This is a genomic window from Bradyrhizobium sp. SZCCHNS1022, assembly GCF_032484835.1.
In the GTDB taxonomy this organism is placed as follows: Bacteria; Pseudomonadota; Alphaproteobacteria; order Rhizobiales; family Xanthobacteraceae; genus Bradyrhizobium.
Map to the genome: position 1 here is coordinate 632,567 of NZ_JAUETT010000001.1, position 115,343 is coordinate 747,909.

Annotated in this window: 100 protein-coding genes, 3 tRNA genes, 1 pseudogene and 1 riboswitch (2 of these 105 running past the window's edge); of the genes and pseudogenes, 53 read left to right on the forward strand and 51 right to left on the reverse strand. The window is 64.9% G+C overall.

The window, feature by feature from the left end; genetic code table 11:
• The 11 genes from rimI to trmB all read left to right on the forward strand — a co-directional run.
• Nucleotides 1-225 carry the end of a ribosomal protein S18-alanine N-acetyltransferase gene (rimI, locus tag QX071_RS02795; RefSeq protein ID WP_315702380.1) on the forward strand. Its footprint begins 258 nt before the window's first position, so 225 of the gene's 483 nt are visible here — the last part of the coding sequence; the start codon falls outside the window, past its left edge; its stop codon occupies nt 223-225.
• Nucleotides 226-269: 44 nt separating this feature from the next.
• Nucleotides 270-725 carry a Fur family transcriptional regulator gene (locus tag QX071_RS02800; RefSeq protein WP_315702379.1) on the forward strand — a complete coding sequence of 152 codons (456 nt, stop codon included), beginning with the start codon at nt 270-272 and terminating at the stop codon, nt 723-725.
• Nucleotides 725-1,441 carry an HAD family hydrolase gene (locus QX071_RS02805; protein WP_315703150.1) on the forward strand — a complete coding sequence of 239 codons (717 nt, stop codon included), beginning with the start codon at nt 725-727 and terminating at the stop codon, nt 1,439-1,441. Before QX071_RS02800 ends, QX071_RS02805 begins: the two co-directional genes overlap by 1 nt.
• 81 nt (nt 1,442-1,522) lie before the next feature.
• Nucleotides 1,523-2,926 (forward strand): tRNA (N6-isopentenyl adenosine(37)-C2)-methylthiotransferase MiaB, encoded by a 1,404-nt coding sequence (miaB, locus tag QX071_RS02810; protein WP_315702378.1) that lies wholly within the window; start codon nt 1,523-1,525, stop codon nt 2,924-2,926.
• Nucleotides 2,927-2,930: 4 nt separating this feature from the next.
• Complete coding sequence (locus QX071_RS02815) at nt 2,931-3,968, forward strand: PhoH family protein (protein ID WP_315702377.1); 1,038 nt, start codon at nt 2,931-2,933, stop codon at nt 3,966-3,968.
• A 68-nt stretch (nt 3,969-4,036) separates the two neighbouring features.
• Nucleotides 4,037-4,546 carry an rRNA maturation RNase YbeY gene (gene ybeY, locus QX071_RS02820; RefSeq protein WP_315702376.1) on the forward strand — a complete coding sequence of 170 codons (510 nt, stop codon included), beginning with the start codon at nt 4,037-4,039 and terminating at the stop codon, nt 4,544-4,546.
• Nucleotides 4,547-4,548: 2 nt separating this feature from the next.
• Nucleotides 4,549-5,706, forward strand: coding sequence for a hemolysin family protein (locus QX071_RS02825; RefSeq protein ID WP_315702375.1), 1,158 nt, complete (start codon nt 4,549-4,551; stop codon nt 5,704-5,706).
• A gap of 2 nt (nt 5,707-5,708) precedes the next feature.
• A complete protein-coding gene (gene lnt, locus QX071_RS02830) occupies nt 5,709-7,319 on the forward strand; it encodes an apolipoprotein N-acyltransferase (protein WP_315703149.1) in 1,611 nt (536 codons plus the stop codon).
• 233 nt (nt 7,320-7,552) lie between these two features.
• Nucleotides 7,553-7,969 (forward strand): helix-turn-helix transcriptional regulator, encoded by a 417-nt coding sequence (locus QX071_RS02835; RefSeq protein ID WP_315702374.1) that lies wholly within the window; start codon nt 7,553-7,555, stop codon nt 7,967-7,969.
• Between the two features lie 264 nt (nt 7,970-8,233).
• A complete protein-coding gene (locus QX071_RS02840) occupies nt 8,234-9,364 on the forward strand; it encodes a M20 family metallopeptidase (protein ID WP_315702373.1) in 1,131 nt (376 codons plus the stop codon).
• 14 nt (nt 9,365-9,378) lie between these two features.
• Nucleotides 9,379-10,092, forward strand: coding sequence for a tRNA (guanosine(46)-N7)-methyltransferase TrmB (gene trmB, locus QX071_RS02845; protein WP_315702372.1), 714 nt, complete (start codon nt 9,379-9,381; stop codon nt 10,090-10,092).
• A 74-nt stretch (nt 10,093-10,166) separates the two neighbouring features.
• Here trmB and QX071_RS02850 read toward each other — a convergent pair.
• Nucleotides 10,167-11,257 (reverse strand): annotated as a pseudogene (locus QX071_RS02850) (DUF2336 domain-containing protein).
• A 414-nt stretch (nt 11,258-11,671) separates the two neighbouring features.
• On the opposite strand from QX071_RS02850, the gene rimP reads away from it, so the two are divergent.
• The 11 genes from rimP (at nt 11,672) to QX071_RS02905 (ending at nt 24,544) form a co-directional block, all read left to right on the forward strand.
• Entirely contained in the window at nt 11,672-12,433 is a 762-nt protein-coding gene (gene rimP, locus QX071_RS02855) for a ribosome maturation factor RimP (RefSeq protein ID WP_315702371.1), read from the forward strand.
• Between the two features lie 13 nt (nt 12,434-12,446).
• Nucleotides 12,447-14,060 carry a transcription termination factor NusA gene (gene nusA / locus QX071_RS02860; RefSeq protein ID WP_315702370.1) on the forward strand — a complete coding sequence of 538 codons (1,614 nt, stop codon included), beginning with the start codon at nt 12,447-12,449 and terminating at the stop codon, nt 14,058-14,060.
• A 67-nt stretch (nt 14,061-14,127) separates the two neighbouring features.
• Entirely contained in the window at nt 14,128-14,829 is a 702-nt protein-coding gene (locus QX071_RS02865) for an RNA-binding protein (RefSeq protein WP_315702369.1), read from the forward strand.
• A 65-nt stretch (nt 14,830-14,894) separates the two neighbouring features.
• Complete coding sequence (gene infB / locus QX071_RS02870) at nt 14,895-17,657, forward strand: translation initiation factor IF-2 (RefSeq protein WP_315702368.1); 2,763 nt, start codon at nt 14,895-14,897, stop codon at nt 17,655-17,657.
• Between the two features lie 209 nt (nt 17,658-17,866).
• Entirely contained in the window at nt 17,867-18,283 is a 417-nt protein-coding gene (rbfA, locus tag QX071_RS02875; RefSeq protein ID WP_315702367.1) for a 30S ribosome-binding factor RbfA, read from the forward strand.
• Nucleotides 18,283-19,380 carry a tRNA pseudouridine(55) synthase TruB gene (truB, locus tag QX071_RS02880; RefSeq protein ID WP_315702366.1) on the forward strand — a complete coding sequence of 366 codons (1,098 nt, stop codon included), beginning with the start codon at nt 18,283-18,285 and terminating at the stop codon, nt 19,378-19,380. The genes rbfA and truB overlap by 1 nt, the downstream gene beginning before the upstream one ends.
• A gap of 2 nt (nt 19,381-19,382) precedes the next feature.
• Complete coding sequence (gene rpsO, locus QX071_RS02885; RefSeq protein WP_315702365.1) at nt 19,383-19,652, forward strand: 30S ribosomal protein S15; 270 nt, start codon at nt 19,383-19,385, stop codon at nt 19,650-19,652.
• A gap of 354 nt (nt 19,653-20,006) precedes the next feature.
• Nucleotides 20,007-22,169: a polyribonucleotide nucleotidyltransferase gene (pnp, locus tag QX071_RS02890; RefSeq protein ID WP_315702364.1), complete on the forward strand. Its 2,163-nt coding sequence runs from the start codon at nt 20,007-20,009 to the stop codon at nt 22,167-22,169.
• A 255-nt stretch (nt 22,170-22,424) separates the two neighbouring features.
• A complete protein-coding gene (locus QX071_RS02895) occupies nt 22,425-22,886 on the forward strand; it encodes a GNAT family N-acetyltransferase (protein ID WP_315702363.1) in 462 nt (153 codons plus the stop codon).
• A gap of 121 nt (nt 22,887-23,007) precedes the next feature.
• A complete protein-coding gene (locus QX071_RS02900; RefSeq protein WP_315702362.1) occupies nt 23,008-23,859 on the forward strand; it encodes a hypothetical protein in 852 nt (283 codons plus the stop codon).
• 85 nt (nt 23,860-23,944) lie between these two features.
• Nucleotides 23,945-24,544, forward strand: a complete 600-nt coding sequence (locus QX071_RS02905; protein ID WP_315728102.1) for a glutathione S-transferase family protein — start codon at nt 23,945-23,947, stop codon at nt 24,542-24,544.
• A gap of 2 nt (nt 24,545-24,546) precedes the next feature.
• On the opposite strand, the gene fabI is transcribed toward QX071_RS02905, so the two are convergent.
• From fabI to fabA, 3 genes are all read right to left on the reverse strand, one after another.
• The gene (gene fabI, locus QX071_RS02910) at nt 24,547-25,344 is read right to left on the reverse strand and encodes an enoyl-ACP reductase FabI (RefSeq protein WP_315702360.1); all 798 of its coding nucleotides are present in this window, start codon (nt 25,342-25,344) and stop codon (nt 24,547-24,549) included.
• 176 nt (nt 25,345-25,520) lie between these two features.
• Nucleotides 25,521-26,744 (reverse strand): beta-ketoacyl-ACP synthase I, encoded by a 1,224-nt coding sequence (fabB, locus tag QX071_RS02915; RefSeq protein WP_315702359.1) that lies wholly within the window; start codon nt 26,742-26,744, stop codon nt 25,521-25,523.
• 73 nt (nt 26,745-26,817) lie between these two features.
• Complete coding sequence (gene fabA, locus QX071_RS02920; RefSeq protein ID WP_315703148.1) at nt 26,818-27,339, reverse strand: 3-hydroxyacyl-[acyl-carrier-protein] dehydratase FabA; 522 nt, start codon at nt 27,337-27,339, stop codon at nt 26,818-26,820.
• A gap of 432 nt (nt 27,340-27,771) precedes the next feature.
• Here fabA and irrA point away from each other — a divergent pair, with 432 nt between their 5' ends.
• Entirely contained in the window at nt 27,772-28,245 is a 474-nt protein-coding gene (gene irrA, locus QX071_RS02925) for an iron response transcriptional regulator IrrA (RefSeq protein WP_409977480.1), read from the forward strand.
• A gap of 126 nt (nt 28,246-28,371) precedes the next feature.
• On the opposite strand, the gene QX071_RS02930 is transcribed toward irrA, so the two are convergent.
• On the reverse strand, nt 28,372-28,899 hold the full coding sequence (locus tag QX071_RS02930) for an SH3 domain-containing protein (protein WP_315702358.1): 528 nt from the start codon (nt 28,897-28,899) through the stop codon (nt 28,372-28,374).
• Between the two features lie 336 nt (nt 28,900-29,235).
• Between QX071_RS02930 and QX071_RS02935 the strand changes: the two genes are divergently transcribed.
• Nucleotides 29,236-30,237 carry a D-glycerate dehydrogenase gene (locus QX071_RS02935; RefSeq protein ID WP_315702357.1) on the forward strand — a complete coding sequence of 334 codons (1,002 nt, stop codon included), beginning with the start codon at nt 29,236-29,238 and terminating at the stop codon, nt 30,235-30,237.
• A 183-nt stretch (nt 30,238-30,420) separates the two neighbouring features.
• Nucleotides 30,421-31,422: an aldo/keto reductase gene (locus QX071_RS02940; RefSeq protein WP_315702356.1), complete on the forward strand. Its 1,002-nt coding sequence runs from the start codon at nt 30,421-30,423 to the stop codon at nt 31,420-31,422.
• A gap of 37 nt (nt 31,423-31,459) precedes the next feature.
• Here QX071_RS02940 and QX071_RS02945 read toward each other — a convergent pair whose 3' ends face one another.
• Complete coding sequence (locus QX071_RS02945) at nt 31,460-32,260, reverse strand: molybdopterin-synthase adenylyltransferase MoeB (RefSeq protein ID WP_315702355.1); 801 nt, start codon at nt 32,258-32,260, stop codon at nt 31,460-31,462.
• A 127-nt stretch (nt 32,261-32,387) separates the two neighbouring features.
• Between QX071_RS02945 and QX071_RS02950 the strand changes: the two genes are divergently transcribed.
• Both QX071_RS02950 and QX071_RS02955 read left to right on the forward strand, forming a co-directional pair.
• Nucleotides 32,388-33,767, forward strand: coding sequence for a serine protease (locus QX071_RS02950; protein ID WP_315702354.1), 1,380 nt, complete (start codon nt 32,388-32,390; stop codon nt 33,765-33,767).
• Between the two features lie 505 nt (nt 33,768-34,272).
• The gene (locus QX071_RS02955; RefSeq protein ID WP_315702353.1) at nt 34,273-35,058 is read left to right on the forward strand and encodes a ParA family protein; all 786 of its coding nucleotides are present in this window, start codon (nt 34,273-34,275) and stop codon (nt 35,056-35,058) included.
• Between the two features lie 77 nt (nt 35,059-35,135).
• On the opposite strand, the gene mutM is transcribed toward QX071_RS02955, so the two are convergent.
• Nucleotides 35,136-36,041, reverse strand: a complete 906-nt coding sequence (gene mutM, locus QX071_RS02960) for a bifunctional DNA-formamidopyrimidine glycosylase/DNA-(apurinic or apyrimidinic site) lyase (RefSeq protein ID WP_315702352.1) — start codon at nt 36,039-36,041, stop codon at nt 35,136-35,138.
• 91 nt (nt 36,042-36,132) lie between these two features.
• Between mutM and ubiE the strand changes: the two genes are divergently transcribed.
• From ubiE to tsaE, 6 genes are all read left to right on the forward strand, one after another.
• Complete coding sequence (gene ubiE, locus QX071_RS02965; protein WP_315702351.1) at nt 36,133-36,894, forward strand: bifunctional demethylmenaquinone methyltransferase/2-methoxy-6-polyprenyl-1,4-benzoquinol methylase UbiE; 762 nt, start codon at nt 36,133-36,135, stop codon at nt 36,892-36,894.
• Nucleotides 36,891-38,468 carry a 2-polyprenylphenol 6-hydroxylase gene (ubiB, locus tag QX071_RS02970; protein ID WP_315702350.1) on the forward strand — a complete coding sequence of 526 codons (1,578 nt, stop codon included), beginning with the start codon at nt 36,891-36,893 and terminating at the stop codon, nt 38,466-38,468. The genes ubiE and ubiB overlap by 4 nt, the downstream gene beginning before the upstream one ends.
• 86 nt (nt 38,469-38,554) lie before the next feature.
• On the forward strand, nt 38,555-39,973 hold the full coding sequence (gene coaBC / locus QX071_RS02975; RefSeq protein ID WP_315702349.1) for a bifunctional phosphopantothenoylcysteine decarboxylase/phosphopantothenate--cysteine ligase CoaBC: 1,419 nt from the start codon (nt 38,555-38,557) through the stop codon (nt 39,971-39,973).
• Nucleotides 39,970-40,428: a dUTP diphosphatase gene (gene dut / locus QX071_RS02980; RefSeq protein ID WP_315702348.1), complete on the forward strand. Its 459-nt coding sequence runs from the start codon at nt 39,970-39,972 to the stop codon at nt 40,426-40,428. The genes coaBC and dut overlap by 4 nt, the downstream gene beginning before the upstream one ends.
• 192 nt (nt 40,429-40,620) lie before the next feature.
• Nucleotides 40,621-43,128, forward strand: coding sequence for a sensor histidine kinase (locus tag QX071_RS02985; RefSeq protein WP_315702347.1), 2,508 nt, complete (start codon nt 40,621-40,623; stop codon nt 43,126-43,128).
• On the forward strand, nt 43,125-44,651 hold the full coding sequence (tsaE, locus tag QX071_RS02990) for a tRNA (adenosine(37)-N6)-threonylcarbamoyltransferase complex ATPase subunit type 1 TsaE (RefSeq protein WP_315702346.1): 1,527 nt from the start codon (nt 43,125-43,127) through the stop codon (nt 44,649-44,651). The genes QX071_RS02985 and tsaE overlap by 4 nt, the downstream gene beginning before the upstream one ends.
• Here the strand turns inward: tsaE and folD are convergent.
• Genes folD through QX071_RS03005 form a run of 3 tightly spaced genes read right to left on the reverse strand, consistent with a single transcriptional unit; the run spans nt 44,648 to nt 46,196 of the window.
• Nucleotides 44,648-45,532 carry a bifunctional methylenetetrahydrofolate dehydrogenase/methenyltetrahydrofolate cyclohydrolase FolD gene (gene folD / locus QX071_RS02995; RefSeq protein WP_315702345.1) on the reverse strand — a complete coding sequence of 295 codons (885 nt, stop codon included), beginning with the start codon at nt 45,530-45,532 and terminating at the stop codon, nt 44,648-44,650. The two genes, tsaE and folD, sit on opposite strands and share 4 nt — an antisense overlap.
• A gap of 16 nt (nt 45,533-45,548) precedes the next feature.
• On the reverse strand, nt 45,549-45,881 hold the full coding sequence (locus tag QX071_RS03000; RefSeq protein WP_315702344.1) for a DUF167 domain-containing protein: 333 nt from the start codon (nt 45,879-45,881) through the stop codon (nt 45,549-45,551).
• 24 nt (nt 45,882-45,905) lie between these two features.
• Complete coding sequence (locus QX071_RS03005) at nt 45,906-46,196, reverse strand: YggT family protein (RefSeq protein WP_315702343.1); 291 nt, start codon at nt 46,194-46,196, stop codon at nt 45,906-45,908.
• A 236-nt stretch (nt 46,197-46,432) separates the two neighbouring features.
• Between QX071_RS03005 and QX071_RS03010 the strand changes: the two genes are divergently transcribed.
• Nucleotides 46,433-46,508, forward strand: a tRNA-Ala gene (locus QX071_RS03010).
• 142 nt (nt 46,509-46,650) lie between these two features.
• Here QX071_RS03010 and QX071_RS03015 read toward each other — a convergent pair.
• The 8 genes from QX071_RS03015 to QX071_RS03050 form a co-directional block, all read right to left on the reverse strand.
• Nucleotides 46,651-47,460, reverse strand: coding sequence for a glutamine amidotransferase (locus QX071_RS03015; RefSeq protein ID WP_315702342.1), 810 nt, complete (start codon nt 47,458-47,460; stop codon nt 46,651-46,653).
• Nucleotides 47,461-47,541: 81 nt separating this feature from the next.
• A complete protein-coding gene (locus QX071_RS03020) occupies nt 47,542-48,321 on the reverse strand; it encodes an SDR family oxidoreductase (RefSeq protein ID WP_315702341.1) in 780 nt (259 codons plus the stop codon).
• A gap of 210 nt (nt 48,322-48,531) precedes the next feature.
• Nucleotides 48,532-49,005, reverse strand: coding sequence for a TerB family tellurite resistance protein (locus QX071_RS03025; RefSeq protein WP_315702340.1), 474 nt, complete (start codon nt 49,003-49,005; stop codon nt 48,532-48,534).
• Nucleotides 49,006-49,177: 172 nt separating this feature from the next.
• Nucleotides 49,178-50,587, reverse strand: coding sequence for an adenylate/guanylate cyclase domain-containing protein (locus QX071_RS03030; RefSeq protein WP_315702339.1), 1,410 nt, complete (start codon nt 50,585-50,587; stop codon nt 49,178-49,180).
• A gap of 138 nt (nt 50,588-50,725) precedes the next feature.
• On the reverse strand, nt 50,726-52,108 hold the full coding sequence (locus tag QX071_RS03035) for a cytochrome P450 (RefSeq protein WP_315702338.1): 1,383 nt from the start codon (nt 52,106-52,108) through the stop codon (nt 50,726-50,728).
• Between the two features lie 115 nt (nt 52,109-52,223).
• Complete coding sequence (locus tag QX071_RS03040; protein ID WP_315702337.1) at nt 52,224-53,591, reverse strand: hydrolase; 1,368 nt, start codon at nt 53,589-53,591, stop codon at nt 52,224-52,226.
• A gap of 250 nt (nt 53,592-53,841) precedes the next feature.
• Nucleotides 53,842-54,054 carry a hypothetical protein gene (locus tag QX071_RS03045; protein ID WP_315702336.1) on the reverse strand — a complete coding sequence of 71 codons (213 nt, stop codon included), beginning with the start codon at nt 54,052-54,054 and terminating at the stop codon, nt 53,842-53,844.
• Nucleotides 54,055-54,166: 112 nt separating this feature from the next.
• Nucleotides 54,167-54,454, reverse strand: a complete 288-nt coding sequence (locus QX071_RS03050) for a hypothetical protein (protein WP_315702335.1) — start codon at nt 54,452-54,454, stop codon at nt 54,167-54,169.
• 260 nt (nt 54,455-54,714) lie between these two features.
• Here QX071_RS03050 and QX071_RS03055 point away from each other — a divergent pair, with 260 nt between their 5' ends.
• The gene (locus tag QX071_RS03055; protein ID WP_315702334.1) at nt 54,715-55,746 is read left to right on the forward strand and encodes a polysaccharide deacetylase family protein; all 1,032 of its coding nucleotides are present in this window, start codon (nt 54,715-54,717) and stop codon (nt 55,744-55,746) included.
• 197 nt (nt 55,747-55,943) lie between these two features.
• Nucleotides 55,944-56,528, forward strand: a complete 585-nt coding sequence (locus tag QX071_RS03060; RefSeq protein WP_315702333.1) for a hypothetical protein — start codon at nt 55,944-55,946, stop codon at nt 56,526-56,528.
• Between the two features lie 16 nt (nt 56,529-56,544).
• Here the strand turns inward: QX071_RS03060 and QX071_RS03065 are convergent, their stop codons facing one another.
• The 5 genes from QX071_RS03065 to QX071_RS03085 all read right to left on the reverse strand — a co-directional run bounded on the left by QX071_RS03065 (nt 56,545) and on the right by QX071_RS03085 (nt 62,364).
• The gene (locus tag QX071_RS03065; RefSeq protein ID WP_315702332.1) at nt 56,545-57,942 is read right to left on the reverse strand and encodes a GSCFA domain-containing protein; all 1,398 of its coding nucleotides are present in this window, start codon (nt 57,940-57,942) and stop codon (nt 56,545-56,547) included.
• A 225-nt stretch (nt 57,943-58,167) separates the two neighbouring features.
• Nucleotides 58,168-58,243 (reverse strand) — tRNA-Thr (locus QX071_RS03070).
• A gap of 154 nt (nt 58,244-58,397) precedes the next feature.
• Entirely contained in the window at nt 58,398-60,302 is a 1,905-nt protein-coding gene (locus QX071_RS03075; protein WP_315702331.1) for a heme biosynthesis protein HemY, read from the reverse strand.
• 5 nt (nt 60,303-60,307) lie between these two features.
• Nucleotides 60,308-61,579 (reverse strand): hypothetical protein, encoded by a 1,272-nt coding sequence (locus QX071_RS03080; RefSeq protein ID WP_315702330.1) that lies wholly within the window; start codon nt 61,577-61,579, stop codon nt 60,308-60,310.
• Between the two features lie 47 nt (nt 61,580-61,626).
• Nucleotides 61,627-62,364, reverse strand: coding sequence for a uroporphyrinogen-III synthase (locus QX071_RS03085; RefSeq protein ID WP_315702329.1), 738 nt, complete (start codon nt 62,362-62,364; stop codon nt 61,627-61,629).
• A gap of 166 nt (nt 62,365-62,530) precedes the next feature.
• Between QX071_RS03085 and tsaD the strand changes: the two genes are divergently transcribed.
• The 4 genes from tsaD to QX071_RS03105 all read left to right on the forward strand — a co-directional run bounded on the left by tsaD (nt 62,531) and on the right by QX071_RS03105 (nt 65,820).
• On the forward strand, nt 62,531-63,598 hold the full coding sequence (gene tsaD, locus QX071_RS03090; RefSeq protein ID WP_315703146.1) for a tRNA (adenosine(37)-N6)-threonylcarbamoyltransferase complex transferase subunit TsaD: 1,068 nt from the start codon (nt 62,531-62,533) through the stop codon (nt 63,596-63,598).
• Nucleotides 63,599-64,039: 441 nt separating this feature from the next.
• Nucleotides 64,040-65,020, forward strand: a complete 981-nt coding sequence (locus QX071_RS03095; RefSeq protein WP_315702328.1) for an NAD(P)H-dependent glycerol-3-phosphate dehydrogenase — start codon at nt 64,040-64,042, stop codon at nt 65,018-65,020.
• Nucleotides 65,021-65,022: 2 nt separating this feature from the next.
• Nucleotides 65,023-65,436, forward strand: coding sequence for an EVE domain-containing protein (locus tag QX071_RS03100; RefSeq protein ID WP_315702327.1), 414 nt, complete (start codon nt 65,023-65,025; stop codon nt 65,434-65,436).
• A gap of 168 nt (nt 65,437-65,604) precedes the next feature.
• On the forward strand, nt 65,605-65,820 hold the full coding sequence (locus QX071_RS03105; protein ID WP_315702326.1) for a dodecin family protein: 216 nt from the start codon (nt 65,605-65,607) through the stop codon (nt 65,818-65,820).
• Nucleotides 65,821-66,009: 189 nt separating this feature from the next.
• On the opposite strand, the gene QX071_RS03110 is transcribed toward QX071_RS03105, so the two are convergent.
• The 6 genes from QX071_RS03110 to QX071_RS03135 all read right to left on the reverse strand — a co-directional run bounded on the left by QX071_RS03110 (nt 66,010) and on the right by QX071_RS03135 (nt 72,723).
• On the reverse strand, nt 66,010-66,384 hold the full coding sequence (locus QX071_RS03110) for a DUF2059 domain-containing protein (RefSeq protein ID WP_315703145.1): 375 nt from the start codon (nt 66,382-66,384) through the stop codon (nt 66,010-66,012).
• A gap of 897 nt (nt 66,385-67,281) precedes the next feature.
• On the reverse strand, nt 67,282-68,382 hold the full coding sequence (locus tag QX071_RS03115; protein WP_315701243.1) for an IS4 family transposase: 1,101 nt from the start codon (nt 68,380-68,382) through the stop codon (nt 67,282-67,284).
• Nucleotides 68,383-68,803: 421 nt separating this feature from the next.
• Entirely contained in the window at nt 68,804-70,306 is a 1,503-nt protein-coding gene (locus QX071_RS03120; RefSeq protein ID WP_315702325.1) for an ammonium transporter, read from the reverse strand.
• A 39-nt stretch (nt 70,307-70,345) separates the two neighbouring features.
• Nucleotides 70,346-70,684 carry a P-II family nitrogen regulator gene (locus tag QX071_RS03125; protein ID WP_315702324.1) on the reverse strand — a complete coding sequence of 113 codons (339 nt, stop codon included), beginning with the start codon at nt 70,682-70,684 and terminating at the stop codon, nt 70,346-70,348.
• A 323-nt stretch (nt 70,685-71,007) separates the two neighbouring features.
• Nucleotides 71,008-72,312 carry an ammonium transporter gene (locus tag QX071_RS03130; RefSeq protein ID WP_315702323.1) on the reverse strand — a complete coding sequence of 435 codons (1,305 nt, stop codon included), beginning with the start codon at nt 72,310-72,312 and terminating at the stop codon, nt 71,008-71,010.
• 72 nt (nt 72,313-72,384) lie between these two features.
• Nucleotides 72,385-72,723: a P-II family nitrogen regulator gene (locus QX071_RS03135; protein ID WP_315702322.1), complete on the reverse strand. Its 339-nt coding sequence runs from the start codon at nt 72,721-72,723 to the stop codon at nt 72,385-72,387.
• 217 nt (nt 72,724-72,940) lie between these two features.
• Between QX071_RS03135 and QX071_RS03140 the strand changes: the two genes are divergently transcribed.
• Entirely contained in the window at nt 72,941-73,819 is an 879-nt protein-coding gene (locus QX071_RS03140; protein ID WP_315702321.1) for a DUF4339 domain-containing protein, read from the forward strand.
• On the opposite strand, the gene tesB is transcribed toward QX071_RS03140, so the two are convergent.
• A complete protein-coding gene (gene tesB, locus QX071_RS03145) occupies nt 73,816-74,685 on the reverse strand; it encodes an acyl-CoA thioesterase II (protein ID WP_315702320.1) in 870 nt (289 codons plus the stop codon). The two genes, QX071_RS03140 and tesB, sit on opposite strands and share 4 nt — an antisense overlap.
• A gap of 119 nt (nt 74,686-74,804) precedes the next feature.
• On the opposite strand from tesB, the gene QX071_RS03150 reads away from it, so the two are divergent.
• Nucleotides 74,805-76,022, forward strand: coding sequence for a ubiquinone biosynthesis hydroxylase (locus QX071_RS03150; RefSeq protein ID WP_315702319.1), 1,218 nt, complete (start codon nt 74,805-74,807; stop codon nt 76,020-76,022).
• 3 nt (nt 76,023-76,025) lie between these two features.
• Here QX071_RS03150 and QX071_RS03155 read toward each other — a convergent pair whose 3' ends face one another.
• Nucleotides 76,026-76,958: an alpha/beta hydrolase gene (locus QX071_RS03155; protein ID WP_315702318.1), complete on the reverse strand. Its 933-nt coding sequence runs from the start codon at nt 76,956-76,958 to the stop codon at nt 76,026-76,028.
• A gap of 2 nt (nt 76,959-76,960) precedes the next feature.
• Complete coding sequence (locus QX071_RS03160) at nt 76,961-77,155, reverse strand: Trm112 family protein (protein WP_315702317.1); 195 nt, start codon at nt 77,153-77,155, stop codon at nt 76,961-76,963.
• Nucleotides 77,156-77,389: 234 nt separating this feature from the next.
• Between QX071_RS03160 and QX071_RS03165 the strand changes: the two genes are divergently transcribed.
• Complete coding sequence (locus tag QX071_RS03165; RefSeq protein WP_315702316.1) at nt 77,390-77,734, forward strand: cupredoxin domain-containing protein; 345 nt, start codon at nt 77,390-77,392, stop codon at nt 77,732-77,734.
• Between the two features lie 9 nt (nt 77,735-77,743).
• The gene (locus QX071_RS03170; RefSeq protein ID WP_315702315.1) at nt 77,744-78,574 is read left to right on the forward strand and encodes an FTR1 family protein; all 831 of its coding nucleotides are present in this window, start codon (nt 77,744-77,746) and stop codon (nt 78,572-78,574) included.
• Here QX071_RS03170 and QX071_RS03175 read toward each other — a convergent pair whose 3' ends face one another.
• Both QX071_RS03175 and QX071_RS03180 read right to left on the reverse strand, forming a co-directional pair.
• Entirely contained in the window at nt 78,575-79,249 is a 675-nt protein-coding gene (locus QX071_RS03175; RefSeq protein ID WP_315702314.1) for an LON peptidase substrate-binding domain-containing protein, read from the reverse strand.
• A gap of 31 nt (nt 79,250-79,280) precedes the next feature.
• Nucleotides 79,281-80,198 carry a co-chaperone YbbN gene (locus QX071_RS03180; RefSeq protein WP_315702313.1) on the reverse strand — a complete coding sequence of 306 codons (918 nt, stop codon included), beginning with the start codon at nt 80,196-80,198 and terminating at the stop codon, nt 79,281-79,283.
• Nucleotides 80,199-80,478: 280 nt separating this feature from the next.
• On the opposite strand from QX071_RS03180, the gene QX071_RS03185 reads away from it, so the two are divergent.
• Nucleotides 80,479-80,553 (forward strand) — tRNA-Gly (locus QX071_RS03185).
• 328 nt (nt 80,554-80,881) lie between these two features.
• Here QX071_RS03185 and pncB read toward each other — a convergent pair.
• The 5 genes from pncB to QX071_RS03210 form a co-directional block, all read right to left on the reverse strand.
• Nucleotides 80,882-82,186 (reverse strand): nicotinate phosphoribosyltransferase, encoded by a 1,305-nt coding sequence (pncB, locus tag QX071_RS03190; RefSeq protein ID WP_315702312.1) that lies wholly within the window; start codon nt 82,184-82,186, stop codon nt 80,882-80,884.
• Between the two features lie 62 nt (nt 82,187-82,248).
• Complete coding sequence (locus QX071_RS03195; protein WP_315702311.1) at nt 82,249-83,592, reverse strand: amidase; 1,344 nt, start codon at nt 83,590-83,592, stop codon at nt 82,249-82,251.
• A 71-nt stretch (nt 83,593-83,663) separates the two neighbouring features.
• Complete coding sequence (locus tag QX071_RS03200; RefSeq protein ID WP_315702310.1) at nt 83,664-84,632, reverse strand: ABC transporter substrate-binding protein; 969 nt, start codon at nt 84,630-84,632, stop codon at nt 83,664-83,666.
• Nucleotides 84,633-84,661: 29 nt separating this feature from the next.
• Nucleotides 84,662-85,513 carry an ABC transporter permease gene (locus tag QX071_RS03205; protein WP_315702309.1) on the reverse strand — a complete coding sequence of 284 codons (852 nt, stop codon included), beginning with the start codon at nt 85,511-85,513 and terminating at the stop codon, nt 84,662-84,664.
• Nucleotides 85,510-86,292, reverse strand: a complete 783-nt coding sequence (locus QX071_RS03210; RefSeq protein WP_315702308.1) for an ABC transporter ATP-binding protein — start codon at nt 86,290-86,292, stop codon at nt 85,510-85,512. Before QX071_RS03210 ends, QX071_RS03205 begins: the two co-directional genes overlap by 4 nt.
• Nucleotides 86,293-86,709: 417 nt before the next feature.
• Between QX071_RS03210 and QX071_RS03215 the strand changes: the two genes are divergently transcribed.
• The gene (locus tag QX071_RS03215) at nt 86,710-87,984 is read left to right on the forward strand and encodes a PQQ-dependent sugar dehydrogenase (protein ID WP_315702307.1); all 1,275 of its coding nucleotides are present in this window, start codon (nt 86,710-86,712) and stop codon (nt 87,982-87,984) included.
• A gap of 181 nt (nt 87,985-88,165) precedes the next feature.
• Nucleotides 88,166-88,753, forward strand: coding sequence for a c-type cytochrome (locus tag QX071_RS03220; RefSeq protein ID WP_315702306.1), 588 nt, complete (start codon nt 88,166-88,168; stop codon nt 88,751-88,753).
• 58 nt (nt 88,754-88,811) lie between these two features.
• On the opposite strand, the gene panE is transcribed toward QX071_RS03220, so the two are convergent.
• The 5 genes from panE to QX071_RS03245 all read right to left on the reverse strand — a co-directional run bounded on the left by panE (nt 88,812) and on the right by QX071_RS03245 (nt 93,418).
• The gene (gene panE, locus QX071_RS03225; RefSeq protein ID WP_315702305.1) at nt 88,812-89,732 is read right to left on the reverse strand and encodes a 2-dehydropantoate 2-reductase; all 921 of its coding nucleotides are present in this window, start codon (nt 89,730-89,732) and stop codon (nt 88,812-88,814) included.
• A 111-nt stretch (nt 89,733-89,843) separates the two neighbouring features.
• Nucleotides 89,844-90,581, reverse strand: a complete 738-nt coding sequence (locus tag QX071_RS03230) for an SDR family oxidoreductase (RefSeq protein WP_315702304.1) — start codon at nt 90,579-90,581, stop codon at nt 89,844-89,846.
• A gap of 130 nt (nt 90,582-90,711) precedes the next feature.
• Nucleotides 90,712-91,320 (reverse strand): 2-hydroxychromene-2-carboxylate isomerase, encoded by a 609-nt coding sequence (locus QX071_RS03235; protein ID WP_315702303.1) that lies wholly within the window; start codon nt 91,318-91,320, stop codon nt 90,712-90,714.
• Nucleotides 91,321-91,425: 105 nt separating this feature from the next.
• Complete coding sequence (locus QX071_RS03240; RefSeq protein WP_315702302.1) at nt 91,426-92,790, reverse strand: MATE family efflux transporter; 1,365 nt, start codon at nt 92,788-92,790, stop codon at nt 91,426-91,428.
• A 52-nt stretch (nt 92,791-92,842) separates the two neighbouring features.
• Nucleotides 92,843-93,418, reverse strand: coding sequence for a DUF2239 family protein (locus QX071_RS03245; RefSeq protein ID WP_315703144.1), 576 nt, complete (start codon nt 93,416-93,418; stop codon nt 92,843-92,845).
• A gap of 172 nt (nt 93,419-93,590) precedes the next feature.
• On the opposite strand from QX071_RS03245, the gene QX071_RS03250 reads away from it, so the two are divergent.
• Nucleotides 93,591-94,256, forward strand: coding sequence for a glutathione S-transferase (locus tag QX071_RS03250; protein WP_315702301.1), 666 nt, complete (start codon nt 93,591-93,593; stop codon nt 94,254-94,256).
• Nucleotides 94,257-94,292: 36 nt separating this feature from the next.
• Here the strand turns inward: QX071_RS03250 and ggt are convergent, their stop codons facing one another.
• Nucleotides 94,293-96,050 carry a gamma-glutamyltransferase gene (gene ggt / locus QX071_RS03255; protein WP_315702300.1) on the reverse strand — a complete coding sequence of 586 codons (1,758 nt, stop codon included), beginning with the start codon at nt 96,048-96,050 and terminating at the stop codon, nt 94,293-94,295.
• 101 nt (nt 96,051-96,151) lie between these two features.
• On the opposite strand from ggt, the gene QX071_RS03260 reads away from it, so the two are divergent.
• Nucleotides 96,152-97,561 carry an MFS transporter gene (locus QX071_RS03260; RefSeq protein ID WP_315702299.1) on the forward strand — a complete coding sequence of 470 codons (1,410 nt, stop codon included), beginning with the start codon at nt 96,152-96,154 and terminating at the stop codon, nt 97,559-97,561.
• Nucleotides 97,562-97,680: 119 nt separating this feature from the next.
• Here the strand turns inward: QX071_RS03260 and purH are convergent, their stop codons facing one another.
• The 3 genes from purH to QX071_RS03275 all read right to left on the reverse strand — a co-directional run bounded on the left by purH (nt 97,681) and on the right by QX071_RS03275 (nt 102,739).
• On the reverse strand, nt 97,681-99,273 hold the full coding sequence (gene purH / locus QX071_RS03265; RefSeq protein WP_315702298.1) for a bifunctional phosphoribosylaminoimidazolecarboxamide formyltransferase/IMP cyclohydrolase: 1,593 nt from the start codon (nt 99,271-99,273) through the stop codon (nt 97,681-97,683).
• A 23-nt stretch (nt 99,274-99,296) separates the two neighbouring features.
• Nucleotides 99,297-99,377: riboswitch (ZMP/ZTP riboswitch) on the reverse strand.
• A gap of 53 nt (nt 99,378-99,430) precedes the next feature.
• Entirely contained in the window at nt 99,431-101,125 is a 1,695-nt protein-coding gene (locus tag QX071_RS03270) for a heparinase II/III family protein (protein WP_315702297.1), read from the reverse strand.
• A 264-nt stretch (nt 101,126-101,389) separates the two neighbouring features.
• Nucleotides 101,390-102,739 carry an RsmB/NOP family class I SAM-dependent RNA methyltransferase gene (locus QX071_RS03275; RefSeq protein ID WP_315702296.1) on the reverse strand — a complete coding sequence of 450 codons (1,350 nt, stop codon included), beginning with the start codon at nt 102,737-102,739 and terminating at the stop codon, nt 101,390-101,392.
• A 197-nt stretch (nt 102,740-102,936) separates the two neighbouring features.
• Here QX071_RS03275 and QX071_RS03280 point away from each other — a divergent pair, with 197 nt between their 5' ends.
• Nucleotides 102,937-103,155, forward strand: coding sequence for a DUF1674 domain-containing protein (locus tag QX071_RS03280; protein ID WP_315702295.1), 219 nt, complete (start codon nt 102,937-102,939; stop codon nt 103,153-103,155).
• Between the two features lie 29 nt (nt 103,156-103,184).
• Here the strand turns inward: QX071_RS03280 and QX071_RS03285 are convergent, their stop codons facing one another.
• On the reverse strand, nt 103,185-103,697 hold the full coding sequence (locus QX071_RS03285) for a L,D-transpeptidase (RefSeq protein ID WP_315702294.1): 513 nt from the start codon (nt 103,695-103,697) through the stop codon (nt 103,185-103,187).
• Nucleotides 103,698-103,942: 245 nt separating this feature from the next.
• Nucleotides 103,943-105,895 carry an acetate--CoA ligase gene (gene acs, locus QX071_RS03290; protein WP_315702293.1) on the reverse strand — a complete coding sequence of 651 codons (1,953 nt, stop codon included), beginning with the start codon at nt 105,893-105,895 and terminating at the stop codon, nt 103,943-103,945.
• 371 nt (nt 105,896-106,266) lie between these two features.
• Here acs and QX071_RS03295 point away from each other — a divergent pair, with 371 nt between their 5' ends.
• The gene (locus QX071_RS03295; RefSeq protein WP_315702292.1) at nt 106,267-107,445 is read left to right on the forward strand and encodes a DNA topoisomerase IB; all 1,179 of its coding nucleotides are present in this window, start codon (nt 106,267-106,269) and stop codon (nt 107,443-107,445) included.
• A gap of 955 nt (nt 107,446-108,400) precedes the next feature.
• On the opposite strand, the gene bamA is transcribed toward QX071_RS03295, so the two are convergent.
• Nucleotides 108,401-110,917 carry an outer membrane protein assembly factor BamA gene (gene bamA, locus QX071_RS03300; protein ID WP_315702291.1) on the reverse strand — a complete coding sequence of 839 codons (2,517 nt, stop codon included), beginning with the start codon at nt 110,915-110,917 and terminating at the stop codon, nt 108,401-108,403.
• A gap of 898 nt (nt 110,918-111,815) precedes the next feature.
• Between bamA and QX071_RS03305 the strand changes: the two genes are divergently transcribed.
• Nucleotides 111,816-113,030, forward strand: a complete 1,215-nt coding sequence (locus tag QX071_RS03305) for an aminotransferase class I/II-fold pyridoxal phosphate-dependent enzyme (protein WP_315702290.1) — start codon at nt 111,816-111,818, stop codon at nt 113,028-113,030.
• Between the two features lie 13 nt (nt 113,031-113,043).
• On the forward strand, nt 113,044-115,343 hold the 5' portion of the coding sequence (locus QX071_RS03310; RefSeq protein WP_315702289.1) for a DNA translocase FtsK. The gene runs 169 nt beyond the window's last position; the window shows 2,300 of its 2,469 coding nt (coding positions 1-2,300); its start codon is at nt 113,044-113,046; the stop codon falls past the right edge of the window.

Sequence of the window (115,343 nt, forward strand, 5' to 3'; positions counted from 1 at the left end):
CAGCGCGGCCGCGGATTTTCTCGTCATCTGCTGTTGACGCATCTGGGTCATTTAGCGGGCCGCGGCGTACGGACGGTGTTCCTCGAAGTCGAAGAGAACAACCAGCCAGCGCGACGTCTCTACGAACGGGCCGGATTTGCGACCGTGGGGCGGCGCGAACGCTATTATCTGCAGCCCGGCGGGGAACAACTGAATGCACTTCTGATGCGCCGGGACTTGTCGTAGTATGAGCTTGGTGGCAGAAAGCGGACCCCTTAAGGCGAGAGACCATGACGTCCTTGAAAACCGTTACACCCGTGCTGCAATCCTCCGATATCGAGGCGCGCTGCGCCGCGACCGGTATGCGCATGACGGAGCAGCGCCGCGTCATCGCGCGCGTGCTGGCCGAAGCAGCTGACCATCCCGATGTCGAGGAACTATACCGGCGCTGCGTCGCAGTGGACGACAAGATCTCGATCTCGACCGTCTATCGTACCGTCAAGCTGTTCGAAGATGCCGGTATCATCGAGCGGCACGATTTCCGCGAAGGCCGCGCTCGCTATGAGCAGATGCGCGACAGCCACCACGATCACCTGATCAATCTGCGCGACGGCAAGGTGATAGAGTTCACCTCCGAAGAAATCGAGAAGCTGCAGGCGGAGATCGCGCGCAAGCTCGGCTACAAGCTGGTCGACCACCGGCTCGAGCTGTATTGCGTTCCGCTCGAAGAGGAAACGAGCAACTGATCCGGCCATCTTCCGTCGCACCTGTCGATCTCGTCATTTTTGATTGCGACGGCGTCTTGGTCGACAGCGAGGTGATCTCCTGTCAGGCCCACGCCGACGTACTCAGCCAATGCGGCTATCCGATCACGGCCGATCAGGTGTTCGATCGCTTCCTGGGCCGCTCCGCCAAGCAGGCGCGCCTGGAAATCGAGGCCGAATTGGGGCGCAGCCTGCCGGACAACTTCAACGTGCTGCTGCAGGAGCGGCTGTTCGGCGCGTTCGAGGCCGACCTTCGGGCCATCGAAGGGATCGCGCACGCGCTCGATGCGCTCGATGTGCCGGCCTGCGTCGCTTCCTCCGGTTCGCACCAGCGCATGCGGGTCAGCCTGGGCGCCACGCGCCTCTATGACCGCTTTGCACCGCATATCTTCTCCTCCTCGCAGGTCCAGAACGGCAAGCCCGCTCCCGACCTGTTCCTGTTCGCGGCCGCACAAATGCGGGCCGCCCCTGGCCGCTGCCTCGTCGTCGAAGACAGCGTAGCGGGCGTGACCGGCGCGGTGGCCGCCGGGATGACCGTGTTCGGGTTCTACGGCGGCAGCCATTGCCGGCCCGACCATGGCGCGACCCTGCAGGCGGCGGGCGCGCACTTGACCTTTGACGATATGGCGAAATTGCCGGCCTTGCTCGGCCAATTGGGCGCCAAAAACGCCCCGATCGCTGGATTTTCAGCCGGTTAGACTATATCTGAGGCCGCATCGGGTTTGGCGCCGGATAGGTGCCGTATTCACCGCGAATCAGGATCCAACCAAGCGGGATTTATGACGCCGCCGCGCAAGCTGCATATCAAGTCCTATGGCTGCCAGATGAACGTCTACGATGCCCAGCGCATGGTGGATACGCTTCAGCCTGAGGGCTTTGTCGAGACCGCAAGCGCTGAGGACGCCGATCTGGTGATCCTCAACACCTGCCACATCCGCGAGAAGGCGTCCGAGAAGGTCTATTCGGAACTCGGCCGGCTGCGGCTCGCCAAGGACGAGGCGGCGCGGGGCGGCCGCACCATGCGGATCGCGGTAGCCGGATGCGTGGCCCAGGCCGAAGGCGAGGAGATCGTTGCGCGTGCGCCGGTCGTCGACATCGTGGTCGGCCCACAGAGCTACCACCACCTGCCCGATCTCCTGAAGCGTGCCGGCGGCGGGGAACGCGCCATCGCCACTGAATTTCCCGCCGACGACAAGTTCGGCTACCTCGCCAAGCCCAAGCCCGAGACCATCCGCGCGCGCGGCGTCTCGGCTTTCGTGACGGTGCAGGAGGGCTGCGACAAGTTCTGCACCTTCTGTGTGGTGCCCTATACGCGCGGCAGCGAAATGTCGCGCCCGGTCGGCAGGATCGTCGACGAGATCAGAGACCTCACCGAGAACGGGGTGCGCGAGATCACCCTGATCGGGCAGAACGTGAATGCCTATCATGGCGAGGGCCCTGACGGGCGGAGTTGGACGCTCGGCCGGCTGTTGTACCGGCTTGCCGAGATTCCGGGGCTCGCACGGATCCGCTATTCCACGAGCCACCCGAACGACGTCGACGACAGCCTGATTGCCGCGCATCGCGACCTGCCGGCTTTGATGCCCTTCATCCATCTGCCGGTGCAATCCGGCTCGGACCGGATCTTGGCGGCGATGAGCCGCAAACACCGGGCGATCGATTATCACAAAGTCATCGACCGGTTCCGGGCGGCGCGCCAAGATATTGCATTTTCATCGGATTTCATCGTCGGTTTCCCGGGCGAGACCGAGGAAGATTTTCGCGCCACTCTCGCGCTTGTCGCACAAATCGGCTACGCTGCGGCGTATTCCTTCAAATATTCGCCGCGACCGGGCACGCCGGCGGCGGAGATTCGGGAGACGGTGTCTTTAAGCGAGATGGACGCGCGATTGGAGCGACTCCAGGCCTTGATCGACAGCCAGCAATCGGCCTTCAACAAGGCCGCGATCGGTACGGTTGTCGATGTGCTGTTTGAGCGGCCAGCGCGCAATCCCGGACAGATCGTCGGCCGCACCGCCTATCTGCAGCCCGCACACGTGATGGCCTCACCTGACATCATTGGGCAGGTACTGCCGATCAGAATCGACAGCCTGGAGCGCTACAGCCTGCTCGGTGAGCTCACAAGCCCGGCCGCGCCGCAGAACACGCAGGCTGCGGCATCCCCCGTCATCATCGGAGCCTGACCCCTTGCCCAAGAGCGCATCGGATTCCTCCTCGCTCGCTCCAAGCCGCAAGTTCGATCGCAACATGTCCATTCCACCCGAGGCACAGGTCGTCATCGATTTTGACGACAATCGCGCAGCTTCCGCGCTGGTCGGCCCCTACGGCCAGAATCTCGCTCTGATCGAGCGGAGGCTGGGAGTCGTGGTGGATTCCCGCGGCAACCACATCACCATCGGCGGCTCGCGTGATGGCTGCGATGCGGCACGGCGCGTGCTGGAATCGCTCTACGCCCAGGCGGTGCAGGGTCATGATCTCGGACAGGGCGATGTCGATGGTGCGATCCGCGCCGTGGTCGCGCAAGGCTCGCTGTTCGAGTTCGACGCCAAGGGCGCGAAGTCCGGCTTCGAGAGCATCAATTTGCGCAAGCGGCCGGTACGGGCGCGCACCGCCGCGCAGGATTCCTACATCCGCGCCTTGAAGCGCCATGAGCTCGTGTTCGGCGTTGGACCTGCCGGCACCGGCAAGACCTGGCTCGCGGTTGCGCATGCCGCACAGCTGTTCGAGCGCAAGGAGGTCGATCGCATCATCCTGTCGCGCCCGGCGGTGGAAGCCGGCGAACGGCTCGGCTTCCTGCCCGGTGATCTGCGCGAGAAGGTCGATCCCTACCTGCGGCCGATCTATGACGCGCTCTACGACCTGATGGATGCGCGGATCGTCGAGCGGGCGCTCCAAGCCGGCGAGATCGAGATCGCCCCGCTCGCCTTCATGCGCGGGCGCACGCTGACCAATGCCGCCATCATTCTGGACGAGGCGCAGAACACCACGTCCATGCAGATGAAGATGTTCCTAACCCGGCTCGGCGAGAACAGCCGGATGATCATCACCGGCGATCCGTCGCAGGTCGACCTGCCGAACGGGCAGACATCGGGCCTTGCGGAAGCCGCGCGGCTGCTGGACGGCGTCGACGGCATTGCACAGGTGAAATTCACCGGCGAAGACGTCATTCGCCATGAGCTGGTGGCGCGCATCGTCGCCGCCTATGAGGGCGCCAAGGAGCGCTGACGCGGGAGCAAGGATGCCAAGCGCACGTCATCAAATCAGCGTCCGCTTCGCACAGACCCAAAGCCGAGATGCCACAAAGTATTCTTCCAACGACCGAGGTCATCGTCGCCGCCGATTGCTGGCAAGAGCAGCCAGAGGCCGAAGCCGTCATCCAGCGCGCGATCGTCGCCGCGGCTGAGACGGTCGACGCCGATGTCGGCGAAGCTGAGATTGCGGTGATGCTGACCGACGACGCCGGCATTCGCACCTTGAACAGCAATTGGCGCGGCATCGACAAGCCCACCAATGTGCTCTCTTTCCCCGCGCTGCAGCCGACGGGTCCGCGCGACGAGGACGATGCGCCGCGCATGCTCGGCGACATCGCGATCGCCTATGAGACGATGCGGCGCGAGGCGGACGAGGAGCAAAAGCCATTCGATCATCACTTGAGTCATCTCACAGTGCACGGCTTCCTGCATCTGATCGGCTACGACCACGAAACCGATGAAGAAGCCCAGGAGATGGAAACGCTCGAGCGGGAGATCCTGGCGCAGCTGGGGATTCCCGATCCCTACGCGGATCGGGAGCGGATGAATTGACGATGACGGATTCAGAGCCAATTCACGACAATCCGCGCAATACGCGCAATTTGCCGGCCGTGGTGCCGCAGGGCGAAGCCGGACGTTCGCCGAGCGACAACTGGCTGTTGCGCGCGATCCGCAGTCTGTTCGGCTGGAAGGCCGGAAATTCGGTGCGCGACGACCTTCAGGTCGTGCTCGACGCATCCACGCCGGACGATATCGGCTTCTCCGCCGTCGAGCGCACCCTGCTGCGCAACATCCTCGATCTCCATGAGCGCCGCATCGCCGACGTGATGGTGCACCGGGCCGACATCGTGGCGGTCAAGCGCGACATCCCGCTTGGCGAACTGATGAGCCTGTTCGAGAGCGCCGCGCACTCACGTCTCGTCGTCTACAACGACACGCTCGACGACCCCGAAGGCATGGTCCACATTCGCGACCTGCTCGCGTTCATGACGGCGCAGGCGCGCGTGCCCGAGGCGGTCAAGGCCAAGCGCAAGAAGCCGCTGCCGGCCGGCCTTGACCTGCGACTGGTCGATCTCGCGATGCCGCTGGCGGACGCCAACATCATCCGCAAGCTGCTCTATGTGCCGCCTTCGATGCGGGCGATCGACCTGCTTGCGCAGATGCAGGCTTCGCGCATTCACCTCGCGCTCGTCGTCGATGAATATGGCGGCACCGATGGCCTGGTCTCGATCGAGGACATCGTCGAACAGATCGTCGGCGAGATCGACGACGAGCATGATAGCGATCAGCCGCCGGCCATCGTCCGCCAGCCGGACAACTCCTTCATTGCCGACGCGCGCGCCAGCCTCGACGACGTCCGCTCCGTGATCGGGGAGGACTTTGTCACCGGAGAGGCCGGCGAGGGAGTCGAGACACTCGGCGGCTATCTCGTGAACCATGTCGGCCGGCTGCCGGTCCGTGGCGAATTGATTTCCGGACCGGGCAATTTCGAGGTCGAGGTGCTGGATGCCGATCCGCGGCGCGTCAAGCGCCTGCGCATTGCTCCGCGCAAGGACCGGCCCGCACCGCGCAGCCAGCGCGAGAGCCGGCGGCGCGAAGCGGCGCCGGACGCAGACCTTCCTGCTGAACCTGCGCAACCGCCGGATGCGGGGCAGGTACCGAACAACGACAGCAGCAGCCCGCAAGCCGGCGACGGAGCAGGCTCGCAGTGACGATGCTTTCAACGTTGCGCGGGCTTGCGCTTGGAATCATTCTGTCCTGGGGTTGGAAGCGCGCAGGCATCGCGCTCGCGGCCGGCGCGCTCTCGGCGCTCGCGATGGCGCCGTTCAATGCCTGGCCGGTGCTGTTCGTCACCTTCCCGGTGATGGTCTGGCTGACCGACGGCGCGGGCGCTGGGCGGTTCAAGGGCGTTCCGGCGGCGGCGCTGACCGGCTTCTGGTTCGGTCTCGGCTATTTCGTGCCGGGCCTTTACTGGATCGGCTACGCCTTCTTGGTCGACGCCCAGACCTTCGCCTGGCTGATGCCCTTCGCCGTGCTCGGGCTTCCCGCTTATCTCGCGCTGTTCCCGGCGCTGGGCTTTGCCGCGGCGCGGCTGGTCTGGACGCGGGGCCCCACCCGCATCCTCGCGCTCGCGGTCGGCCTGACCGCGAGCGAATGGCTGCGCGGCCACGCGCTGACCGGCTTCCCCTGGAATGCATTCGGCTACGCGTTGGCCGAGCCGCTGGCCTTGGCCCAGTCGGCCGCACTGATCGGGCTCTGGGGCATGACGCTTGTTGCGGTCGCGATCTTTGCGAGCCCCGCAGTGCTGATCGATCGCACCGCACGTAAGCGTGTCCCCTGGCATATCCCCCTCGCCGCCCTCGCCGTTCTGGCCGCCATGGGGATCTTCGGCGCCGTCCGCCTATCCCTGCACCCCACGACCTTTGCGAGCAACGTCAAGCTCCGGATCATGCAGCCGAACCTGCAGCAGGACGTCAAATTCAACTATTCGGCCAAAGCGGAGGTGATGCGCAAATACCTGGCCCTGTCGGATCGCGCGTCCGGACCTCTCGCCACGGGCGTCCGCGACACCAATATCCTGATATGGCCGGAATCAGCCTTTCCGTTCTTCCTGACCCGCGAGGCAGATGCGATGGCGCAGATCGCCGATCTGTTGCCGCCGGGCACCGCGCTGATAACCGGTTCCGTACGTGCACCAGACATGCCACCAAATGCACGAATAACGCGCGCCTATAATTCGATCTACGTGATCGACCATGAGGGCAGCGTTGTATCGCTCTACGACAAACTGCATCTGGTGCCATTCGGCGAGTATCTGCCGCTCCAGAACTTGCTGGAACGGCTGGGTCTCGAACAATTAACCAAGGTGCAGGGCGGCTTCATTCCGGGGACCGTGCGGCGCAACCTCGATGTGCCGCATGCCCCGCGCGCGCTGCCGCTGATCTGCTATGAAGCGATCTTTCCCAATGAAATAGCTAGCGAATCGAATGATCGCGCCGGCTGGATGGTCAATCTGACGAATGACGGCTGGTTCGGAATTTCGACCGGCCCCTATCAGCATCTGCAGCAGGCAAGGTGGCGCGCCATCGAGCAAGGCTTGCCGCTGGTTCGCGCGGCCAATACGGGAATTTCCGCCGTCATCGATCCATTAGGACGCGTGATCGCGCGATTAGATCTCGGGATCGAAGGCATTCTCGATTCCGCACTGCCCGCGCCCATTCCGCCAACACCTTACGCGCGCAGCGGCGATCTCGCCTTCGTGATCCTGTTCGCCCTGTCCCTCATGGTCGTGATCCGCCGAAGCGTTGCACAAAAGCTTCCATGAACGCAGCTATCGGTGTTTCTCGTCACGTCCGTAAGAATTTTTTTTGACAAGCAAAACTCCAAGTGTTGACAGATTGCCGCTGCAATTCGCATTCTCGCGCGGCAGTACGATCCCGTTCAATTCGCTGCTCACCCCGCATCGTGATTAGGACTCTGAGCAGAGTTTGACGGTATTTGCGCCTGAGGCATACTGCGGTCGCCTCATTCCCCGGGCCTCATTCAAGGAGTTGAGAGATGTCGACGAAAGCGCCCAACCCTGTTGACAAACATGTCGGCAGCCGGGTGCGGATGCGCCGTATCATGTTGGGCATGAGCCAGGAAAAGCTCGGTGAGGCTCTCGGCCTCACGTTCCAGCAGATACAGAAATACGAAAAGGGCACGAACCGGGTTGGTGCGAGCCGGATTCAGCAGATTTCCGAGGTCCTGCAGATCCCGGTGTCGTTCTTATTCGAAGGAGTTCCAACTGGCGGGACTAACGGAGAAGCCTTTGGCGAAGGTGCTTCGCCGGCCTACGTGTCCGACTTTCTTGCGACTTCCGAAGGCCTGGCCCTGACCCGCGCATTTACGCGGATCAACGATTCCAAGCTTCGCCGCAGCATTGTCGACCTCGTCGAGCAGATTGCCGACCGCGAAGCGCCCGAAGAGCGCTAGGTGTGATCAGTTAGCCCGGCTCCATATCGCCGGGCGACCCGCCCGAAGAGGCCAATAGACAAACTGCATGGAAATGATTAGAGCGCGATGGCTCCCACCGGGACATGCTATCGCGCTCTATTTGTTTTCGCGGGCATGCCTTGGCCGGCGATCCGGCGCCCGCGGCGGTTGTTGCGCCGGAATGCTGAGCTCTGCAGCCGATCTTGCGAAAGCGCACTTGAGGCGAGCGGGGCAGCACTTGATGAAGGTGACGAACCAATAACCATGACTGCGATTAGCCATCCCTTCGATAGCAGCATCATCCTCGCCGGCATCCGACGCTGGGTCGAGATCGAAACGCCGACCGATGCACCTGAACAAGTCAACCGTTTGGCCACGCTGGTTGCCGAGGGCTATCGCGACCTCCCCGTCGAGATCGAGCGGGTCGCCGGCCGGGATGGCTGCGGCGACCATCTGCTGGCGCGCTCGTCATGGGGCCAGGATGCACCGGGCATCCTGGTGCTCAGCCATCTCGACACCGTTCATCCGCTTGGCTTCATCGAACGGCTGCCCTTCAAGGTGGAGGGGGACTGCGCCTATGGTCCCGGCATTTATGACATGAAGGGCGGGGCCTATCTCGCCTACTATGCGTTTCGTCAGCTTTGCCTGAGCGGCGAACGCGCGCCGCTGGGCATTACGCAATTGTTTGTTTCCGACGAGGAAATCGGCAGCCCGACCTCACGGGCGCTGATCGAGGCGGAAGGTCGTAAGGCGAAATATGTACTGGTGACGGAACCCGCCCGCGACGGCGGCAAGATCGTGACCGGGCGCAAGGGCGTGGCCCGTTTCGACATCTCGATCACCGGCGTGCCGGCCCATGCCGGCACCCGACCCGAGGACGGCCGCAGCGCGATCCGCGAGCTCGCCAATGTGATCCACGCATTGGAGGCGCTGAACGATCCCAAGCGGGGAGTCACGGTCAATGTCGGCGTCGTCCGTGGCGGCACCCGGCCGAACGTGATCCCGGAGATTGCCTATGCCGAGGTGGATGCCCGTCTCCCGACGCTGACCGACGCCGACGAAATCCTGGCCAAGATCCTGAACTTGAAGTCGCGCACCGAGGGCGTAACGGTCGAGGTGAAAGGCGAACTGAATCGTCCTCCTTACGAAAAGAGCAATGCCGGCGCGGCCCTGTTCGAGCACGCGCGGACGCTGGCGGACGAGATCGGTTTCGACCTCGTCGGCACCTCCACCGGCGGCGGCTCCGACGGCAATTTCACGGCGCCGTTCACGGCAACGCTCGACGGCCTCGGCGTCGACGGCAAGGGCGCACATACGCACTACGAACAGATGTATATCTCTTCGATCGAGCCGCGGACGCGGCTGTTGCACCGCCTGTATCAGACGCTGCGATGAAGGATGCCGTCCACATGCCGGACGCTGAGGGCCAAGGTGACGACGCGACATCGCATCGGCAAGGCTCGTTCTTCGGGCGCCGCAAAGGCCATCGGCTGCGGGCGCATCAGGCCGACCTGATCGAGCACCTGCTGCCGCATCTGGCACTCGATCTCGCACATCCGGCCGCCTCCGTCCTCGACCTGTTTGATCCTCCGGCCAAGGAGCTCAGGCTCGAGATCGGCTTTGGCGGCGGTGAGCATCTGGTTGCCGAGGCGCTCAGCTATCCGGAGACCGGTTTCATCGGCTGCGAGCCCTATGTCAACGGCATGGCCAAGATCCTGGCGCAGATCGAGGCTCATCATGTCCGCAACATCCGCTTGTTGGCCGGCGATGCCGCCGAGTTGCTGGCGTGGCTGCCGGCCGGATCGCTCGCCCGGATCGACCTGATCCATCCGGATCCCTGGCCGAAACGGCGACACTGGAAACGGCGGTTCGTGCAGGATGCGACGATCGCGGCAATGGCGCGAGCGCTCCGGCCGGGCGGCGAATTCCGCTTCGTCAGCGACATCGACGATTACTGCGCCTGGACGCTGTGGCATCTGTTGCGCGCGCCGCAGTTCGAGTGGACGGCCGAGCGCGCCGACGACTGGCGCCAGCCCTGGCCCGGCTACACCATGACCCGCTACGGTCAGAAGGCCACGCGTGAGGGCCGCGTCGCCAACTATCTGCGCTTCCGCAGAAAGTAACAGCGGCGCGGAGACGGCGGCGCGGCGGGAAGTCCCCGTCGCGATGGTTGCCAGCTCGTTACTGGGCGGTCCAGCTAATGCCTGGTCTTCCAGAACGTCACGACGCGCTCGGCCGTGGATGGCACGAGCCGTGCGTAGTTCACGCGAGCGGCTTCGATATCGGCCTGCGCAGGAATCCGCTTCGGTCCAAGCCGCAGCGTCATCAACGCGTGTACGGTTGCCCATTCCAGCCCGATGGTGCGACCGATGATCAGAAGTGGATCGTGACGGTCGCCCGACATCAGCCGGTCGAGGATCACGATCTTCAAACCCGACATCGCTGCCAGCGCGGCGACGGTCTCCTCATATTGATAGCTTCGCGCAAAGCTGAGCAGCGCGCTTTCGTTGAGGCCGCCGGACTCATAGAGCGCCAGAACGGTGCGCTGAGCCGGGACGAAATTCCGGGAGCTCGGGACCGATCCTGTCGTGCCATTGAGGTCCGCAACTGCCTCCTGGATCTTGGCCTGGCGCTCCGGCTTGACGACGTCAAACAGCCGTCGCCTGACCACTTCGAGAGACCCAGCAACGAGCGTCTTGAAACGAGCGTCTTGAGATGCGCGTCCGACAGATCGTGACGTTTGCCCACGGTCAGCGTCAGCACGCCGTCGAAGCTCGCCCGGCTGACCAGCTCGGAATAGCCGAATTCTGAAAACCGTGCGCCGCCATTGCCCGCGGCGCGGCGGACGACGTCGCGGTCACCGCGACAGACCAGGATATCCGTGACATCGGCCGAGAGCGTCGGCCGTTCCGACATTGCCAGGAGATGGTCCTGCCCCTGGTCGCGCGCGATCTCGATCAGGCAGGTTTCGTCGAGCACCGGGGAACGCCGCAAGAGCGGCCCCGCCACCATGATCTCGTCCTCGCGCGCGAGCTGGCGGACAAGAATCCGCGGCGCCCGGTCGAGCCGTGACAGCCGCTCGGCGAGATCGATCCGCGCAATCACATCCGTGTGCGGAACCAGCGCGATCAAAAGCCCGTCAAACAGGTTGATGTGTTCGGGACGAAGCTTGGCGGCATCTTCGAAGAACAAGTCCGCGATGCGGCGGGCAGCCTCGGATCGGCGCCCGCGATCACCCCGCCTGATGATCTGATCGACCCCGGGGATCAGCGAAATGGCGATGGTCATAGCAAGGACTCGATACGCAACACAATGGAGACCTACGGGAAGGGGGTCTCCGCCAGATGACCCGAAAATTCCGTGGAGTTTAACGGGTCTTGGTGAATCAACGGTTAGGTGCTCAGCCACCTCGTCGCGGGAGATGGCGTTCCGAATCGAGGCCAAAATCTCTCGGACCTGGCTTCCCGGCCCTTGCCGGATCGCACCAGAACCGCTATATCTACTGCAACTTACAGTTTCTCATATACGATCGCGTAGTGAGAGTGGGCCCTCCGGGACCCGCTCTTTTTTATTACCTGAACTCGCCGGCGGCCGAATCCGCAGCCGGGCTCGGGGAACGCGATCGGACGAGTTCCAAAAGCCCAAAGAGCCGGGACTGCAACTCACCGCATTGACAAGACCCCATCTGATCGACGCCTGACAATGACCGAGCCCACGTTAGACCCTGTCGACACCGACCTCTTGACCGAGCCTCGTCTCGTTGTCGAGCCGGGCGTGGCCGCGCGGGTGGCCGCGGTCGCGGCGCCGGTGCTGCAGGGCATGGGATATCGGCTGGTACGCATCCGGATTTCCGGCGAGGCCGGCTGCACGGTGCAGGTCATGGCGGAACGCCCGGACGGCACGATGCAGATCGAGGACTGTGAAGCAGTGTCGCGGGCACTGTCGCCGGTGCTCGACATCGCCGACCCAATCGAACGCGCCTATCGGCTGGAGATTTCCTCGCCCGGCATCGACCGACCGCTGGTGCGCCGCTCCGATTTCGTCCGTTACACCGGCCATCTGGTCAAGATCGAGATGGCTGTCGCGCATCAGAACCGCAAGCGGTTCCGCGGCATCCTGGCCGGCGTCGAGGGCGAGGCCGTGCGGGTGACCCGGGACGACGTGCCGAAGGATCAGGAGCCGGATGTGCTGCTGCCGATGGGCGACATCGGCGACGCCAAGCTGGTGCTGACCGACGAATTGATCGCGGAGTCGATGCGTCGCGGCAAGGCTGCCGAACGGGAGCTGAAGCGCGACCTCGGTCTCGCCCCACCCCTCGCGCCGCATGCCAAGCCGGCCGGCAAGGCCAAGGGTCCGAGCCAGCGTACAGACAAGAAACCGGCAAAGAAGCCTTTGCCGCAAAATACCAAGCAACATCGCCTCGCCGCGCAACGCGCGCGCAGGGGCGAGATCGATCCTGATTAGAGGAGACTGAGCCATGGCCGTCAGCGCCAACAGGTTGGAACTGCTGCAGATCGCCGACGCAGTCGCGCGCGAAAAGTCGATCGACCGTGGCATCGTGATCGCGGCGATGGAAGACGCGATCGCAAAGGCGGCCCGCGCCCGTTACGGCAGCGAGACCGACGTGCATGCCGAGATCGACCCCAAGCGCGGCGAACTGCGCCTGTCGCGCCACATGCTGGTGGTCGACAAGGTCGAGAACGCTTCGAACCAGATTTCTCTGGAGGATGCGCGGCGCGCCAATCCGGGCGCGCAGATCGGCGACACCATCGCCGACACGCTGCCGCCGCTGGAATATGGCCGCATCGCCGCGCAATCGGCCAAGCAGGTGATCGTGCAGAAGGTGCGCGAGGCCGAGCGCGACCGGCAGTATCAGGAATTCAAGGACCGCATCGGCGACATCGTCAACGGCGTCGTCAAGCGCGTCGAATATGGCAGCGTGATCCTCGACCTCGGTCGTGGCGAAGCCATCATCCGCCGCGACGAAATGCTGCCGCGCGAGGTCTTCCGCAACGGCGACCGCGTCCGCGCCTATGTCTTCGACGTCCGCCGCGAGACCCGCGGCCCGCAGATCTTCCTGTCGCGGACCCATCCGCAGTTCATGGCGAAGCTGTTCGCGCAGGAGGTGCCGGAGATCTATGACGGCATCGTCGAAATCAAGGCGGTGGCCCGCGATCCGGGCTCGCGCGCCAAGATCGGCGTGGTGTCCCGCGATTCCTCGGTCGATCCGGTCGGCGCCTGCGTCGGCATGCGCGGCTCGCGCGTGCAGGCCGTGGTGAACGAGCTGCAGGGCGAGAAGATCGACATCATCCCGTGGTCGCCGGACATCGCGACCTTCGTGGTCAACGCGCTGGCCCCTGCCGAGGTCAGCAAGGTCGTGATCGATGAAGACCGGGAGCGTATCGAGGTCGTGGTTCCCGACACCAACAACCAGCTGTCGCTGGCGATCGGCCGCCGCGGCCAGAACGTCCGCTTGGCCTCGCAGCTGACCGGCTGGGACATCGACATCCTGACCGAGCAGGAAGAATCGGAGCGCCGTCAGGCCGATTTCGAGAACTCCACCCGCGTCTTCATGGAATCGCTGAATGTCGACGAGGTGGTCGGCCAGCTGCTGGCGTCCGAGGGCTTCACCTCGGTCGAGGAATTGGCACTGGTCGATCTGAAGGATCTGGCCGGCATCGAGGGCTTCGATGAGGAAACCGCGACCGAGCTGCAGACCCGGGCGCGCGAGTTCCTGGAGCAGCAGGAGGCTGAGCTCGAGGCCAAGCGCAAGGAGCTCGGCGTCGAGGACGCCTTGAAGACCGTTCCCGGCGTCACCTCCAAGATGCTGGTCAAGTTCGGCGAGAACGACATCAAGACGGTCGAGGATCTCGCCGGCTGCGCCACCGACGACCTGGTCGGCTGGACCGAGCGCAAGGACGGCGGCGAGCAGACCAAATATCCCGGCATCCTCGATGGCATCGATATTTCCCGCGACGACGCCGAGGAGATGGTCATGCAGGCCCGCGTCAAGGCCGGCTGGATCAGCGAGGCCGATCTGGCCAAGAAGCCCGAGGAGCAAGAGGCCTCCGAAGACCAGCCAGCAGCCTGACCCGATGGACGCGCTGATGACACCCGCCATGAACTCGCGCAGCTGAGATGAGGAGCCGCCCGACCGCATGCTCGCCCTGGCTGACCCCGAGCTCGACAATGGACCGCGGACCGACAAGTCCGCGACCATGCGGACCTGCGCGGTCAGTCGCGAGGTGCGGCCGATCAGCGAGCTGATCCGTTTCGTCGTCGCGCCCTCTGGCGAGGTCATACCTGATATCAAGCGCAAGCTCCCCGGCCGCGGGCTATGGATTTCAGCCTCGCGACAGACCGTTGCGGAAGCGGTGCGCCGTCACCATTTCAGCCGGGGCTTCAAGCGGGATGTTCGGGTCAACCCGGCCCTTGCCGAGGAGACCGACGCCTTGCTGGCGCGCAGCGCCATCGACGCGCTCGGGATCGCGGCCAAGGCGGGGCAGGTCGTTTCCGGTTTTGCCAAGGTCGAGGCGGCACTCTCACAGCGGCAAGCGCGGACAGGCCTTGCCGCGCTGATCCATGCCAGCGACGGTGCACCGGACGGAATCCGCAAGCTCGACGCGCTCGCGCGGCCAAATGCCGGGGATCCAGGGCAAGCCCCGACATTTCCAATCATCAGCTGCCTCACATCGGCAGAATTGGATTTGGCACTAGGGCGGTCAAATGTGATACATGCTGCCGTGCTCGCGGGCCCGGCGAGCAGGACATTCCTGTCGCGCAGCCAGACACTGGTCCGATACCGGTCGGCCGACGCTGACAAGACTGCCGGAACCGCGGCCGGGAATTCGAAGATCTAGCGACGATTTGCACGAATGGGACGGTGCGGCTTCCCGCACGAAAATAACGAGATTAGGACGACTGAATGGCCGACAACAATACTCCGGGCGACAAGAAACTGAGTGTCCCGAGCAAGACCTTGACGCTGAAGCCGCGCGTCGAGACCGGCACGGTGCGCCAGAGCTTCCCACACGGCCGGAGCAAGCAGGTGGTGGTCGAGAAGCGCGGCAAGCGCCGGATGGGCGATGGACCCGAGGCGCCGCACGCGCCGGAGCCGGTCGTCGCCAAGGCATCGCCGCCGCCGCCAAGCCCACGGCCTTCTGGCCCGCGGCAATCGGGTCCGGCGCAGCGCGGCGGATCCGGCGTGGTCCTGCGCACGCTGACCGAGGACGAGCGCTCCGCGCGCGCCAGCGCGCTGGCCGACGCTCGCCAGCGCGACGTCGAGGAGCGCCGTCAAGCCGAGGAAGAGGCACGGCGTCGCGCCGAGCGTGAGGCCGCCGAACGCGCTGAGCGCGAAGCTGCCGAAGCGCGCCGCAAGGCTGAGGAAGAACGCCACCGCCAGGAAGAGGAAGCCAAGCGCAAGGCCGAGCAAGAGGCCAAGAAGCGATTTGGCGAAGGCGAAGCGCGCCCACAACAGGCTGCTGCGGCCGCAGCACCGCAGCCGGCCGCGACAGCGCCGGCCCGGCCAACGCCCGCGCCTGGCCGCCCGATCGGCGCCCCCGGCAGTCGGCCACCACAAATCGGTTCCGGTTCGCGCCCCGCCGGCGCACAGCCCGCGGGCGCGCGCACGGCTGCCAGCGCCAGGCCCGCCGGCGGTCCGCTCGGCCGCACGCCTCCCGGCGTCGCCGCCGGGCCGGACGAGGATGAGGGTCCGCGCCAGATCCGCCGTGGTCCGGGCGGCGCCGCACGCCCGGTCATGGCGCCGAAGACCACGCACAAGCCCGCGCCCCAAAAGCAGCGCGGCCGCCTGACCGTGGTCACGGCGCTGACGGCCGACGATGTCCGCGAGCGCTCGATCGCCTCGTTCCGCCGCCGGACCCAGCGCCTGAAGGGCCATGCCGCCAACGAGTCGAAGGAGAAGCTGGTCCGCGAGGTGACGATCCCGGAAGCGATCACGATCCAGGAACTGGCGAACCGCATGTCGGAGCGCGCGGTCGACGTCATCCGCCTGCTGATGCGGCAGGGCGCGATGCACAAGATCACCGACGTGATCGATGCCGACACCGCGCAGCTGATCGCCGAGGAGCTCGGCCACAGCGTGAAGCGCGTGGCCGCCTCCGACGTCGAAGAAGGCCTGTTCGATGTAGTCGACGATTCCACCGACACCGAGCCGCGTTCGCCGGTCGTGACCGTGATGGGCCATGTCGACCACGGCAAGACCTCGCTGCTCGACGCGCTGCGCCACGCCAATGTGGTCTCCGGCGAAGCCGGCGGCATCACCCAGCACATCGGCGCCTATCAGGTGACCGCGCCGGATTCCGGCAAGAAGATCACCTTCATCGATACGCCCGGCCACGCCGCGTTCACCGCGATGCGCGCCCGCGGCGCCAAGGTCACCGACATCGTGGTGCTGGTGGTCGCGGCCGATGACGGCGTGATGCCGCAGACGATCGAGGCGATCAACCACGCCAAGGCGGCGAAGGTGCCGATGATCGTCGCGATCAACAAGATCGACAAGCCCGATGCACGGCCTGAACGGGTCCGCACCGAGCTGCTGCAGCACGAGGTGCAGGTCGAGTCGTTGGGCGGCGATGTCGTCGACGTCGAGGTATCCGCCAAGAACAAGACCAATCTCGATCGTCTCCTGGAGATGATCGCGCTGCAGGCCGAAATTCTCGACCTGAAGACCAACTCGCACCGTCCGGCCGAAGGCACCGTGATCGAAGCCAAGCTCGATCGCGGCCGCGGTCCGGTGGCGACCGTGCTGGTGCAGCGCGGCACCCTGCGTGTCGGCGACATCATCGTCGCCGGCGCCGAGATGGGCCGCGTGCGCGCGCTGATTTCTGACCAGGGCGAGACGCTGACCGAAGCCGGCCCCTCGGTGCCGGTCGAAGTGCTCGGCTTCAACGGTCCGCCGGAGGCCGGCGATCGTCTCGCGGTGGTCGAGAACGAAGCCCGCGCCCGCCAGGTCACCAGCTATCGTGCGCACCAGAAGCGCGAGAATGCCGCAGCCAACATTTCCGGCATGCGCGGCTCGCTCGAGCAGATGATGTCGCAGTTGAAGACGGCTGGCCGCAAGGAATTCCCGCTCGTCATCAAGGCCGACGTGCAGGGCTCGCTCGAAGCGATCCTGGGTTCGCTGGAGAAGCTCGGCACCGAGGAGGTCGCCGCCCGCATCCTGCACGCCGGCGTCGGCGGCATCAGCGAGTCCGACGTGACGCTCGCGGAAGGCTTCAACGCCGCGATCATCGGCTTCTCCGTCCGCGCCAACAAGGAGGCGGCCGCCGCCGCCAAGCGCAACGGCATCGAGATCCGCTACTACAACATCATCTACGACCTCGTGGATGACGTGAAGAAGGCGATGAGCGGTCTCTTGGCACCCACGCTTCGAGAAACCATGCTCGGCAACGCGCAGATCCTGGAGGTGTTCAACATCTCCAAGGTCGGCAAGGTCGCGGGCTGCCGGGTCACCGACGGCACCGTGGAGCGCGGCGCCAATGTCCGCCTGATCCGCGACAACGTCGTGGTTCACGAGGGCAAGCTGTCGACGCTGAAGCGCTTCAAGGACGAAGTGAAGGAAGTGCAGGCCGGCCAGGAATGCGGCATGGCCTTCGAGAACTACGGCGACATGCGTGTCGGCGACGTGATCGAGTGTTACCGCGTGGAGACGATCCAGCGCTCGCTGTAAGTCCAAATCTTACGTGCGTTGGAACGAAGCGAGGAGCGTCCCGCATGTGGCGGGGCGCTCGCCGCCTTTGAACTCACGAGAGCGCCGAAGCTCGGTGTTTCCTTTGAGGATTCGCCGGGGTCTTTTGAACTCCCGAGAGTGTCGTTGAACTCAACAGAATGACCGCAATCGCCGCGTAGCGCGCAGGCGATCACTATTGGATTTGAAAAATGCCTCGCCATCATCAGAAGGGAAGCGCAGCTCCCGGCGGATCGCAGCGTCAGCTGCGCGTGGCCGAAACCGTGCGCCACGCTGTCGCCGAGATTCTTTCCCACGGTAGCGCCCATGATCCGGACCTCGAGGGACACATCATCACGGTGCCCGAAGTCCGCATGTCGCCTGACCTGAAGCTTGCAACCATTTACGTGATGCCTCTCGGCGGACGCGACACCGAGATCGTGCTCGCGGCGCTGGAGCGCAACAAGAAAACTTTGCGCGGAGAGATCGCGCGTCGCGTTAACCTGAAATTTGCACCTGACATCCGCTTCCGCGTCGACGAACGATTCGATGAAGCGGAACGGATCGAGAAATTACTAAGAACACCTGCGGTGCAAAGAGACCTTCATTCGGATTCGGAAGAGAACTGATGAATATCCCCCCCGAAACCGGCGCCGTGCTGGCGCCAGACGCCGAAGCCACCGAACTCCGAGGCGATAAATCGGCCGGCGGACGCACGCAGCCGCGCGACAACAATGATCCCCGCAACAAGCAGCGCCACGGCAACCAGCCGCGCCGCGATCGCCGCGACGTCCACGGCTGGGTCGTGCTCGACAAGCCGGTCGGCATGACCTCGACCCAAGCAGTCGCGGTCGTGAAGCGGCTGTTCCAGGCCAAGCGCGCGGGGCACGCCGGCACGCTGGATCCGCTCGCCTCCGGCGGTCTTCCGATCGCGCTGGGTGAAGCCACCAAGACCGTCCCCTTCGTGATGGACGGCCGCAAGCGCTATCGCTTCACCGTATGCTGGGGCGAGGAACGCGACACCGACGACACCGAGGGGCGGGCAGTCCAGACCAGCGAGGCCCGGCCTAGCGTCGAGGCGATCCGTGCCCTGCTGCCGCAGTTCACCGGGCTGATCGCCCAGGTTCCGCCGCGCTATTCGGCGATCAAGGTACAGGGCGAACGTGCCTATGATCTGGCGCGCGACGGCGAGGTCGTCGAACTGGCCCCCCGCCCGGTCGAGATCCACGAATTAACGCTTGTAGAACAACCAGATAGCTCCCATTCGGTGTTCGAGGCCGAATGCGGCAAGGGAACCTATGTCCGGGCGCTGGCCCGCGACATCGGCCGCCTCCTCGGCTGTTACGGCCATATCTGCGCGCTCCGACGGACCCTGGTCGGCCCGTTTACCGAGAACGACATGATTCCGCTGGAACAATTGGAGGCTTTATGCAATAGAGCCGCGTCCGGCGAGGGAAGCCTCGCGGACGCCCTCTTGCCCGTTGAGACCGCGCTGGACGACATCCCGGCACTGGCCGTCACTCGGGCTGATGCGGCAAGGCTCCACAGGGGCCAGGCCGTTTTGTTGCGCGGACGGGATGCGCCCAATAGCAGCGGCACAGTCTATGTCACCGTCGCAGGCCGCCTTCTGGCGCTTGCTGAAATTGGCAATGGCGAACTCATCCCCAAGCGCGTGTTCAACCTGACCGGATTGACTGCAAACCCCGGTCGCAACGAAAGAGACTGACGATGTCGATTACCGCAGAACGCAAGGCGGAAATCATCAAGACCAGCGCCACCAAGCCCGGCGATACCGGCTCCCCCGAAGTTCAGGTCGCGATCCTCTCGGAGCGCATCAACAACCTGACCGGCCATTTCAAGACCCACGGCAAGGACAATCATTCGCGCCGCGGCCTCTTGAAGCTGGTGTCGACGCGCCGTTCGCTGCTCGACTACCTGAAGAAGACCGACGAGGCGCGCTACAAGGCGCTGCTCGAGAAGCACAACATCCGCCGTTAAGGTGGTGTTAGGAATGGACGCGCGCAACGTGGCGCGCGTTTTTGCATGAGCTTGCGAGAGCCGCCGGTTCGCGGCTTTCACCCTGCGAGTTCGCGTGTTGGGGCACGATCGGTGAGACACAGCAGACGCTGTTCCGACCGATTTGCCCAGTTTGCAGTATGTCCCAGCAGCAATCCGGCCGCTGGGCCTGACGGGCAAGGTGCCCGTTGACCGGAAGGATGGACACCATCCGAAAGATAAAAACCATGGCAGGATCGCAGGGCGCTGACCGCAATCCAGCGTCCTGCCATCTTGCGCATGGTTTTTGTGTTTCTGGGGCCGTGTCCTTCGCCGACTTCATGAAAGAAGATATCAATGTTCAATAAGCATTCCGTCGAAATCGACTGGGGTGGACGCCCCCTCAAGCTTGAAACCGGCAAGATCGCGCGACAGGCCGACGGCGCCGTGGTCGCCACCTACGGCGAGACCGTGGTGCTTGCCACCGTCGTCGCAGCCAAGGCACCGCGCGAGGGCGTCGACTTCCTGCCGCTGACCGTGGACTACCAGGAGAAGGCCTATGCCGCGGGCCGCATTCCCGGCGGCTATTTCAAGCGTGAAGGCCGTCCGACCGAGAAGGAGACGCTGGTCTCCCGCCTGATCGACCGCCCGATCCGTCCGCTGTTCGTCGACGCGTGGCGCAACGAGACCCAGGTGATCATCACCACGCTGTCGCACGACATGGAGAACGATCCGGACATCCTGGCAATGGTCGCAGCCTCCGCTGCGCTGACGCTTTCCGGCGTGCCGTTCAAGGGTCCCATCGGCGCTGCCCGGGTCGGCTTCGCCAATGACGAATACATCCTGAACCCGACGCTCGACGAGATGACCGACACCCAGCTCGATCTGGTCGTCGCCGGCACCTCGGACGCGGTGCTGATGGTGGAATCGGAGGCCAAGGAGCTCAACGAGGACATCATGCTCGGCGCGGTGATGTTCGGCCACCGCCACTTCCAGCCGGTGATCAACGCGATCATCGAGCTGGCGGAGAAGGCAGCCAAGGAACCGCGCGACGTTGCGATCATCGACAACGGCGAGATCGAGAAGGAGATGCTCGGGGTCGCCGAGCAGGACCTGCGCAAGGCCTATGCGATCCCGGTCAAGCAGGAGCGCTACGCTGCCGTCGGCGCCGCCAAAGAGAAGGTGATGGCGCACTTCTTCCCGGAAGGGCAGGAGCCGAAATACGACAAGCTCCGCGTCGCCGACGTGTTCAAGGAGCTGGAAGCCAAGATCGTCCGCTGGAACATCCTCGACACCGGCCGCCGCATCGACGGTCGCGACGTCAAGACCGTCCGCAACATCGTCTGCGAGGTCGGCGTGCTGCCCCGTGCTCACGGCTCGGCGCTGTTCACCCGCGGTGAGACCCAGGCGCTGGTCGTGACCACGCTCGGCACCGGTGAGGACGAGCAGTACATCGACGCGCTGTCGGGAACGTACAAGGAGACGTTCCTGCTGCACTACAATTTCCCGCCCTACTCGGTCGGCGAGACCGGCCGTCTCGGCGGCACCAAGCGCCGCGAGATCGGCCACGGCAAGCTGGCCTGGCGCGCGATCCACCCCGTCCTGCCGCCGCACCATGAATTCCCCTACACGGTGCGCGTGGTCTCGGAGATCACCGAGTCCAACGGCTCCTCGTCGATGGCGACCGTCTGCGGCTCGTCGCTGGCGCTGATGGATGCCGGCGTGCCGCTGAAGCGGCCGACCGCAGGCATCGCCATGGGTCTGATCCTGGAAGGCAGCCGCTACGCGGTTCTTTCGGACATTCTCGGCGACGAGGACCATCTCGGCGACATGGACTTCAAGGTCGCCGGCACCGAGGGCGGCATCACCTCGCTGCAGATGGACATCAAGATCGAGGGCATCACCGAGGAGATCATGCGGGTTGCGCTGGCGCAGGCCCGCGACGGCCGCATCCACATCCTGGGTGAGATGTCCAAGGCGCTGACTGCCGCGCGTGCCGAGCTCGGCGAATACGCGCCGCGCATCGAGACCTTCAAGATCGCCACCGACAAGATCCGCGAAGTGATCGGCACCGGCGGCAAGGTGATCCGCGAGATCGTCGAGAAGACCGGCGCCAAGGTCAACATCGAGGACGACGGCACCGTGAAGGTCGCCTCCAACGACGGCGAGGCGATGAAGGCCGCGATCAAGTGGATCAAGTCGATCGCCTCCGATCCGGAGATCGGCCAGATCTACGACGGCACCGTCGTGAAGGTGATGGAATTCGGCGCCTTCGTGAACTTCTTCGGTTCGCGCGACGGCCTCGTCCACATCTCCCAGCTCGCCGACAAGCGGGTGCAGAAGACCACCGACGTCGTCAAGGAAGGCGACAAGGTCAAGGTCAAGCTGCTCGGCTTCGACGATCGCGGCAAGACCCGGCTGTCGATGAAGGCGGTCGATCAGGAGACCGGCGAGGACCTCGAGGCCAAGCAGAAGGAAGCTGCCGCCACCGAGGCGCCGCGCGAGGCCGCCGGCGAGTAACCCGCGCAGGACTTGGCTGAAGACAACGAAAGGCGGCCGTCAGGGCCGCCTTTTTTGTTAGCTCAGCTTCATCGTCGCCCTAGTTGCGATATTCAGGTACGGACAGCCATTGGCTACGCCGTCACTGCGAGCGCAAGCGAAGCAATCCAGGAGCCAAAAAGCAGATCTGGATTGTTCGCCTTCGGCTCCTCGCAACGACGGCAGTTTCGGCGGCGCGTAACTCAAGCCACCTCGTTCCTCGTCAGGATCGTCACCATGACCATGATCATCCGCCTGGCCCGTTCAGACGAATACGATGCGATCGCAAAACTCTGGATGGACAGCTGGTGCTCGACAGGACTGGAGGTCCCGAGTGGGAGATTGCTCACTATCTTGAGAGAGCGCCTGCCGCGTGAGATCGCCGGAGGCTGGAGCCTCTATGTCGCCGAGTACGGCAGCGAGCTCGCCGCGATGCTCGCCGTGCACGTGCCAAAGCTCTACCTCGATCAGCTCATGATCGCGCCCAGTTATCAAGGCCGGTCGCTCGGCCGCCGGCTGCTCGCCTTCACCCGAGAATTGCTGCCGGATGAGATCTGGCTGCGCTGTGCTGAGGGCAACGAGAAGGCGTGGCGCTGGTACGAGCGCGAGGGCTTCGTGCTCGAGAAAGAAGAGGTCGAGCCATCGCACGTGCGGTTGATGAAATACTATCGCTGGAAGCGAGACCCGGCGACTCTGTGACGGTTGCGGCGGAGCATGATTGCTCCCGGCTGATGTTCAGCTTGCTGGTGCCGGGAACACTCTCTAGTTTCATGTGATCGGAACACGCCCGTTCACAGAGACGTCGCCCGCGAGATCAGTCATGTTGCGTTTTCTCGCCGCTGCGATAGCGGCATCCTCCTTCGCCGTCGCCGCATCAGCCCAAGCTCCGTCGAGCCAAGCACCGTCAGCCGAAGCGCGCTCTCCCCAAGTCCGATCGAAGGCGCCAGCCAAGACGGTCGCGAGGAAGCCATCCGGCCAAACCAAAGCCAGTGCGAAGCCAGTCGAAAGCGGCCCCTGCACCCTCGGCGTAGTCTCAGTCGTTGAAGACCGTCTGGAGATCGACAAATTCGGCGTCACGATATTCGAAACCGAGGTGACCGAGGTACCGGTCGAGGGCTGGGGACTTGGCGACCTCGTCGTGGCACGCGTGCGCGCCGCCACCGGCAACGATCCGACGGTCCGGAGGATCAGCTATCCGAAGGGCGCCTTTGAGCCCTACTACCATCCGAAATCGCGTTTCTTGCCCGATCCTCGCGAGAGTTTGACGTCGATCGTTCGAGACGTGACCGCCAATTCGAATTGCGACCGCTATCTCGTCGTGACGACGTTTGAAGGAAAAATCGCGGGCACGAACCTGACGGTGAAAGGCATCGGCGCCTATAATCAAGGCCTTGGCTCTCTCATCAGACACTCGCATCTGTTCGCCAATTTCACGATCAGCCTGATCGATGGAAAATCCTACGAGAGGATCAGCAGCTTTGCGGCGGACACCGGCTCACGACTCGCAGAAAGCATGAGGATCACCGAGGACCCTCTCAAGAAGCTCGACAACGCGGACTTCCCCGATCCCCCCTCGGCTGCTGCCAACAGCGTCGTGCTCCGCGAACGGATACGGACACTGGTTGCGGACAAGCTCGACCGCGATCTGCCGAAGTATCTTGAGAAGCAGTGAGCCACGACGTTGCAGCATCCCGCCGCCGGCGTCATTCGAGTGCAGCTCTGAAAGTGCATCCCCCAGCCAAGCGACGGAAACACCCATGATGCAACTCTATTGGGCTCCAAGGACGCGCTCGTTCACCGCGCTCTGGATGCTGGAAGAAGCCGGTCAACCCTATGAGCGGGTCCTTATCGACATCACCACAGGCGCGCAGAAGTCGGCCGAATATCTCGCGATCAATCCGATGGGCAAGGTGCCCGCGCTGAAGGATAGCGACGCGACGCTGGCCGAGGCTGCGGCGATCTGCGCCTATATCGCCGAGCGCTATCCGGAGGCGAAGCTCGCGCCTGCCGTCGGCGATCCACGCCGCGCGAAATACCTGCAATGGCTGTTCTTCGCGCCCGGCTGCATCGAGCCCGCGATGGTCCAGGTCGCGACCAAGCTGGAGATGAACCCGGTCGCCGCGGGCTGGGGCGAAGTCGCACGCGTGGTCGACGTGCTCGATCAGGCGCTGGCGAAAGGACCTTGGATTCTTGGCGAGGACTTCTCGGCCGCCGATGTCGTCATTGGCTCGGCGCTGAATTTCTCGGTCCGGCTGTTCAAGATGTTGCCGTCGCGGCCGTCCTTCGACGCCTATATCGGGCGCTGCATCGCGCGGCCCGCTTTCCAGCGCGCCGAGAAGATCGCCTCAGGCCAATAACGCTATTCCGGCGGCAGGTTCTCCGGCCGCGGCTGCAGCACGATGTTGAAACCGGAATCGACGTAATGGATTTCGCCGGTGACGCCGCCGGCGAGGTCGGACAACAAATACAGCGCGGAGCCGCCGAGCTCATCGAGCGTCACGCCGCGTCCGAGCGGCGAATGCTTCTGCTGGAATCCGAACATCGCTCGCGCGTCGCCGATCACCGAGCCGGCCAGCGTACGCACCGGACCGGCAGAGATCGCATTGACGCGAATGCGCTGGGCGCCGAAATCCGCCGCGAGATAGCGCACCGAGGACTCCAGCGCAGCCTTTGCGACGCCCATGACATTGTAGTTCGGCATCGCCCGCATCGAGGCGCCATAGGTCAGCGTGATCATCGAGCCGCCGTCGGTCATCAGCGGCACCGCCCGCTTCGCCACCTCGGTGAAGGAGAAGCAGGAGATCAGCATGGTGCGCAGGAAATTCTCGCGCGTGGTATCGGCATAGCGCCCACGCAACTCGTTCTTGTCGGTGAAGCCGATCGCATGAACGACGAAATCGAGCCGGTCCCAGCTCTTGCTCAGGGCCTCGAACACGGCATCAACGCTTGCGATGTCCTCGACATCGCAGGGCAGCACGAGATCCGATCCGAGCGTCTGAGCCAGCGGCCGCAGCCGCCGCGCCTGCGCGTCACCCTGATAGGTGAAGGCCATCTCGGCGCCATGGGCGGCGAGCGTCTTCGCAATGCCCCAGGCGATCGAATGATCATTGGCGATGCCCATGATCAGCCCGCGCTTGCCCTTCATCAGCTCGTGCATGGTGCAGTGCTTCCTAGTTTGCTGGAGGACGTCTCGGCCACGTCGAGGCGGCACGTGCCTGCACCTCGCCAGCAGTCGCCCGAGCCGTCAAGGGCTTGCTGGCCTGGACATGTCCGATGTCCTCACCAACGAGAGCCCGGTCCGATCCCTCGGATCGCCCAGGCCGTGCGATGGGGTTAGGCGTCGAGGTGCTTGAAGACCAGCGTGGCGTTGGTACCACCGAAGCCGAACGAGTTGGACAGCACCGTGCCGAGCTTGGCGTTGTCGATGCGCTTGCGTACGATCGGCATGTCCGCGAAGATCGGATCGAGCTCGGTGATGTTGGCGCTTTCACAGATGAAACCGTTCTTCATCATCAGAAGCGAATAGATCGCTTCCTGCACGCCGGTCGCACCGAGCGAATGCCCCGTCAGCGCCTTGGTCGCCGAGATCGGCGGACATTTCTCGCCCCTGCCGAACACCTTGCGGATCGCCTCGATTTCCGGCGGATCGCCGGCCGGCGTCGACGTGGCGTGCGGGTTGATATAGTCGATCTTGGTCTTGACCGTAGATAGCGCCATCTGCATGCAGCGCTCCGCGCCCTCGCCCGACGGTGCGACCATGTCATAGCCGTCGGAGGTAGCGCCATAGCCGACGAGCTCGGCATAGATCTTGGCGCCGCGCGCCTTGGCGTGCTCGAGTTCCTCCAGCACCACCACACCGGCACCGCCGGCGATCACGAAGCCATCGCGCGTGACGTCGTAGGGACGCGAGGCGGTGGCGGGCGTGTCATTGTGCTTGGAGGACATCGCGCCCATGGCGTCGAACAGCACCGACAGGGTCCAGTCAAGCTCCTCGCAGCCGCCGGCGAACATCACGTCCTGCTTGCCGTACTGGATCATCTCGTAGGCATTGCCGATGCAATGATTCGAGGTCGCACAGGCCGAGGAGATCGAGTAGTTCACGCCCTTGATCTTGAACCAGGTCGCAAGCGTGGCGGATGCGGTCGACGACATCGCCTTCGGCACTGCGAAAGGTCCGACCCGCTTCGGGCCCTTGGTGCGGGTGATATCCGCCGCTTCGACCACGGTGCGCGTCGACGGACCGCCGGAGCCCATGATGATGCCGGTCTTGATGTTGGAGACCTCGTTCGGCTCCAGCCCCGAGTCCTGGATCGCCTGCTCCATCGCGACGTGATTCCAGGCTGCGCCCTCACCGAGAAAGCGCATGGCCCGGCGGTCGACGACCTCGGCCGGATTCAGGGTCGGCGCACCTTGCACCTGCGAACGAAAGCCGAGCTCGGCATATTTCTCGGCGCGGGAGATGCCCGACTTCGCCTCATGGAGGCTCGCCAGCACTTCCTGGGTGTTGTTGCCGATCGATGAGACGATGCCCATCCCGGTGATGACAACCCGCCTCATGTCCGCCTCGCCTTACCCTTGTGTCCTTGCGCAATCACGGTTGCTACAATGTCTGTGTTTGGATGCGACCGGTTCAAGACGGCGCAGTCCCTTGTTTGAACAAGCCGACCTTCAGATCCTTGGCGCGATAGATAATCTCGCCGTCCATGGAAAGCCACCCATCGGCAATACCAAGTACCAGCTTTGAGCGCATCACGCGTTTGATGTCGACGTTGTACTCGACCTTGCGAACGTGCGGCAGCACCTGGCCGGAGAACTTCAACTCGCCGAGGCCGAGAGCCCTCCCGCGGCCTTCGCCGCCGATCCAGCCGAGGTAGAAACCCACCATCTGCCACAGCGCATCCAGGCCGAGGCAGCCCGGCATGACCGGGTCGTTCTTGAAATGGCAGGCAAAGAACCAGAGATCCGGCTTCACGTCGAGTTCGGCGCGGACCAGGCCCTTGCCGAATTCGCCGCCCGTATCGGTAATTTGCGTGATGCGATCGAACATCAGCATCGGCGGCAGCGGCAGCTGGGCATTACCCGGACCGAACAGCTCTCCGCGCCCGCAGGCCAGCAAGTCCTCATATTCATAACCGCTGCGCCGATCCAGCATGCTCAAATAGCCTCCTCAACATCTCCGATGGAGATTTTCGCGCGAAATCGGACCTGCCTCGCTGCCCAAGCGCCCGTTCACCAACCGTGTCGGAGGCAGCTTGAGCCAGGCCTCCTGGAGGTAAAAACCTGCAGTCGAACACCTGATGACGACGCCGGACGGCAAGCTCAAGGCAAAATGGCGATCACCATTGCCAAACGGGCCGTTCCGGTCCGGCCGCTCTCTAACATAGGGGCGTTCGGCGGCAAAGCACCGAGACCGGTTAAATCGCCGCATCTTTTTCCGGTCGTTTCCGAGGCGCTCACGCGATTTAGGAGCGTTCTAGATAGGCTCAGTTGCGAAGAGCTTGCATCTGTACCGCTTTCTCTCCATATATCTTTTTAAGAGTATCAACTTGCGGTGTTTGAAGTGGACGCGACCGACAACGCATCGATCGTGAGTGACGACCGGACGAGCCGCGACAGGCTCGGAACCGGGCGCCAACCTGCGCTCAACGGCTGCCCCTGGCACGACGTCAACGAAATGCTGCAGGCGGCGGGCCTGCGTCCGACACGGCAACGCATGGCGTTGGGCTGGCTCTTGTTCGGGAAGGGCGCGCGGCATCTGACGGCCGAGATGCTCTATGAGGAAGCGACGCTGGCCAAAGTTCCGGTCTCGCTCGCCACCGTCTACAATACGCTCAACCAGCTCACCGATGCGGGGCTGCTGCGCCAGGTCAGCGTCGACGGCACGAAAACCTATTTCGACACCAACGTCACCACGCATCATCATTTTTATCTCGAGAACAACCACGAGCTGGTCGACATTCCCGATCAGCATCTGGCCTTGACCAAGCTTCCAGAGGTCCCGGACGGTTACGAGATTTCCCGCGTCGACATGGTGGTGCGCCTGCGCAAGAAGCGCTGAGCCGCTGGCACACTCTGCGGCGCCCGGACTTGTCGTCATGGCCGGATTGTTCCGGCCATTTTGCGTTTCAGGGCAAGACGAAGATCGGAATCGAGCCGCCGGTGATCGGCGCGGCGACACGGGCGCTTAGTTCACCTGCTCGTCGGCGTAGACGCCCCACAGCCTCTGCTGCTCGATCCAGCCATCAAAGCCGTTGCCGGAGACGTGGCACCATGAGCCGTTGCACTTCTTGACCTGAGCGATCACGCCGGCCTGCAGGCGCGCGGTGACTGAGCTTGTCGCATCGGCGCTGTCGTAGAGCGAGGCGAGGTCATCCTTGTTCTTCATCGTCACGACAGCGGTGCGGCGGCCCGACAAAAGCGAATGATACACCCACCCCTCCGCGCCTTCGGAATCGCGCACCCGGCGCCAATTCTCATATTCGGCGGTGATCTCCACCGGCAGGCCCGAGCGGGTGTAGACCCAGGCGACATCGTTGTCCTTGGTCGGACCGGCCCGCACATTCACATGGTCCGATTTCAGGCTGACGTAGCGCGGCACGGGCAGGCCGCTGGTGGTCGGTGTGGAGTCCTTGGCCGAGGCAGGCGGGTTGAGCGCAAATCCCAGAAAGGCCGCGACCAGCATCACGAACGAAGAAAAACGCCCCAACGCCATCAAACGCAACTCACTCTCCCTCGCCGAATCGACGCCTCGACCGATTTCGCACGTGCAATCGTTCGCCCGCTCCCACCGACCCCGCCGGATCCCCCTGTGCGGGCGGGGACCTTCCGGCGGGCGTCCTGCGCCTTGTCTTGGGCCTGCCTTCTGCTACAGAGGACCGAACACAACGGCCAGGACGCGCCTCAACGTCCGGCGAATCCTTGCAAGGGACGGATCGGGAACCCCAAAACAGATCCGAGAGACCATCCCCTGGGAACGCCGGCATAGGCTGCGACGGTAGTTTCGGCGAACCCGGTTAATGAGGTCTGAAGGATCTCATGAGAGCAAGACATGTCGGTTAGGAAAAAGCCTCTGGTCGTGGTGACGCGCAAGTTGCCGGACTCGATCGAGACCCGGATGCGCGAGCTGTTCGACGCCCGGCTCAATCTCGACGACGAACCGATGAGCGCGGAGCAGTTGGCCGAGGCTGTGCGGACTGCCGACGTCCTGGTTCCGACGGTCACCGACCACATCACCGCCGACATCCTGAACACGCCCGAGAGCAAGCTGCGGCTGATCGCGAATTTCGGCAACGGCGTCGACAATATCGACGTGGCCGCAGCGATCGCGCGCGGCATCACCGTGACCAACACGCCGAAAGTGCTCACCGAGGATACCGCCGACATGACCATGGCGCTGATCCTTGCCGTGCCACGACGGCTGATCGAGGGCGCTTCGATCCTGACCGAGGGCAAGAACTGGGCGGGCTGGTCGCCGACCTGGATGCTCGGCCACCGTATCGGCGGCAAGCGGCTCGGCATCATCGGCATGGGCAGGATCGGTCAGGCGGTGGCGCGCCGCGCCCGCGCCTTCGGCCTGCAGATTCACTATCACAACCGCCGTCCGGTGGCCCCTGTCATCGCCGAGCAGCTGGGCGCGACCTATTGGGAAAGCCTGGACCAGATGCTGGCGCGGATGGACATCATCTCGGTGAACTGTCCGCACACGCCGGCCACGTTCCATCTGTTGTCGGCGCGGCGGCTGAAGCTGATCCGCAAGGACGCCTACATCGTCAACACCGCGCGCGGCGAGGTGATCGACGAAGAGACGATGACCAAGCTGATCGAATCCGGCGATATCGCCGGCGCCGGGCTCGACGTGTTCGAACATGAGCCTGCAGTCAGCCCGCGCCTGGTGCGGCTTGCCAAAGCCGGCAAGGTCACGCTGCTCCCGCACATGGGCTCGGCCACGATCGAAGGCCGGGTCGAAATGGGCGAGAAGGTCATCATCAACATCAAGACCTTCCTCGACAGCCATAAGCCACCGGATCGGGTGCTACCCAGCATGCTGTGAGCTTGCCCTGCCGTGCAGGGCGGGGGCGATCTTGCGTCGCTCCGAAGCCGCGGCCACGCTGATTGTTCGGCATTCCGAACGGTCCGTTCGGAATTGTCCGGCTTATCGAACCGAGGAAAACGATCGATATCCGCGTTGTCCAGTCGGCCCCAGCGGCCGCTGTCCCAGCGAAGGAGAACGATCATGGAAATCCGTCAACTCGGCGCGACCGGCCCACGCGTATCCGCCATTGGTCTTGGCTGCATGGGCATGTCGGACTTCTACGGTCCGGCCGACCGCTCCGAGAGCATCGCCACGATTCATGCCGCGCTCGATGCGGGCATCACGCTGCTCGACACCGGCGACTTCTACGGCATGGGCCATAACGAGACGCTGATCCGCGAGGCGCTTGCCTCGGCCGGGCCTCGCAACCTGCAGATCTCGGTCAAGTTCGGCGCGCTGCGCGATCCCGCCAAGGGTTGGCACGGCTACGATAGCCGGCCGGCTGCCGTGCGCAATTTCCTCGCCTACTCGCTGCAGCGGCTCGGCGTCGAAGCGATCGACATCTATCGTCCTGCCCGGCTCGATCCGTCGGTGCCGATCGAAGAGACCATCGGCGCCATGGCAGAGCTGAAGCAGGCCGGCTACATCAAGCATATCGGCCTGTCGGAAGTGGGTTCGGAGTCCATTCGCCGCGCCCACAAGGTGCATCCGATCAGCGACCTGCAGATCGAATATTCGCTCGTCTCGCGCGGCATCGAGGGCGACATCCTGAAGACCTGCCGCGAGCTCGGCATCGGCATCACCGCTTACGGCGTGCTCTCGCGCGGCCTGATCAGCGGCCACTGGTCGAAGGACCGGGCCGTGAAGGATTTCCGTAGCAGCGCACCACGGTTTCAGGGCGACAATCTCGACAAGAATCTCGCGCTGGTCGAGACCTTGCGCGGAATCGCCGATGATATCGGCGCCTCTCCGGCACAGGTGGCGATCGCTTGGGTCGCGGCCCAAGGCAAGGATATCGTGCCGCTGGTCGGTGCAAGGCGCCGCGACCGCCTGTCGGAAGCTCTCGGTGCGCTCGCGCTGAAGCTGACCGAGGCGCATCTCGCCGCGCTCGACAAGGCTTTCCCACCGGGTGTTGCCGCCGGCGCCCGCTATCAGGAATCGCAGCTTGTCCATATGGACAGCGAGCGCCGACTGACGGCGTGATCGTCGCTGCCTCTCCCGCGTGCGGGAGAGGTCGATCTCACCGATGCGCGCTCAGATCGGCGATGACAGGCCCATCGCCATTCAGGGGATTGGTCGGATCGCGGCTGTAGCGCAGGGTCTCGAAGCGCATGGTGCGCGCGTCCAGCATCAGCAGCCGGCCGACCAGGCCGTCACCGAAACCGACGACCTCCCGGATCGCTTCCAGTGCCATCATCGAACCGAGGACGCCGGCGAGCGCGCCCATGACGCCGGCCTCCGCGCAGGCCGGCACGGTGCCGGGCGGCGGCGGTTCGGGAAACAGGCAGCGATAGGTCGGATTGAAAATGCCTTGCGCATTCGTCTCATGCGCGCGGATCGTGGTCAGCGAGGCATCGAAGGTGCCGAGCGCGCCGGTAATCAACGGCTTCCTCGCCAGGAAACAGGCATCCGACACCAGATATCGCGTGTCGAAATTGTCGGAGCCGTCGAGCACGAGATCATAAGCACCGACCACATCGAGCACGTTGTCGGCGTTCAGCCAGGTCCGATGCGCAACGACATTGACGTGCGGGTTGAGCGCCTGGATGCGCTCGGCCGCGCTCTCGACCTTGGGCCGGCCGATATCGGGCGTCGCATGAATCACCTGACGCTGCAGGTTGGAGAGCGACACGACATCATCATCGACCACACCGAGCGTGCCGACACCGGCCGCGGCGAGATACATCAAGGCCGGCGCGCCGAGCCCGCCGGCGCCAACCACCAGCACCGAGGCTCGCTTCAGCGCCGCCTGCCCGGGGCCGCCGACGTCGCGCAACACGATGTGGCGGGCATAACGCTCGAGTTCTTCCTCGCTCAGCATCGTCTCACACGTCCTTCCGCGAACTCTGACGGAGCCATCGGCCTTTCGGCAGCCTGAACCCGCGCCCGATTCGACCGACCAAGCAGATGGGTTTATTTATTTGCGCCGCAAGAGTTTGGGATTTGTCATGAGACCATTGGCCTGGGCAACATCGATCTCGGCGACCTTGCTGCTTGGCGTCAGTCCTGCGCTGGCCCAGCTGAGCACGCCCCCCTCCTCCGGCGTCAAACCCAAAACGGGAGCTGCCGTGCCGGCGCGCCCGGCGGCCCAGCCGCCGGCAGACCCGGCCAACGCGATGACGGCGGCCCAGCGGCTGGCGCTGCAATCCGATCTCGCCTGGGTCGGGCAATATAACGGCGCGATCACCGGCGAGGCCAGCGCGCGCATGGTGAACGCCGTCAAGGCGTATCAGAAACTCAAAGGCGGCGAGCCGACCGGCGTCCTCAATCCGCAGGAGCGCAGCGCGCTGGCCGATGCCGCCCGGCGCAAGCAAGAGGCGGTCGGCTGGAAGATCGTCACCGATCCCGTGACCGGAGCGAAAATCGGACTCCCGACCAAGCTGGTGCCGCAACAGGCGAGCGATGCCGGGGGCTCCAAATGGAGCTCGCCGACCGGAACGGTGCAGATCCTCCTGGCACGGCGCAAGGAAGCCAATCCGACCACCGCAGCACTCGCCGAACGCGAGAAGAAGGAGCCGGCCGGGCGCACGGTCGGCTACACCGCAGTCAAACCCGATTTCTTCGTGCTCTCCGGCACGCAGGAGCAGAAGAAGTTCTATGTCCGCGGCACCTTCAGGGGTGACGAGGTGCGCACCCTCACCATCCTCTATGATCAGGCGATGGAAAGTACCCTGGACCCGGTGGTGATCGCCATGTCGAGCGCATTTGCCGCGTTCCCGACCGCGGCCGCAGCGCCGCCGCCGCGGCGCACGGTCGATTACGGCACCGGCCTCGTCGTCAGCGAGGACGGGGCCGTCGTGACCGATCGCGAGATCGTCGACGGTTGTCTCGCGATCACGATCGGCGGCTTCGGCCATGCCGATCGCGTGGCCGACGACAAGGCGCATGGCCTGGCACTGCTGCGCATCTACGGTGCCCGCGGCTTGAGGCCGCTCAACCTGGCCCCCGGCAGCGCGAAATCCAGCCTCGACATCGTCGGCATTGCCGATCCGCAAAATCAGGGTGGCGGGTCCGCGGTCAGCACGGTCAAGGCGCAGGCGACGGCGCAGGGAACGTCTGCCGGAAGCGGCGAACTTTCATTGACGCCCTCGCTCGGTCTCGGTTTCTCCGGCGCGCCCGCGATGGATGCCGACAGCCGCTTTACAGGGCTTGCGCTGGCTAAACAGGCGGTGGTCGCGGGGGCAACGTCGGCCGTGCCGGGCACCCAGGCGGTGCTCGTATCGGCCGCAGTCGTGCGCGACTTTCTCACCGGGAACGGCGTCGGTCTCGATGGCAAATCGGCGGACGCGAAGGCCGCGACGGTGCGCGTGATCTGTGTTCGGAAGTAGCCGCGAACAGACGAACGCCGCGACGTGCGGCGGTCTCGGCGGTTTCGCCTTGCCGCCTCAATCGCCAGTTGCCGGGGCCGGGAGCGGCACGCTCACTGCCTTCGTTTACCCAAAATTAAGCAAACCATTTTACACAAAATTAGGAAGCTCTTTGGCCGCAGAGCCCGCATCCTGCAGATGACGCCATCATCGCAGAACGGCTTTTAAGTCCCGAGCGGCCGATCGACGGCCCTTCAAGCCGTTGGATTCCGACGCACCTTGCTATCAACTCAGAACGAGTCCTGCCGTAGTCGAACGGGATGTGGTGACACCTGCGGCGTGACATAGTTCGATCAGATTTGTCGGCGTGCTGATTCGGACCACCGCGATTCCAAGTGCCTGTTGCAAGTGCCTTTGGGTCGGACCGGACCGTCCTGAGCGAGAATAGCTCCGCATCGCAGGTTGCGCGGTGCAACTCAGCTGGCGTTCCATCAAGTTCCGTCAACAGCCGAAGGACTACTGACCGATGTATACGATCGTTCTGGCCACCCAGAAAGGCGGAAGCGGCAAGAGCACGCTGGCCATCGGCCTTGCAGTGGCTGCCCAACAGGCCGGACACAATGTGCGCGTGATCGAGACCGACCGGCAGGGCACGTTGTCGAAATGGCAGGCCAGGCGTCATCAGGCCGAGCCCATCGTCGAGGCCGTATACGACGCCAAGATGATCGAACAGCGCCTGGAGGCACTCGCGCGCGGCGGCGTGACGGTCTGTATCATCGATACCGCAAGCGGCGTCAACGCGGCGTCGACCGCGGCCATCCGCCACTGCGACCTCTGCCTGATCCCGGCGCGTCCGAGCGTTGCCGACATCGAAGCCACCGCGCCGACCTTGAGCGTGGTGCGCGCCTGGCGCAAGCCGTTCGCCTTCGTGCTCAACCAGACGCCGATCCGCGGCGGCCATCGTGTCACCGACGCCACCACGGCGCTCGACAATGACGCACCGCGCGACATCGCCGAAGTACTGGCGCAGCCCTTCATCATGATGCGCAACGACCATCAGGATGCGCTCGCCGCCGGCCTCGGCGTCTGCGAATTCGCGCCCGAGGGCAAGTGCGCGCAGGAAATCAGCAGCCTGTGGCGCTGGACCATCGGCAAGATCGCCGGTGACCAGGTGGTGCAGGAAGCGAACGAATTGATGGACGTGGAATTTCCGATCCTGCTGCGGCCGACCGCCGAAGAACGCGAGGCCACCGCGGCGCGCGCCTATCCGACCTGGGCCGACAGCAACATCACCTGGGAGACGGGATTCTAGAACGGCAGGTGTACTTTACCTGTACTTCACCGAGCCAATCGCGCGGTCGACGCCCAGCCCCGGCCGCGGTCGGGCGCTTACTTCTGGCACTTCGGACACCAGAAGGTCGAGCGTCCGTTCTGGGTGAACCTCTTGACGACGCCGTCGCATCCCTTGCTGCGGCAGGGCTGACCTTCCCGGTCATAGACCTGGAACGAATGCTGGAAGTAGCCGAGCTCGCCCGAGGTCTGGCGGTGGTCGCGCAATGACGATCCCCCCGCCTTGATCGCCTCGTTCAGCACCGCGTGGATCGCCTCGACCAGCTTCTCGGCACGGTCGGTCGGCTCCGCCCCGGCAACGCCCTTGCGTTGTCCGGCCTTCGTGGCCAGGGTGGCCGCCAGCCGGCGTGGCGACAGATGCGCGCGGAACAACGCTTCGCAGACATAGATGTTGCCCAGTCCCGCCACGACCCGCTGGTCGAGCAGCGCCGCCTTCAGGCTGGTCTTCTTGTTGGCGCATGAGCGCGCCAGCATCGCCGCGTCGAACTCATTGCCGAGCGGCTCGGGCCCGAGGTCCTTCAGGAGGGGCTCCTCGTCCAGCGCGTTACGCGGAATCACTTTCATGTAGCCGAAGCGGCGCGGATCGTTGAACACAACGTCGGCGCCGGAGGACATGTGAAACACGACATGGTCGTGATTCTCGTCCTTGCCGCGCGGGTGATGAAAGGCGCCGGGCGCAGTGGCCTCGTCCGGCTTCAGCACGCGAAACGAGCCGGACATGCCGAGATGCATCAGAAGCACGTCGCCGGAGCCGAGATCGGCGAGCAGGTATTTGGCGCGGCGGCCGAGCCCGGTCACGGTCTGGCCGTTGAGGCGCGCCACGAAATCCTTCTGGAATGGAAACCGCAGATCCTTGCGCCGCGCCTCGGCCGCCACGATCCTGGCGCCCTCCATCACCGGCTGCAGGCCGCGGCGGACCGTCTCGACTTCGGGCAGTTCAGGCAATCAATTCACCTCTGTCGCCATTCACCTTATCGAAGTGACGTGATAGCGCCATTGCGACGGGCACGCTATGGTCCCGTATCGGAGTAGGGTGATGGATCGGCCGGACCAAACCACGCATTTCGGCTTCAGGGATGTGCCCCTGGGCGAGAAGCAGACGCTGGTAAACGACGTGTTTCACAGCGTGGCGTCCCGCTACGACCTGATGAACGACCTGATGTCGGGCGGGCTGCACCGCGTCTGGAAGGACATCATGATCAATACGCTGAACCCGCCGAAGGGCGATCAGCCATTTGCCCTGCTCGATGTCGCCGGCGGCACCGGCGACATCGCCTTCCGGGCGGCGAAGGCGGCCGGAGCCGGCTTCCATGCCACCGTCTGCGACATCAATGGCGACATGCTCGAGGTCGGGCGCCAGCGCGCCATCAAGCAATATCTCGAAGACAAGGTCTCCTTCGTCGAGGGCAATGCCGAGGCGCTGGCTTTCCCCGACCGCTCCTTCGACGCCTATACGATCGCCTTCGGCATCCGCAACGTGCCGCAAATCGATCTCGCCTTGCGCGAAGCCCATCGTGTGCTCAAGCATGGCGGCCGCTTCCTGTGCCTCGAGTTCTCCACGGTTCAGGTCCCCGGCCTCGACAAGCTCTACGACATGTTCTCCTTCAACGTGATCCCGCAGCTCGGCCGCGCGGTCACCGGCGACGCCGAGTCCTACCGTTACCTGGTCGAGTCCATCCGCAAGTTTCCGACCCCCAGCGCATTCGGCGAGATGATCTCCGACGCTGGCTTCGCCCGCGTTTCCTGGCAAATCCTCTCCGGCGGCATCGTCGCGCTCCATTCCGGCTGGCGTTTGTGATCTCGGCACTGACCCATATCGTGCGGCTCACCCGGGCCGCTTTCGTCTTCGCGCGCGAGGGCGTGTTCGGTGCCGTCGACCCGGCTCTCGTGCCGCCTTCCGGTCAGATACCGCTGAAGCTGGCGCGCCTGATCGAACGCCCGGGCGCCAAGTCCGGCCCGCGGCTGTCGCGCGCCTTGGAACGAATGGGCCCGGCCTATCTCAAGCTCGGCCAGTTCCTGGCGACGCGTCCCGACGTGGTCGGCGTCATCATGGCGCGCGACCTGGAGTCGCTGCAGGACCGGCTGCCGCCGTTCTCGCAGGCCGAAGCGGAAGCCGTGATCGCCACCGCGCTCGAACGCCCGATCAACCAGGTGTTCTGTCAGCTCGGTCCGCCGGTCGCTGCAGCCTCGATTGCTCAAGTCCATCGTGGCGACGTCGAACGCGACGGCATCCATACTCCCGTTGCCGTCAAGGTGCTCAGGCCGAACGTCGCGTCGCGCTTCCGCCGCGACCTCTCCGATTTCTTCTTCGTCGCCGAAAAAGCCGAGGCGCATTCGGCGGAAGCGCGGCGGCTGCGGCTGGTCGAGGTGATCAACACGATGTCGCGCTCGGTCGCGATGGAGATGGATCTCCGTCTCGAAGCGGCCGCGCTCTCGGAGATGGCCGAGAACACCAAGGACGATCCCGACTTCCGCGTGCCGGTCGTCGACTGGGACCGCACGGCGCACAACGTGCTCACCATGGAGTGGATCGACGGCATCGCGCTGAACGACAGGGCGCGGCTGGAGGCCGCCCATGTCGATCTGCCCGATCTCGGCCGCAAGGTGATCCAGAGTTTCCTGCGCCACGCACTGCGGGACGGCTTCTTCCATGCCGACATGCACCCGGGCAACCTGTTCCTCGACAAGGAGGGACGGCTGGTCGCGGTGGATTTCGGCATCATGGGCCGGCTCGGCATGAAAGAGCGCCGCTTCCTGGCCGAGATCCTGCTCGGCTTCATCACCCGCAACTACCGCCGCGTCGCCGAGGTGCATTTCGAGGCCGGCTATGTGCCGCCGCATCACTCGGTGGAGAATTTCGCGCAAGCGATCCGCGCCATCGGCGAGCCGATCCATAATCGCACGGCCGAAGAGATCTCCATGGCCAAGCTGCTCACGCTGCTGCTCGAGGTCACCGGCCTGTTCGACATGCGCACCCGTCCGGAGCTGATTCTGCTGCAGAAAACCATGGTCGTGGTCGAAGGCGTGGCGCGCGGCTTCGATCCCAAGCTCGACATCTGGAAGATCGCCGACCCCGTGGTGCGCGAATGGATCGAACGCAATTTAGGTCCGCTTGGGCGCATCCAGAGCGCAGCATCCGGCGTCGGCGATCTGGCGCGGCTGGCCGTGACCTTGCCGGAGCTGGCCTACCGCGCCGCTTCCGTGCTGGAGCATCTCGAGGTGATGACGCGCGACGGCCTGCGGCTCTCCCCCGAATCGATCGCCGCCATGGGCCGCACCGAGGGCAGGAAGAGCCGGTGGCGCGCCATCGCGCTGTGGATCATCGCCGCCACGTTCATCGGCATCCTGATCGCGGTGTTGCGGCTGGCCTAAGGTCCGGGAGGGCGACCACTGCTGATTGCAACGCAATCAAAATATGATAGCATTGCAATCACAACAATGATGCCCGGGAGGCCGCGATGGCCAGCCTGACCATCCGCAAGCTCGACGACGCGCTGAAGAGCTATCTTCGGCTACGCTCGGCGCAGAATGGCCGCTCGCTCGAGGAAGAGGTTCGCGTCATCCTGCGCGGCCTGATCGAACCGGCCGAGCCGCGCGCGGCCCCGCCGACCGGCGAGCCGGAGACGGCCATTTCTCCCCTGCCCGCCTCCACGCGCGAGCCGCGCGTCACGCTGATCATCGGCGGCGGCATCGCCGCCTATAAGTCGCTCGATCTGGTCCGCCGGCTGAAAGAGCGGCACATCAAGGTGCGCTGCGTCCTCACCAAGGCGGCGACGCAATTCGTCACCGAGCTGTCGGCCAGCGCGCTCTCCGGCGAACGCGTGTTCACCGACCTGTTCGATCCCCGCAGCGAATTCGATGCCGGGCACATCCGCCTGGCGCGCGACTGCGACCTGATCGTGGTGGCACCGGCCACCGCCGACCTGATGGCGAAGATGGCGCAGGGACATGCAGACGACCTCGCCAGCGCGATCCTGCTGGCTGCGAGCCGCCCGATCCTGCTCGCGCCGGCGATGAACCCGATGATGTGGAGCAATCCGGCCACGCGCCGCAACGCCGCGACCCTCCAGCGCGACGGCATTCAGATGGTGGGGCCGAATGCCGGCGAGATGGCGGAGGCGCGCGAGGCCGGCGTCGGCCGGATGGCCGAGCCGCTCGAAATCGTCGACGTCGTTCAGCGCATGCTCAAGCCGGTCCCGCCGCGGCCGCTCGCCGGCCGGCGCGTGCTGGTTACCGCCGGCCCGACCCACGAGCCGATCGACCCGGTGCGCTATATCGCCAACCGTTCCTCCGGCAAGCAGGGCTATGCGATCGCAGCCGCAGCCCACGCTGCGGGCGCCGATGTGCAGCTGATCTCGGGGCCGGTGGAACTCGATGCACCGAAGGGCGTCACGATCACGCATGTCGAATCGGCGCGGCAGATGCTGCAGGCGGTCGAGGCCTCGCTGCCGGCCGACGTTGCGATCTTCGCCGCTGCCGTTGCGGATTGGCGCGTGGCCAGCGAAGGCGGCCAGAAGCTGAAGAAGACCGACGCGGCGATACCGCCGCTGCAGCTGGTCGAAAATCCCGACATCCTTGCCACCATCTCCAAGCTGAAGGAGAACCGGCCGCCGCTGGTGATCGGCTTCGCTGCGGAGACCGAGCATCTGATCGAGAACGCCAAGGCCAAATTCGCGCGCAAGGGCTGCGACTGGATCGTTGCCAATGACGTGTCGCCGGCGACCGGCGTGATGGGCGGCGATCGCAATACGGTGCATCTCTTGACCCGCGAGGGCGAGCGCGTTCACGTCGACTCCTGGCCGATCATGACCAAGGATGAGGTCGCGACCGCGCTGGTTGCCCATATCGCCAAAGCCGTAGGAACAACGCCACCGTGACCAGCACCATCGCCATCGACGTCCAGATCCTGCCGCACGGCGAAGGCCTGCCGCTGCCGGCCTATCAGACCGCGCAGGCCGCCGGGCTCGATCTGCTGGCCGCGATTCCCGAGGCCGAACCTGTCGTGCTCGCGGCGGGCCGCCACGCGATGGTGCCGACCGGCCTGTGCATTGCACTGCCTGTGGGCTACGAGGCGCAAGTGCGGCCGCGCTCGGGCCTCGCCGCCCGGCACGGCGTCACCGTGCTGAATTCGCCGGGCACGATCGATGCCGATTATCGCGGCGAGATCTGCGTGCTCCTGATCAATCACGGCGAGGCACCGTTCACGATCCGCCGCGGCGAGCGGATCGCGCAAATGGTGATCGCGCCGGTCACGCGCGCCGAGTTCGTCGTTGCGACCTCGCTGTCGACGACTGCGCGGGGCGAGGGCGGTTTCGGTTCGACAGGCCGTTGAATCACGGGCATCGCACGCGCCGATTCGTTCGCGTGCAAACACATCCGGTGCATTTTCCTCAGGCACTGTCCGCGTTCACGGTCTGGACTCTTACCGCTGGAGTCCCGAAGCGGTTATTGTTGATTGATTCGCGCAACGGCACGATCGACGCGATCGGCGCCGCGCGAAACTTCGTGCGGTTTTGGGGCAAAGATGTCAGGCGTGATCGTGGTGATGCGTCGGACGCTGCTGTCATGCACGTCTCTCGCGCGCGTAGGCCGATTAAGCCTGGCCGCAACTGTGCTTGCGCCGGTGGACGCGGCCTTTGCGGGCGACGGCATGCCGGCCGATGTCATCGCCAATCTCATCGAACTGAGCCGGCAGGACGTCGCGGCGATGACTGCGGCGCTTGCGTTGCTCGGCTTTTCCGTGGTCGCGGCGATCGCGCTGGTGCGCACGCGGATCCGCGCCGGGCGCAAGGAGGCACGGCTGCGCACCGACATTGCCGAGCTGCAGCTGCAGGCCGATCGCTATCGCGCATTGCTGTTCGCGGAACCGCAGATCCTGATCGCATGGCCGGCCGGCGGACACCGCCCGCAGATTTCCGGCGATACCTCCTTGCTGGTTCCGGCCGACCAGCCGCAGCGCATTCTCGCCTTCGGCACTTGGCTGCCGTCGGAGCCGGCGCTGCAGCTCGACCGCGCGATCGATTCGCTGCGCGAGATCGGCGAGGGCTTCCTGATGCAGCTCATCACCTCGCACGGCCACGCCGTCGAAGTGATGGGGCGTGCCATCGGTGGTCAGGCCATCGTGCGCATCCGCGAGCTCTCCGGTGTCCGCCGCGAATTGGCCGAGACGCAGCTGCGGCTGAGGGCCCTGTTCGAAGAGACCGAGCTGCTCCGTGGGCTGACCTCGGCCTTGCCCTGGCCGATCTGGGCCAAGCAGACGGGTGGCGCGCTGCTCTATGCCAATCCCGCCTACGCGCACGCCGCCGAGGCGCGGGACGTTCACGACGCGATCAGCCGGAACGTCGAACTGCTCGACAGCGACGATCGCAGCGAGATGCAGCGCGCACTCGGAAATTCCGGCAGCTTCGCCGCGCGCTTGCCGATCGTCGCCGGCGGCGAGCGGCGCATCTATGACGTGCGCGCCTTCAGCCTGTCCGGCGGCAGCGCCGGCGTCGCGGTCGATGCCAGCGAGGCGGACGAGCTGCGCGCCGCGCTGGTGCGCATGGCCGAGGCGCACCGGCGGACGCTGGATCAGCTCTCCTCCGGGGTTGCGGTGTTCGACGGCCAGCGCCGGCTCGCCTTCTACAACGATTCCTATCGCCGGCTGTGGGACCTCGAGACCAGCTTTCTCGACGGCCAGCCGGACGATTCCAGCGTGCTCGACCGGCTGCGCGCCGCGCGCAAGCTGCCGGAACAGGCCGATTTTCGCGCCTGGAAGGCCAAGCTGCACGAGGCCTATCGCGCGGTCGAGACTGCCAAGGACACTTGGTTCCTGCCCAATGGCCGCGCGCTCTCCGTCGTCACCACGCCCAATCCCGAAGGTGGCGTGACGTACCTGTTCGACGACGTCACCGAGAGCTTCAACCTCGCCCGCCGCTATGACGGCCTGATCCGGGTTCAGCGCGAGACGCTCGACAGCCTCGCCGAGGGCGTCGCCGTGTTCGGCAGCAACGGCCGTATCGAGCTGTTCAACCCGGCTTTCGCCAGGATGTGGCGGCTTGCCTCCGACGCCTTGCGCGAACGGCCGCACATCGACACGGTGGAGGCTTGGTGCCGGCCGCTCTATGACGACCCCTCGCATTGGCGCAGCCTGCGCGAGGCCGTCACCGGGATCGAGAACCGGCGCGACCTCGCGCTCAAGCTCGAGCGCAAGGACGGCAGCGTGCTGGACTGCATGAGCCGCCCCTTGCCGGACGGCGCCACCATGCTAACGTTCCAGGACATTACCGATACCGAGAATGTCGAGCGGGCGCTGCGCGAGAGCAACGAGGCGCTGGAAGCCGCCGGCCAGATGAAGATCGACTTCGTGCACCACGTCTCCTACGAGCTGCGCGCCCCGCTGACCACGATCATCGGCTTTGCGCATTTCCTGTCCGATCCCTCGACCGGCCCGCTGACCGACAAGCAGGCCGAATATCTCGACTACGTCACCAAATCGACCAACGCGCTGCTCGCGCTCACCAACAACATTCTCGACCTCGCCACCATCGACGCGGGCGCGATGAAGCTCGAACTCGGCCCGGTCGATGCCACCCAGGCGATCGCGGCCGCCGCGGAGGGCGTTCAGGACCGGCTCGCCACCGACCGCATCCACCTCACCGTCGAGGTCGCTGCCGATGTCGGCACGTTCGTCGGCGACGAGCGGCGCGTCGTGCAAGTGCTCTATAACCTGCTCGCCAATGCAGTCGGCTTCTCGCCGCCGGACACCCTGGTCGTCGTCAGCGCTCGCCGCACCGACCACAGCGTCAGCTTCTCGGTCACGGACTCCGGCCCGGGCATCCCGCCCGAGGTGAAGGACAAGGTGTTCGAATGGTTCGAAAGCCATTCGCAGGGCTCGCGCCATCGCGGCGCCGGGCTCGGCCTGTCGCTGGTGCGCTCCTTCGTCGAACTGCACGGCGGCAAGGTGCGGATGGATTCGGTGGTCGGGCGCGGCACCACCGTGACCTGCGAATTCCCGACCGACCACATCGCGCAGCGTAACGCCGCGGAATGACGGAGCCCACCACATTCACCGTTGCGCTCGCGGACGAGGCCGCGACCGCGAACCTGATGGCCGACCTTGCGCTGCTGATCGGTCCCGGCGACCTGATCACGCTCTCGGGCGACCTCGGCGCCGGCAAGACCGCCGCAGCGCGCGCGATGATCCGCTATCTCGCCGGCAGCGCCGAGCTCGAAGTGCCGAGCCCGACCTTCACGCTGGCGCAGAGCTACGACCTGCCGAGCTTTCCGCTCGTTCACGCCGACCTCTACCGGATCGGCGATCCGTCCGAGCTGGAGGAGATCGGGCTTTCGCCGCTGCCCGAGGCCACCGTCGTGCTGATCGAATGGCCGGAGCGCGCCGGCAGCACGTTGCCAATGGACCGGATCGACATCACCTTTCGGCACGACGGCGCGAAGGGCGACGACGCCCGCATTGCCGAAGTCACAGGCTCCGGCAAGGCCGCTGCGATCGTCGCCCGCTTGCGAGCTTTGCGGCAATTCCTGACCGAAGCCGGGCACGCCGGTTCGCGACGCCAGCGCATGGCGGGCGACGCCTCGATCCGCTCCTATGCGCGGCTGTTCAAGGGCGAACGCGCCTATATCCTGATGAATTCGCCGAAGCGACCCGACGGTCCCGCGATCTACGGCGGCAAGTCCTACAGCGCCGCCGTGCATCTGGCCGAAGACGTCCGCCCCTTCGTCGCCATCGCCGGGAGCTTGCGCGCCCGCGGCATCTCCGCCCCCAAGATCAACGATGCCGATCTCGAGCATGGATTTCTGATCACCGAGGATCTCGGCAACGAAGGCGTGATCGAAGGCGATCCGCCGCGCCCCATCGTTGAGCGCTATGAAGCCGCCACCGACCTGCTGGCCAAGCTGCACGACGAGACAACTCCCGACGTGCTGCCCTTGGCGCCGCATGTCAGCTACGCGGTTCCGGCGTTCGATGCGGATGCGATGCTGATCGAAATCGGCCTGATGCTGGAATGGTATCTGCCCGATCGCGGTGTGCAGCCGAGCCAAGCGCTTCGCGCCGAGTTCATGGCGATGTGGCGCGAGCTTCTGGCCGAGCCGCTGGCGACAAAGCCGACCTGGGTGCTGCGCGACTATCATTCGCCCAATCTGCTCTGGCTGCCGGGGCGCGAAGGCATGGCACGGGTCGGCGTGATCGACTTCCAGGACGCGGTGATGGGGCCGCCGGCCTATGACGTCGTCTCGCTGCTGCAGGATGCGCGCATCGATGTGCCGGAGGAGATCGAGCAGGCGCTGCTGACGCGCTATATCACGGCCCGCGAGGCCGCCGATGCGGGCTTCGACCAGGAAGCCTTCCGCGCGCATTACGCCGTGATGTCGGCGCAGCGTAATACGCGGCTGCTCGGCACCTTCGCCCGGCTCAACCGCCGCGACGGCAAGCCGCATTACCTGAAACACCAGCCGCGGATCTGGGCCTATCTGTCGCGCGCGCTGGCGCATCCGGCGCTGGGCTCGATCAGCGATTGGTATGCGGCCAACGTGCCGCCGCCGGTGGCGAGTTAAACAGCCGGCGCGGGCAAGCTGGCGATCGCGCAGGCCGCGCGCAGCGTGTTGACCAGGAGACAAGCCACCGTCATCTGGCCGACGCCGCCCGGCACCGGCGTGATCGCGCCGGCGACTTCGGACACTTCCGCGAAAGCCACGTCGCCGACCAGCTTCGTCTTGCCGTCAGATGTTGGAATGCGGTTGATCCCGACATCGATCACGGTCGCGCCCGGCTTGATCCAGTCGCGCCGGACCATCTCGGGCCGGCCGACCGCGGCATAGACGAGGTCGGCGCGCGCGACGAGCTGCGGCAGGTCGCGCGAGCGCGAATGCGCGATCGTCACCGTGGCGTTCTCGTTGAGCAGCAATTGCACCAGCGGCCGTCCCACCAAATTGGAGCGGCCGATCACGATCGCATTCATGCCCTCGAGCGAAGCATGCACGCTCTTGGTCAGGATGATACAGCCGAGCGGCGTGCAGGGCGACAGCGCCGGAAGACCGCCGGCGAGCCGCCCGGCATTGTGCGGATGCAGGCCGTCGACATCCTTGGCCGGATCGATCGCGTTGATGACGGCCTCGGTGACGAGGCCCTTGGGCAGTGGCAGCTGCACCAGGATGCCGTGCACGGCGGGATCGCGGTTGAGCTTCGCAATCAGCGCCAGGAGCTCATCCTGGGAGACATCGGCCGGCAGCTTGTGCTCGAACGAGGCCATGCCGGCGGCTTGCGTCTGGGTGTGCTTGCTACGGACATAGACTTCGCTCGCGGGATCGTTGCCGACCAGCACCACGGCGAGCCCGGGCGTCAGGCCGTGATCGCGCTTGACACGTTCGACCTCGCTCGCGACGCGCGCGCGCAAATCCGCCGCGATCGCCTTTCCGTCAATGATCCGCGCGGTCATGTCTCGTCCTCTGCGGTTAGGGCTTGCGCGTCGGCTTAGTCACCGAAGCGAGGCCGCGCAAGGCCTCTTCGAGATGCGCCGGATCGCCCGAGATCGCGACCTGTTTCAGCCGTGAGGTTGCCCCGGAGGTCAGCCGCACGCTGGCCTTGGGCACGCCGAGCGATTTCGCCAGAAGCTCGGTCACGGCGCGATTGGCCTCGCCGCCGTCGGCGATCGCGCGCACCCGCACCTTCAGCACGCTGCGGCCATCGGACAAAGTCTCGATCCCGTCGACGGCGTCGCGGCCGCCGCGCGGCGTCACCCGCAGCGCGACGCTCAGCCCGTCACCGCTTGCACGCCAGGGAGTCATGCCTCCGGCGGCCGGCATCACAGGTCAGAACACGACCGGGTAGATGTAGTACTGGATCACCCGTTCGATGAACATGATGATCAGGATCACGATGATCGGCGAGATATCGAGGCCGCCGAGATTGGGCAGCATGGACCGGATCGGCGCCAGCACGGGCTCGGTGATCCGGTACAGGAACTCGGCGACCGCCGACACGAACTGGTTGCGCGTGTTGACGACGTTGAATGCGATCAACCAGGATAGGATGGCCGACGCGATCAGAAGCCAGACATAGAGATCCAGAACGATCAGGATGATGTCGAGAACGGCGCGCATGCAGGGCTACTCGGGGGCTCGGTCGCGAATTCGACCTTGGATATCCGCTAGATATCGGTTCCGCCGCACGCAAACAAGGGAAGCCGCCCGTCAAGGCTAATGAGGCATGTGACGTTCTTGACTTGGCCTCAGCAGGGACTGTAAATGACGCGACTTGCCGGTCGCCATCCCAATCATCTGCAGCGACCGGGCGTATGTTCCGAGCCGTCAAGGCCGGTTGTCATGCAAAAGCTCAAGGGGCCATAGCTCAGCTGGGAGAGCGCATCGTTCGCAATGATGAGGTCGGCGGTTCGATCCCGCCTGGCTCCACCACGCTTCGCCCTTCGGGCTACGCGTGGCACCGCCACGCAAGAGCCTGAAGGGCGAGGCGTGGTGCCCGGCGAAGCCTCTTGGCGAAGCCGGGCTGTCCATCGACATCCAAAGCAATATGGCGAAGGGCGAGCGCTATTGCCCCCTACTCCGCCGCCTCCGCCAGCATCGGCATCGGCTCGCGCTTCAGCCAGCCGTCGATGAAATGCTTCAGCCAGGCGCGCTCGGCGGCATCATGCACGGCGCGGCCCTCGAAATGGCAGTGCCGCGGCCGGGCGCCGGGTGCATCCAGCCGGTCGTGGCCGCGTGTGGTCCAGCGGCACATCATGGCGAAGGTCACATCGGGGTGAAATTGCAGCCCGAAGGCATTTTCGTACCGGAACGCCTGGATCGGGAAGTCATCGCCCTCGGCGAGCAGGTCGGCCCCGCAGGGCAGCGCGAAACCCTCGCGGTGCCAGTGATAGACGTGGTCGGGCCAATGCGGGCAGAGCTTCCGGCCGTCCGGGGTCGGGCGCACCGGATAATAGCCGATCTCGGCCCGGCCGTGCGGATGCGGGGCCACCGCGGCACCCAACTGCTTCGCCAGCATCTGCGCACCCAGACAGATGCCGAGAAACGGCCGCTGCTCCCGCAACGGCACGTCGATCCAATCGATTTCGCGACGGATGAAATCGTCGGCATCATTTGCGCTCATCGGCCCGCCGAAAATAACGGCACCGGCGTGCCCATCCAGCGTCTCCGGCAGCGCATCGCCGAAGCGCGGCCGGCGGATATCCAGCGGATGGCCAAGCGCGCGCAGCGCGTTGCCGACCCGTCCGGGGCTCGAGCTTTCCTGATGAAGCACCACGAGGACCGGCCGTTTCGGCCCGCGTGCGGCGCCGGCGGTCGGGAGAAGTTGCCGAATGTCGGCCTCTGCGGCCCCTTTCGGTCCAAGCGAGGGGTTTTGCCTGAGCATCACCTGCTGATCTTAGCTAAGCGAAGGTTAACGGCGCGTGAGCGTGCCCCTCTCACAAAGCAAGCGGCGGGCCAGAGGCGATCAACTTCGCTTCAGCTGCAGGCGGCCGACCGCGGCCAGGATGAAGCCGCGCGGAAACCAGCGCAGCAGGAACGGCACGACCTTGATGCCGATCCCAGGCAGCACCACACGCTTGTCCGACATCAGGCCGCGATAGGCGGCCGCCGCCACCGCCCGCGGCGACACATTGAGGATCATCGAATCGATCCCAGGCTTGAAGCCGGCGCGCGCCTGAAACTCCGACGGCACCGGACCCGGGCAAAGCACGGTGACGCGCACGCCGTGGGGGCTGAGCTCCTGGTGCAGAGCCTCGGTGAAGGAAATGACATAGGCCTTGGAGGCGTAATAGACCGCCATCCCCGGCCCCGGCAGATAGCCCGCGACGGAGCCGACATTGAGAATTCCGCCGCGGTTCTTGATCAGCTGGTCGGCAAAGCGCAGCGAGAGGTCGGTCAGCGCCCGAATATTGACGGCGATCATGTCGAGCTGCTCGGCCCGATCGAGCTGGACGGCCTTGCCGAACAGACCGAATCCGGCGTTGTTGACGAGATGGTCGAGTTCGACACCGGCCTCCGCCAGCGTCGCCGCGATGTGGTCGCCCGCGTCGGGCGCCGTCAGGTCGCACGGAATGACGATGGGCGCTGGGCCGCCCTTTGCGGTGATCTCGCGCGCCAGCGCCGTGAGCCGGTCCTCGCGCCGCGCCGCCAGGGCCAACCGATGCCCTTTCGCGGCGAAAACGCGGGCCAATTCAGCGCCAATCCCTGCGGAGGCGCCGGTCACGAGCGTCACACGTTCACTCACGGTACAGTCTCTCGGAACAACTTTCGAACATCATTTAACCGGGAGAGAGAGCATAAGCGCGCAGGAACTTGCAAGCGGTCCGGAACTGGCTGCGGGCCGCAAAGAGGGTCCGTAATGCCTGGAATCCTACGGGCTTAACCGCCCCGCCCGATTCCGCGCCACATTAAACTTTATCCATGAACACCGTCTCCGGCGTTCCTGGGCGCGGATCTATGCTTCCGGCGATACGCCCTGCCGCCTGGCGGCAACGCGGTGTTTCAGATCGACACGATCGCGCGAGGAGATGCCGAGCAGTTCGGAGGCGCGCCACACCACATTGTCCTCGAATTCCGTCACCTTGCCGTCGGCGTAGACGAGCTCCCACATCATCTCGACGATGCGCAGCCGTCCGGCTTCGTCGACCTCGCGCATGATCACGCTGGTGAAACGGTAGAGATCGACGGCCTCGCCTTCGGCCAGCATGGCCGAGCTGATCAGCCGGTCGGCGGCGCCGGGAGCGAGCCCGAAACGCAGCTCGAGCAGGCTGTGCAGCTTGTGCTTCTCGACCTCGCTCGGCCCGCCATCGAGCGAGATGACGTGGATCAGCAGTGCCGTCGCGGCGAGCTGATAGCCATTGTCGTCGAAGGCCGGCGTCTCCTGGGGCGAGACCACATCGGCGATGAATTGGCGCAATCCGTCCAGCATGGCGTCCTTTGAGGTCTCTGTTGTCTCGCTCTCGCCGGTCACCGTCGGAGCGGCGTTCTCATCTCAGATATGCGGTTCATCGGCTGCCCTGGCAATCCGCCGCGGCATTTCGCCCGCATGACATTTCGGTAAGTGTTTGCGCCCCGACTTCGTTTCCGGGGCACTCGCCCGCTCAAGGAATCTCGTACACCATCATCTTGTCGGCGACGCCGCGCAGGGCGGCGTGCTTCTGGATCGGCGTGATGTGCGCCTTCTGCAGGATGTCGACGACGCCGGGCGCCTCGATGACAGGCGCGGTGAGGTGGATCTCCTGCGCGGTCGACAGGCTCTGCACGCGCGCGGCGATGTTGACGGTCTGGCCGAAATAATCCTGACGATCGTTCAGCATCACCGCCAGGCACGGCCCCTCATGGATACCGATCTTGACGACGAGATCCTCGGTGCCGCGCTCTTGGTTCAGCTCCTTCATCGCCGCGCGCATCCGCAAGCCGGCGGCAAGCGCATTCTCGGGCCTGATGAAGGTCGCCATCACCGCATCGCCGATCGTCTTCACTACCGCACCCTTTTCGGCATTGATGATCTCCAGCAGCGCGCGGAAATGCGCCCGCACCAGATCGAACGCCGCGAGATCGCCGACCCGCTCGTACAGCGCAGTGGAACTCTTGAGGTCGGTGAACAGAAAGGTCAGCGAGGTGATCTTCAGCCGCTGATCGATGTTGAGCTGGTCGGCCTTGAACACGTCGCGAAAGGTCTGGTTCGACAGCATCCGCTTGGCGGTCAGGAACGGCTTGCGCCTGCCGGTCAGATGATGCAACGCCTCGGCCGCGACCATCACGGTCGGCAGCACGCGCAATCCCGACTTGTTGTCCAGCGCGAGTTGCAGCGGACCAGGACGCAGCACCGTGGTCTCGACCGGCGCGCGCACGCCGTCATATTTCAGCGCGAGCTGCTGCAGCTCGCCGGTCGGCTCGCCCTGCACGTCGATGAAGCGGGCAGCATGGGTCACCGGCTCGAACACGATGATGAATTGGTGCGGCAGGCTCAGCGACACGGTGTCGTGATCGCCGGCCGCCAGCTCCCGCGCATCGAGCACGACGTCGTTGGAGAGCGAAGCCATCGACGCCTCGTCGAAGTCGACGCCCGAACTCCAAAACACCTGCTTGAAATAGTCCCAGATCGGCAGCGAATGCGGATTATGCGCCGCGATCGACCTGATCCGCGGGCTGACGGTGAAGGCCGCCTCGACCTGCTGATCGACGGTCGCCTCATAGCCGCAGGCGCACAGGCCGCAGTGATATTCGTCCGAGCGCAGCGATTTCAGCGTGCCGTGCGCATCGAGCACCCCGCCACAACCGGGACACAGCACATTCCAGGTCAGATCGAACAGCCCGATCCGCGCGGCGTGAATGAAACCGGAGATCACGCGCTCCTCGTCGAGCCCGGTACGTTTGGAGAAATCCAGCGCATTGACGCGGTTGAGCTCGTGATCGGCACCATCGGCGATCAGCTGCGCGATCGCATCCGCGACCGCGGGATCGGCGGATTCCTGCAGGGCCGAAAACTGGACTGCCGTGGCGTTCATGGATTGACCGATGTCCCTGGGTGCGCGCGAAGATGTGGGCATGTACCAGCTGAAATGCGAGGGGGAACGTTCTCGTTGCCTCATCCTGGAACCGCACCACTGTCTCAATCACCTGACGCAGGCGGTCAAGCCACCCGCTTACCGCGGCGTGATCCGGAACATCGGCGAGCGATCCGGCTGCGTGGTCACCACGCCGACCGGGGTCACCGGCACGGTGTCGATCAGCTCGATCCGGAACGCGGCGACCAGCCGGGCCAGCGCGAGCACGGCCTCGACCAGCGCAAAGTGTGCGCCGATGCAGACGCGCGCGCCGGCGCCGAACGGCAGATAGGAGAACCGCTCGGGCGGCGGCGCATTCGACAGGAAGCGCTCGGGCATGAACGCGTTCGGCGCCCGCCACAGTTTCTCATGCCGATGCAACAGCCACGGTGCAATCAGGATGACGTCGCCGCGCTTGACCGGAAAGCCCGCAACCGCATCCGGTCCCAATGCCGCGCGTGCGATCAGGAAGGCCGGCGGATAAAGCCTGAGCGTTTCGTCGACGACTGCACGGGTAAACGGCAAGCGCTCCGGATCATCCGTCGCCGGATTGTCCTTCGCTTCCCGGGCCAGCCTGTCCTGCGTGAGCGGATCGAGCGCGAGCAGATACAGCGCCCAGAACAGAGCGGTCGCAGTGGTCTCATGTCCCGCGAGGATCATGGTCGCGACCTCGTCGGCGAGTTGCGCATCGGTGAAGGCCGCGCCGGTCTCGGGATCGCGCGCGGCGCCCATCAGATCGAACAGGTCGCGCGGCGGCGCATCCTCGCTTTTTCCCCGCGCTCGCCGCTCCGCCATCAGCATCGCGACGAAGGCGGTCCAGCGCTTGCGAAACCGGGCGCGCGCGAGATCGCGCGGCGTCGGCCAGGACAGCGGCAGCACGATGTCGAGCAGATGCGGGCTCGCCAGCCGCGTGCCATATTCGAACACGAAGTCGCGCAAGGTGCTGCCATGGCGGCCCATCTCGAACGAGAACATCGTGCGCCCGGCGATGTCGAGCGTCATCAGCTGCATGATCTCACGCAGATCGACCGGCGCATCGCCCTGTTGCGTGAGCCGGGCCACGGTCTCGTCCACCACCGCCACCATGTGCGGAATCAGGCCGGAGACCGCGCGCGGCGTGAAGGCCGGAGCCAGCGTGCGCCTTTGATGCTTCCAGGCCTTGCCTTCCGCAGTCAGCAGACCATCGCCGAGTATCGGCCGCAAGACGCGGATGCCGCCGGGCGTGCGGGCGTAGTTCTCGTAATTGTCGACCAGCACATGCTTGATCGCATCAGGCGTATTGAGGATGAAGCTGGAGCGGCCGAAGAAGCGGCCGGCGACGACCTCGTCCTCATAGGCGCGCTGGCCCCAGGTCGCGATCGCGTTCTCGCCCATCTTCAACACGCGCCGGAACGTACCCATGCTGTCCGGTGCCCGCGGCGGCATCGGCGGCACCAGCGGCGAGCGGGACTGCGGCAGATAGTGGACTTCGGCGACGCTCATTGGTGAACTCACAATCATCGCCCCCGCGATCCCAGCGGCTCACGTCCACGGGGCCCCCTTCAGAGCTTGAACAGCGCTGGCGACAGGAGATCTGCAGGCTGCCCCGTCCGAACAGCTATGTCGTCAGCTCGATCACCGCAATCCTGCCCTCGGATACGGGCCAAAGCCGGGCAGCGATGCGTTGCTCATTGAACTCACCGATGATGGTGCGTCCGGCCTCGCCCGCGGGCAATCGCAACGTGGTCGCCGCGTCGGTCGGCACCCCCTTCTGCACGTCGGTCGGCTCCTTGCCGTCTAGCAAAACGATATCGCGCGGCAGACCGAAATAGCCGCGCGGCCGTGACATGATGATGATGGCGCCAGCTCCCGCGTCCGCCGGTCCGATCGGACGCGCTGCACGCAAATGCACGACGTCTGACGAACGCGGAAAAGGCGCGCGGTAGAAATGCGTCGTCGGTGCGCCGGCCGAGGTGAGCACGATCTCGAGACAGGATGCCGGATCCACCTCCGCAGGCCCCCAGCGTCCGTCGGCCTCGGTCTGCCCGCGATAGACGATGTCGCCGATCCGTTCCCCGGTCTCCGGCGAGATGCGGTAGACTTCGACCGTCGCTCCGGACACCGGACGATTGGTCGGCACCCCGCCGGGCGTGCCGCTCACCAGCCCACTGAGACGAACCCGCTTCTCCGGCACGATCGCGATCCGGTCGGGCTCGCGGCCTGCAATCGACTTGTAGATCTCGCGGAAGGCGCGCGGATGAAAGGCGACCTCGCGGTGATCGAGTGCGCCGAGCACGAGGTTGGTCGCGCCCTTCAACGCTGGTCCTTCCGCAGTGATCCCGGTCGGCACGCCGGGCTTGCCGATCAGGCGGCCGTCTGCTTGCGCATATTTGTCCAGACCATCGCTGCGCAAGGTGAGGAATGCGACGCCGTCCGTCACCTCGCTCTCGCCGGCATTCAACCCGCGCAGGAATGCTCCGCGACCGTTGAACTCGCTGCCGGGATTTTCATCGGAGTCGAACACGCCGTGATTGGGCGTTCCGCACAAGACGGCGTGGCTGATATCCGCTGCGCCGCCGTTCTTGATGACGTTGCGGATCGCATAGCCGCCGCGCGAGCTGCCGACCAATGCGATGCGTGCTGCGCCGGTCTCGCCCTTCAGCGCCTTGATCGCAGCAGCGAGCTCGCGGCGCTGATCCTCGGTCGAGGATCGGTTCGGCTGGGCCACGCCGTCATCGTTGCGCGCCAAGGGATCCGTGAAGTTGAGCGCAGCCATTCGGCCGCGGGGCACGCCGTTCGACTCCATCCGCCACAACGTCGTCATCCATAGTGCGGCGTGATCACCATTGCCGTGGACAAACAGGACCGGCGGAATCTCGGCGCCGGGTGCAGCCGCGGATTGCGCAGATGCACGGACCGAAAAAACGGCGGAGAGCAACGGCAGCGAGCCCATGCCCTGCAGGATGGTGCGTCGGCTCAAGCTCATTGGCGTCTCCCGGTCATGGATTGATTGTACGCATCGTTTCCACGCGTAAGACTTCCGTCACGAATGGGTCCGAACAGCGGCGGATCGCGGCGGGCATTCACCTCACGGGCGGCAGGAATCAGCCAAGCACCGGGAGCGCCGCGATCGCGCAAAGTGGCGTGTGGCAATCACGCGAAGCTCGAAGCTGCCGAACGGCGAGCACGGAAATCACGCCTTAGCGAATCCAACCTTGTCGACGCGACCGGCGAACTCACTGACCGTGCTCGGTCAGGGTCTTTTCACAGGGCTTGGACAGCCGGGCTCGATGCTGCTTCAGGCAGGCGAGCACGGCCTGATCGCCATCATTCATGACCGAGCGGCACAATCGCGATACGTCGCGCGCGCAGGCGTCGTGACCGACCTGCTGCGCGGAGGCAGCGGATGCCAAGAAGACGAGAGGTATGACGAAGAGAATTCTGCTCATGGCTGACGCCTCGCTCCCGGACCTTCATGCGTTGGAGGCGTTCTAAAGCGCACCACGGCCGGCCGCAAGCCGATGGAATCGGCCGGCATGCCGTGCACTCCGATACCGCTTCCTATATCGCTCGATCGGCATCGGCGACCTTGCCGCCCTTCCTCCCGATCTCCCGGTCGAGCAGCGCGCGGCAGCCCGCGGTCAGGTCGGAGCGGTGCTTGACCATGCAGGCGGTGATCGCGGGGATGTTGGGGATCTCGCTGCTGCAGAGACGAAAGGCATCGCCGCTGCACATCTGCTGCGCCTCGGCGCTGAAGGCGAAGCTCTCGCGAGAGGTCATGATCGTCAGGGCACAGATGACGAAGGCGACAGCGACTGAAGTGCACAGGCTCGAGGCGGACAAGGTCATGATCGGCTCCCATCGCCGCCCGGTTGCGGCGCTCGTTGTCGATGCCGCCATCATGGTCGCGAACGCCTGGAACCACCGTGATTGCGGTCACATCACGAGCTCGTGCAGACCATCCCATTCCGGAACGCTGGAAATGGCAGCTCGGCCGGCGCGCGTTGGGACCGCGTTAAGGTTTCGTTGGCATTAATCGAATCTGATCAATTGCGCAGGACGGCCGCGCGTCCCCGTAGATCGAGTGTGGTGTTTTCGGGAAGAGTAACATGCGTAATGCGTTGGGCTTGATGTTGGCCGCCATTGTCGCGGCAGTCGCAATCACTGGGGTGTGGCGTTACGTGTCCGCCCCGCATGCGGTGCTGGCCGCGCCGCAAACCACGGCCGCCCGCATTGCGGAACCGGCAAGCACGTCACCGAAACTGGCCGCGAAGGACGACGTCGAGTTCACGGCCGCCGTGCCGGCCAAACCTGCCGCGATGCCGCCTGCACAGTCGCTGCCGACCTCGGCTTGCGCCAATCCGGATGCGCTCGGCATTTCCCGCACCGTCGTGGTCGACACCACCGGCGGCCCCGGCTTCGGCCTCGATCACTTCAAGCAGTTCGACTTCCTCACCGATCACGAGGTCGTCCTGACCTTCGACGACGGCCCGTGGCCGAACAATACGCCTGCGGTGCTGAAGGCGCTGGCCGACGAATGCACCACCGGCGTGTTCTTCCCGATCGGCAAGCACGCGACCTATCATCCGGAGATCCTGCGCCAGGTCCTGGCGGCCGGCCACACCGTCGGCGCGCACACCTGGGGTCATGCCAATCTAAACGGCAAGAAGATGACCGATCAGACCGCGAAGGACGAGCTGGAGAAGGGCTTCAGCGCGGTGAAGTTCGCGCTCGGCACCAACCCGTCGCCGTTCTTCCGCTTCCCGCAGCTGCAGCACCGGCCGTCTGCGGTGGCCTATCTCGGCACGCGCAACGTCGCGATGTTCTCCTGCGACGTCGATTCCTTCGACTTCCGTTCCAAGGACGCCGATCAGGTCGTCAACACCGTGATGGCCGGGCTCGAGAAGAAGGGCAAAGGCATCATCCTGATGCACGACTTCCAGAAGCACACCGCCGAAGCGTTGCCGATGCTACTGCGGCGACTGAGGGCCGGCGGCTTCAAGGTCGTCGCGATGAAGGCAAAGGCGTCGCTGGAGACCCTGCCGGAATATGACGCGATGATCGGCCAGGATCCGAAACTGCCGACCACCATGACCAGTGCGCGGCCCATCTCGAGCGTGATTCAGACCATTTCCCAGTAGCGAGCACGCCGGACGTCCTGCGCTGTGGCGAAAGGCCGGGCTTTGCCCGGCCTACTGCTTTGGCCTCGATGCTCGGCGTCTTCCGATTAGACAATCGCTCCTGCAGAAGTATGGTGGTGTGAAAGAATACAAGGTGCCGGCGAGTTCAGCTGTTGGCACCAATGGGCCAGGAAGCCGCCAGTAAACAGGAGGGAAGCATGCGCCGCGCCGTAGCAGCGATGTCCTTGATCGCCAGCGCCTTGTGGTTCGGACAGGCGTTCGAACAGGCTTGGGCGCAGAGCGGCGAGAACGAGGTCGAGGAGGTCTATGTCGCGCGGTCTGTGCGCCGTTCGCGCGTCGTGCCCTCGGATTTTTGCGCGCCGACCAAAACCGGCTTTGCACCTGCGCTCGAGGATCAGCTGAGCATCAAATCGGTCAACACGCGGCCGTCCGACGGCCGCATGACCGGCACCGGTGACAAGGATATCGGCGACATGCGGGTCTGCGTCGGGCAGGCGATGGACCCGACCGTTCTCGGCACCTATGCCGAAGGCCACCTGAATGGCATCGCCTTCACAGGCGTCGGCGATTGCCGGCTGGTGCGGGGCAATCTGCCGGAAGACGGCCTGCTCACGCACCGCTGCTTCATGCTGCTGTCGGGGCTTCCAGAGCCCTATGTCGGCGGATTCCTGGTCTCCAGCTCGATGTATTCGCGGACGCCCTTCGGCGAGGAGAGCTCGCCGAAGGGCTATGCGCAGGCCGGCCTCATGATCATCCGCCTGTTCAAGCGCCGCCAGCCGTGAGGCGGCTTCTTTCGACTCAAGCCGCCGAGAACATCTCGACGAAAGCCCTGATGGTGCCGTTCACCTTGTCTTCCGAGACGTGCCAGGCGGCGCCGTCATCGGCCGCGAAGTAGTTGCTGGCGTTCGAGCCCGCCCACCGGAACACCTCGAACGAGGGCCAGTAGAAAATGTTCGACAGGTTCGAATTGTTCACGACCTCATGGGCGACCAGCCGCATCGTGCTTTTCGACAGGCAATCGGCCTGCACCGCGGACTCATATTCGAACGAGGCCAGCAGCGGCACCGGCGAGACGGTGACGATGATCTTGATATCCGGCACCACGCTCCGGATGAATTCGATCAGGTAGAGCACGTTGTCGACGTTCTCCTGAACGCTCGCGGTCCGGAACTGATACTTCTCCGCCAGCGCCCGCGAATTCAGCGCGGTCGGCCGCGGCAGCACGAAGGCGCCCGTGGTCCGGTCGAAGAACGCCGCGGCGACCCCGAGCGTCAGGATGAAGACGTTGCTCGACTTGATGACCTCGAGCGTCTTTTCCTTGCTCCAGCCGGGTGGCAGCAGCTCGACGATCCGCTCGCGAACGCTGTCGTCGATCGCGGCCCCGCGCAGCCAGTCGACGAAGACGCGGTTCGCGAAGGTGGTGTTGATGTATTCCGAAATCTCCATGTGATGGGCCGCATAGCCGTTCTCATGCAGGCTTTTCGCGAGATTGCGGGCGAAGCAGGAGCCCATGGTGAAGAACCGGGTCTGCTTGGTCAGGAATTTGGGTCCGGCTTTCAGATTGACCGCGATGTGATCGCCGATCAGCTTCTGGAAATCGCCGAGAAAATCCGCCGTCTCGGGGTAGCGCCCGACCTTGCTCTTATTAGTCTTGGCGCCGGGGTCGTTCTTGCGCGTCCGCGCGACCTCCAGGGTCTCGCGATTGGCGGGCGTATCATAGGCCGGGTCGAGCGCGATGGCCTTTTCGAGCGAAGCGATCGACTCTTCGAACAGGTTGCCTTGGGTCAGGATTTCGCTCAGCCGGAAGTAGTCGTCGGCCAGGTTCGAGGCGCGGGCCAGCTTGCGGTAGAGTTCGATCGCCCTTGCGAACGGCCCGACATGGCTGCAGCGCAGGGCCGCGCTCCTGATCAGGTGCAGGTTGCCTTCCGTGGGCGTGTTGAAGATCTCGGGGTGCTCGTCGAGGATCGCGAGCATCATGTCGCGCGCTTCGGCGTGGGTCTTGTGCGTGCCGTCCTCGATCAGCTGCGCATAGATGAAGCGGGCGCTGAGATCCTTGCCGTCCAGCTCGAGCAGCTTCTGGAACGCCAGCCGCGCGCTGACGAAGTCCTTGTCCTCAAGGTATTTGTAGCCGAGCGCCTTGATCTGGGCGATCAGCGACTGGAACTCTGCGTGATTATCGAGTGCGGAGGTGGTCATATCGAGATTGCGCCCTTGAATTCGCCTGAACATGCGTTGGCTGCCCGCACGCCTGATTGGCGTTGCGGGTTGGGGCTGCATTCTGCAGTTACTGGATACCGATCTCCGGCTGCCGTGTACGGCCACGGAGTACGCAAGCGAACGGGCTTCGGCCCGCGCTGATTCGATGCTGTGAGGAGGTTAGCCGGGATTTCCGGAGCTTGCTAGCCGGGGAACACCACGGAGTGGTGCCGCAAGAGGGATTCGAACCCCCGACCCCGTCATTACGAATGACGTGCTCTACCAGCTGAGCTATTGCGGCGACCTTGTCATTCCGCGGCTTGCGACGGCGCAGCCGGCCGCGGACGCGCCTCTGATATCGGGCGGGCGGCCGATTGGCAAGGACAAGCCGGCCGCAAGCCGCCGGCGCGGTAATTTTTGTGACGGACCGCGCGTGAGCGGGCGAAACGCCCGCTTCAGCCCCCGAACCGGGACAGGAAGCCGCGCCAGCCACCGGCCTGCTGCTTCGGCGCGATCTGCTCGGCGAATTCGTCCCGCGCCGCTTCGTCCTCCTCGATCCCGGGATCGTCTGGCGGCCGGATGATCGGGACGATCGCCGGGATCGGCGCTTCCGCCGGCTTACCGAGATCGCTGCGCGTACGGTACAGGGGCGTCGGCCCGAGCGGTGCGGAACTAGCGGGCGCCGATGCTGCCGGAGCGGCGCGCCCGGCCGGGGCAGAATTGCGCGTCGCCGCGGACGGCGATGGGCCTCCGGACGCATCCTCCGGTGCCGCCGCCTGCAGGGGCGGCGCCGGTTCTGGCGCCTCGGCCGGCGCTGCGGCTGGAACGGCGGGACCGGGTGCGGCCGCGGACTTATCCTCAACGCGTTCCACAGGCTTATCCGCAGGCTTGTCCACAGCTTCATCCACCGGCGTCGACGCCGGGAGATTGTCCTGCGGTGTCGGCTCGATCACGGCCGGCTCGGATGCGACCTCGCGCGGCGGCTCGGCAAGGCCCTGGGCAATCGTCGGCCGTTCCGGAACGGGCAGCATCGCTTCGTCGAAGGGCTGCGGTTCGATGGCGGCGCCGCGCTCCGACGGCAGGCTGGCCACCGGCGTCTGCCACTGGAAGGCGTCGAGCCGGCCAGTGACCGGCGACACCGGGTGCCAGCGGTGGCTGACATAGCCGTCGGCGGTCCAGGCCGGATCGTGGCGGGCCCGCACCGCGCGCAGCGTCCATTCGCGCGCCTTGCCGGCATCGCCGTGCTCGGTGCGCTCCAGCTCCGCCATCAGCATTGCCACCCGCTGCGTGGGATCGGCGATGAACGGCGCCAGCGCGTCCCGCGCCCGCTTGAACTCGGCGGCATCGATCGCGGCGCGCGCGATCGCCAGCGCCCCTTCGATCTGGCCCGGCGTCCGGCCTGCGAGGTTCTCGACCCGCGACAGCCGCTGCCGGGCGGAATCGCCGAGCCGCACATGGGCATAGGCCTCGGCAAGCTCGGGATGCGGCTGCGCGATCCAGGCCGCCTCGATGATCTTCATGGCACGGCGCACCTGGTGCGCCTCGCTCTCGAATTTCGCCGCCAGCACCGCGGCCGGCACCAGGGTCGGCGCCAGCTTCACCGCCTCCATGACGCTCGTGCGCGACAGATCGCGGTTCTTGCTTTCCAGCTCGATGGCGCGGGCCGTGAGCAGCACGCCGCGCTGGCGGCGGTAGGTCGGCTTGTCGACCAGCCCGGCGGTGTAGTTGCTGTCGAGAATCGCGAGCGCGCCGTTCCAGTCGCCTTGCGCGCAGCGGAAGCCGAGCACCGCCTGCGAGGCCCAGGTCGCCTGCGGCGCGACCTTCAAGGCTTCGTCCGCGATCATGACCGCGGCGATCGCATCGTCGGAGCGCTGCGCCTCGATGAACAGGCCGCGCAGACCGAGCAGCCGCGTGTCCTGGCGCTCGGCCATGACGCGGAAGGCGCGCCGCGCCGCCTCGGGGTCGCCTTCGAGCTGCGCGGCTTGCGCATGCAGCAGCAGGGTCAAGGGATCGTCGCCGGCGAGCCGGCGCGCGACATCGGCGTGCCGCCGGGCCGCGGTCGGGTCGCCATGGCCGATCGCGAGCAGGCCGTGGGTGATGGCATGGCGGCCGCGGGCATGGCGCCGCGCATGATGGTGGCGGCGGATGCGGCCGGGCGCACGCAACAGCGCACTCACGATGCTCCACAGCAGCATGACCGCGACGATGGCGATGCCGAGCAGCAGCACGAACACCGGAAGGCCCATCTCGGCCTTCCACGGGCCCCAGGTCAGCACGACGTTGCCGGTTTGCTCGGCGACCCAGGCAGCGCCTGCCGCAGCGAGTCCAACCAGGACGAGGAAGAAGACGATCCGGATCATGGCCTTCACTGCCCGGCTTTGGCTGGAGGGGTGGCAAGCGCGGTCATGGCATCGTCGGCGAAATGACGGGACGCCGCCAGCGCGGCGTCGCGGGCATTGACCTTGTCGAGCCAGGCTTGCGCCGGCGTGCGGTCGGCCTCCGGCAACAGCTCGAGCTCGCGCCGCGCGTCGGCGACATCGTTGCGCACGGCGGCCGCGGTGATCCGCGCCACCACCGCGCCGCGGTCATTACCGGTCGCATCGCTGCGTTCGATCCGCACCAGCTTGGCCGCGCCGGCCTGCAGGCGATCGACGATCGAGGTTCCGGTGGGCGCGGTCTCCGGCTGCTGCGGCGCCAGCGTCGGCACGATGGTCAGGAGATCGCGCGCCAGCGCCGGCGGACTCGGCACGCCGGTCTTGGCGAACGGCTCCAGCGGCTTCAGCGCATCAGCATTGGGCGCGAACGATTTTGCCGTCGCCAGCGCGGCGGCATAGGGATCGCCGTGACGCACGGCAACATCGAGCAGAGCGGCCGCGACGACACGCCGCAGCGGCATGTCATCGGTCGGCTTGGCCTCCGCGATCTTCCCGCTCGCCTGCGCCAGCGCCGCGCTCTGGCTGCGGCTGGCGCGTTCGAGCTGGTCGATCCGCGCGGTCAGGCCGGAGAGATCGACCGCGGCCGCGCCGGAGAGATCGACCGCGGCCGCGCCGTCGCGCGGCGCCGCCTTGAGGTCGCCAATCGCGGCCGCCGTCTTGTCCGACTGCGCGCGCAGCGCTGCGACGTCGTTGCGCACCGAGGCGACAGCCTTGTCCAGCGCATCGATGCGCCCGGCGAGCGCACTGTCCGGCTTGCCGATCCGCCCCTCGAGGCTTTTGACGCGGCCGCTGAGATCGTCGACCACGGATGACAGCTGCGGCGCGGCGGTGGGCGCCGTGACCTCCGGCCAGCCCAACATCCAGCCGACGCCGATGACCAGCGCCGCCGCCACGGCACCGGAAAACGGCGCGACGATCCAAGGCGAAATCGGCCGCGCCGGGCGCGGCGGCGGCTCGCTTGCGGCGATCGCCTCGTCGGCAGGCGTCTCCGCGGCGGCCGGTTCGGCCGCCTCCAATTCGGGCTCAGGCGCGCCATGCGGATGCGCTTCGCTCGCCGCGTCGGACGAGCCCTCCGCGACCGCCTCGGCCGGGGCCGGGTGGGTCTCGCTCGAAGTCGGTTCGAGATCGATGGTCGGCGGCGAACGCTTCGGCCGTCCGGTCTCGGCAGCCGGACCAGCGGTATCGGACGGATCATCGACCATGGCGGCAGTTCCCTTGACTAGAGATTGGGCAGGCCCTCTTACGCCATTCACGGCCGCAACGCACGGGTCAGGCCCTCCAACAAATTTTGTTCATCGGGATGCGCCGCGAACGTCACGCGGGCGGCGCCGGCCTCGCGCAACACCCCCGCCACCGAATCGGAGATGCAGTATTGCGGCACCGAGAGCGCCGAGATTTCGACGCCTTCGGCGCGCGCCGCCGCCACAAAGGCCTCGGCGCTCCGGCGCGAGTAATGCACCACGGCCTCGACGCGGTCGGCGGCAAAGGCATCGCAGACCTCCCGCGGCAGCGCGCTGACCTGCGCCATCCGATAGACCGTCGCCGTCACCACATCGAAGCCGCGCTCGATCAGCTCGGAGGCGAGATCGCGCGAGATGTCGCTGCCGGCGAGATAAAGCAGGGTCCTGCTCGCCTCGAACACGCGCGCGGCGGCGCTGTCGACGACCAGCTCCCGCAGGCGCGCCGCATCGCCATCGGCCGAGATGACCTCCGTAAATCCAGCCTCGCGCGCCGCCGACGCAGTCTGCGCACCGACGGTGAACAGCGGCAACGCGATGAGCGGCGAGCCGGACAATTGCGGCGCGGCGGCGCGCAGCGCATTGGCCGAGGTGGCGATGACGGCGCCGACATCGCCGCCCAGATCGGCCGGAAGCGGCAACGGCTCGAAGCGCAGCATCGGCGCCAACAGCACGTCGAAGCCGCGCGCGCGCAAGGCGTCCGCAGTGCGGAGATTATCGGGGGATGGGCGGGTCACCAGCACAGCCATGTGCTATGCTCTCGCTGGGCAGCGCGCCGCCGGGTCGCAATTGACAAAGTCGCAATTGACAGACGATTGCACCTTGCGACCTCGTGGTGTTAGGCGGTCCCATGGCGGGAGATCGCGCCACATAATAACCGAAGGGTTGAGATTGGGTAACGATTCACAAGCGCTGGTGCTGGGCATCGAGACCACCTGCGACGAGACCGCCGCGGCGGTGGTCGCGCGTGCTTCGGACGGCAAGGGGCGGATCCTTTCCAATGTGGTGCGCTCTCAGACCGAAGAACACGCGCGCTATGGCGGGGTGGTTCCTGAGATTGCCGCTCGTGCCCATGTCGATCTGCTGGACGGCATTATCAAGGCGGCGATGCGTGAAGCCGACGTCGCGTTCGCGGAGCTCAACGCCGTCGCGGCCGCTGCCGGCCCCGGCCTGATCGGCGGCGTCATTGTCGGCCTCACCACGGCAAAAGCGATCGCGCTGGTGCATGGCACGCCGCTCGTCGCGGTGAACCATCTCGAAGCGCATGCGCTGACGCCGCGCCTCACCGACAACATCGACTTCCCTTATTGCCTGTTCCTGGCCTCCGGCGGCCACACCCAGATCGTCGCGGTCGCGGGTGTCGGCGACTATGTCCGGCTCGGCACCACGGTCGATGACGCCATGGGCGAGGCCTTCGACAAGGTCGCGAAAATGCTGGGCCTGCCCTATCCCGGCGGGCCGCAGGTCGAAGAAGCGGCGCGCAGCGGCGACGCCGCGCGGTTCGCCTTGCCACGGCCGATGCTGGGACGCAGCGATGCCAATTTCTCACTGTCGGGATTGAAGACGGCGGTGCGCAACGAGATCGGCCGGATCGGAGAGGTGACGCCGCAGGACGTCAGCGACCTCTGCGCCAGCTTCCAGGCGGCGGTGCTGGACTCGACCGCCGACCGGCTGCGTGTCGGCCTGAAGCTGTTCAGGCAGCGCTTCGGCGCGCCGACCGCGCTGGTCGCCGCCGGCGGCGTCGCGGCGAACCAGGCGATCCGCGCCGCGCTCGACTCCGTGGCGCAGGAGGCCGGGACCACGCTGATCGTGCCGCCGCCCGCGCTGTGCACCGACAATGGCGCCATGATCGCCTGGGCCGGCGCCGAGCGGCTTGCGCTCGGCCTGACCGACGGCATGGACAGCGCGCCCCGCGCCCGCTGGCTGCTCGATGCCAATGTCAGCGTGCCCGAGAAATTCTCCAACACCCGCGCGGGGTTTTGAGGAGGGTGCGTTGGTCCTCTATGTCCACAGAGCCGGTGCGCTGCCCTCCCCCTTGCGGCAGGGCGATCGCATATGGAGAAAAACTCGGCCGACGAGCTCTCCCGCGGCCGTCCTTCGAGACGCTCGCCTCCGGCGAGCTCCTCAGGACGAGGGCTCGTTTGCGGCAAAATGGCAGACCTTCATGGTGAGGAGCGCCGCATGCGGCGCTCCTCCGGACGATGCTACGCATCGCCGGGAGAACCATGAGGCCCGATCCAGTTTGCGCCATATGCGATCGCCCTGCCCCTGGCGGGGAGCGCATAGGCCGCATTTGGCGGCCGCCTTAAGGGAACGCCGAAGCCAAGCTTCGGGTGGGGGCGGCCCCATAAAGACTCTCGCACGTGGCACCCCCCTCCCCGACCCTCCACCGCAAGGGGGGAGGGAGCACTGAGACCGCCCGTGATGTCGCGCTTCCGATCCATCAGCATCATCGGCGCCGGGGCCTGGGGCACGGCACTGGCAGCCGTCGCCGCGCGCGCCGGGCGAGATGTCACGCTCTACGCCCGCGATGCCGCGCACGCCGCGGAGATCGCCGCGCGGCGCGAGAACCCGCGTCTCGCCGGCATTCCGCTCGCACCTGAGATTTCGATCACCAGCGAGCTCGCGCAGGCGGCGGACGCCGAGATCGCGCTCGTCGCCGTGCCCGCGCAGCATCTGCGCGGCGCCATCCTGCATCTTGCGCCGTACTTGAAACCCGCCACGCCACTCATCGCCTGCGCCAAGGGCATCGAGCACGGCACCCACAAATTCATGACCGAAGTGATCGCGGCAGCCGCGCCGCACGCACACCCGGCCATCCTCTCCGGCCCGAGCTTTGCCGACGATGTCGCACGCGGCCTGCCCACCGCGGTCACGCTGGCCGCGCATGACGAGGCGCTCGCGGCCGATCTCGTCCACGCGCTGGGCTCCGCCACGTTCCGCCCTTATCACAGCACGGACGTCCGCGGCGTCGAGATCGGCGGCGCCGCCAAGAATGTGCTCGCGATCGCCGCCGGCATCGTAGCCGGGCGCAGGCTGGGCGCATCGGCGCTCGCAGCACTGACCACGCGCGGCTTTGCCGAGCTCGCCCGCTTCGGCCGCGCCTGCGGCGCGCGCAGCGAGACGCTGACGGGCCTGTCCGGCCTCGGCGATCTCATTCTCACCTGCGCCGGTCCCCAATCGCGCAATTTCGCCGCGGGCCTGGCGCTCGGGCGCGGCGAGCCGCTGCCCGCCGGCAAGCTGGCGGAAGGGCAATACACGGCGCCGGTGCTGGTCGAGCTGGCGGCGTCGCTCGGCATCGAGATGCCGGTGTCGAACGCTGTGGTAGGCATCCTGAACGGGGACTTGACGATCGAGGCGGCGATCGAGGCGCTGCTGACGCGCCCGTTCAAGGCGGAGGAATGAGAATGGCGTACTGGCTGGTGAAATCCGAGCCTTCGGTGTGGTCGTGGGAACAGCAGGTGGCCAAAGGCGCCAAAGGCGAGGCCTGGACCGGCGTGCGCAACTTCACGGCGCGGCAGAACCTCGTGGCCATGAAGAAGGGCGACCTCGCCTTCTTCTATCATTCCAACGAGGGCAAGGAGATCGTCGGCATCGCCGAGGTGATCAAGGAGGCCTATCCCGACCCGACCGACAAGACCGGCAAATTCGTCTGCGTCGACATCAAGGCCGACAAGCCGTTGAAGACACCGGTGACGTTGGTCGCGATCAAGGCGGAGAAGAAGCTGTCGGAGATGGCGCTGGTGAAACAGTCGCGGCTCTCGGTGCAGCCGGTGACGCCGGAGGAATGGAAGCTCGTCTGCAAGATGGGCGGGATGTAGCTGCGCAAGGTCTGGTAAGCCACGCGGTGCGCAAGCGCCATTCATGGTAGCACCAGGGCCTGTGGCTGGCCGATCCAGGCAGCGTTCTTTCGGGCACGGCATCGTGGTGCTACGTTCGCCTGTGGCAGGAAGCACCTGCTTCCTGCTCATACCGAACAGGAGAACGACATGCCTGACAGTGTCTACAAAGTCATCGAGCTGATCGGTACCAGCAGGGAATCCTGGGAAAAGGCGGCCGCGAACGCAGTCGAACAGGCCGCGAAAACCCTCCGAGACCTGCGCGTCGCAGAAGTCGTCCAACTCGACATGCAGCTCGACGCCAAGGGGAAAGTCGAGTCCTATCGGGCCAAGCTCAACGTGTCGTTCAAGTTCGAAGGCTCATGAGCTGAGCATATCCCGGTTGCGGATCGCTGAACCGGCCTATCGATTTGGGACCGAACCGATTGCGCCTGTCGGTCCAGCTGGTGATAGCCGAGGATGAAAGCTCGTCTGCGAGATTGAACCGGATATCGCGAAGGTCTTCGACCGGGACGCATCGCCAGAGCCAGGGCACGGCCGGTGCCGTGCCCTGGCTCAAAGATCCACGCCGCTCTTGCGCAAGTCCTCGATCATTCGCTTCTTCATTTCCTCGCCGACTGCCTGGCCGAATTGCTTTCCGACGGCCATCGATTCCTGTGCGAGCAGCGGCATCTTCTGCAGGAACCGCTGGCCGGCAGGGGTCTTGTAGAAGGCGGTCAGGACCTTGAGATCCTCCGCCGAGAAGTTCCTGGCGTAGATCATCGCGGTCGCATCCGAGAACTCAGAAGCCTTACTCTGAAATGCCTCGAGCAGCTTGGGGGTCATCGCATCATATTGGCGATCCACCTCGGGGCGTCCCTGGACGATTGCCGATTTCATACCCTTCACGATGATCGGCATCACGGCCGCGAACTGATCCTTCAGATGCATCACTGCGATCAGCTCCTTCGCCGCCGCCAGCGATTCGGGCGTCGGGTCCTGTGCTCTTGCGGCAGGAGACGTTGATGCAGCGAGCAGTATGGACAACCCGACGACCAAATACCGGCACCAGCGCATTTATTCCCCCTTGGACCACAGTCGCGATCCCGCCGAAGATCCACTTGCATTCTACCAGAAAGTTTGTGGCGCGCATCACTCGGCGATAGGCGTCGGCAACTTGCTTAGTTAGCGGTCACCGACGGAGCTCGCGATTGAGGATTTTTCGCTACGGCTCGTAAACCGCGTGTTTGCCCGTCGTGCCAATCTGCCGCAATGCCGCGCGCTTGCCATGTCGGGCAAATCACCACCATCATTCCGCACGTCCCGCCGCCGCATGAGGGGCGTTTCGCGACCGTCACGAACCGTTGGCTGTGGGATGCGATGGGCGTGTGTTGCTGCAGCGCGAGTCTCTCGCGCGGACGAACAGCGATGCGCGCACGGTCAAGTCGCGCGGTCCTGGCATCCCGACGCTGATGCCAAGTTCGCGACGAGGCTTCGCCTCGCGCGGACGACGGTGGCCAGAAAGCCCGGCGCACCGGGGAGAACGCGAAGCAGCCGTTAAAACCATTCGCGCAGGGAAGGCCGGTCGTTCCGGCTCGTACCTGTGGTGACTGCCGCCTGCATTTCTTTCTGCAGGCGGGCCATGGGTGCGGCCAGCGCCCGGCCTTCCCCATAGGCGTTAAGGTAGCGCGAGCATCGATTGATACTTGCGTTTTCGAGGAGGCTCGCGAAGGTGGCGCCCCAACGCGCGTTTTCTGCGGCGCAAGCAACGGATGGTTGGTTGTGGAATGATTGCTTGCAGCAAGGATGCAACGAGCTGCTGCAGGACCCGCCAAGCGCCAGGCGTCGTTAAGCGGCCTGCGTCCAGTGGGGAGAGTCCTCGAAGTCGCTGGCAAGCGGCTCGAGCAACAGGATGATCAGGAGGTGGGCCAGCAGGTAGGGCTTGGCAGAGCGCGGATCGGTTCCTGGCGGCGTCTTGAGGCCAATCAGACTCTTCAGTCGCTTGAACCCAAGCTCGATCCGCCATCGCAATCGATAGAGCGCAAGCACATCTTTGGTGGAGAACTCGTCCCGCGCGAGCGACGTGATCAGAATGACCCAATCCGCAGCCTCCAAAGTTTCTTTGGAGATGATGCGGTTTTCATCTTTTGCGTCTTGCCGGGCTTTACGCCGAGAAGCAGCAGCCGCACCGGTGGGCTTCTTGATTGCGACCAGACGCATAGCCAGAGGCGCGCCGCCCTTGCGCTTGATCCAAATCTCCCGATCGACCAGTCCGCGCGCCTTCGCGGCACGCAATTGGGCCATCAGATCGAACGGAAGGCCTTTGGCGTCAAGCCAACGTGCGTTCTTCCAGCCCGCTCGGATCAAAACGTCGGCCCCGGCTTCGCGGACGGCCGCAATGCGGTCAGGTTGCAGATAAGCGCGGTCAGCAATGCGGATCTCGTTCTTGACCACTGGTATCCGGTCAAACGTTTCGCCCTCTTGCTGATCTGTCAGCTCGAAGTGACCAAAGCGCTCATAGGGCAGATCAAATGCGCTATGAACGCGCCAAAGCTCACTGTTCTTGCGCGCAGCCGGTCCCGCCTGAGGCACTGTCGTCGCATCGATGATGCGGATCAGGCGGCCTTGGCTCGCCTTCGGAGCTGCCGCAGCGAGCAAGCCCTCCACCAGCACCGCAAACCAATCACCACATTGACGCAGCCGATAGAACAACGCCACGCTGGTGAGGTCGGCAAGGCCAACAGAAGCCGCCCATGCGGCTGTCGATCTCAGCCCTCTTTCACCCAAACAATAGGCCAGCATCAGCCGAAGTAACGTCACCGCATCTGGAATCTGCCGCCGACGCGCGAAGGCCTTCGTCTGGCGCGCAGTTTTCTCGAGCTGCGCAGCCCCGCCCAGCTGCGCAACCACTCTCGTCCAGTCCTCGTTCAGGAGCGATTCGTCTGCCATCCCCTGTTCGAATCACGGCGGATTCCAACACTCAAGCATAAACTTAACGCCTATGCGGCCTTCCCTGCGCCCTCATGATTGGAGGGTGACGAATTCAGCACAGCTCGGACGCATCGTGTCGCGAGGACGTTTCCGCATATCCAGCTGTCATGCCCCGCGAAGGCGGGGCATCCAGTACGCCGCGGCTTCTCGGTCGATCGCGACCGACAGTGAGTACTGGATCGCCCGGTCAAGCCGGGCGATGACAGCGGGGGAGACAGGAGATCCGTCGCCATCACATCAGCCCTTCGACTCAAAAAAGAAAGGGGCCCCAGCTTGCGCTGGAGCCCCTCAACGGTCAGGGCATTGCCGGGTATCTGCCCGAACCGAAGTTTTGGCCCGGTCCCTCGGGAGGTGTCTTGGGACCGAGCCCCGGGAGAACTCAGTAGTTGTAGGCCCGCTCGCCGTGATCGGTGATGTCGAGACCCTCGCGCTCCTGCTCCACGGTGGGACGCAGGCCGATGATCACGTCGACGACCTTGTAGAGGATCGCCGAACCGACGCCCGACCACACCAGCGTCGCCAGCACCGCCTTGCCCTGCGCCAGCATCTGCGTGGCGAAGTCGTAGGTGCCGGCGTTGTTGCCGGTGATGTTGGTGTAGTCGGTGATGCCGACGCCACCCAGCGCGGGGTTGACCAGGATGCCGGTGCCGAGCGCGCCGATGATGCCGCCGACGCAGTGCACGCCGAACACGTCGAGTGCGTCGTCATAGCCGAGCGCGTTCTTCACGGTGGAGACGAAGAACAGGCAGACCGGCGAGACGATGAGGCCGAGCACCAGCGCACCGACCGGGCCGGCATAGCCGGACGCCGGGGTGACGGCGACGAGGCCGGCGACCGCACCCGAGCAGATGCCGAGCAGCGAGGGCTTGCCCTTCACGGCCCATTCGCACAGCAGCCAGGACAGCGCCGCACCGGCGGTCGCGACCATGGTGTTGACGAAGGCGAGCGCGGTGGTGCCGTTGGCTTCGAGGTTGGAGCCGGCGTTGAAGCCGAACCAGCCGACCCACAGCAGCGAGGCGCCGATCATGGTCATGGTCAGCGAGTGCGGAGCCATCAGGTCCTTGCCGTAGCCGGTGCGCTTGCCGATCACGAGCGCGCCGACGAGGCCCGCAATGCCGGCATTGATGTGCACCACGGTGCCGCCCGCGAAGTCGAGGGCGCCAGCCTGGAAGAGCCAACCGGCGTTGGCGTTGACTTCATCGAGCTTGGCCTGAGCGGCAGTCTTGGCGGCCGCGTCAGTCGCCGCAGCGAGCGCCTTGGCCGCAGCGGCGATGTCATCCGGCGCCGGGACGTACCAGACCCAGTGCGCGATCGGGAAGTAGATGAAAGTCACCCAGAGCAGGATGAACAGCATCACCGACGAGAACTTGATGCGCTCGGCGAAGGCGCCGACGATCAGGGCCGGGGTGATCATGGCGAAGGTCATCTGGAACACGAAATAAGCGAGTTCGGGGATCACCACGCCGTTCGAGAAGGTCGCCGCCGTCGAGTTGGCGTCGATGCCGTGCATGAAGGCCTTGGAGAAACCGCCGACCCACGAGGTCATGCTGCCGCCGTCGCTGAAGGCCATCGAGTAGCCGTACAGTGTCCAGATCACGCCGACCATGGCGACGATCGCGAACACCTGGGTCAGGACCGAGGCCATGTTCTTGGTGCGGACCAGGCCGCCGTAGAACAGGGCCAGACCGGGCACCGACATCATGAGGACGAGCGCGCTGGACACGAGCATCCAGGCGACGTCGCCCTTGTTGGGAACGGGGGCGGCTGCAGCGGCTGCGGCAGGTGCGTCTTCGGCGAACGCCAGATCCGCAAATCCTGCAACGCAGAGCCCTGCGATGGCGAGCGTTATCCATCCCGCGCTGGTTGGACGCTTAAACGTCATTTTCTTCTACTCCGTAAGTGTTTCAATTTGAGCGGGAAATCAAAGGGCCGCGGCATCAGCCTCGCCGGTGCGGATGCGCACGGCGTGGTCGAGATTGATGACGAAGATCTTGCCGTCGCCGATCTGTCCGGTTTTCGCCGCCGAGCTGATGGCGTCGATGGTCTTGTCGACCTGGTCGGCCGGGATCGCGACTTCGATTTTGATCTTTGGCAGGAAGCTCACCGCATACTCAGCGCCGCGGTAGATTTCCGTATGGCCCTTCTGCCGGCCATAACCTTTGACTTCCGTCACAGTGAGACCATGAACGCCAATGGCGGTCAGGGCATCACGGACTTCTTCCAGCTTGAATGGCTTAATGATCGCCATAACAATTTTCATGAGTCCTATCCCCGCTTGGGCCCGGCACGGACGTTACCGAGCACTTCTTTGCGACTGAGGTCCCCAGCGCGGAGAAATCTTCACAACGCGGGCACAGCCGGGAGGCCTAGAATCAAATGCCGTGCCAGACGGGCAACGACGCCTAACGAACTATGAATGCGGACCTTTTCCGCCTTTGGCCGGATAGCCCTGACCTGCGCTATTCGGTCGCGCCCAAACAATGGGCAATTATGCGCGATTTTTGCGCAGACAGGCAACCTCCGGACGAACTGCCCACGCAAAGGGCAACATTCGCCGGCTGCTATGAGATCAAATGGCGCCGATTACTGCAGCGCTTCGCCGTGCTGCGAAATATCGAGGCCTTCGAGTTCCTGGGAACGGGACACCCGCAGCGGCACGATGGCGCTGACGAGCTTCAGCAGGCCGTAGCTGACGCCGGCCGACCAGACCAGGGTGACGGCGACGCCATAGAGCTGGACCAGGAGCTGCCGGGGATGGCCCTCGAGCAGCCCCGCCGTGCCGCCGATCGAGGCTGTCGCAAACACGCCAGCCAGCAGGGTTCCCGTCAGCCCCCCGATGCCGTGGACCCCGAACACGTCGAGCGAATCGTCGTATTTGAACCGGTGCTTCAGCGAGGTGCAGGCCCAGTAACACACCGCGCCGGCGATCACGCCGATGACGATGCCGTGCCAGGGCGCGACGAAGCCCGAGGCCGGCGTGATGGTGCCGAGGCCCGCGACCGCGCCCGAGATCATGCCGAGCACGGACGGCTTGCGCCGGGCCGACCATTCGATCGCGCCCCAGGTGATCGCGCCCGCGCAGGCCGCGAGATGCGTCGCCAGGATCGCCATCACGGCATGCGAGTTGGCGGCGAGCGCCGAGCCGCCGTTGAAGCCGAACCAGCCGACCCACAGCAGGCCGGTGCCGATCACCGCAAGCGACAGGTCGAACGGCGCCAGATTCTCGGCACCATAGCCCTGTCGCTGGCCCATCACCAAAGCTGCGACCAGCCCGCCGGTGCCGGCCGAGAGGTGGACGACGAGCCCGCCGGCGAAATCGATCACGCCCATGCTGGCGAGAAAACCGCCGCCCCAGATCCAATGCGCGAGCGGCACATAGACCAGGATGAACCAGCCGATGGAGAACACCAGATAGGCCGAGAAGCGCATGCGGTCCGCCACCGAGCCCGCCACCAGCGCGACCGTGATGATCGCAAAGGTCATCTGGTAAAGCATGAACAGCGATTCCGGGATGGTCTTGGCCGCGGGATGCACGCTGTCGAGGGTCAGCCCCGCCAGGAAGGCGCGGTTGAGCGAGCCGAGCCAGGGACCGTCGCCGACGAAGGCCAGCGAGTAGCCGAACGCGACCCAGAGGATCGAGATGACCATCACCGCCGCGAGGCTCTGCGCCATGGTCGCGAGCACGTTCTTCTTCCGGACCATGCCGGAATAGAACAAGGCGAGGCCCGGCGTCGTCATCATCAGCACCAGCGCGGTCGCAACGATCATCCAGGCGGTGTCGGCCGCGTCGATCCCGGGCGCCGCGGCCAAGGCGGGCGATGCGCTTACGATGGCAGCGAGCGCGGTCGCCGCAAGCACGCGGATAGCGCGAGACGAAAATGCCCCCATGACAGTCCTCAGCATATCGAGATGAACGCAAAGGCGCGGCTGCGCCGCCGCGCGCGAGCAAGTGGTGGCGGCCTACAGCGCGTCGGCGTCGGTCTCGCCGGTCCGGATGCGGCGGGCATGATCGATCGGCGTCACGAAGATCTTGCCGTCACCGATCTGCCCCGTGCGCGCGCTCGTCGTGATGACCTCGACCGCCTTGTCCGCGACGTCGGAGGCGACCGCGATCTCGATCCGCAGCTTGGGCAGGAAGTTCACGACATATTCGGCGCCGCGGTAGATTTCGGTGTGGCCCTTCTGCCGGCCGTAGCCCTTCACCTCGGTGACGGTCATGCCGTGGACCCCGATGGCGGTGAGGCCCTGCCGCACCTCGTCAAGCTTGAAAGGTTTGATGATCGCGACAACGAGCTTCATGGCGGTGCCTTGGGTCCCTCAAGATCAGGCAGCCTGGTTCTGAGGCAGAGCATGGTCCCCTCGGCTGGCTGGTTGATAGGCACATGGCACAAAAATTCCGCAGGGTTAAGCAAAAAACGTCCGGCATCGCTGCTGTTCACTGAACGGAAAGCCCCGACGGCCGACAGATGGGGAGGACGCGCCGCCGCGCCGGCTCCCCCCTCCTTGAGGATGCAAGATGTCGAATCGTCCCTGGTATTATGCGTTACAAGGCCAGCAGCAGGGTCCGGTGTCCGAAAGCGCACTCCGCGACCTCGTCGCCAAGGGCGTCGTCACGGCCGACACGCTGGTCTGGACCGAGGGCATGGCAGGCTGGGAGAGGGCCGATCATATCCCAGGATTGGTCTCCGACATCGCCGACCATCCCGCAGGATCGGTCCCGAGCTCCGGCGCGGCCGGGATTGCCGAGGGACCGCTATCGGCCGAGCTCGAACTCTGGCCGTTTCTCGGCCGCGCGCTGCTGTTCGTGATCGGCACGGCTTTCGTCATTCCGGCGCCGTGGACCGCAACCTACTTCTATCGTTACGTGATCGAACGGATCCGAGCGCCGAGCCGCTCCGCGCTGGGCTTCACAGGCCAGCCGCTCGACATCTGGTATGTCTTCATCGGCATGGGCGTGCTGATCTATGTCGGCCCGAGCAACAGGCCCGTCGTGGAATTGCTCGTCATGGTCGCCCAGGTTTTGCTGTCCTGGCTGGTGGTCCGTTGGATGGTCAGCAATATCATCGTCGATGGCCAACCTATCGGACGCTTCGAAGGCAGCGTGCTCACCTATGTCGGCTGGCATGTGCTGATGATCATCTCCGCAATCACGATCATCGGCTGGGCCTGGGTCATCACGGCCTGGATGCGCTGGATCTGTCGCAACATCCAGGGCACCCGGCGCGAGATCATCTTCACCGCGAGCGGGCTCGAGATGCTGTGGCGGACGGTGTTGTTCGCCATCGGCTGCGTGCTGATCATCCCGATCCCATGGGTGCTGCGCTGGTACACCCAATGGTATGTGTCACAGTTCGCCCTGGTGTCGCGCGCTTCGATACCCGCCTCAGGGCACTAAGTGGGCGACCTGCGCTCGCGCACCGAGCCTTCCTGCGCCACAGAGGCGACGAGCGTGCCGTCGGGCTTGAAGATCAGGCCGCGCGTCAGGCCGCGGCCGGCTTGCGCGCTCGGCGAATCCTGCGAATAGAGCAGCCATTCGTCGGCGCGGAACGGCCGGTGAAACCACATCGCGTGATCGAGGCTCGCCGGCATCATCCGCTTGTCGAACAGCGTGCGGCCGTAGCGCGCCATGACCGCGTCGAGCAGCGAGAAGTCCGAGGCATAGGCGAGCGCGCACATATGCAGCGCCGGGTCGTCCGGCAGCTTGGCCGCAGTCCTGATCCAGACATGGATGCGGCCGTCATCGATCTTCTGGCCGAAATAACGGCCGAGCTCGACCGGACGCAGTTCGATCGGACGATCGGATTCGTAGTAGCGGCGGATGAAGTCCGGCATCTCCCGGAACATCGGCTGCTTGGAGACTTCTTCGGCAGTCAGTTTTTCCGGCGGCGGCACATCCGGCATCTTGTCCTGATGGTCGAACGCGCTCTCCTCGTCGGTGTGGAACGACACCATGACCGAGAAGATCGCGTTGCCGTGCTGGATCGCGGTGACGCGCCGGGTCGCATAGCTCTTGCCGTCGCGCAGCCGCTCGACCTGGTAGATGATCGGCACCTGCGGATCGCCCGGCAGGATGAAATAGCAATGCAGCGAATGCGGCAGCCGTCCTTCGACCGTGCGGCAGGCAGCCATCATCGCCTGGCCGATGACCTGGCCGCCGAACACGCGCTGCCAGCTCGTCTTCGGGCTGTTGCCGCGAAACAGGTTCACCTCAATCGGCTCGAGGTCGAGGATCGAGATCAGGTCGATCAGGCCCTTGGACATGGGTTAAGCCTTCGCTTGGTCAGACCAATCGGTCGCGACAATTGGCGACGGCATGGTTCACCGCCCTGTTTCGCCCAGCTATACTCCCGCCGCAAGAGCATAAGGGTAAGCGGGTTGGCATGACACAGCGGAGCATCGTGATCGGCGGCGGCGCCTTTGCCGGTTTGGCGCTGGCCTTGGCGCTGCGGCAGGGCCTCGGGCCGGACGTCCCGGTGATCGTGGCCGACCCGGCACTGGGGGCGCGGCCGAGCCGCGATCCCCGCGCCAGCGCCATCGTGGCGGCCTGTCGGAAGCTGTTCGACGCGATCGGGGTCTGGGCCGATGTGGCCGAGCAGGCACAGCCGATCCTGGACATGGTGATTACCGATTCCAGGCTCGAGGACGCCACCCGGCCCGCCTTCCTGACCTTTGCCGGCCAGGTCGAACCCGGCGAACCCTTCGCCCATATGGTCGAGAACCGGCATCTGATCGACGCCCTGGTGGCCCATGCGGAAGCTGCGGGCATCGTGCTGAAGCCGACCGCGGTGACGAATTTTGCGACCCAGGCCGACGGCATCGAGGTGACGCTCGCCGATGGCAGCCGTATCGCGGCCGGCCTCCTGGTCGCCGCCGACGGCGCCCGCTCAAAGCTGCGCGAGCGCGCCGGCATCGTCACCCATGGCCGGGACTACAACCAATCCGGCATCGTCGTCACCGTCGGCCATGAACGCGATCACGAGGGGCGCGCCGAAGAGCATTTCCTGCCCCCCGGGCCGTTTGCGATTCTGCCGCTTACCGGCAAGCGCTCCTCGCTGGTGTGGACCGAGACCCGCGCGGAGGCGCAACGCCTTGTCGCCCTGAGCGCGGATGAATTCCATGCCGAGCTGGAAAAGCGCGCCGGCCTGCATCTCGGCGAACTCAAGGTGCTGGATCAGCCGCGGGCCTTTCCGCTGTCCTATTTCGTGGCGCGCTCCTTCATCGCCCCGCGGCTCGCCCTGGTCGGCGACGCCGCCCATGTGATCCACCCGATCGCGGGCCAGGGTCTCAATATGGGGCTGAAGGATGTCGCAGCGCTCGCCGAAGTCGTGGTCGATGCCGCCAGGCTCGGGGCCGATCCGGGCCAGATCGACGTGCTCGAGCGCTACCAGCGCTGGCGGCGCTTCGACACGATGGCGATGGGGCTTGCCACCAACTCGCTCAACTTCCTGTTCTCCAACAAATCGACACTGCTGCGTACCGTGCGCGACATCGGGCTTGGCCTGGTCGACCGCACGCCGCCGTTGAAGGAGCTGTTCATCCGTCAGGCCGCGGGGCTGACCGGCGAGATTCCGCGGCTTCTGAAGGGCGAGGCGCTGTGAGGTTCAGCGTGCCTCGGCACCGCTGATGAAGGCGGCAACGGCGTCCAACATGTCTGGGTCGAGCGGAAGATCGGGATCGCCATAGGATTTCAGATTGGCATCGTCGTCCGTGACGTCGACCAGCACATGGTTCATATCGGGCAGCCACAGCGTCTTGGCGGCCGGCGCGGCGGCCGAGAGCGCCAGCAGGTCGACCCGCGCGAGTTGCAGATCGCGGCCACCGCCGACAATCAGCGTGGGCATGATGATCTGCTTCAACGGATCGATCGGATCCTCGGTGAACGCGGATGCGATGCTGGGCTGCATGGCGGGGGGAATCGGCAGCGCCGCGGGCGGCGGATCGACGACCTGCCCGGCCATGATGCTGTCGATCGCTTTCGCGGCCTCGGCGAACTTGTCGGGCGGCAGCTTCCTCTCCAGCTGCGCCTTGAGGAGGTCGCCCTGCCGCCGCGCCGTCGTCGCCAGCAGCACCAGCCGGTCGACCGGCGCGCGGCGTGTGGTCAGGATCGCGACCAGGCCGCCCTCGCTGTGGCCGACCAGCACGACGCGGGCAAACCTGCCGCGCAGGAACGCCACCAGCGACGCCGCGTCGTCGACATAATCCTTGAAGCGGAAATCCTCCGGCCTGCCGAACTCCCGCTTCCAGCCCCGCGCCCCGCGCTTGTCGTAGCGCAGGCTGGCGATGCCGCGCGCAGCCAGTTGCTCGGCGAGCTTCTTCAGCGTCGCGGGCTTGAGCTGCGGACCGTTGCCGTCGCGATCGGTCGAACCGGAGCCTGCGATCAAAAGCGCGACCGGGGGCCGCTCGACGCCGGCCGGCGTCGTCAGCACCGCGTCCAGCGCGCCGACCCGGACATTGCTCTCCTCGGCGCGGGCGATGGACGTCAGCGTCGCGGCCAGGAGCAGCGCGAACACCGGGAGGCAGGCCCGAAGCCGCATGGTCAGTCGATCTTCCGCGCTTCTTCGGGCAGCATGATCGGAATGCCGTCCCGGATCGGATAAGCGAGCTTGGCGGATCGCGAAATCAGCTCCTGCTTGGCCGCATCGTATTCCAGCGGCCCCTTGGTCATCGGGCACACCAGGATCTCCAGAAGCTTGGGATCGACCGTGGTCTCGGGGCGCTCTGACGGTGTCATGCGGAGAATCTCTTCAGGCTGGTTTGCCCCGTATCTATCACAGCCGCGAGGCTGCTGTCGTCAGCCGACGCTTGCCATGGACAGGCCGGGCGATCTCCAGGGCAGAGCTACCGCCGCCTAAATGGAATCGCTCCAGTTTAGAATGGCTCTCTTTGCGGCCCAGAGTGTCCCGCGTTTAGCTGGCTGCGCCGCTACGTCCCGGTGCCGGGCGTTTTTGTTGAAAAAGGGCCAGCAATGTTCACTGTGAGCTTACCGAAACTGGTCTTTGCGACCGTAGCCGCCGGCACCGTCCTGGCACTTGCGCCGGTCAAGGCGCAAGACGTGCAGATTCAGCTCACCTATAGCAATGGGCAGTTCGAGCCGAAGGAGGCTGCCGCGCCGGCCGACAAACCGTTCGTCATCCGGGTGAAGAACATGGAAGCCAAGGCGATGGAGTTCGAGAGCAAGACGCTGAAGGTCGAGAAGGTGATCGCGGCCAAGAGCGAGGCCATCCTCAAGGTGCGCGCCATGAAGCCCGGCCGCTACGAGTTCTTCGACGAGTTCAACGAGAAGGCCCGCGGCACGGTCAACGTCCAATAGGAAACGAAGATGCTCGCCGCGCTGATCATCGTCTTCCGCGAAGTGTTCGAGGCCGGATTGATCGTCGGCATCGTGCTGGCAGTAACGAGCGCCGTACCGCACCGGCTGCGCTGGATCGGCGGCGGCCTCCTTGCCGGCCTCGCGGGCGCCTGCACCGTGGCCGCTTTTGCAGGTGCCCTGTCGCAGCTGTTCGAGGGCATGGGGCAGGAATTGTTCAACGCAGCCATCCTGTCGACCGCAGTCGTCATGCTGATCTGGCACAATGTCTGGATGGCGCGCCACGGCCGCGAGATGGCCAACGACCTGCGTGCGGTCGGACAGGCGGTTGCAGAGGGATCCAAGTCGCTGCTCGCGCTCGCGGTGGTGGTCGCGGTGGCCGTGCTGCGCGAAGGCAGCGAGGTCGTTCTGTTCCTCTATGGTGTCGCGGCGTCCGGAGACAATTCCGGGTTGGCGCTACTCGGCGGTGGCGTGCTCGGCTTGGGACTGGGCGTTGCCGTGTGTCTTGCGACCTATCTCGGCTTGATGCGGATTCCGCCGCGCGCGCTGTTCGCCACCACGACGGTGCTGATCACTCTGCTTGCCGCCGGCATGGCCGCGCAGGCGGTCGCCTTCCTGGCACGGGCCAGCTGGCTGACGAGCCTCGACCAGGTCGTGTGGGATTCGAGTTCGGTTCTGTCCGAGGACAGCCCGCTTGGCCGGACCTTGCACACCTTGATCGGCTACACCGATCAGCCGACCGCGATGCAGCTCGCGGTCTATCTCGGCGTGATCGTCCTGACGTTCATACTGATGCGGCTGACGGCTCCGCTTCCGTCTGCGCCTGTCGTAGCGGCGGAATGATCACTGCAGCGGAGGATCGCCTGAGGTTCGCTTCTTGGCGAGGTCCATCTCGGTGACGGCGATCAGGATCTCGGCGCGCGTCTTAAGGTCGGGCGCTTCCAGCATCGCCTGCTTCTCCGCCGGTCCGTAGGGCGACATCATCGCCAACGCATTCACCAGCGCCTCGTTCGGCGCCGCTTCGATTCCTTCCCAATCAGCCTTGAGATTGTTCGCCTTCAGGAAGTCGGTCAGTACCGAAAGCAGCGCCTCGCGGCCGACCTCGTCCTCGCCCTTGCGCGCAGTGAAATCATCGATGAATGGGAAGTAGTCCACCTTGCATTGGCGGTATGGCGTCAGCACGGTCATTTCCTCGACCACCTTGAAGCGCGAGACGCCGGTGAGCTCGAGGATATAGCGGCCATCTCCGGTTTCCGCCATTTGCGTGATGCGACCGACGCAGCCGACCTGGAACAGCACCGGCACCGCTTCGTTCGACGAATGGGTCACGTCCGGCTGGATCATGCCGATCAAGCGATGGCCGTCGCGGAACGCATCGTCGACCATGGCGAGATACCGTCGCTCGAAAATGTTGAGCGGCATCTGGCCGCGCGGCAACAGCAGCGCGCCGGCGAGCGGGAATACGGGAATGACTTCCGGCAGCTCGGCGGGACCGCGATATTCCGCATTGATCGGCATGGGCTGCCCCGTGTGGTCGGCTGCGCCTTCGTTACGAAAACAGGATGGTCGACAGCCGCTTGCGGCCCTCGACCGTGGCCTCATCCGCACCGCCCCAGGCCTCGAAGAACTGTACCAGCTGCTTGCGCGCACCGTCATCGTTCCATTTGCGGTCGCGCTTGACGATTTCGAGCAGCTGGTCCGTGGCTTCCTTGCGCTTGCCTGCGGCATTCAACGCGGTCGCGAGGTCGAAGCGGGCCTGATGGTCGAGCGGATCAGCAGCAACCTTCTGTTCGAGCTCGCCGATCGGCCCTAGCGACTGGGCCTGCTCAGCCAGATCGATCGCCGCCTGCACGGCGGAGACTGCAGCATCGTTGCGCTTGGACTCCGGCACCATCGCCAGCGTCTGCTTGGCCTGCTCGATCGCTCCGGTCTGGACGTAGCACTTGGCCAATCCGGCCAGCGCCTGAATATTGGTCGAATCGACCGACAAGGCTTCGGCATAGATTTGCGCCGCGGCAGCCGCATCGCCCTCGGCAAGAACCGCCTCCGCTTCCTTGATGATCTCGGCAATATCGGGTTCGCCGATTCCCGGCACATCCTTGGTGAGCTTCTCGATGAAGGCGGCGACCTGGCCTTCGGGGAGGGCACCCATGAATCCGTCAGCCGGGCGGCCGCCGACAAACGCGATCACGGCCGGGATCGACTGAATGCCCATCTGCCCCGGGATCGCCGGATGCTCATCGATATTCATCTTGACCAGCTTGACCTTGCCCTTGGCGGCGCGGACAGCCTTTTCAAGGATCGGGGTCAGCTGCCGACAGGGACCGCACCATGGCGCCCAGAAGTCGATCAGCACGGGCTGCCGTTTCGACTCCTCGATGACATCCTTCACGAAGGTCTGAGTGGTGGTCTCCTTGATCAGATCCGGCACCTGCGGCGTCGCGCCGCCCTGCTCTACAATCGTCACGGGGTCCTCGTCTGAAATGCTGAATGGCCGCAGGCCAGACCGGCCTGCCGCGGCGCCTCAATACACGGTTTCGTCTGTTTTAAGTGGCGGTCACCCGCGAAATTTCAACCGGTTCCCGTTCATACCGCCGGGAGCGGGCTTTTCCGACTGTTTTCGGCCATTTTGCGCCAGGGACCTTCGCCAAACGGTGACGAAAGGTGTCGCAGACCTGTTGCATTCCGCGGCGGCATTTGGCATAGGTCTCCCCGTTGCCGCCGCGACTGGGCGCAACATTACGGATGCGGGTGTAGCTCAGTGGTAGAGCACGACCTTGCCAAGGTCGGGGTCGAGGGTTCGAACCCCTTCGCCCGCTCCAAAGCCCGCTGCGATCCATCGCGCTTTATCCATCAAAAACGTCCGCTCAGTGCCTCTCCGGGCCTTAAGAGCCTTGGCGAAGCCGCCGTCCTCCTGATCCGCCCTTGCTGATGGCGAGGATCGCCCGCCGATCGGGCGACATCGGACATGCCTACCGGAAAGCATCCCCGGCGACCTTCACGTGGCGTGCGGGCCGATGAAACCGCGACAGCTCCTGTACCATATACATCCATCGCGTGAGCGAACGCGCATGCGCCGGCCCACATCCAAAGTCCGGTGACATTGTTGGATGATGCAGCCTTGGCGCAATCACACCGAGCTATCGCGACCTATACATAGACCGGCATGCGGACCCGGCCGGCATCGCCGAACACGCGCAGGTAACGGGCGATCTCGGCAGGATCGCCGGTCGCCTTCTCCGGATTGTCGGAGAGTTTGACGGCGGGCCGGCCGTCAACGGACGTGACCTTGCAGACCAGCGAGATCGGATCGAGATCGACCGAGCCGTCCGGCGAACAGCCGACAAAATCATTGGTGAGGTTGGTGCCCCAGCCGAAGGAGAGCCGAACCCGATCGGCAAAGCGCTGGTGGATCGCTTCGATCGATTCGACGTCCATGGCATCCGAGAACACCAGCAGCTTTTGCCTGGGATCGCGGCCTTTCGCCTTCCACCAGGCGATGATCTCCTCGCCGGCTTCGATCGGCGGCGCGCTATCGGGACGGAAACCGGTCCAATCGGCGACCCAATCCGGCGCGTCGCGCATGAAAGCCTTGCTGCCGAACGCGTCGGGCAGCGCGATCAGGAGATTGCCGGCATAGGTCTGCCGCCATTGATCGAGAATGCGATAGGGCGCAAAGCGCAGCTCCTCATCGTCTTTCGCAAGTGCCGCCGCGACCATGGGCAGCTCGTGCGCATTGGTCCCGATCGCCTCGAGGTCGTTGTCCATGGCGAGCAGAACGTTCGAGGTGCCGGTGAAGGAGGAGCCCAGACCTTCCTTGACGGCCTCGACACACCAGCGCTGCCACAGGAAGCCATGGCGGCGGCGAGTACCGAAATCGGACAGCCGCAAGCCCTCGATTTTTCGCAGCCGCTCGACCTTGGTCCACAGCTTCGCCTTGGCGCGCGCGAACAGCACATCAAGCGCGAAACGCCCCTGCCCTTTCATCGCCTGCCGCGACCGCAGCTCGTTGAGGATCGCCAGCGCCGGGATCTCCCACATCGTGGTGTGGGTCCAGGGGCCGTGGAAATGCAGCTCGTATTGGCCTTCCGCCTTGCGCAGCTCATATTCGGGCAGCCGGAAGCTCCCGAGCCAGGCGATGAAATCCGGCGCGAACATGTGGGTCTTGCCGTAGAACGTGTTACCGGCAAGCCAGATCAGCTCTTTCTTGGTGAACCGGATGGTGCGGGCGTGGTCGAGCTGGGCGCGCAGCTCACCCTCGTCGACGATGTCGGCAAGCCGCACCCGCTTGGTGCGGTTGATGACGGAAAAGGTCACCTTCTGATTCGGGTAGAACTCCCGAATCATCTGCATCATCAACAACTTGTAAAAATCGGTATCGAGCAGGCTGCGCACGATCGGGTCGAGGCGCCAATTGTGATTGTAGGTCCTGCTCGCGATGTCGGTTACGGTCATTATGGCGTTTTAGCGCGCCGGCCCTGCCGCAGCCAATGGGGTTTGTCGCAGGGGCTGCTGCGCTAATCCAGGATCGGCGGCAGGCCCGGATCGAAGGCGAGGGCTGATTCGACCCATTTTGCAGCGCGAAGGACACGGACATCCTCGCGGTAACGGCCGGCGATCTGAATGCCAAGCGGCAGGCCGTTCCGGCCGAAGCCGGCGGGCAGCGACACGGCCGGCGCACCAAGGAAGGTCCAGGGGGCGCAATATTCGGCATCGCCGGTCCAATGCAGGCCCTGCGGGGCCTCGCCGAAAGCGGGCAGCGTCAACACGGCATCGAAGCCCTCCAACTCGGTGTCCAACGCCGCGCGCCGCTCCTCCTGGACTGCTTTCGCGATCAGGTAGTCCATCGCGGATTTCCCTTTCCCGGACTCGACATGGGATTTCAAGACGTCGCTGACGCGATCGGGATAACGCGCGATCAGATCCGAAAAGATGACCGTGGCCTCGCTCAGCATGATGGTGTTGATCGCGGTCCAATTCACGGCGTCGAGGGCGGACAGTTCGAGCACCTCCAGCACGGCGCCCGCGCTACGCAGCTTGTCGATGACCGCGCCGAACAGCGCCTGCTGCTCCGGCTCGGCGCGCTCCCATTTGGCGAAGCGCACAATGGCGAGCCGCGGCTTGTCCATCGCGATGACGCCCTCGTCGATATCGATTTCGAAGGACGGCAGCGGCCGACCGTGAATGTCGCCATCGTTCGTGCCGGCGAGCAACGAAAGTGCGAGCGCGACGTCATCGACCCTGCGCGCGAAGAAACCGACATGATCGAGCGACGGGCTCAAGGGGTGCACACCGACGCGCGGAATCGCACCGAAGCTCGGCTTGAAGCCGACCACGCCATTGAAGGCGGCGGGACGGATCACCGAGCCGAGCGTCTGCGAGCCCAGCGCCAGCGGCACGAGGCCGGCCGCCACTGCCGCCGCCGAGCCGGACGAGGAGCCGCCCGGCGTGTGCGCGACATTCCAGGGGTTCACCGTGGGACCCGGATGGCGCCAGGCGAATTCGGTCGAAACCGTCTTGCCGAAGATCGTCGCGCCGAGATTGCGCAAACGCTCGACCACCCAGGCGTCCGCCGCGGGAACGTGGTCCCGGTAGATCGGCGAGCCATTGGTGGTCGGCATGTCGTGCGTGGCAATGATATCCTTGATCGCAACCGGAATGCCGGCCAGCGGCCCACGATGCGGCGCAACGTCCCTCGCCAGATATTCGAACGCCTTCAGGCGCGGCTCGATCAGCTTTGTCCGCGCCAGGCAATCGGCCGCATAGGTCTCTGACGCGGATGGATCGGCTCTGAACTGACGCAACAGATCAAGGACGCCTGCGCCGGCTTTCGGGGCAGGCAAGGCGCGTTGTTCGGTCATGGCAATTTCCCACGGACATTCGAGACAGCGCAGCATAACGCATCCCGAGACGCGCAGCCAAGAAAGGCTACTTACTTCATCGACAGAGCGGGCTCGATGTACTTCCGCACCACAAAGCTCTTATAGTCAGGCTGATTGGCCAGATTGCCGAGCGCAATCTGGGTATCCATCGCGACCTTCAGCGCGTCCGGCGTGATATCGACACTCGGCGGATAGACGCCGTCCGCCAACATGCGCTTGACCGCGGCTTCCACCACCGCCGGCTCGAGCGACGGAAATTCCTTCTTGGCGATCTCAACCGTCTTAGCCTCGTTCTTGGCCATGAAGCGCATCGCCATTTCCATCGCATTGACGACGCGCTGCGCCGTATCGGGATCGACGTCGTTGCGCGCAGTCACCGCCGAGAAGGCGTAGGCGCCATAGGCTTTGGGAAAGCCGAACACCACCTTCATGCCTTTCGCGACCGCCTGGTCCAGCCCCGGCTCATACATCACGGCCACATTGGCCTGCTTGGCGACGAACGGCCCGGGTTCGCTGCCGATCGCGACCTGGATCAGGTCGACGTCGGTCTTGGGATCCATGCCGTTCTCCTTCAACAGCTTCATGAAGAGCGAGGTCGAGGTGGTCGGCATCAACCCGGTGACGACCTTCTGGCCCTTGACGTCCTTGATGCCATCGAACTTGAAATCCGGCGCGGTCGCGATCCACACGGCGGCGCCGTTGACGACGTTGGCGATGATGCCGACCGGCGCTCCCTTGGAGGCTGCGATCGCGGTCCATTCCGGCCCGTGGATCGAGAATTGCGCGCTGCCGGAGATCACGGCGGACAACGCCACGGTCGGCGCGCCGGCGGTCTCCTTGGTCAGATCCAGGCCCTGCTGGGTGAAGAAACCTTCGTCGATCGCGACATAGAGCGGCAAGTATAGCATCGACTGGAACGCCTGGCTCAGCGTCACCTTCTTGTTCTCGGCGAGTGCCGGCGAAGCAAGCAGCAGCGAGATCAGCGCAGCCGCCTTGGCGGCACGCGTCAGCAATGACATCGAAATACTCCGTTCGTTTCTCATGGAAATCAAACCTGAACCTGCTGCGTCGCACTGGCCTGCTTCCACGGCAGGCTGGTGCGCTCGATCATGTCGATGACGTAGTAAAGGAGAAAGCCCACGATCATCAGCGTGAACAGGCCGACCCACACCGTGTTGAGGTCGTAGAGGCTGGAAGCCGTGTAGATCAGGTGACCGAGCCCGCGCTGGGATGAGATGAATTCCCCAACGACGGCCCCGACCAAGCCGAAGCCGATATTGATGCGGAAGGTCGCGATGATGGAAGGCAACGTTGACGGCGCCACCGCCTTGAAAAACACCTGGTGCTTGTCGGCGCCCATCGAGATCAGCAGGGACTGCAGGTCGGGATCGGCATCCTTGGCGGCCTGATAGGCCGCGATCAGCGCGACGATGGCGGTCAGCGACACCGACAAGGCGACCTTCGAGACGAGCCCGGTTCCAAACCACAGCACCACGATCGGAGCCAACGCGATCTTGGGCACGCTGTTGATGGCGACGATGAAGGGCTCCACCAGGCGGGCAACGAACACGGAGTACCACAGCGCCAGCCCTAGCAGGGAGCCGACGATCGTCCCGATCACGAAGCCGAGCAGCGCTTCGAACAGCGTGGTCCAGGTATCGGAAATCAGGTCTCCGCTGGCGAGCATGCGGAAGGCGTTCTGGAAAATGCCAAGCGGCGAGCCGACCAGGAATGCCGATACGAGGCCGAGCCGAACGCCAAGCTCCCACAGCACGAAGAAGGCAATCACCGCCAACGCCTGCAGGACGGCGCGGCCGAGCATCGTGTCGAAAGTCTTGCGGCGTCGCATACGCGCGCGCGATTTCGTCGCCGAAGGTGCGCTGGGGAGGGTCAGGGTCACGCTGTCTTCTCGGTCTGGATGTCGAGCTCGGCGCAGAGCTGATGGAAATAGCCGGAGAAGCGGCTATCGGCGCGCGCCGCAATCGGTGAATGCGCCGCGATGTCGATGTCGTGCACGACCTTCACCCGCGCCGGCCGGCCACTCAGCACCACCACCCGCTTCGACAGCGCCACCGCCTCGTCGATATCGTGAGTCACCAGGATGACGGTCTTGTGGTAGGTCTCGACGGCCTCCTTCAGCACGCCCTCGAGATACAGCCTCGTCTGGTAATCGAGCGCCGAGAACGGCTCGTCGAGCAGCAGGATGTCCGGATCCATGATCAGGGTGCGGATCAAGGCCACGCGCTGCCGCATACCGCCCGACAACGTCTTGGGATAGACGTTCTCAAAACCGGCGAGGCCGAAGTCCTTCAGATATTGCCGCGCCTTGGTCTCCGCTGCGTCGCGCATGACACCGCGAGTCTCCAGGCCCAGCAGCACGTTGCCGAGCACCGTACGCCACGGAAACAAGAGGTCCTTTTGCATCATGTAGCCGATGCGACCGCGCAGGCTTCCGATCTGCGCGCCGCGATAATGCATGGTGCCGGCATCGGCCTCGATCAGGCCGGCGATGATATTGAAGATCGTCGTCTTGCCGCAGCCGGATGGACCGATGATGCTGACGAAATCGCGTTGGTGGATGTCAAAGGACAAATCGTCGAGCACGCGGACTTCGCCGTGCTTGCCATGGAAGGATTTGCTGACGCCGCGGACGCTCAGCTGGGTTTCGGGCTTGGACATGCCGCAGCTGACGCAACTTGCATGCCAAGCCCGAATCCTCGGAGTTTCCATGGTTCAGCCCGTTTCCGGGCACACCGTGCCTCGACGTTTCGCGGTGCATGGCGTGTCTTTGGGCATAACGGCCAAACCTGAGCCCACGGGTTTCGTGAGCGCCACGTGATCGCGATGCGGCATTGCGTCCGCATCCGAGGTTTGTTGCATCGCGAGGCAACCCAGCCGCTTGATACGCGCCCAAGCCGGCCCACGTGAATTTTCACGGACGAGCACCGGCCAGCGGGCGCTGGTCGCTTTTCAGTCGTGGAAGATGTGCTAACATTTTTTGTCCGATCCACTGAGTTGGCGGACCAACGAACGTCTCAAGACACGTTTCGAAAAATGATGGCGGCAGCATCGAAGCTGCCTGATGGGAGTGAAGCGATGACATCGGCTTTCCACCGGAGCATTCTTGCGCTTGCGACCTTCGGCCTTCTGGCCGGAACCAGCCTGAGCTACGCGCAGCAGTCGGACGCCGCCCGGCCGCTCAAGAAATACGAGTCCGGCAACAAGGAATTCTGGACGCATCCGCCGGATGACTGGTTCCTTGGCGATGAAACCGAGGCACAGAAGGGGTTGGCGCCGCCATCCGGGCCGCCGACCGGCGCCTCGGAGGCAGAACTCGCCGACATCGTGAAGAAGATCAAGCTGCCGGACGGCTTCAAGATCGAGGTGTGGGCACCCGGCGTGCTGGCGGCGCGCCAGATGGCCTGGGGCGACAAGGGCACCTTGTTCGTCGGCTCGTTCGGGCTCGGCAACGTCTACGCAATCACCGACAAGGGCGGAAAGCGCGAGGTCAAGACGGTCCTGAAGGGACTGAACATGCCGACCGGCGTCGCCTTCCAGGACGGCGCGCTCTACGTCGTCGAGGTCAACAAGCTGGTCAAATACGAGAATGCCGAAGCCAATCTCGACAATCTCGGCCAGGGCAAGGTCGTCTATGACGACATGCCGTCCTATGCCGCGCATGGCTGGAAGTATATTGCGGTCGACAAGGATGGCTGGTTCTACATCCCGTTCGGCCCGCCCTTCAACATCGGCATTCCACCGACCAGCGTGGCGCAGATCCGCCGTGTCGATCCGCGCACCGGCAATGCAGAGATCTGGGCGCTCGGCGTGCGCAACAGCGTCGGCGGCGACGTCGACCCGCGCACCGGCAAATACTGGTTCACCGAGAATGCGCGGGACTGGATCAGCGATGATCTGCCGAGCGACAAGCTCAACATGATCGCCAAGATCGGCGAGCATTTTGGCTATCCCTATTGCCACCAGGGTGACTTGCCGGATCCGAAGTTCGCGATGGGCCACCAATGCTCCGAGTTCACGCCGCCCGTGCTCAAACTCGGCAGTCACGTCGCCCCGCTCGGGATGAAGTTCTACACCGGCGACCAGTTCCCGGCCGAATACAAGAACAACATCCTGATCGCCGAGCACGGCTCCTGGAACCGCCACAAGTATCAGGGCGCACGGATCATGCGCGTGACCGCAGATCCTGACGGCAAGAATGCTAAGCAGGAGGTGTTCGCCTCGGGCTGGATCGAAGGTGATCAGGGCTATCTCGGCCGTCCCGACGACATCGTCCTTGCCAAGGACGGCTCGATCCTGGTGGCGGACGACTGGGCCGGCGCCATCTACCGCATCAGCTACGAGAAGAAGTGATCATCTGAGAGATTTGGGGGCTGCGGCTGCCTTATGGCGGCCGCAGCCTTTGTTTTGAACGGTACACGGCCGTCGGTGCGGGCGGCCCATCACACAAACAAAGACTGCCGTCGCCCGTTGCCGGGACATCCCGGATAGAGCTGGAAACAAGCTTCCGGGCTGACGCGTGGAGGGGAAGGATATGCGAAAGGCTCTGATCGAAGCCGTGCTCGTCACGGCGGCCCTGCTAGCCGACTACTCCGTCACACATGCCGCTGACATCGCCGCCGGCAAGGCCAAGGCCGAGCTCTGCGTCGGCTGCCACGGCGAGAACGGCATTTCACAGACCGAGAACATCCCTTCGCTCGCGGGCCAGCAGGACCAGTTCATCCAATGGCAGCTGGTGTTCTTTCGCGCCGGCACGCGCAAGAACGAGGCGATGCAGCCGATCATCGAACAACTCAACAACGAGGACATCCGCAATCTCGGCGCTTATTTCGCCTCGCTGACGCCGCCAAAGGCGCCGCCGGATGACAATCCCGACCTATCGCAAAAAGGTGCACAGGCGGCTGCGGGCCGCCGCTGCGCCTCATGCCATACCGACAGCTATGCCGGAACCAAGGGCGTGGCGCGGCTTGCTGGCCAGCGCGAAGAATATCTCGTCAAGGCGCTACATGACTACAAGAGCGGTCTGCGCGTCGGCGGCAGTCAGGCCGCGATGACCGACGTTGCCTACCCTCTAAGCGGCGAAGAGATCGAAGCGCTGGCGCACTATCTCGCGCATTTGTAGCAGCACGGGGATGTCGCCCCGTGCAGGCGCACCCCGCAGGGACGCAAAGCCTGCTGAGCTATCCTCGCTGCGCCTCGTACACCTTCAGCTGTGTATAGGCGATGCGCAGCTTCGGCACCGGGACTTTCGCAGCGTCTGCGCGGGCCACGAGATCGCCGATCACATGATCGGCCTCGACCGGCAGGCCGGCCTTGAGATCGCGAAACATCGAGGCCGTCATCGGCGATCCCTCGGTGGTCAGCATGCCGGAGACGCGCTGGAAAAAAGGCCCTGCGGGCGGAAACCCGGCAGCGGCCGCCACCGCGCTGCATTCATCGAGCATGCCGAGCAGAAACTCCTTGCCGCCCGGCGCGGCGAGAATGACCCCGACAGGCGCGCGCATCAGCGTGGTCGAAGCAGCGAGCGACGCCAGGAACACCCATTTCTCCCACATCTCCTGCAGGATATGCTCGCTGGCGGCGGCATTGAAATTGCCGCGCTTGAACAGCTCGAAGATGGCGCGGACGCGGTCGGACATCCCGCCGGCACGCTCGCCGAAAGCAAACGACTGCATCGGCTGCAGCTGCACAACCTCGCGCTTCTCGTTCAACGTCGCGGCGATCGCGCAGAGCCCGCCGAGCACGTGGTCGCGTCCGAATCTCGCATCGAGCACATCGAGATGGCGCATGCCGTTGAGCAGCGGAATGATCGCAGTCTGCGGTCCAACTGCGGGCGCAAAGGACGCGATCGCGTCATCGAGATCGTAGGCCTTGCAGCTCAGCAGCACGACGTCGAAATGCTGCTTCAACGTATCCGCTTGCACGGTCGCCGGATTGGGCAGCGTGACATCACCGGCCGGGCTCCTGATCACGAGACCGGCCGAGGCGAGCTCGGCTGCACGGCGCGGTCGCACCAGGAAGGTGATGTCGCAGCCGGCCTGCAACAGGCGGCCGCCGAAATAGCCGCCGATCGCGCCGGCACCGACCACGAGAATGCGCATGGGATCTTATCCTGTTCTTGCGAGCGCCGGATACTGCCGCGACGGACAGCCAATGGCGAGTAGCGAATGGGGATGGCTTCCATTCGCCATTCGCTACTCCCTATTCGCCACTCACCACTTCTCGCCGAATGGCCGGATCTCCAGCTCGAACGTCCAAGCGCTCTTCGGCTGCTGGTAGAGCTGCCAGTAGGCACCGGCGACGGACGCCGGCGGCATCAGGAGGTCGGGGTTGTCGAGCGCCTCCTGACCCCAAATCTGCGCCCGCCGCTCGCGCACCCAAGCGGTGTCGACCCCGGAATCGATGATGAGATGGGCGACGTGGATATTCTGCGGCATCAATTCGCGCGCCATCGATTGCGCCACGGCACGCAGACCGAACTTCGCGGACGCAAAGGCCGCATAGCCGGCTCCGCCGCGCAGGGAAGCGGTCGCCCCGGTGAAGAAGATGTTGCCTTGTCCGCGCGGCAGCATCAGCCGCGCCGCCTCGCGGCCGGTCACGAAGCCGGCCCAGCAGGCCATTTCCCATACTTTGCGGAACACGCGGTCGGTGGTTTCCAGAATCGGGAAATTGACGTTGGCCCCGACATTGAAAATCGCGACCTCGAGCGGAGCGTGCTTATCGGCGTCGTTGAGGAAGGCGGTCGTCTCCTCCTCCTTCCGTGCATCGAGCGAGCGACCGAAGATCGTGCCGCCTGCGGCCTCGACCTCCTTGATGAGCGGTTCGAGCTTCTCGCCGTTACGGCGGCCCGCGAACACGGTGAAGCCCTCGGAGGCGAACTTCTTGACGATCTCGGCGCCGATATAGTCGCCGGCCCCGACGACCGCGACGGTGGCGTTACGCTTTTGCATTTCGATCTCCTGTTATTCCGGGGCGCGTCAGCGCGAACCCGGAATCTCGCGCCTCATCTCGGGATTCCGGGTTCATCGCTGCGCGATGCCCCGGAATGACGTCCATGCCGACGTACCCGCGATGACAGCGCTACTTCGCCATAATCATCTCTTCGACATCGCGCAGCTGCTCCTTGCCGAAGAACATCTCGCCGCCGACGAAGAAGGTCGGCGAGCCGAAAGCGCCGCGCTCAACGGCCTGCTGAGTGTTTTCGACGAGCTTCGCTTTCACCTGCGGCTCCTGGGCGCGCGCAAACAACTTTGTGCCATCCAGCCCGGATGAGGTGATCGCGGCAATCGCGACCTCCGGATCATCCATCTTCTTCGGCTCGCGCCACATATGGAAGAACGCCGCCTCGACATAGGGATCGAACACGCCTTCGAGCTGCGCGGCAATGGCCGCACGCATCAGGTTCAGCGTGTTGACTGGAAAGAACGGATTACAAACATAGGGCTCGACCTGAAAGCGTTTCAGGAAACGCCGCGTCTCCAGCTCGTGGAACTCGCGCTTGTTCTTGATCCCGGCGAACGCCTCAGCGGGCGATCTGTTGTTGGTCGCCTTGAAGATGCCGCCCAGCAGCACCGGCACATATTCGAATTTCATGCCGATCCGCCGCTCGATGGCAGGGATGGCCAGGTGGCTGAGATAGGCGTTCGGACTGCCGAAATCGAACAGGAATTGCGGCGCGGGCCGGCTCATGGGCGATCTCCCCAGACCTTGATTTTGGCCCATCTTGATCCAGCCTCGCAACCGCGTCCAGCATTTTATGATAGTCATCATACATGATGACCATCTCCGGGCGGATCAGACCAGACGGCTGATCGTGCGCTTCCGCCAGACCAGGAGATAGAAGCTCATCTGCAGCAGGAACATCGCCGAAAACGTGATGGGATAGGCGAGCCATACGCCGTCCAGGCCCAGCTGGGAGCTCAGTGCGACGGCCGACGGGACCTCGATGGCTGCAATCGAGAGCATCGAGATCAGCAGCGGCATCCACACCGTGCCACTGGCGCGCATGGCGGCCGAGAACGCCGTCGCCATGCCGAACACAACCGAGCTCCACAGCACGATGTGCAGCGAGCGCTGCGCGAGTTCGAGCACAGGCGGCTCCGTGATGAAAAAGCCCATCAGCGTGCGGGAGAACAGGTAGGCGATTGCCACGAGCCCGCCGGTCAGCACGAGATTCATCTCGAGCCCGGTTCGCACGATGCGGCCGATCTGCCCGGCATTGCCGCGGCCGATCGCCTGCGCGCCGAAGATCGAGACCGAGATCGCGATCGAGATCGCCGGGAACTGCACATAGGCCAGTACCTGGTTGACGGCACCATAGGCCGCGGTCGCGCCCGAGCCGAAACTGTTGACGAGGCCCAGCAGCACCATTTCGGCGAGCGACATCACGATCATGTTGATGGCCGCGGGAATGCCGAGCCGCAGCACAATGCGCAGCAGGAGCGGATCGATCGACATCCCACGCCGGAACGCGGCATCGAAGGCGAGCGGATGCTTGCGCCGGCGCAAATGCGCGTGCAGCCAGATCAGGGTGAGCAAGCTTGAGATCGCAGATGCCCAGGCCGCGCTGGATACACCGAGCTGCGGCAGGCCGAACGTACCGCGGATCAGCATCGGCGTGAGTGCGAGCCCGATGACGGTCGAGACCGCGAGCGCGATCAGCGGCGTCACGGTGTCGCCGACGCCGCGCATCAGCGCCGTGATCAGAATGAAGGTGAACGTCAACGGCATCGCAATCATCATGATGCGCGCGTACGTGACAGCGGCATCGAGGATGTTTGCAGGCGTCGCGAGCGCGACCAGGAGCGGCCGCGCGAACAGTCCGCCAAGCACCGCGATGAAGGCTGCCATCAGCAAGGTCAGGCTCAGCGTCGTGCCGGCAATGGTCTTCACCTTGTCCGTTTGGCCGGCTCCCCAGGCCTGCCCGATCAGCACGCCAGCGCCGGAAGCCAGCCCAAGGACAAAGGCGATGAAGAAGAACATCGCGGGGAAGAACACCGACACCGCCGCAAGCGCGTCGACGCCGATCATCTGCCCGAGATAGACATTGTTGATGGTGCCGAACAACGCCTGCAGGATGTTGCTGAGCATCATCGGCGCGAGAAAGACGAGAAAGGATTTTCGGAGCGACGGAGAAGTCGACACGAGGACGTCCTGCATGTGAGAGCAAAAATGCGCCGGGCTCGGGGGATAGGCCGCAAGTGGTATCTTATTAGGGCGAACGGTCTCGATAGGCCAGCCCAATGGCGTGATCGCGAATGTCGGCAGGCCAGTCCGCGATCAGCTCGGCAAAACGACGCAGGTCGTCGGCGAACAGCGCGCGTGACGCCTCCTCGAAATGCGGGAAATTCCCGGCCATGGCCGACATGAAGTGATAGGCCGCGTCGCGCGCTTCTCGCGCGCGATCCTTGTCACCGCTTGTGCGACGCGCCTCGTCGACCAGCTTGCGCAAGGCGACCGAGGCGCCGCCGGGCTGCGCATTCAGCCATTCCCAATGACGGGGCAACAACGTCACCTCACGGGCAACGACGCCCAGTCTGGGTCGGCCCCGACCACGCGGCTCGACGGTCGCGGGCTCTGGGGCGGAGGGTGCCTCGACATGCAGACGCGATGCGACCGCTGCGCCAGTTTCGCGCAGGTCGAGATCTACCGGGCGACCGGTCCGGTCGTTGAAGATCATGATCGGCGCATGCGTGCCGTCGGCGCGTTTGACCGCAAGGGCGACTTCAGCGAGCGGGCCCGTAGCAAGCCGGCGCGCGCCCTCGAAGACAGTAAAGGTTTCGATCATCCTCACGACCCAGCTGGGATTGGCATTGACGAGCCATCTATTAATACCCGGATAAAATAAAATCAATATCACCCGGGTGATTATGTCGCCAGAATACCGGTGGCGAATGGATCGCCGGATTGCATTCAGCCTGCTAGGGAACGGCAGCGAATCCGAAGGCCCCGGGATCACGATGCTGACCGTTCACCACCTCAACAATTCCCGCTCTCAACGCGTGCTGTGGCTGCTCGAAGAGCTCGGCGTCCCCTATGAGATCATCCGCTATGAGCGCCAGCCGGATATGCGCGCCCCCAAGGAACTGCGCGCGATCCACCCGCTGGGCAAATCGCCGGTCATTACCGATAGCGGCCAGACCATCGCCGAATCCGGCGCCATCGTCGAATATCTGATCGAGACCTATGGCAACGGCCGCCTGATTCCGCCGCCGAAAACACCGGAACGGCTGCGCTATAGCTACTGGCTGCATTACGCCGAGGGCTCGGCGATGCCGCTGCTGTTGTTGAAGCTGCTGTTCAACATGATGCCGAAGCGCGCTCCGGCTCTGCTGCGGCCGTTGGTGCGCAAGGTGTCGAACCAGGCGCTGACCACGCTGGTCAATCCGCAGCTCAAGCAGCACATGGCCTTCTGGGAAAGCGAGTTGCAGAAGAGCGAATGGTTCGCCGGCGACGAGTTCACCGCGGCGGACATCCAGATGAGCTTTCCGCTGCAGGCGGCGGCGGCGCGTGGTGGGTTGGAGCAGGGCCATCCGCGCGCGATGGATTTCCTGGCGCGCATCGAGGCGCGCCCCGCCTACAAGCTGGCGCTGGACAAGGGCGGACCGTATACGGTCGGCAGGTAGCGACAGCTTTGAGGAGCCGGCCAGCGGCGCATGGCGCTACTGTCCGGCTGCCGTTGCGCCACGCGTGCGGGGGTCGGACGCACCAATCAGACCGTCAGCGGTCACCAGGATCGAATTGGCCGACGTCTGGCCCATCGGCTCCACAATCCGATGCCCCCTCGCTTTCAGCTCAGCAAGAACCTCTTCGGGAAAGCCGCGCTCCACCCGAACCTCATCAGGCATCCACTGATGATGCAGGCGCGGCGCGGCCACAGCGGCGGCGACGTCCATATGATAATCCAGCACGTCGACGACCACCTGCAGCACGGTCGAGATGATGCGGCTGCCGCCCGGCGAGCCCGTCACCAGCACCGGATTGCCATCCTTCAGCACGATGGTCGGCGACATCGATGACAGTGGTCGCTTGCCTGGTCCGGGCAGATTGGCCTCGAAGCCGACAAGACCGAACGCATTGGACGCGCCGGGCGCCGCGGTGAAATCGTCGAGCTCGTTGTTGAGCAGCACGCCGGTGCCATCGGCCACAAGTCCGACCCCGTATGGGAAATTCAGCGTATAGGTGTTGCTGACCGCGTTACCGTCATTGTCGACCACCGAAAAATGCGTCGTATTGTTGCCTTCGCGCAACGGCGCCACGCGCAGCACGGCATCGGCCGGCGTCGCACGATCCGGGTCGATGCTCGCGCGTTGCCTGGCCGCATAGTCTTTCGACAACATCACCGAAACGGGCGCATCGACGAAGGCGGGATCGCCGAGATAGCGCGCGCGGTCGGCATAGGCGCGCTTCATCGCCTCGATCAAAAGGTGCAGCGAGGCCGCCGAGCCCTGCTTCAGTTCATCGAGGTGAAAGCCTTCGAGGATGTTCAGCGTCTCGATCAGCACAGTGCCGCCGGAGGACGGCAGGGGCATCGAGACGATGTCATAGCCGCGATATGTGCCGCGCACGGGTTGCCGGATCACGGGTTGATACGATTTTAGATCATCGACCGCGATGATGCCACCAGCCTCCTGCACAGCTTTTGCCAGCTTCGCCGCCACGGCACCTTCGTAGAAGCCGCGCGGTCCCTGCTCGGCGATGGCGGTGAGCGTTGCGGCCAGATCGCTCTGGACCAGCCTGTCGCCCTCGTGCAGCGGCGTGCCGTCCGCGCCTGCAAAGATCTTTGCTGAAGCCGGCCACTTTCCGATCCTCGAATAAAATAATGGCAACGTATCCGCGACGTGTCCTTCGACCACGAAGCCGTCGCGTGCGAGCACAATGGCGGGATGGACGAGCTGCGCCAGCGTGAACTTGCCCGAGCCATATTTTTCCAGCGCGAGCGCCAAGCCTGCGACCGTGCCGGGCACGCCGATCGACAGCGCCGAGTCGCGCGACTTCGCATTATCGGGCTTGCCGTCGGCGCCGAGGAACATATCGCGCGTCGCAGCACCCGGCGCCGTCTCGCGGTAGTCGATTGCGATATCCTCTTTGCGCTGCTTCAGATGGATGACCATGAAGCCGCCACCGCCGATATTGCCGGCAGTCGGATAAGTGACGGCCAGCGCAAACCCGGTCGCCACCGCCGCATCGACTGCATTGCCGCCGAGCGCAAGCACGCCCTGCCCGACCCAGGCCGCAATCTTCTCCTGCGCGACCACCATGCCATGAGCAGGCGGTTGGACCGGCGCTGTCACGCCCGACGGCAGCGGTGCATGCAGGCTGTAACTCTGGGCATCCAGCGCTGCTGCCGGGATCACTCCGGCGAGGAGCAGGCCGATGCCCGCCAGGATTGTCCGTCGATTGATTGTGAGAGAGAGCATCAAAATTCCGCCGCGGCTGACATCCAGTGAACGCCACGGATGCTATAGCCCTCAAGCCCCGGCGCAAAACGCGAGGCCGTGATCGTGAAGGACATTTTGGAATGACTGTGACCTCAATGATCTCAGGCAACGAGGCTGTCCAGCGAACCTATCCACCGCCCAGGGCGGTCGTGAGCTGGATCTTTTTCGATTGGGCAGCCCAGCCTTATTTCACCTTGATCATGACCTTCGTCTTCGCACCCTATTTCGCCGCGCATGTCGCGCCTGATCCGGCGAGCGGCCAGGCGCTGTGGGGCTTCGCCACGGCCGCCGCCGGCATTGTCATTGCAGTTCTGTCGCCCGTGCTCGGAGCGATCGCCGACGCCACCGGCCGGCGAAAGCCGTGGATCGCAGCTTTCGGTGCGATGCTGGTGGTCGGCTCGGCGCTGATGTGGATCGGCCGGCCGCATGCGCCCGAACTGATCACTCCACTTTTGATCGCTTATGTGATCGCGACGATCGGCGTCGAATTCGCCACCGTATTCAACAATGCGATGATGCCGACGCTGGTGCCGCCGGAGCGAATCGGACGCCTGTCCGGCACCGGCTGGGCCACCGGCTATATCGGCGGCATCCTCTCTCTCATTCTTGTGCTCGGCTTCCTCGCCGCCAATCCTGACAGCGGCCGCACCTTGTTCGGGCTGAAACCTCTGTTCGGCCTCGATCCCGTCAGTCATCAGGGCGATCGCATCTCTGGCCCATTGACGGGGATCTGGTTCGTCGTGTTCGTGCTGCCGATGTTTCTGTTCACGCCGGATTATCCGGCGCGACATCGGCTCGGTCCGGCGTTGCGCAAAGGAGTGGCTGAGCTGAAGGAGACCTTGCGCACGCTACCGCAACAGCGTGCGATTGCGCTCTTCCTGATTGCGAACATGATCTACACCGACGGGCTGGTCTCGCTGTTCGCCTTCGGCGGCATCTATGCCGCCGGCACTTTCGGCTGGAACACGATCCAGATCGGCACGTTCGGCATCATCCTCGCGATTGCCGGCGCCTTTGGTGGCTGGATCGGCGGCAAGCTCGACGATGCCTTGGGCCCGAAGACCGTGATCACCGGCAGCATGACGCTACTGCTCGCGGCCATCGTCGGCATTCTCTCGGTCAGCAGGCATTCGATCCTGTTCATCCCGGTCGGGCCACCCGAGCCGGGCGGCGCGCTGTTCGCATCCGCGCCCGAGCGCGCCTATCTCCTGCTCGGTTGCGTGATCGGCACCTGCGGCGCGCCGCTGCAGGCGGCATCGCGCTCGCTCCTGATCCGGATGGCGCCGAGAGAACGCATCGCGCAATATTTCGGCCTGTTCGCGCTGACCGGGAAAGTGACCTCGTTCATCGGCCCGCTGCTGATCGGCATCGTCACTGCGGCAACTGCCAGCCAGAAAGCGGGCATGGCAGTGTTGGTGATGTTCTTCGCAGCCGGACTGGTGCTGCTGGCGCGGGTTAATCCCGCTTCACCATCCCGGCCCAGCGCGTGAACGAGCGCGAGCCATACTGCATCATCCATCAGCGAGCGCCGGTGTTCGACGCCGCAGCTGCCACGATGACCGCCCCGTGACTATGTGCCCCCGCTTTCGCGGGGGCACATAGAAGTGCGTCAATGCCGGAAGTGCCTGATCCCGGTGAACACCATCGCGATCCCGTGCTCCTCAGCGGCCTTGATGACCTCGTCGTCGCGCATCGAGCCGCCGGGCTGAACCACAGCCGTGGCGCCGGCCTCGATGCAGGCCAGCATGCCGTCCGCAAACGGGAAGAACGCATCTGACGCGACCACCGAGCCTTTCGTCAAAGGCTCGGCAAGCTTCAGCTCGGCGGCTGCATCGAGCGCCTTGCGCGCGGCAATGCGTGCCGAATCCACCCGGCTCATCTGGCCCGCGCCGATGCCCACCGTGGCGGAATCCTTCGCGTAGATGATGGTGTTCGACTTCACATGCTTGGCGACGCGGAAGGCAAAGCGGAGGTCACGCAACTCAGCCTCGGTCGGCACGCGCTTGGTGACGACCTTGAGCGCCATGTCGTCGATCACGGCATTGTCGCGGCTCTGCACCAGCAAACCGCCCGCCACCGTTTTCGCAGTTAGCCCAGGCGCGCGCGGGTCGGGCAGGCCGCCTGCGAGCAGCAGGCGGAGATTCTTACGGCCGGCGATGATCGCGATCGCCTCTTCCGTTGCATCGGGCGCGATGATGACTTCGGTGAAGATGCCGGTGATGGCTCGGGCCGTCTCGGCATCCAAGGTCCGGTTCATCGCGATGATGCCGCCGAACGCCGAGGTCGAGTCGCATGCCAATGCCTTCTGATAGGCGGTGACGAGATCCGGCCCCTCGGCGACGCCACAAGGATTGGCGTGCTTGACGATGACGCAGGCCGCAGTGCGCGCCGGATCGAACTCGGCGATGCATTCATAGGCCGCATCGGTGTCATTGATGTTGTTGTAGGAGAGCTCCTTGCCCTGAAGCTGGCGCGCCGTAGCGACGCCGGGCCGCCGGCCGGGCAGCGCATAGAAGGCCGCTTGCTGATGCGGGTTTTCGCCGTAGCGCAGTGCCTGGATCAGACGGCCGCCGAAGGCGCGATAATCCGGCTTATCGTTCTGGATCGTCGCGTTGAACCAGTTGGAGATCGCAGCGTCGTAGGCCGCGGTGCGCGCATAGGCTTTCGCCGCAAGCTTCCGGCGCAGCAGCAGCGTGGTCGCGCCATCATGTCGGGCAAGCTCATCCAGCACCGCCTGATAATCCTGCACGTCAACGACGACCGCGACATCGTCATGGTTCTTGGCCGCAGCGCGGATCATCGCCGGGCCGCCGATATCGATGTTCTCGATGCAGTCGGCGAAGTCGGCGCCTTTCTCGACCGTGGCTTCGAACGGATAGAGATTGACGATCAGGAGATCGATCGGCGCAATGCCATGCTTCTTCATCGCATCGACATGCTCGGCGTTGCCGCGGATGGCGAGCAGTCCGCCGTGGACTTTCGGATGCAGGGTCTTGACCCGTCCATCCATCATCTCGGGGAAGCCGGTGAGGTCGGACACATCGGCCACCTTCAGGCCGGCTGCGGCGATGGCCTTCGCGGTGCCGCCGGTCGACACCAGCTCGACGCCACGGGCGGCGAGCGAACGGGCGAAATCGACGAGGCCGGTCTTGTCGGAAACGGAAAGAAGCGCGCGGGTTACGCGGCGAAGCTGGTCGGTCATGGGCAGAGTCCTGTTGCAGGAGTTCAATTTGCCCAGGCGCACGGCGGTCCAACCCGCGCTCCCCGATGGTGCTCCATCCAAAGTCGCCAGTCGCGCGAGAGCCGAGTCCTTATCAGCTTTTGGCGTCCGCGACAACGGGCACCGGCGATGCCATCATTCAGAGCGGCAATTCCGGCTCGCGCCGCGCATTCCGCCGCGCACTGGTCTCGGCAGGCGACGCCGACGAGCGCACGAAGCTCCAGCGGATCGAGTCCGTCTGGCGCACCTCCTGCCGGATCACGATCTGAGTGGTCCGGCGCGGACCGTCATTGCCGGCCAGGAAGACGCTGTCCTCGAGGTCGATGCGGTCATCGTCCATGGTCTCGAAGGTCCAGACCTCGCGGTTGGGCAGTACCAGCATGGCGCCGCGGCCGTCGCTGAGCCGGCTGGCCTTCACCGCGGGATGCAAGTGAAAGCGGATCGTATAATCGGAACCGCCACCACGCAGGCGCGCGCCCTGCGCCGGAGTCACTGTGTCCTCGCCGTCGAGCCGCGCTCCATCGTCGGCCACCATCAGGACGCGGCGGTGGATCAAGCCGAACTTGGCGGCATAGCCATTGTGCGAGGTCGACAGCACGGTGCCTTCGGCCACTGCCTCCCGCAGATTTTCCACGCGGGTTGGCCCGGATACGATCGGCGCGCCATGCAGGAGCCGCTTCACTGCCGACATCTCGACGAACTGGCAGGACGAGGTGTTGTGATAGGTCAGGGTCGAATGCGCCACCGTGCTGCGGGCAAACGCCCGCCAGTTGTCGCGGCCGTTGGAAGGCATGCCGCAATTGATGACGATGCGGCAGATGCCGGACGACAGTTCGAAAGCAAGACAGCCGGCATGGGCGTCGTGGCTGAGATGCGGCGGCGGCGGCAGTCCGGTATCCACGATCACCGTCATGGCGCCGGCATCCAGCCGCTGGAACCCCGAATGCGGCATGCTCGCCATCGGGGTGCCGTAGGTGTCGTCATAGGCGAGCAGCGTCGCCAGGAGGTCGGACGGCGTCGCGCCCATGCCGTTGAACAGCGCCATGTTGCCGTCGCCATGGCGGAAGAACCGCAGCATCGGCATCATGCGGTCGATCGCATTCAGGAGCGCCGGTGGCGGCGCGATGTTACGCGCGGCGAAGGTCTGCCGCAGCGGCAGCAGATCGATCAGAAGATCGATCAGCGCGCCGGGATTGCGGGAGACGTGGCCGCCATCGGGCAGGACCTGGCGCTGCAGTTCGTCGGAAAGTTTGCGGCTGGTGCCGCGGATCTGCTTGGACTGATTGGCAAGGCACAAGGCCGCATAGCACAGCGCAATCGATACCTGCAGCCGCGGCACCCCATCGGGGATATCGATCGTGCCATAGCGAAGGTAGCGGATCTCTCGGGCGAGGCCACGCAGATAGCGGCGATAGAATTTGCCGTCGGAATCCGCAAGCACCAGGGGCGCCTGCGACAGAAGCGAGATCACTCGGCGCGCCAGCACATCGGCGCGGCGGCTGACGGGGTGCCGGCCGATCTGATTGGTGATCCAGTCGTCGACCAAAGCACGGGCATTGGCACGGGTCAGGGCGGTGTCCGCGGCACGCAGATGCCGCAACCAGCCGAACCCGAGCAGCGCCACCTCCCAATCCTCCGAGGGCGGCTCGAGGTCGAAGATCGAGCGACCATGGCAGGTGACGATCTTGCCGGCGAACACGAAACGACCGGCGTAGATTTCCGCAGCACGGGTTGCATCCGCCGTCCGCAGATCATGTGGGGCGATGATGAGCCGGTCGGCGCGGCCCGGCCACAAGGCAGACAGGGACACCGCCAGGCCGCTCGCATGCGCCATCAGGCTGCGCGCGAAGCGGCCCAAAACCAGCGTCGATATGCGTCTCGTCTGAGCGGCGGACACGCCTTGCCTTGAGGTGAGGAGGAATCTTCAGCGAAGCCTTACTAGATCGGAAATGCCGCTGATGCACCATTTCGGCCTCGCCGAAAGCTGCCGGTCAGCGCAAAAATCTGGTGCAAAATCAGGATTTAACTAAGGGTTTCACTCTAGCACCCAGACCACGCTACCGCCAGCAGTTCCACACCTGGTAAACGCCAGCGCAGCTCAGCTGCGCCGTTCGAGCCGGGCCGCGTAGAAGCCGTCGAGCCCGCCGAGCCGGGGATCCTGATGCGGCAGATGGCAGGGCAGCGTGCGCAAATCGCCGGCCGGCGTCACGATCTCGCTCAATCCCGCCACCTCGCCAGGTGTGACAGGTATGCGGCGAAGCCCGCTCTCGCCGGCGAGAAAGCTCTCAACCATCTGTTCGCCCTCTTCCGGCTCCAACGAACAGGTGCAGTAGACCAGCGTCCCGCCCGGCTTCAGCAGGCTCATCGCCTTGTGCAGCAGGCGCTTCTGCAAGACGGACAAGGCCGCGATCTCCTGCTCCTGGCGAAGCCAGCCGACATCCGGATGGCGGCGGATCGTGCCGGTGGAGGTACAGGGCGCATCGACCAGAATGGCGTCGAAGCTGTCGCCCGCCGGCTGCCACTCCGCGGCATCGGCGACGACCGATTCGATCTCGAGTTGCAGCCGGGTCATGTTGTCCTTGAGGCGCGCCATGCGGCCGGGGGAGCGGTCGACCGCGGTCACTCGGGCGCCGCCATGCGCGAGCTGCGCGGTCTTGCCGCCCGGCGCCGCGCAAAGATCGGCCACGCTCTTTCCGGCGACATCCCCAAACAGCCGAGCCGGCAGCGCCGCAGCGGCGTCCTGCACCCACCACTGCCCCTCGGCAAAGCCCGGCAGCACGGTCACCGAACCATGCAGGAGCGTCCTGACGGTATCGGTCGGCAATACCTCGCCATGGAGGCGCGCGGCCCACTGCGCGGGTTCGGATTTGACCGTGAGATCGAGCGAGGGCTCGTTACCGAGCGCAGCGGCGATGTCCTTCGCGGTCGCCTCGCCATAATGAGCGATCCAGCGCTTCAGGAGCCAGGGCGCGACGTCGAGCGCCTGGCCTTTGACCTCCTCGACGATGCCTGCACCTTCGCGGGCACAACGGCGCAACACCGCATTGACGAGGCCCGCATATTTCGCCGCGCGCCGGTCGGCCTGGACCAGCCGCACCGAGAGGTCGACCGCCGCATGGTCCGGCACGTCCATCCAGAGGATCTGGGCAGCCCCGATCAAGAGCGCGCTCTGCGCCCGCGGCGCATCGGTCGGAACACCGCGATCGAGCAGGCGGGACAAGAGATGGCCGAGCGTGCCCAGCCGGCGCAAAGTGGTCGCCACCAGGCGACGCATCAGGGCGCGGTCCCGGTCGGCGAGCTGCTTCAGGCCCGGGTGTGCGCCGGCGCCGTCGAGCTGGTCGTCCAGCGTCCGATGTTTGTGTAAAACCCCGTCGATAACGTCTGCTGCGATCCGCCGTGCGGCCAAGCCGGGCACTTCGGAGGGGGTCGCAAATCGCGGTGGAGGCATGCTGGAGCGTCACTCGCAGAAAAAGAAGGCAGTTCCGCGGGCGATCCGGCGCATGCCAATGAGAGCTGTCGGCACCTCTGCCACGGGAATATGCCGAATATAAGAAGCCGCTCTGCTATTTTAACCCTGTCACTTCACCTCCGGGCACACGATCTGATGATATCGGCCGCAAGCCGGTTCAAGCGGGACACGACACCATGAGCGACCATCCTTCCACGCCGGCGGCACCTCCCGGCGATACCGCACGCAAGCCCCTGACGCCCGCCGCCCAGCGCGCGCTCGCCGAGGCCGAGGAGCGGCGGCGGCAGGCCGCCGAGCACGCCAAGGCCATGCCGAGGGAGCTGCAAGGCCCCAAGGGGCCGGAGCCGACCCGCTACGGCGACTGGGAGCGCAAGGGCATCGCCTCCGACTTTTGAGCCTGGCGCCGGAGCCCCAGCGCAAGCGATTATTGCGCGACCACGACCGTGGTCCCGATCGACACGCGATCATAGAGGTCGGTGATGTCGGCGTTCAGCATCCGGATGCAACCATAAGACACGTAGCCGCCCACCGAGTTCGGCAAATTGGTGCCATGGATCGCATATTCGCCGCCGGCCAAGGTCATTGCCGCGACTCCCATCGGATTCCGCGGCGAGCCGCCCGGAATCACGTCGGGAATGTTCGGCTTGTCGCGCTTGACGTCGGCGGGCGGCGCCCAGGCCGGGTATCTGTACTTGCCCTCGATCGAGGTGGTGCCCGCCCACTGCTTGCCGGCCTTGCCGACGCCGACCGGATAGCGCATGGCGTGCTCGCCATCGAGAATGAGGTAGAGATGGCGCTCGTGGGTCCTCACCACGATCGTACCCGGCGAATATTGGCCGCTCATCCCTACCAGCTCCGGCCGCGCCTCGGCCGCACCCGTCGCCGCAAGTCCCGCCCCGATGGTGACGGCCAGCGTCACCGCAATTCCCTTCAGCATCGTCGCTCGCCCCTTTGCCTCGGCGCGCCCTCGCGTCCGGGAATTTCAAGACGCGCCAACACCTGCAAGGCCGACCGCCCCGAACGCGCAGAGATTTTGCCGAACCGCGTTTACCAGCTGGTTTCCGCGCGACAGCTCGGCGGGGTCGAGGAATGAAGATTTTCAACCTAAAGTAAATGATTCAAAAACAACACTCGCGCGGAAATTGCCGCGCGAGGCCGAAATCGTGAGCAGGAGGCTCGGTCTCAGGCCTGCTTCTCCTTGCGGTTCTGCCGGTGCGTGACGAGGTCGTCGACCACGGCGGGATCGGCCAGCGTCGAGGTGTCGCCGAGCGCACCCGGCTCGTCCTCGGCGATCTTGCGCAGGATACGGCGCATGATCTTGCCCGAGCGGGTCTTCGGCAGGCCTGGCGCGAACTGGATCTGATCCGGCGAGGCGATCGGACCGATCTCCTTGCGGACCCAGCCCACGAGTTCCTTGCGCAGCTCCTCGCTCGGCTGCTCGCCGGCCATCAGGGTCACATAGGCGTAGATGCCCTGGCCCTTGATGTCATGGGGATAGCCGACCACGGCGGCTTCCGAGACCTTGGGATGCGCCACCAGCGCGCTCTCCACCTCGGCGGTACCCATGCGGTGGCCGGAGACATTGATGACGTCGTCGACGCGGCCGGTGATCCAGTAATAGCCGTCGGCATCGCGCCGGCAGCCGTCGCCGGTGAAGTACTTGCCCTTGTAGGTCGAGAAATAGGTCATCTCGAAGCGGGCGTGATCGCCATAAACGGTGCGCATCTGTCCGGGCCAGGAGCGCGTCAGGCAGAGATTGCCGGTCGCCTCGCCTTCCAGAGTCTTGCCCTCGGCATCGACGATCTCCGGCACCACGCCGAAGAACGGCAACGTCGCCGATCCCGGCTTCAGCTTGGTCGCACCCGGCAGCGGCGTGATCAGGATGCCGCCGGTCTCGGTCTGCCACCAGGTATCGACGATCGGGCAGCGGTCCTCGCCGACGACGCGGTGATACCATTCCCAGGCTTCCGGATTGATCGGCTCGCCGACCGAACCCAGCAGGCGCAGGCTCGCGCGCGAGGTCTTCTTCACCGGCTCGTCGCCGCCTTGCATCAGCGCGCGGATCGCCGTCGGCGCGGTGTAGAAGATGTTGACCTTGTGCTTGTCGATGACGTTCCAGAAACGGGAGTTGTCCGGATAGTTCGGCACGCCTTCGAACATCAGCGTGGTCGCGCCATTCGCCAGCGGCCCATAGAGAATGTAGCTGTGGCCGGTGACCCAGCCGACGTCGGCCGTGCACCAGTAGATGTCGCCGTCATGATAGTCGAACACGTATTGGTGCGTGATCGAGGCATAGACCAGATAGCCGCCGGTGGTGTGCAGCACGCCCTTGGGCTGGCCGGTCGAGCCCGAGGTGTAGAGAATGAACAGCGGGTCCTCGGCGTGCATATGCTCGCACGGGCACTCCGTCGTCACGACCTCGGCGGCCTCGTGATACCAGAAGTCGCGGCTCGGCTTCATCTCGACATGACCGCCGGTGCGCTTGACCACGACCACCCAATCGACGCCCTCGACCTTGTTCAGGGCGGCGTCGACATTGGCCTTCAGCGGCACCTTCTTGCCGCCGCGCAGGCCCTCATCCGCAGTGATGATGATCTTGGACTGGCAGTCCTTGATGCGCTGGGCAAGGCTGTCCGGGGAGAAGCCCGCGAACACCACCGAATGGATCGCGCCGATCCGCGCGCAGGCCAGCATGGCATAGGCCGCTTCCGGGATCATCGGCAGATAGATGGTGACGCGGTCGCCCTTCTTGACGTTCCGGTTCCGCAGGATGTTGGCCATCTTGCAGACTTCGTCGTGCAACTCACGATAGGTGATGTGGCGGCTCTGCGACGGATCGTCGCCCTCCCAGATGATCGCGGTCTGGTCGCCTCGCGTGCCGAGATGGCGGTCGATGCAGTTGTAGGCGGCGTTCAGAACGCCATCCTCGAACCATTTGATCGAGATGTTGCCGGGCGCGAACGAGGTGTGCTCGATCTTAGTCGGCGCCTTGTACCAGTCGACGCGCTTGGCCTGCTCGGCCCAGAAGCCGTTCGGATCGGAGATGGAGCGGGCGTACATCTCGCGATATTTCGCGTCGTTGATGAAGGCGCGTTTCGCCCATTCGGCAGACACGTCGTAGATCTTCTCGGACATTTAATCCTCCACCCTGCGGCTTGCAGATCGGCACTGCGCAAGCCGTCGTTATTGCCACTATGCGTCCGCGTAACCGGCACCGACAAGTAAAGACAAGTTGGACCTTCGACGGGGAGGCAGCCATGCGCCCGATCAAGGATCGTGCGCCGAGATTGCGGCCGTGAGCGGCCCCCGCGCGTCGCCGCGGCGTCAAGGTTACCCCGAATGGCTGCCATGAAAGGGTAATTTGGAACCGTTTTGCCCAATTTTCGGGACTCGCTATCCGTGCATAAACGCCCTACATGCCGCCATTGTTGTGGATAACCCGGCCGGAACCAAAGTGGAGGCAGGGGCATTAAGCGGGTCAAGAACAGAACAAGGCGTCTAAACCGATGAGGGATCAGCAGAATTTCGATGGGCTCCGGTCCCGTGCCGCCGATCCTGACGTCGCACTCGCCAAGGCTCTCGGCCAGTGGCCGCCCAAGCCGCCCCGCCGGAAGCTGTCGCTGAAGGACCTTTCCACCGCCAAAGCCGCAGCGAACGCCAAAACGACCGTCGAAGAACTCGCCACCGAGCACGGGCTGACGCTGGGCGACCAGAACGAATTGACCATCCGCCGGGTCAAGCGCGGCAAGGGCTACAGCTTCGTCCGCGCCAACGGCACCACGGTCCGCGATTCCAGCACCATCCGCCGCCTGCATGCGATGGCCGTACCGCCGGCCTATCGCGAAGTCCGCTACTCCCCCGATCCAAACTCGCATCTGCAGGCGGTCGGGATCGATGCCGCCGGCCGACTGCAATACCGCTATCATGCCGACTGGGAGAAGGTGCGCGAGCACCGCAAGGCGCACCGGCTCGCCAAGCTGGTCGGTGCGCTGCCGAAGATCCGCCGCGCCGTCACCAAGCATCTGGCCGGCGACGAGCCGACCCGCGAATTCGCGCTCGCCTCGGTGATCGAACTGATCGCGCGCACCGCGATCCGTCCCGGCAACGAGTCCTACGCCAAGCTGAACGGCACCCGCGGCGCCACCACGCTGCTCAAGTCCAACGTCCTCCTGGAAGACGACTCCGTGGTGCTGACCTTCAAGGCCAAGGGCGGCAAGGCGGTGCGCAAGGAATGCGACGCCGCCAAGCTGGTTCGCGCCATCGGCGTCATGCGCCAGCTGCCCGGCCGCCGCATGTTCCAGTATCGCGACGCTCAAGGCGTCGTGCGCGCGGTCTCGACCACCCAGGTCAATGCATTCCTGCGAGAGATCGCCGGCATCAAGATCTCGCTGAAGGATTTTCGCACCCTGATGGCCTCGGCGGTGGCGCTGGAGACCTTGTCGCGGATCACGCCGGCGGCGAGTGCGCGCGGCCGCAAACGCCAGGTGCTGGACGCGGTGCGCGCCGCAGCCGACGAGCTCGCCAACACACCGGCGATCTGCCGCAAGAGCTACGTGCATGACACCATCGTCACCGCCTTCGAGGACGGCATCCTGGAGCGCTTCGCCGCGACGTTGAAGGGCCAGCGCTCGCAGAGCAAGCGCGAGCTGCTGCTGGCGCAGGTGGTGGTGGCGGCCGCGGTGTAAGCGGCGCGCCGTCGCGTGGACCGGCATCGTCGGCCAAGTTCTCCGTTCTCATCGCCCGGTTCAACCGGGCGATCCAGTATTCCGAGAGAGTGGTAGTCGATCGAGGGGCCGCGGCGTACTGGATCCCCGCCTTCGCGGGGATGACTGATGAGGATGCCGCGACATCTCTTTCGACCAGATACACCTTCGCCTTCCCGCGACGCATTCGCGCCCGAGTCATGCTCATCTTCCGCCCTCGAATTCGTTGAGGGCGCAGGGAAGGCCGGGAGCTTGCCGCCCCCATGGCCCGCCTGCGGAAAAAAATGCAGGCGGCAGGTACCACAGGTTCGGCCAAGACATCCCGGCCTTCCCTGCGCGATGGTTTTAACGGCTGCTTCGCGTTCTCCCCGGTGCGCCGGGCTTTCTGGCCACCGTTGCCTGCGCGACGCTGGAAGCGTCGTCGCAAGCTTAATCCTAGCGTCGGAGGATCAGGACCGCGCGACTTGACCGTGCGTGACTGCGCCGTTCGTCGGCGAACTAAGAGCTCGCTGCAACGCCTTCACGCCCATCGCATCCCGCTGCCTACGTCCGTGACGATCGCGATACGTCCCCTCAGGTGGCGGCGAGACGGGCGGAATGATCGTTCTGATTTGCCCGACATGGCAAGCGCGCGGCGCTGCGACAAACTAACACGACGGGCAATTTCACGCATGGCGAGCATGCGTGCGCATGGATCTCTCCGTGGTCGTTCCGGGGCATCGCGAAGCGATGAGCCCGGAATCCATGGCCACAGGCTGGAATTTGGAGCCCTGACGTCTGCTATCTGGCCGCATCATATCGGCCTGTGGTTATGGATCCCGGGTTCGTGCTTCGCACGCCCCGGGATGACAGCGGAGAGGACGGCTCGCGGTCTCCCGCGAGGCCAAGGCGCGCGCCATCGCGCTGGCCGACCAATCCGCCTCCTGAATGACCGGCCTCAGAACGAGGTCCCGCCGCCGAACTTGAACTCCTGCACCACGTCGTATTTGCCCTTGGTCAGCGGCACCGCGTAGTCGAAGCGCAGCGGGCCGAAGGGCGAGGCCCAGATCAGGCCGACGCCGACCGAGGTGCGCACCACCTTGCTGTCGTCATATTGCAGGCCGCATTTGCAGGCCGCCGAATTGACCTCGCCCGTTTGTGCCCACGAGGTCGGTCCCTGATAGCCCCAGAGCGAGCCGGCATCGGCATAGACCGCGCCTTTCAGCCCGACTTCCTTCGGCAGGAACCAGAACGGCATCTGCAGTTCGGCCGAGGCGCCCCAATATTTGGTGCCGCCGAGCGAGTCGCCGGTGGCGCCGAAATTGACGTAGGTGATGTCACGCGGCCCGATGCCATTGGAGGCGAAACCGCGCACCAGGTTCGCGCCCATCTGGAAATGGTCGAGCATGCGCAGGTCCTTGTCGCCGACCTTGTTCAGGATGCCGCCCTGCAGATGGATGACGCCGACGATCTCCGACACCAGCGGCGTGAAGTATTTCGCATCGACCGCGGTCTTGAGATAGCTGACGTCGCCGCCGACGCCGGCGAAATCCTGCTTCCAATCGATCAGCAGGCCGTCGGTCGGGTTCTTGTTGTTGTCGAGCGTGTTGTAGGACAGCGTGTAGCCGATCGCCGAGGTCAGCGCGGCGCCGTCGGAGAGCTCCTTGCGCACCGGCAGGGTCGATTCGCCGTCGGCATAGCAGCCCCAGCCGTAATAGCCCGAGCTGGTCGAATTGGTCGGGTCCTTGCCGCCCAGCACGTTGGCAATGTAGGCCGGGGTCGGATTGAAGGCGAGCAGGCTGTTGGCGGAATTGTTGTTGCAGTTCTGATAATAGGACGGCAGCGAAATCTGCTGGCGGTACAATGAATAGCGGAGCTGCAAGGACAGGTCTTCGCGCAGCTGGAAGCCGAGCCGCGGGCTGAAGCCGATCGTGGTCACGCCGTAGCTGGTGTAGCTGTTGGCGAGCTGCTGCTTGTAATAGACGTCGAGCCCGAGCGCGACTCGGTAATCGAGCAGATAGGGCTCCACGAAGGACAGCGACACGCCCCGGCTGTATTGACCGTAGGAGACCGACGCCTTGGCATAGAGGCCGCGACCGAGGAAGTTGCGCTCGGAGATCGACACCTCCGCCAGCGCGCCGTCACTGGTGGAATAGCCGCCGGACACCGAGAAATCGCCGGTGGATTTCTCCTCGAGATCGACGATGAGGACCACGCGGTCGCTGGATGAGCCCGGCTCGGTGGTGATCTTGACGCTCTTGAAGAAGTCGAGGTTCTTCAGCCGCCGCTCGGCCCGATCGACCAGCGCGCGGTTGTAGGCATCGCCCTCGGAGATATCGAACTCGCGCCGGATCACGTAGTCCCTGGTGCGGGTGTTGCCGCGAACAGTGATGCGCTCGATATAGGTGCGCGGGCCCTCGTCGACCGTGAACACGATCGACACCGTATGCGCCTCGAAATTGCGGTCGCCGCGCGGACGTACGACGGCAAAGGCAAAGCCGCGACGCGACGCCTCGATCTGCATCTCCTCGACCGACTTCTCGACCTGCTCGACGTTATAGAGCGAGCCGGCATCGACGCGCGAAAGGCTGCGCAGCGATTTCGCGTCGAGCGCCGCGATCGAGGACTGGAAATCGACCGAGGCGACCCGGTATTGCTGGCCCTCGTCGATCTTGAAGCTGACCAGGAAACCCTTCTGCTCCGGATCGTATTCGGTGAGCGCGGCCACCACCTGCACGTCGGCATAGCCGTGCTTCAGATAGAAGCGGCGAATCAGGTCGCGGTCGGCCTCGACGCGATCGGGATCGTAAACGTCGTTGCCGCCGAGAAAGCTCAGCCAGTTGGTTTCGTGGGTCTTGATGATGTCGCGCAGGCGCGCCGCGGAGAAGGCGTTGTTGCCGATGAAGGTCACCGACTTGACCGTGGTCTTCACGCCCTCTTCGATCGTGAAGATCAGGTCGACGCGGTTGTTCGGCTGCTCGATGATTTCGGGCGTGACGCGCACGTCATAGCGGCCGGAGCGACGGTAGATCTCGGCGATTCGCGATGCATCGGACTGCACCATCGGCCGGGAGAACGTGCCGCGCGGCTTCGACTGCACCTCGGCCGAGAGCTGCTCATCCTTGAGCTTCTTGTTGCCCTCGAAGGCGACGCGGCCGATCACGGCATTCTCGACCACGGTCACGACAAGACGGCCGCCCTGGCGGTTGATCTTCACGTCCTGGAACAGACCGGTCTCGATCAGCGCCTTCAGGCCGTCGTCGACCTGGCCTGCGTCAAGCGTTCCGTTCGGCCCCGCCTTGAAATAGGAGCGAATGGTTTCGGCCTCGACGCGCCGGTTGCCTTCCACCGCGATCGAAGCCACGGCCTGCGCCACCGCGGGTCCGGCGCCGACGATCCCGATCAAGGGCGCAGCCAGCGGCATGGCGAACATCATCAGGGCGAGCACGCCCCGCCGCAGTGTCAGACCAGTCATCGACGCTCTTTCGCATTCTCAATCCCCGCGCATGCGCAACGCACGATTTGCGTCGGCACGCGCATTCGGAATCGGGTGATGCATCGGAAAGATGGTCAGTATGCGCCGAGTTCGTTTCGCAAAATTTCGAAAGATGCTGGACGTGACTGATTGTTTCTAATCAGAAAGATTTCAGCCGCGACGGGCGACGCTGCAGGGATATGTACTACATCCCAGCGCGCGATTTTGTGGCGCGCGGCGGCGGACATCCAATTCTACAAATCGAGATGCTCCGCTGAATTGGCCGGCTTCGGAAATCAATCTCTACAATTCTTCGAATGCCGGCAACACGCGAGAAAAACTGCGGTGCTAGTGTCAGCTCATCCGAACTGAAGCCCCCAAGTCGGTTCGGGTAGGCCCGGTGCGCACCGATTCCCATTTTCATTCCGGCGCACCGGGCCGCCTTTTTTGGCGAGGCGATTTCTCACCCGATGGCGAGATGCTGACTCGTTGCGAGCTTCTCATCATGACCTGTCATGTCCCGGCAAGGGCGCGCAGCGCCCTTCAAGACGGATGCCCCGGCGATTCACTCCCTTGCTGATCCGAGACGGCGGACGAACAGCACGACCTCCGCGTTGGACCATGTCCGCATTGAACTGCTGCTGAGAGTTCCCCGACCGTAGGCGGCAACCCTGCCGCAACCAGCCGGCAACCTGCGCCCGGCGAAGCGCCATAATCTCCGCCGCTGTGGCCAAAAAACTCTGGATCGGAGCGGCAAAACCGATCAAAACGGCGGCACGAGCACGGCTCGTGCGCCGATGGTTAATCGCGTCTTAACCTCGCCTTATCTATGGTGATTTCATCCGCTTCCACCGGAACCGGGCGATCGGCGGCTTCAACAGGTTTGGCGCGTTGACGTATGGCAATGACCGCTTCATCCCCCGCGCCCGTGGGCGCCGGCCAGTCGGAGGGCGAACGCTCGCCGTTCGTACGGCTGACCGAGCTCCTGTCGCCCTATAGCCCGGGCAAGCCCCTGATTACGCTTGCGGTCGGCGAGCCGCAGCATCCGGTTCCGGATTTCGTCGGCCCTGTGCTGGCCCAGCACATCGCCGCGTTCGGCCGCTATCCGGCCGCCAAGGGCATCGAGCCGTTCCGCAAGGCCGCCACACAGTGGCTGTCGCGCCGCTTCGCCCTGCCGCGGCCGCTCGACCCGGAGAGCGAAATCCTGGTGCTGAACGGCAGCCGCGAGGGCCTGTTCTTCGCCGCGCACGCCGCGCTCCGCCATGTCGGCCCGCGCCGCGGCCGGCCTGCGATCCTGATGCCGAATCCGTTCTATCCCGTGTACGGCGCCGGCGCCCGCACCGCGGGCTGCGAGCCGATCTACCTGCCGACCACGACCGAGACCGGCTTCCTGCCCGACCTCGATGCGCTCGACGAGGCAACGCTGGCGCGCACCGTCGCGTTCTATCTCGCCTCGCCCGCCAATCCGCAAGGCGCGGTGGCGAGCCCGGACTATTTCCGCAAACTGAAGCGGCTCGCCGATCGCTACGGCTTTCTGATCTTCAGCGACGAATGTTATTCGGAGATCTACACGCAGACCGCACCGGGCAGCGTGCTCGAACAGGCTGGCCCGGATTACGGCAACGTCGTCGCATTCCAGTCGCTGTCGAAGCGCTCCAACGTGCCGGGCATGCGGATCGGCTTCGCCGCCGGCGACAAGCGTTTTCTGAGCGCCTTTCACGAGCTGCGCAACGTGGCCGCGCCCCAGGTGCCGGTGCCGCTGCAGCATGTCGCGGTCGCAGCCTACGGCGACGAGGCGCATGTCGAGGAGAACCGCCGGCTCTACCGCATCAAGTTCGACCTGGCCGACCAGATCCTCGGCAACCGCTATGGCTACAAGCGCCCGGCGGGCGGCTTCTGCGTCTGGCTCGATGTGTCCGATCGCGGCGGCGATATCGCTTGCACCGTGAAGCTGTATCGAGACGCCGGCGTGCGCGTGGTGCCGGGCAGCTACCTGGCGCAGCCGCAGGCCGACGGATTCAACCCGGGCGCCGGCTATATCCGGCTGGCGCTGGTGGCCGACAGTGAATCGACCGGCGAGGCGTTGCACCGGCTGGTCGAGGTTTTGGGTTAGCTCCGCGAGACGGATGAGGATGGCGACGATCGAACGAGTCATTCCCCTGGTCAACCACCTGCCGACGTCGCTCCGCGACGCGCTGGTGCGGCGGCTGCGCGAGCTCGTGGGCCTCGTGCTGATCGGCGGCGCGGCGATCGCGGCGGCGGCGTTGATGACCTGGTCGGTGCAGGACCCGAGCCTGAGCCACGCCACCTCGCGCCCGATCCGCAACATCCTCGGCTATCCCGGCGCGATCTGCGCCGACCTGTTGATGCAGATCCTGGGGCTCGGCGCGATCATGGTGATCCTGCCGCTCGCGATCCGCGGCTGGCGCATGCTCACCCACCGTCCGTACGATCGCGAGGCGCTGCGCTTCGGCGCCTGGGTCCTCTGCGCCGTGCTGGCCGCCGGCTTCGCCAGCTGCTGGCCGCATTCGCAGACCTGGCCGCTGCCGACCGGGCTCGGCGGCGTGGTCGGCGACGCGCTGGTGCGCGCGCCGGCGGTCGTGTTCGGACCACCGAGCTTCCTCTATCGCCTGGTGCTCGGCAGCATGCTGGGATTTGCGATGGTCGCGGCGCTCCTGGTCGCCGGCGGCCTCGGCGCGCGTGAGAGCGAGAACGAACTGGGTGCGGAGGAGGAGGACGAGACCCCCTTGTCCGATCCGGACGAGGAGGACGACAAAGGCGCGGTCCGGCTCGGCTTCGTGTTCCACGCCATCATGAGTGCGAAGGCGCGCGTGGTCTGGTTCCTGACCACGGCCTATCGCGCTTTCGTCTCCAGCGGCCCACAGGCGCGTACCGCCGTCAGCCGCAACGAACCCACGCTCGCCGGGCGCAACCGCGCCAGCCTCGCCCCGAAACTGGAGGACGAGGCCGAGGCGGAGGAGATCGAGGAAGAAGAGGAAGAAGAAGAAGAGGAGGAGGCCCCGGCCGCCCGCGCGCCGCGCAAGAAGCCGGCACCGAAGCCTGCTCCCCGCAAGTCCGACAAATATGATCTGCCGTCGGTCTCGATGCTCGCCGCGCCAAAGGCCGCCGATCGGCAGCCGCTGTCGAAGAGCGAGCTGGAGGCCAATTCGCGCGCGCTGGAAGGCGTGCTGCAGGATTTCGGCGTGCGCGGCGAGATCGTCAAGGCGCATCCCGGTCCGGTGGTGACGCTGTACGAACTCGAGCCGGCGCCCGGCATCAAATCATCCCGCGTCATCGGTCTCGCCGACGACATCGCGCGCTCGATGAGCGCGCTGTCGGCGCGCGTCGCCGTGGTGCCCGGCCGGAACGCGATCGGCATCGAGCTGCCGAATGCGCATCGCGAAAAGGTTTATCTGCGCGAGCTGCTGGTGGCCAAGGAAGCGCAGGAGAGCGTGGCCAAGCTGCCGCTCTGCCTCGGCAAGAACATCGGCGGCGAATCGATCATCGTCGACCTCGCCCGCATGCCGCATCTGCTGATCGCCGGCACCACCGGTTCGGGCAAATCGGTCGCGATCAACACCATGATCCTGAGCCTGGTCTACCGTCTCAGGCCGGACCAGTGCCGCCTGATCATGGTCGACCCGAAGATGCTCGAGCTCTCGGTCTATGACGGCATTCCGCATCTTTTGACGCCGGTCGTGACCGATCCGAAGAAGGCCGTGGTCGCCCTGAAATGGGCGGTGCGCGAGATGGAAGAGCGCTACAAGAAGATGGCCAAGCTCGGTGTGCGCAACATCGACGGCTACAACGCCCGCCTTGGCGAAGCCCGCAACAAGGGTGAGGAGCTGACGCGCACGGTCCACACCGGCTTCGACAAGGAGACCGGCAAGGCGATCTATGAGGAAGAGAAGCTCGACCTCGATCCGCTGCCTTATATCGTGATCATCGTCGACGAAATGGCCGACCTGATGATGGTCGCCGGCAAGGACATCGAGGGCGCGGTGCAGCGGCTGGCGCAGATGGCGCGCGCCGCCGGCCTGCACGTGATCCTGGCGACGCAGCGTCCCTCGGTCGACGTCATCACCGGCACCATCAAGGCGAACTTCCCGACCCGCATCTCCTTCCAGGTCACCTCCAAGATCGACAGCCGCACCATCCTCGGCGAAATGGGCGCCGAGCAGCTGCTCGGCCAGGGCGACATGCTCTACATGGCCGGCGGCGGCCGCATCAGCCGCGTGCACGGCCCGTTCTGCTCCGACGAGGAGGTCGAGAAGGTGGTGCGCCATCTGAAGGCGCAGGGCTCGCCGGAATATCTCGAAGCCGTCACCGCGGAAGAACCCAGCGAGGAGGACGGCGCCGTGTTCGATGCCACTGGCATGGGCGGCGGCGGGGGCGACGACCTGTTCTCGCAGGCCGTGGCGATCGT

Coding starts and splice junctions, on each gene's coding strand:
- QX071_RS03195 (WP_315702311.1), bottom strand. CDS start 83,592: ATGACCGAACAACGCGCCTTGCCTGCCCCGAAAGCCGGCGCAGGCGTC.
- trmB (WP_315702372.1), top strand. CDS start 9,379: ATGCCGGACGCTGAGGGCCAAGGTGACGACGCGACATCGCATCGGCAA.
- fabA (WP_315703148.1), bottom strand. CDS start 27,339: ATGCTGGATCGGCGCAGCGGTTATGAATATGAGGACTTGCTGGCCTGC.
- pncB (WP_315702312.1), bottom strand. CDS start 82,186: ATGACCGTAACCGACATCGCGAGCAGGACCTACAATCACAATTGGCGC.
- QX071_RS03025 (WP_315702340.1), bottom strand. CDS start 49,005: ATGCTGGACGGATTGCGCCAATTCATCGCCGATGTGGTCTCGCCCCAG.
- QX071_RS03240 (WP_315702302.1), bottom strand. CDS start 92,790: ATGCAGGACGTCCTCGTGTCGACTTCTCCGTCGCTCCGAAAATCCTTT.
- QX071_RS03035 (WP_315702338.1), bottom strand. CDS start 52,108: ATGAGCGTCGCCGAAGTCCACTATCTGCCGCAGTCCCGCTCGCCGCTG.
- purH (WP_315702298.1), bottom strand. CDS start 99,273: ATGACCGACCAGCTTCGCCGCGTAACCCGCGCGCTTCTTTCCGTTTCC.
- QX071_RS03155 (WP_315702318.1), bottom strand. CDS start 76,958: ATGCGGCTTCGGGCCTGCCTCCCGGTGTTCGCGCTGCTCCTGGCCGCG.
- panE (WP_315702305.1), bottom strand. CDS start 89,732: ATGCGCATTCTCGTGGTCGGTGCCGGCGCGATCGGCGGCTATTTCGGC.
- QX071_RS03140 (WP_315702321.1), top strand. CDS start 72,941: ATGTCGAATCGTCCCTGGTATTATGCGTTACAAGGCCAGCAGCAGGGT.
- coaBC (WP_315702349.1), top strand. CDS start 38,555: ATGGCCAGCCTGACCATCCGCAAGCTCGACGACGCGCTGAAGAGCTAT.
- rpsO (WP_315702365.1), top strand. CDS start 19,383: ATGTCGATTACCGCAGAACGCAAGGCGGAAATCATCAAGACCAGCGCC.
- QX071_RS03170 (WP_315702315.1), top strand. CDS start 77,744: ATGCTCGCCGCGCTGATCATCGTCTTCCGCGAAGTGTTCGAGGCCGGA.
- QX071_RS03080 (WP_315702330.1), bottom strand. CDS start 61,579: ATGGTCGATGATCCGTCCGATACCGCTGGTCCGGCTGCCGAGACCGGA.
- miaB (WP_315702378.1), top strand. CDS start 1,523: ATGACGCCGCCGCGCAAGCTGCATATCAAGTCCTATGGCTGCCAGATG.
- bamA (WP_315702291.1), bottom strand. CDS start 110,917: ATGACTGGTCTGACACTGCGGCGGGGCGTGCTCGCCCTGATGATGTTC.
- QX071_RS03050 (WP_315702335.1), bottom strand. CDS start 54,454: ATGACCTTGTCCGCCTCGAGCCTGTGCACTTCAGTCGCTGTCGCCTTC.
- QX071_RS02865 (WP_315702369.1), top strand. CDS start 14,128: ATGCTCGCCCTGGCTGACCCCGAGCTCGACAATGGACCGCGGACCGAC.
- QX071_RS03030 (WP_315702339.1), bottom strand. CDS start 50,587: ATGAACGCCACGGCAGTCCAGTTTTCGGCCCTGCAGGAATCCGCCGAT.
- QX071_RS03075 (WP_315702331.1), bottom strand. CDS start 60,302: ATGATCCGGATCGTCTTCTTCCTCGTCCTGGTTGGACTCGCTGCGGCA.
- nusA (WP_315702370.1), top strand. CDS start 12,447: ATGGCCGTCAGCGCCAACAGGTTGGAACTGCTGCAGATCGCCGACGCA.
- QX071_RS03110 (WP_315703145.1), bottom strand. CDS start 66,384: ATGCATCTGAAGGATCAGTTCGCGGCCGTGATGCCGATCATCGTGAAG.
- QX071_RS03280 (WP_315702295.1), top strand. CDS start 102,937: ATGAGCGACCATCCTTCCACGCCGGCGGCACCTCCCGGCGATACCGCA.
- QX071_RS03105 (WP_315702326.1), top strand. CDS start 65,605: ATGCCTGACAGTGTCTACAAAGTCATCGAGCTGATCGGTACCAGCAGG.
- QX071_RS03005 (WP_315702343.1), bottom strand. CDS start 46,196: ATGCGCGCCGTTCTCGACATCATCCTGATCGTTCTGGATCTCTATGTC.
- QX071_RS03115 (WP_315701243.1), bottom strand. CDS start 68,382: ATGGCAGACGAATCGCTCCTGAACGAGGACTGGACGAGAGTGGTTGCG.
- QX071_RS02905 (WP_315728102.1), top strand. CDS start 23,945: ATGATGCAACTCTATTGGGCTCCAAGGACGCGCTCGTTCACCGCGCTC.
- QX071_RS03135 (WP_315702322.1), bottom strand. CDS start 72,723: ATGAAGCTCGTTGTCGCGATCATCAAACCTTTCAAGCTTGACGAGGTG.
- QX071_RS03130 (WP_315702323.1), bottom strand. CDS start 72,312: ATGGGGGCATTTTCGTCTCGCGCTATCCGCGTGCTTGCGGCGACCGCG.
- QX071_RS03060 (WP_315702333.1), top strand. CDS start 55,944: ATGCGCCGCGCCGTAGCAGCGATGTCCTTGATCGCCAGCGCCTTGTGG.
- QX071_RS03250 (WP_315702301.1), top strand. CDS start 93,591: ATGCTGACCGTTCACCACCTCAACAATTCCCGCTCTCAACGCGTGCTG.
- QX071_RS03150 (WP_315702319.1), top strand. CDS start 74,805: ATGACACAGCGGAGCATCGTGATCGGCGGCGGCGCCTTTGCCGGTTTG.
- ybeY (WP_315702376.1), top strand. CDS start 4,037: ATGCCACAAAGTATTCTTCCAACGACCGAGGTCATCGTCGCCGCCGAT.
- QX071_RS03260 (WP_315702299.1), top strand. CDS start 96,152: ATGACTGTGACCTCAATGATCTCAGGCAACGAGGCTGTCCAGCGAACC.
- QX071_RS03270 (WP_315702297.1), bottom strand. CDS start 101,125: ATGGCGCATGCGAGCGGCCTGGCGGTGTCCCTGTCTGCCTTGTGGCCG.
- QX071_RS03215 (WP_315702307.1), top strand. CDS start 86,710: ATGACATCGGCTTTCCACCGGAGCATTCTTGCGCTTGCGACCTTCGGC.
- rimP (WP_315702371.1), top strand. CDS start 11,672: ATGACCGAGCCCACGTTAGACCCTGTCGACACCGACCTCTTGACCGAG.
- folD (WP_315702345.1), bottom strand. CDS start 45,532: ATGACCGCGCGGATCATTGACGGAAAGGCGATCGCGGCGGATTTGCGC.
- fabI (WP_315702360.1), bottom strand. CDS start 25,344: ATGCACGAGCTGATGAAGGGCAAGCGCGGGCTGATCATGGGCATCGCC.
- infB (WP_315702368.1), top strand. CDS start 14,895: ATGGCCGACAACAATACTCCGGGCGACAAGAAACTGAGTGTCCCGAGC.
- QX071_RS03220 (WP_315702306.1), top strand. CDS start 88,166: ATGCGAAAGGCTCTGATCGAAGCCGTGCTCGTCACGGCGGCCCTGCTA.
- QX071_RS03210 (WP_315702308.1), bottom strand. CDS start 86,292: ATGTCCAAGCCCGAAACCCAGCTGAGCGTCCGCGGCGTCAGCAAATCC.
- QX071_RS02825 (WP_315702375.1), top strand. CDS start 4,549: ATGACGGATTCAGAGCCAATTCACGACAATCCGCGCAATACGCGCAAT.
- QX071_RS02930 (WP_315702358.1), bottom strand. CDS start 28,899: ATGGCGTTGGGGCGTTTTTCTTCGTTCGTGATGCTGGTCGCGGCCTTT.
- QX071_RS02840 (WP_315702373.1), top strand. CDS start 8,234: ATGACTGCGATTAGCCATCCCTTCGATAGCAGCATCATCCTCGCCGGC.
- QX071_RS03125 (WP_315702324.1), bottom strand. CDS start 70,684: ATGAAAATTGTTATGGCGATCATTAAGCCATTCAAGCTGGAAGAAGTC.
- QX071_RS02950 (WP_315702354.1), top strand. CDS start 32,388: ATGAGACCATTGGCCTGGGCAACATCGATCTCGGCGACCTTGCTGCTT.
- lnt (WP_315703149.1), top strand. CDS start 5,709: ATGCTTTCAACGTTGCGCGGGCTTGCGCTTGGAATCATTCTGTCCTGG.
- QX071_RS02900 (WP_315702362.1), top strand. CDS start 23,008: ATGTTGCGTTTTCTCGCCGCTGCGATAGCGGCATCCTCCTTCGCCGTC.
- tsaE (WP_315702346.1), top strand. CDS start 43,125: ATGACGGAGCCCACCACATTCACCGTTGCGCTCGCGGACGAGGCCGCG.
- QX071_RS03085 (WP_315702329.1), bottom strand. CDS start 62,364: ATGGCTGTGCTGGTGACCCGCCCATCCCCCGATAATCTCCGCACTGCG.
- QX071_RS02945 (WP_315702355.1), bottom strand. CDS start 32,260: ATGCTGAGCGAGGAAGAACTCGAGCGTTATGCCCGCCACATCGTGTTG.
- QX071_RS02955 (WP_315702353.1), top strand. CDS start 34,273: ATGTATACGATCGTTCTGGCCACCCAGAAAGGCGGAAGCGGCAAGAGC.
- QX071_RS03065 (WP_315702332.1), bottom strand. CDS start 57,942: ATGACCACCTCCGCACTCGATAATCACGCAGAGTTCCAGTCGCTGATC.
- QX071_RS03000 (WP_315702344.1), bottom strand. CDS start 45,881: ATGACTCCCTGGCGTGCAAGCGGTGACGGGCTGAGCGTCGCGCTGCGG.
- QX071_RS03295 (WP_315702292.1), top strand. CDS start 106,267: ATGAGGGATCAGCAGAATTTCGATGGGCTCCGGTCCCGTGCCGCCGAT.
- QX071_RS03245 (WP_315703144.1), bottom strand. CDS start 93,418: ATGATCGAAACCTTTACTGTCTTCGAGGGCGCGCGCCGGCTTGCTACG.
- QX071_RS02935 (WP_315702357.1), top strand. CDS start 29,236: ATGTCGGTTAGGAAAAAGCCTCTGGTCGTGGTGACGCGCAAGTTGCCG.
- truB (WP_315702366.1), top strand. CDS start 18,283: ATGAATATCCCCCCCGAAACCGGCGCCGTGCTGGCGCCAGACGCCGAA.
- acs (WP_315702293.1), bottom strand. CDS start 105,895: ATGTCCGAGAAGATCTACGACGTGTCTGCCGAATGGGCGAAACGCGCC.
- QX071_RS02800 (WP_315702379.1), top strand. CDS start 270: ATGACGTCCTTGAAAACCGTTACACCCGTGCTGCAATCCTCCGATATC.
- QX071_RS02985 (WP_315702347.1), top strand. CDS start 40,621: ATGTCAGGCGTGATCGTGGTGATGCGTCGGACGCTGCTGTCATGCACG.
- QX071_RS03165 (WP_315702316.1), top strand. CDS start 77,390: ATGTTCACTGTGAGCTTACCGAAACTGGTCTTTGCGACCGTAGCCGCC.
- QX071_RS03235 (WP_315702303.1), bottom strand. CDS start 91,320: ATGAGCCGGCCCGCGCCGCAATTCCTGTTCGATTTCGGCAGTCCGAAC.
- QX071_RS03200 (WP_315702310.1), bottom strand. CDS start 84,632: ATGTCATTGCTGACGCGTGCCGCCAAGGCGGCTGCGCTGATCTCGCTG.
- pnp (WP_315702364.1), top strand. CDS start 20,007: ATGTTCAATAAGCATTCCGTCGAAATCGACTGGGGTGGACGCCCCCTC.
- tesB (WP_315702320.1), bottom strand. CDS start 74,685: ATGTCCAAGGGCCTGATCGACCTGATCTCGATCCTCGACCTCGAGCCG.
- QX071_RS03230 (WP_315702304.1), bottom strand. CDS start 90,581: ATGCAAAAGCGTAACGCCACCGTCGCGGTCGTCGGGGCCGGCGACTAT.
- QX071_RS03120 (WP_315702325.1), bottom strand. CDS start 70,306: ATGACGTTTAAGCGTCCAACCAGCGCGGGATGGATAACGCTCGCCATC.
- ggt (WP_315702300.1), bottom strand. CDS start 96,050: ATGCTCTCTCTCACAATCAATCGACGGACAATCCTGGCGGGCATCGGC.
- QX071_RS03285 (WP_315702294.1), bottom strand. CDS start 103,697: ATGCTGAAGGGAATTGCGGTGACGCTGGCCGTCACCATCGGGGCGGGA.
- QX071_RS03305 (WP_315702290.1), top strand. CDS start 111,816: ATGGCAATGACCGCTTCATCCCCCGCGCCCGTGGGCGCCGGCCAGTCG.
- QX071_RS03015 (WP_315702342.1), bottom strand. CDS start 47,460: ATGCTCAGGCAAAACCCCTCGCTTGGACCGAAAGGGGCCGCAGAGGCC.
- fabB (WP_315702359.1), bottom strand. CDS start 26,744: ATGAGGCGGGTTGTCATCACCGGGATGGGCATCGTCTCATCGATCGGC.
- QX071_RS03175 (WP_315702314.1), bottom strand. CDS start 79,249: ATGCCGATCAATGCGGAATATCGCGGTCCCGCCGAGCTGCCGGAAGTC.
- QX071_RS03160 (WP_315702317.1), bottom strand. CDS start 77,155: ATGACACCGTCAGAGCGCCCCGAGACCACGGTCGATCCCAAGCTTCTG.
- ubiE (WP_315702351.1), top strand. CDS start 36,133: ATGGATCGGCCGGACCAAACCACGCATTTCGGCTTCAGGGATGTGCCC.
- QX071_RS02895 (WP_315702363.1), top strand. CDS start 22,425: ATGACCATGATCATCCGCCTGGCCCGTTCAGACGAATACGATGCGATC.
- QX071_RS03100 (WP_315702327.1), top strand. CDS start 65,023: ATGGCGTACTGGCTGGTGAAATCCGAGCCTTCGGTGTGGTCGTGGGAA.
- QX071_RS02940 (WP_315702356.1), top strand. CDS start 30,421: ATGGAAATCCGTCAACTCGGCGCGACCGGCCCACGCGTATCCGCCATT.
- rbfA (WP_315702367.1), top strand. CDS start 17,867: ATGCCTCGCCATCATCAGAAGGGAAGCGCAGCTCCCGGCGGATCGCAG.
- QX071_RS02835 (WP_315702374.1), top strand. CDS start 7,553: ATGTCGACGAAAGCGCCCAACCCTGTTGACAAACATGTCGGCAGCCGG.
- QX071_RS03055 (WP_315702334.1), top strand. CDS start 54,715: ATGCGTAATGCGTTGGGCTTGATGTTGGCCGCCATTGTCGCGGCAGTC.
- QX071_RS03275 (WP_315702296.1), bottom strand. CDS start 102,739: ATGCCTCCACCGCGATTTGCGACCCCCTCCGAAGTGCCCGGCTTGGCC.
- QX071_RS03095 (WP_315702328.1), top strand. CDS start 64,040: ATGTCGCGCTTCCGATCCATCAGCATCATCGGCGCCGGGGCCTGGGGC.
- QX071_RS03045 (WP_315702336.1), bottom strand. CDS start 54,054: ATGAGCAGAATTCTCTTCGTCATACCTCTCGTCTTCTTGGCATCCGCT.
- QX071_RS03040 (WP_315702337.1), bottom strand. CDS start 53,591: ATGAGCTTGAGCCGACGCACCATCCTGCAGGGCATGGGCTCGCTGCCG.